Consider the following 115,343-nt stretch of genomic DNA (forward strand, 5'->3'; position numbering starts at 1 on the left):
GTACATCGGTGTGCAAGCGGCCAGCTCGGTTCAGTTCGGCCAGAATTGCCATGATGCCGCCGGCGCGATGCACGTCTTCGATATGATATTTGTCGGTGTTAGGCGCGACCTTGCACAATTGCGGCACAACGCGCGACATGCGATCAATATCCGCCATGGTGAAATCGATGCCGGCTTCTTGAGCAATAGCCAGCAGATGCAAGATGGTGTTAGTGGAGCCGCCCATCGCGATGTCCAGCGCAATCGCATTTTCAAAGGCTTTAAAACCCACCGCACGCGGTAGTACCGATGAGTCATTTTGCTCGTAATATTGTTTGGCCAGTTCGACGATACGGCGGCCGGCTTGTTTGAACAATTGTTCGCGATCGGCATGGGTGGCTAACATGGTACCGTTGCCCGGCAACGACAAGCCCAGCGCTTCGGTCAGGCAGTTCATCGAATTGGCGGTGAACATGCCGGAGCACGAGCCGCAAGTCGGGCAGGCAGAGCGTTCGACAGCCGCTAGATCGGTGTCGGATACTTTGCTGTCTGCCGCCATGACCATGGCGTCCACCAAATCCAGCCTCTTGATGTCCGCGCTTTCCGCCAACCGTACTTTACCGGCTTCCATCGGGCCGCCGGAGACAAAGATCACCGGAATATTGATGCGCATAGCCGCCATCAACATGCCTGGGGTGATTTTGTCGCAGTTGGATATACAGACAATCGCATCGGCGCAATGCGCATTGACCATGTACTCGACGCTGTCGGCAATCAAATCGCGGCTGGGCAGGCTATACAACATGCCGTCGTGACCCATGGCAATGCCGTCGTCAACCGCGATGGTGTTGAATTCCTTGGCGACGCCGCCGGCCAGTTCAATCTCGCGCGCCACCAATTGGCCAAGATCTTTTAAATGTACGTGGCCCGGCACGAACTGAGTGAAAGAATTGGCTACTGCGATAATCGGTTTATTGAAATCGCCGTCTTTCATGCCGGTGGCGCGCCACAATGCGCGCGCGCCAGCCATATTGCGGCCTTGAGTGGTGGTATGAGAACGGTATGCAGGCATGGTGATTCCAGATGAAAGCAAAAGCGGCGCTTAAACTGCCGCGGGAAAGGGCGTCATTTGAAGCAGGGCGGTCCTGCGGCTAATTCGTTTAAAACTAAAAACTATCCCAGCCGCTGGAACGGCGGCGCCAGCTGAGTTTGGGCAGAATAAAGCCCAGCAATACGCCGAATAAAGCCAAGCCGCCGCCGTACAAAAACCAGTCCTGGTTACTGCTGTCGGTCAATGCCTGATTTTCGCGTTTTAATTGTTGTAGTTCGCGCTCGACGGAGATGACGCGCTCCTGCAATTGGTCGCGCTGTTGTTTGAGTTGTATCGCATTGGCGGCGGTTTGCTGAAGTTCGCTAAGGTCGGCGCTGAGCTTATCGCGTTCTTTGCCAATTTCCTGGCTGTTGGCTTGTCCGGCTTTAAGTTGTTTGTTTTCTTCCTGCAGCGCTTCGAGTTTTTTGCTGACGGCTTCCAGTTGATTGCGGGCGCTGGGTTCGCCGGTCAGGTAGCGGCTGAGAATGAATCCCTCCGCGCCGCTGCTGGTTTGTATATAGGTATAGCCGTTTTCGGTACTTTCTTGCAATACGCTGACTGGGATGCCGTTTTCCAACATTTTGACTATCTTGGTGCGCTCGCTTTCGCCGCTACGTAATGGCACCTCGACTTTGTCGGTGACGTAGGCGGTTCTTGCCATGGCAAGCGGGCTAATCAGCAGACAGGCAAACAGGTAGGCAAAAGTTTTTTTCACAGTATCACTCTTCGTTCGGCGTAAAGAAAGCGGCGATTCTAGCGAAATTATCGGCAGATGAGAAATTCCAGTAGCGCTTTCTGAGCGTGCAGGCGATTCTCGGCTTCCGGAAATATCACGCTTTGTGGGCCGTCGATGACCTCGGCTGTCACTTCTTCGCCGCGATGTGCCGGCAGGCAGTGCATGAACAGCGCATCGGTTTTGGCGGCAGCCATGGTTTTGCTGTTGACCTGAAAATCCTTAAATACGAATTCGCGTTTTTTTTGTTCCTCTTCCTGTCCCATGCTGGCCCAGACGTCCGTCACCACTAAATCGGCTTGCTGTGCCGCTTGCTCCGGCGTATTGAAAAACGCCACTCTATGTCCGGCGGCATCGACGATACTTTGCTGCGGTCGGTAATCGACAGGGCAGGCGATGTTCAATTTAAAGTCGAATTGGCGAGCCGCATTGATATAGGAATGGCACATATTATTGCCGTCGCCGATCCAGGCTACGGTTTTGCCGGCGATGTCGCCGCGCAGTTCGAAATAGGTTTGCATATCGGCCAGCAATTGACACGGGTGCAGCAAATCGGTCAGGCCGTTGATGACGGGTACTCGCGAGTGCTTGGCAAAGGTGGTGACCGTTTCGTGATTGTTGGTGCGCAGCATAATACAGTCCACCATGCTGGAGATCACCTTGGCGCTATCTTCCAGGGGTTCGCCGCGGCCGAGTTGCGTGTCTCTGGGTGATAGAAACAGGGCGCTGCCGCCGAATTGGGCCATGCCTGCTTCGAAGGAGATACGGGTGCGGGTCGAGGATTTTTCGAAAATCATCGCCAGCACTTTACCTTTGAAGGGCTGATAGTCCGGGGTGCGATGCAATTTGAGCTGAATGGCCCGTTGAATCAGGTTGTGTAGTTCGGCGCTGGACAAATCCAGCAGACTGATGAAGTGTCTGGGTTGCATGGTTATTGTCTGCAAAATGCCTGAATGAGCGCTGTCAGGGTGTCTGTCAGCGTTGATATTTGCGCGTCGTCGATGATTAGCGGCGGCAGCAAACGGATAGTGTTGTCGGCAGTGACGTTGATCAATAAGCCTTCCGCCAAGGCTTTTCCGACCAATTCGCCGCAAGGCCGATCCAGTTCAATGCCTATCATCAAACCTTTATGGCGAATATCGACGATATGCGGGGTGTCTGCCAGTGCGTTTTTGAAGCGCTGGCAAATTTGTTCTCCTTTTGATTGCGCATCGGCGATCAAGGTGCTGGTTGATAAAGTTTCCAGTACCGCTAAGGCCGCGCTGCACGCCAGTGGATTGCCGCCAAACGTCGAGCCGTGATTGCCGGCTTGTAACACGTCTGCTGCTTTGCCGCGCGCCAGGCAAGCGCCAATCGGCACGCCGTTACCCAAGGCTTTAGCCATCGTACATACATCCGGCAGGATGCCGTTATGTTGATAAGCCAGAAAGCGCCCGGTACGGCCGGCGCCGGTTTGAATTTCATCCAGCATCATCAGCAGATTGTGCCGATCACATAGTGCGCGAATTTGGTTTAAGTAATCCGCCGCCGGAATATTCACCCCGCCTTCGCCTTGCACCGGTTCAACCAGGATCGCGACGATGTTTTTATCGGCGGCGAGAGCTGCTTCGATAGCCGGCATGTCGTTGTACGGCACATGGGTAAACCCGGCCAACAGCGGCGCGAAGCCTTGCTTGATCTTGGTGTTGCCGGTGGCGCTCAGCGTGCCCATAGTCCGGCCATGGAAGCTTTTTTCCATGGTCAACACTACTGGGCTTTCAACGCCTTGCTGGTGGCCGTATTTGCGGGCGATTTTTATCGCCGCTTCGTTGGCTTCGGCGCCGGAATTGCTGAAAAACACATTATCCATGCCGCTTAGCCCGATCAGTCTATCCGCCAGTTGCGACTGCAACTCTACGCCGTAAAGATTGGAGGTATGCAGCAAGGTTTTGCTTTGCCGGCAGAGCGCTTCATGCACGGCCGGATGGGCGTGGCCGAGGTTGCACACGGCAATGCCGGCCACCGAGTCGAGATAGCGGCGTCCATCGGTATCCCACAACCACGCGCCTTCGCCGCGTGTAAAAGTGACCGACTGGCGGGCATAGGTAGGCATGATGTGACTGGTCATTGTGCTAAGACTCTGAAAGTGTTTTGAAAAACGCTATTCGCTCGAAAAAAGCGCGCGATTATATTTTTTTCATCCCGCGTACGCAATAAATACTTTTCCTCAAAATCCAGTGTTTTGCCGGATGTCCGTAGCAATAGTGGAGCGATTTGCCCGAAATTTTCGCGTGTCTGGGCGTTTGTTATAAATCTGTAACATTGATGCTTTAAATTCTCGCAAATTAAGTTGTTTCGACCGGTTTGAGTTTGCCGGCGATTACTCACAAAGGACTTGCGTTGAACGACAACGAACATCTTTTAGACGATAAAAAGCACATCGTTTCGATTCGGTTGAACAATTCCGACCGGATTGCCGTGCGTGCCATGGCCGCTCGGCTGTTTGTGCGTGAGTCGGAATTGTACCGGTTTGCGGTCTACCATTTGCTGAATCGGTTACACAAGCTGCATGAAGACTCGTGTGTCGGTAGCGATTTGTTACCGTTATTCATCGAGTTTAAGGACGAGCTCAACACGCATTTGGGCTTAAAAAAGCATCAGCTATTCAAGATTTTTAACGGCAAGAACCCCGATCCGGAAAAATTCGTATCAATGGCCGATATTGAGCTGTTGTTATTGCCGCAACACGCGGTGCGTCAGCGCTTGCAACAAATGAACGAGGCTGCCGGGCAGCGCAGAGCCGACACCAACGCTTGGCTTTTGGAATATTTGAAGGATAAATATCACTTCAGCGTGTATGACGCGGATACGGAGTTGCCGTTTCTGGATGCGTTGGCGCTGGAAAATAGATAAATCGTCAGTCATTCAGCTATCTCGGCCGTCATTGGTTCGGCGGAAGCTGAGAATTTGCCAAATGTTCTCTAGCACAGTGTGTCTGCGAATGTGTATGGCTGGACAGTAATAGGGCGTTTTAGCTATGCTCAGCAAACTTATTGTTTTGTTGCGCGGAGGCGGCATGTCATTGACCCCATCTTTGTTTCCGGAATTGATTCAAGCGTTGATTGAGACCATTGATGCGCATGCCGAAGAAGTAACCGAACTGGATCAAGCGATAGGCGACGGCGACCATGTGTTTAATTTACAGCGTGGTTTGCAGGCCTTACGCGAGCATGCCGGCGAGATAGCGACACTCGACTGGGTTGCTGCGTGGCAGAAAATTGGTATGACGGTGATGGCTGCTGTCGGTGGTGCGTCCGGATCTTTGTACGCGACTTTGTTTATCGCGCTGGCAAAGAATGCTAAGGACAAGCTTATCGATCTTGCTGGGTTTTCTGATGCATTTTTGCAGGCAGTCGAGGCTGTGAAGCAACGCGGCAAGTCTGATGTTGGTGAGAAGACTATGCTGGATGTGCTAGGGCCGGTCGCCAAGGAGTTGCGGGAGCATGCGGCTGCGGGTAAGCCGCTGGCCGAGATTCTGGATAGCCTAAGCCTGGTGGCGGCAGAAGGCGTGGAAGCGACTCGGGACATGCTGGCCACCAAGGGCCGAGCCTCGTTTCTGGGCGAGCGCAGCAAGGGCCATATCGATGCCGGTGCCAAGACTGCGCAGTTGATGATCGCGGCGATTGCCGAGGTGTTGAAAAACGCCCAGGCGCAAGCCGCTTAGATTGTTGCTTGCTTCAACAACCCCAGCGCAACGCAGCGGTATTCACCGGCGCATCCCAAAAACCCAGCATTTCTTCGTCCAGCAGCGTCAGCGTTAGCGAACAACCTGCCATATCCAGTGACGTAGTAAAGTTGCCTACCAGAGAGCGCTGGACGATCACGCCGCGTTCGCTGAAATATTGCCAGGCCAATTCGTAAATCAAATGTAGCTCTATCAATGGTGTGGCGCCGAAGCCGTTCACATGCAGCAACACGGCTTGACCGGCGGCCGGTTGCAATTCGTCGAAAATATGTCCGGCTAATTGGTCGACAATTTCGCTGGCGCTCACCAGCTTCTTTGTCTCGCGGCCGCGTTCGCCGTGGATGCCGACACCTAACTCGATTTCGTCGTCGGCAATAGCAAAAGTTGGATGGCCCAAGGCCGGCACCGTACAACTGGTCAAGGCGACACCCATCGAAGCGGTTGCTTGATTGACCCGTTCGCCCAGTGCCTTGCAGGTGGCTAAGTCAGCGCCGGATTCGGCGGCGGCGCCGACGATTTTCTCGACGATGGTGGTGCCGGCCACACCTCTACGGCCTATGCTGTGGGTTTTGGGTAAGGAAATATCGTCGTCAATCAAAATGCTGGCGTTGGGCAGGTCCAGCATCTCGGCGGCCATTTCAAAATTCATGACATCGCCAGCGTAATTTTTAACGATGAATAACGCGCCAGCGCCGCCGTCCATGGCTTGCGCCGCGGCCAGCATCTGGTCCGGGGTTGGCGAGGTGAACACTTGGCCAGGGCAGGCGGCATCCAGCATGCCGACACCTACGAAGCCGCTGTGCAGCGGTTCATGGCCTGAGCCGCCGCCGGAAATCAGCGCGACTTTGCCGGTTTTACGCACGTTGCGATATACAAATCGCGGCTCAGGATTGAATTGCACGATGTCGGCATGGGCTTTGGCAAAGCCCTGCAGGCTGGTTTGCAGTAAGGTGTCCGGGCTGTCGATAAATTTTTTCATGATTCGCCTCCGCTGTTAGGGTGTGGAATGAGCTTAGAGTTTGCTGTGGCGCAAGCTTTCGGTGATGTCGCGTATGTCCGGCATAATCCAGGTTGGACCGAAATCCGCTGCAGCGACGTCTTGTTCGGTGGATACGCCGCTGAGTACCATCAGGCTGCGGATACCGGTGCGCACTGCGCCGAGAATGTCGGTATCCAGCCGGTCGCCGATGGCGACAGTATAGGCTGGGTCGACATTTAGCAGGCTCAATGCTTGTCGGTAAATGATAGGCTCCGGCTTGCCGATAATCATTGGTTTGATGCCGGTGGAAGCTGTCAAGCCTGCCAGAATGGCGCCGTTGCCGTGGGTTTCGCCGCGTTCGGTCGGTAGCGAAAGGTCGCCGTTGGTGCCGATGAAGTGCGCGCCGGCTCGTAGATTCAGAGTGGCGGTGGCCAGTTTGTCCCAGCTTAATTCTCTGTCCATGCCGCAAACAACCAGATGCGCGCGCTGTTCGGGCTCGGTCTCGTAAATTCCGGTAAGTTTAAATCCCAAATCCAATAGAGGCTGGCGGGCACCAATGCCGCCGATTACAAATACGCGAGTAGTCTGAGGATCGTAGCGTTCGGACAAATATAGCGCTGTGGCCATGCCCGAAGTCAGAATCTCATTCAACGTTACCGTTACACCCATTTTTGCCAGCTTATCGACATACTGTTCCGCTGTCAGGCTGGCGTTATTGGTAGCCAGGATGAAAGGCAACTCTAGGTCGCGTAAGGTCTGAAAAAACTCAACAAGTCCTGCTTGAGCTCGGTCGCCGTGCCAAAGTACGCCATCCATGTCTATGATTAGGGCGCGGATGTCGGTGAAAGCTTGCATAAACGGTCTCGGTTGCTTGGGTTGTTTAAATGGGGTTTGTGTCTGCAAAGTCTGATATTTGGCGCTAAAAATGTCAGGAATTTGCGGTGCGGAAGAATTGCATACATCACCGCCTGCTGTCCAGTTAGCCGGGATTGGTGGTATTTTCCTTGACTAATTGTTTGTAACCTAGTTTAATGCGCGGCTCTTGACGCCCAGGTAGCTCAGTCGGTAGAGCAGAGGACTGAAAATCCTCGTGTCGACAGTTCGATTCTGTCCCTGGGCACCATTCTGGTTTTAGGTTAAGTCGCTGCCCAGGTAGCTCAGTCGGTAGAGCAGAGGACTGAAAATCCTCGTGTCGACAGTTCGATTCTGTCCCTGGGCACCACCTGAACAAATATTCCCCTCGCAATAGCGTTTGATCGGCTAGAGTCTCTCAAATCCAAGATTTTCTTTGTTTCAGTCGGTAAGTAGCTGACGAATAGCGGCTCGGTTCAATGCCATACCTTTGGGCGATTTCGATGGTGAGCGAGCCTGTGGGCTCTGTCTCCTGTGTCATCCTTGTAAATTTCGGTGTGAATACAATTCTGTCGAGAGTGCAGGTTTCAGGATTTAGCCAAGTACTTGTAGGGTGGCGTGGAATGTCGATTTACATCCTTGAAAGATATGGTTATAATTCGGTTTTTAATTTTTCGCCGCAGTTTTCGAGGCGGTAAATTGTTTCCTGATAAGCGTGGTTTTTTGAGATTATTGTCTCGATAAACGAGTGAGTTCTCCTCAATGCTGTTTCAGGCGTGGTTTTGCTAAGAAAGCCCCTTTCAGGGGTTTTTTCTTTTGTGGGCTTTCGAAAAACGCGAAGCCCACGGGTTTTGGTTGTTTATGGAAGAGCCTGAGGCTCTTTTTTTTTGGGTTTGAAAAGGTGAGGCGTTAATGAAACAGGCTCCTGAACATTTGGTGGAATTGATCGAGCCAATTGTGGAAGGTCTTGGCTATGAGTGTGTGGGGATAGAGTACAACCCGCATCCAACACACGGCATGTTGCGCATTTATATCGACAGCGACAATGGGATATTGCTGGACGATTGCACCAAGGTTAGCCACCAGATTAGCGGGGTGCTGGATGTCGAAGATCCGATTCAAGGTGAATACCATCTGGAAGTATCCTCGCCGGGTGCGGATCGGCCGTTTTTCAAACTCAGCCAGTTTCAACGTTTTTTGGGGAGCACTGTGCTGGTGAGCTTATTCAAGCCCATCGATAAACGCCGCAAAATTACCGGCCAGATCAAGATGGTCGAAGACGATGCCATTCTGCTACAGGATGGTGAGCAGTTGTTAAAAATCCCGTTTCAGGCAATGAGCAAGGCACGCTTGGTGCCGGATTACATAATCAATAAAGGAGGTCGCAGTGGCAAATAAAGAAATTTTATTGGTGGCAGATGTTTTTGCTAACGAAAAAGAAATAGACAAGGAAATTATCTTTCAGGCCATTGAATCCGCTTTGGAAGCGGCGACTGTCAAGCGTTACGAAAATCCGATCAAAGCCCGGGTGGCCATTGATCGTCATACCGGCGACTATCTGACTTATCGGCGTTGGCTGGTGGTCGATGCTAATCCGGAAATCAATGGTGACGTCGAGCATCCGGGCTGGCAGGTGTTGCTGGAAGTTGCGCAATTCGATAATCCCAATATTCAAGTTGGCGACTATGTGGAAGAAGAGATCGAATCGGTCGATTTTTGCCGGATTGCCGCGCAAACTGCCAAGCAAGTTATTATTCAGAAAGTGCGCGAAGCCGAGCGTAAGAAAATTGTCGAAGCCTATCAGGATCGGGTTGGCGAGTTGGTCACCGGCGTCGTCAAACGCTTGGAGAAAGGCAGTGTTTACCTGGATTTGGGTGGCCACGTGGAAGCGTACATCGCTCGCGAAGATATGATCCCGAAAGAGCCGGTCAGAATGGGTGACCGGGTGCGCGGCTATTTGAAAGCCGTCCGGTCCGAACCACGCGGTCCGCAATTGTTTGTTAGCCGCACCGCGCCGGAATTATTGATTGCGCTGTTTCGATTGGAAGTGCCGGAAGTCGGTGAAGGTTTGATTGATATTTTGGCAGCGGCTCGGGATCCCGGGTCCCGCGCAAAAATCGCCGTCAGAGCCAACGATCCGCGCCTGGACCCCGTTGGTGCTTGTGTCGGTATGCGTGGCTCCAGGGTTCAAGCCATCTCTAATGAATTGGCGGGCGAGCGGGTCGATATTATTTTATGGAACAGCAACGACGCGCAATTCGTGATTAATGCCATGTCGCCGGCCGAAATTCAATCGATCGTGGTCGATGAAGATAAGCACAGCATGGACGTGGCGGTGGCTACCGACAGTTTGTCGCAAGCCATCGGTCGTGGCGGCCAAAACGTGCGTCTGGCTACCGAATTGACCGGTTGGGAATTAAACATTCAAGATGCTGCGCAAGTAGATAAAAACCACGACGAAGCTGCAGCCAAATCCAAACAGCAGTTCATGGAGTTGTTGGATGTCGATGAAGAAATCGCCAGCATTTTGGTTGATGTAGGATTGAATAACATCGAGGAAATTGCGTACATCCCCGTCGACGAAATGCTGGAAATAGAGGGTTTCGACGAAGAGTTGGTGGAAGCTTTGCGTACTCGCGCCAAGGATGCTTTGTTAATCAGTGCTATCGCATCCGAAGAAAAAATTGAAACCGCCGTGCCTAGCGAGGAATTGATGGCGATGGAAGGCATGGACGAAGAGTTGGCGCACCAAATGGCGGCCAAGGGCATTGTGACCTTGGACGATTTGGCGGAGCAGGCGATAGACGACATTATCGAATTTACCGGCATGACCGAGGAGCGTGCTGGTAAACTAATCATGAAAGCCCGCGAATCTTGGTTCGCAGAGGATAAGGGCTGAGGCAGGAGGATACTATGAGCGATAAAACAGTACAGGAATTGGCAGAGGTTGTTGGCATCCCTTTGGAGCGTTTTATAGAACAATTGAAGGAAGCCGGCTTGACCGCCAGCGCGCCCGACGATGTGATAAACGATGAAGAGAAAGTCAAATTACTCGCGCACTTGCGCAAGCGCCACGGCAAGTCGGACGCCGATCAAGAAGCCGCCGCCCCCAAACGCATTACCTTGAAACGCAGCACCAAAACCGAATTAAGACAATCCTCACCGCCGGGTACAGCTGTGAAAACCGTCAGTGTCGAGGTGCGCAAGCAAAAGACTTATATCAAGCGCAGCGATGCGTCCTCTGTTAACGACGAGCTAAGACAGGCCGAATTAGCCAAACAAGCTTTGGACGAACAGAGACGGCAACAAGCTATCGAAGAAGAAAAGCGTAAGCACTTGCATGAGCAGAAGGCTGCTCAATCTGTACAGGAAGAGCAAGTAGTCAGTGCGGAAATTGCTCAGCCGGTTGAGGTGTCCGTGCCGGTTGTGACGGCAACCGCAGAACCGATTGCGGCAGAGCAGCAGGTGACTGAGGAGTTGCCGGTTGTTGCTGAAGCTCAGCCTGAAGTGCTTGCTAAGGTCGAAGCGCCCGCCCCGAGTGCCGCGCCGGAGATGACTGAAGAGCAGCGTCTGGAAAAAGAAAAGAAAGAAAGGTTGGAAGCTGCGGTGCAAAGAACCGCGGAAAAAGTCAAACAAAAAGCCGAAGCCAAGCAGCAACAAACCACGCTGCATAAGAAAAAAGCCGAATTCAAGCCCACTCGCGGCCCGGCTACCGATGGGGATATCGGTGGCGGCGGCGATGCCGCGCGTCGCGGTGGCAAAGGCAAAAAAGGCAAGGCGCCTTCGCGTCGGGAAAAGCCAGAATTCGAGATCGATGTCAATCAGGCCCGACACAAGTTCGAAAAGCCGGTTGCGCCGACTGTCTATGACGTAACCATTCCGGAAACCATCGTGGTTTCGGATTTGGCTGCAAAAATGAACATCAAGGCTGCCGAAGTCATCAAGCATTTGATGAAGCTAGGCATCATGTCCACTATCAATCAAACCATCGATCAAGAAACGGCGGTGATTTTGGTTGAGGAAATGGGCCACAAAGCCATCATGCAGAGCGAAGATGACTTTGAGCAGGAAATGCTGGCCGAGGTGCAAGGTGACAGCGACGAACGTAAAGTTCAACTGCGCGCGCCCATCGTCACCATCATGGGTCACGTTGACCACGGTAAAACTTCTTTGCTGGATTACATCCGCAAAACCCGGGTCGCTGCCGGCGAAGCGGGCGGGATTACCCAGCACATCGGTGCTTACCAGGTTAAAACCGACCACGGCGCGGTAACTTTCTTAGATACTCCGGGCCATGCCGCGTTTACCGCGATGCGGGCGCGTGGTGCGGAAGTGACCGACATCGTGATTGTGGTGGTTGCCGCCGACGACGGCGTCATGCCGCAAACCAAGGAAGCCATCGATCATGCGCGTGCTGCGAACGTGCCGATCATCGTGGCCTTGAACAAAATCGATAAACCGGAAGCGAATCCTGATCGCGTCATGCAAGAACTGGCCACGCTGAATGTGGTGCCGGAAGAGTGGGGTGGCGATGTGCAATTCCTGAAGGTTTCGGCGAAAGTCGGTACCGGTATCGACGAATTGATTGAAGCGCTGATCGTGCAAGCTGAAGTGTTGGAATTGAAAGCACCGGTGGATGGGATCGCTTCCGGTATCTGTATCGAATCGCGTCTGGATAGAGGCCGCGGTGCGGTTGCCACCATCTTGATTCAGAAAGGTACCTTGAGCAAAGGCGAGTTCGTCCTCTGCGGGCACGAGTATGGCCGGATACGGGCGATGTTCGACGAAAACGCCCACGCTATTAAGTCCGCCGGACCTAGTATGCCGGTAGAAATTCTTGGCTTGTCCGGTACTCCGGACGCCGGCGACGAATTTCTGGTGGTGCAAAACGAACGTGTCGCTCGCGAACTGGCTGCTCATCGGGAAGATCGTAAACGCTCCAACCGTCACGCCGCTCAGCATGCGTCGAAATTGGACGATGTGTTCTCCAGGATGTCCGCCGGTGAAACCTCCACGCTTAACGTCGTTATCAAAACCGATGTTCAAGGCAGTTTGGAAGCCTTACGAGAATCTTTGGTTGGTTTGTCCACCGAAGAAGTGCAAGTTAAATGCATTTTCGGCGGTGTCGGCGGTATCAACGAGGGTGACGCCAACTTAGCTCTAGCGTCCAGTGCGATTCTGATCGGTTTCAACGTGCGTGCCGATGCGGTAGCCCGGAAATTGATCGAAGAAAAAGACATTGATCTGCATTATTACAGCATCATTTACGAAGCGATCGACGAAGTGAAACGGGCGATCAGCGGGATGTTGGCGCCGGAAATTCAGGAAAAAATCGTCGGCTTGGCCGAGGTGCGCGACGTATTCCGTTCGCCGAAATTCGGCGCGGTGGCGGGTTGTATGGTCATCGACGGTTTCGTCAAACGCAATCTGCCGATCCGCGTTTTGCGCAACAACGTGGTGATTTACGAAGGTCAATTGGAATCCTTGCGCCGCTTCAAAGACGATGTCAATGAAGTGAAAATGGGCATGGAATGCGGTATCGGCGTGAAAAACTACAACGACGTGCAAAACGGCGATCAGATCGAAGTGTTTGAACGCATCGAAGTCAGACGGGAAATCTAGGTTATGGCGAGAGAGTTCGGCCGCAGTCAGCGGGTGGCATCGGAAATGCAAAAAGAGTTGGCGTCAATACTTCAACGCGATGTGGACGACAGCCGCCTAGGCTTCGTGACGATAAACGATGTCGAGTTGTCCAAGGATCTGGCCGTTGCCAAGATCTACGTGACGGTTTTGGATGCTCAGGATGACGCTGCTAAGCGTGCGAACGTGAAGGTGTTGAACGAAATCTCGCCGTTCATCCGTCATGAGTTAGCCAGGCGCATGCGTTTGCGACATATCTCCGAGCTGCACTTTTACTACGACCATTCCTTCGATACCGGTATGCGCGTTGCCGAGTTACTTGGCGATTTGCATCACGAAGAAGTTAAGGACGCTGGTGCTGCACCGCAAGCAGGGACCGATAAACCACAGCAGGACGATTAATGGCAAAACGTAAGTCCGGGCGCGATGTGCATGGCATCGTGCTGCTCGACAAACGTTTGGGTGCGTCCTCCAATCAGGCCTTGCAGGAAGTCAGGCGATTATTTAATGCCAACAAGGCCGGGCATACTGGCGCGCTGGATCCTCTAGCGACCGGCTTGTTGCCCTTATGTTTTGGCGAGGCGACCAAGGTGTCGGCCTTGATGCTGGATGACGATAAACGTTATCAGGTAACCGTGCAGTTGGGCGTGATGACCGATACCGGCGATAGCGAAGGCAAAATCGTCGCCGAAATGCCCGTGCCGGCACTGGATGGCGCGCGCATACAAGCTTGTTTGCAGCACTTCACTGGCCCGATTGAGCAGGTGCCGCCGATGTATTCGGCGCTCAAGCATCAAGGCAAGAAGTTGTACGAGTTGGCGAGGGAAGGTAAAACCGTAGAACGGCAGCCCAGAGCGATCACTATTTATGAATTGCAGTTGTTAAATTTCGATGCCGAAGTAGGACAATTGACGCTGGATGTGTTTTGCTCGAAGGGTACTTATATCCGTTCGCTGGCCGAGGATATCGGTCACTGGCTGGGGAACTGCGGTACGGTAACCGCGTTACGCAGAACCAAGGCGGGCATGTTCGATCTTGATCAGGCTCATACCTTGCAGCAGTTGCAGGCGATGGATTTTGCGCAATTGCAAAACACCTTGATCGCGCTGGATGTACCCCTGGAAGCCATCCCGGATGTATCTTTGTCCGCTGAGCAGGCCGAAAAAATCAAGCTTGGTCAGCGCATAGCCTTTAACGGCGGTATGGCCGGCCAGGTCAGAATATACTCGCCGCAGGCCTTTTTGGGGTTGGGAGAAATTCTATTGGATGGTAAACTAGCGCCGAAAAAACTATTTCATTTGGAAGATCAAACAACTTGATTTTCCGGGAAAAACCGCAAAATTTCTACACCCTATTGTGGAGATAGCGGCTACACGGTCATCGAACGATGGCCTTTATTCAATCAAAATTAATCGATAGGGATTAAGAATGTCATTAACCGCAGAACAAAAAAAAACCATTGTTGAAGAATACCGTTTGTCGGATACCGATACAGGTTCAACCGAAGTCCAAGTTGCTTTGTTGACCGCCAACATTAACCAACTGACTCCGCATTTTGCGACCCATAAAAAAGACAACCACTCGCGCCGCGGCTTGCTGCGCATGGTAAACCAACGCCGTAAATTGCTGGATTACCTGAAAGACACAGATGTGGCTCGTTATCGTTCGTTGATCGAACGTTTGGGCATTCGTAAGTAGCACAAACTGGAAACGGCGCATCGGGCGCCGTTTCTGCTTTAAGGCAAATTTTTAGCATAACCTTTAAACAAAGGAACCTTATAGTGAATCCTATCAGGAAACAATTTCAGTACGGCGATCGTCTCGTCACCTTAGAAACCGGCGAAATTGCCCGCCAAGCCAACGGCGCGGTAATCATTGATGTCGAAGGTACCACTCTGTTGGTGACCGTGGTCGGCAAAAAAGAAAGCAGCGGTGGCGACTTTTTCCCGCTGACGGTGGATTATCAGGAAAAAGCCTTTGCCGCGGGTAAAATTCCTGGCGGCTTTTTCAAACGCGAAGGCCGCCCAAGCGAAAACGAAACGCTGATCTCGCGCCTGATCGACCGTCCGATCCGTCCGTTGTTTCCCGAAGGCTTCACTAACGAAGTCCAAATCATTGCCACCGTGCTGTCCTTGAATCCGGAAATCGATACCGAAGCGCCGGCCATCATTGGTGCGTCCGCTGCGTTGGCGGTGTCCGGTTTGCCGTTTAATGGCCCGCTGGGCGCCGCAACCATCGGCTATATCGATGGCCAATATGTGCTGAACCCCACGTTGCCGCAACTGAAGGAGTCGCGTTTGCGCCTGATGGTTGCCGGTACCTCCAAAGCCGTATTGATGGTAGAGTCCGAGGCCGATGTGCTACCGGAAGACGTGATGCTGGGCGCGGTATTGTTCGGCCACGAGCAAATGCAGGTTGCGATCAATGCGATCAATGAATTTGCTGCGGAAGCAGCTGCACCGGCAATAACCTGGACAGCACCTGCGGATAACGAAGCCTTGAAAGCCGCTGTTGCCGCTGAAGCCGAAGCGCAAATCAAATCGGCCTATCAAATTCCGGAAAAACTGGCCAGACAGGACACCCTGAGTGCAATCCGTAGCGCCGTCGTCGAAAAATTGACCGCCGAAGATCTTTACGGCGAAAAAGACATCCGCAACGTTATCGAAACCTTGGAATACAATGTTGTGCGCGGTGCGATTCTGAACGACCGCAAACGTATCGACGGCCGCGACCTGACCACTGTTCGGCCAATCACGATCCGTACCGGCGTGCTACCCAGAACCCACGGTTCGGCGCTGTTCACTCGCGGCGAAACCCAAGCCTTGGTTGTTGCGACCTTGGGCACCGAGCGCGACGCGCAAATCATCGATGCCCTGGCCGGCGAATATAAAGATACTTTCCTGTTCCATTACAACTTCCCACCGTTCAGCGTTGGCGAAACCGGCCGCACAGGCTCGCCGAAGCGCCGTGAAATCGGCCACGGCCGTTTGGCCAAGCGCGGCGTGCAATCGGTGTTGCCGAACATGGGCGAGTTCCCTTACGTCCTGCGCGTCGTATCGGAAATCACCGAATCCAACGGTTCCAGCTCCATGGCGTCTGTCTGCGGTAGCAGCTTGGCCTTGATGGACGCCGGCGTGCCGATCAAAGCCCCAGTAGCCGGTATCGCGATGGGTCTGATCAAGGAAGGCGATCAATTTGCAGTATTGTCCGACATCCTGGGCGACGAAGACCACTTGGGCGATATGGACTTTAAAGTGGCCGGTTCCGAGAACGGCGTCACCGCGTTGCAAATGGACATCAAGATCGACGGTATCACCGCCGAAATCATGAAAGTTGCGCTGGAACAAGCCAAACAAGGCCGTCTGCACATTTTGGGTGAGATGAACAAAGCCTTGTCCAGCACACGTTCCGAAATGTCAGACTTTGCTCCGCGCATTATCACCTTCAAAATCGATCCGGCTAAAATCCGCGAAGTCATCGGTAAAGGTGGCGTGACTATTCGCGCCATTACCGAAGCCACTGGCGCCAGCATTGATTTGACCGACGACGGCGTGGTCAATGTAGCGTCTGTCGATAGAGCGGCGGGCGAAGAAGCCAGACGCATGATCGAGGAAATCACCGCCGAAGTCGAAGTGGGCAAAACCTACGAAGGCAAAGTGGTGCGTTTGATGGACTTCGGTGCGTTCGTGACCATTCTGCCGGGCAAGGACGGTTTGGTGCATATTTCGCAAATCTCCGACGAACGTGTGGAAAAAGTCAGCGACAAACTGTCGGAAGGCGATGTCGTTAAAGTCAAAGTACTGGAAATCGACCGTCAAGGCCGCGTACGCTTGAGCATGAAAGAAGTCGATAGCGAATAAGTTCGGTTCGACTTTGCAACGAAAAGGGCCGTAAGGCCCTTTTTTTGTGGCTGAAACTCAGAATCTTATGTCGCCGCGCTTGTGATGCCTTTGAATCGTAATTACCGGGGACTATGAATGTCTGTTGACTTTTTAGGCGGGGCTCAGCAGTATTGACTCTTAATCGTCCTGTTAAAACGGTTGAGCAATATGGGTCTTTTACGAATCAGTGCTCACAGTTTAATTCTATTCGGAGGTCACAAAGCGCTATGAGCACTGCCAAATTCGATACGATTGGACAATACCTCCTCAAGCGCCTATATCAAGCCGGTGTAAAAGACATCTTTGGCGTGCCTGGCGACTATGTGTTGGGGTTTTATGATCTGATGATAAAAAGTCAGGTTCGGCATATCGGCACCACCCGAGAAGATTCCGCAGCCTTCGCGGCCGACGGTTATGCGCGTTGCGCGGGCATGGGCGCGTTGGCGGTGACATACGGCGTTGGTGCCTTAAACACAGTGAATGCGATTGCCGGCGCTTATGCGGAATCCTCGCCGGTGGTACTGATCAGTGGCGCGCCCGGCGTTGGCGAGCAGAAAGACGATCCGTTGATTCACCATCGATTTGGGCCGTTTACTTTTCAGCGGGAAATTTTCGAACGGATTAGCTGCGCGTCGGTGGTGCTAAACGACCCGGTGATCGCCTTTCGGCAAATCGACCATGCTATCGAAGCCGCGCGCCGTTTTTGCAAGCCGGTATACATTGAGCTTCCCCGCGACTTGGTAATGGCGGAAGGCTATCCCATGCCGACTGAGTCAGTAGAACAGTTTACCAGTGACCAAGCTGCTCTATCCGAAGCGCTTGCCGAAACCATGGCGTTATTATCCAAAGCGAAGTCGCCGATGATCGTGGCGGGTGTTGAGTTGCATCGACGCGGGCTGCAAAGCGCTTTGGCGGATTTCGTGGAGCGTACCGGTTTGCCCGTGGTCGCCACGCTAACCGGTAAATCGGTGATGTCTGAACGGCATCCGGCGTATCTAGGGATTTACGAAGGTGCGATGAGTTCGGAGTCCGTGCGAGACAGAGTCGAAAAGTCCGATTTGCTGTTGATGTTGGGTGTAACCTTGAACGAGATCGATACCGGCATCTACACGGCAAAACTCAATTCCCACTCGACCATCCGCGCGGCGTTGAACGAGGTGGTAATCAGCGCGCATCGTTATCCAGGCATTGCCTTGGAAGATTTTCTCGGGGCTTTAGCCGGCTCGGTTAATACCTCCGGAACCAGTTGCGTATCCATTCCGGAACCGTTAAAAAACCATGCTTTTCCGGAATCGGACCGGCCAATCACCACTGCCAGACTAGTCGAGCGGCTGAATAGTGCGTTAAGTAACGACATGATCGTGGTGTGTGATGTCGGCGATTGCCTGTTCGCAGCTATCGATTTGCGCGTCCACGAGCAAAGCGAATTTTTGGCGTCGGCTTTTTACACCACGATGGGTTTTGCTGTGCCGGCTGCGTTAGGTGCGCAAATTGCGCGTCCGGATCGGCGGGCATTGATTTTAGTCGGCGATGGGGCGTTTCAAATGACCGGCACCGAGCTGTCGACTCATGCCCGCTTGGGATTGAATCCTATCGTAGTGGTATTTAACAACGACGGTTACAGTACGGAGCGTTGTATCCTTGAAGGTCCATTCAACGATATTAATCCATGGCGTTTTGATCGTTTGGGAGAGCTATTTGGGCCTTTAGCCGGCTACGATGCGCGAACGGAAGCTGAATTTGAAGAGGCTCTGTTCAATGCCCTGAATAACCAAAGCATGCCCAGTATCATTAATGTCCATCTGGCAGCCAACGATTCGTCGGAAGCGATGAAGCGTCTTGCCGAGCATTTGCAGTCGAAAATCAAAAGAGAGGTCTGAAGCGAGGCTGGTGTTCTCTGCCATCCGATCCGCCGGTAGGTAATACAATCGGCTTGCCGTGTCGAATTTTCAGCAGAGTGCATCTAAACTCATTCACTCACTTACTACTCATCCGTCGCGCTATGCAAATTGCCAACTGTTATCTCGAGCCAGCCAGCTACGCCGTTGATTTTGAGGACATATGTTATGTGCGAAATTTGGTGTTCGTTGTCGAACAGCAAATACCGTTAGAAGTGGAGTTCGACAAACTTGATGCGGACTGCCATCATTTTTTAGTGCGGGATGCGGATTATCGGCCAATCGCTACGTGTCGACTTTCGCCGGAGGGCAAGCTTGGACGAATGGCGGTTCTACTCGAATGGCGCGGACAAGGTGTTGGTGAATCTTTGTTGCGTGCAGCAATCGACAAAGCGCGTAACTTGGGGCTGACTACTATTACCGCCAACGCGCAACTTAGCGCATTGGGGTTCTACCAAAAATTCGGTTTTGTCGCGGAAGGCGAAGGGTTTGCTGAAGCCGGCATTCCGCATCAGGCTATCAGGCTTATATTGCAGCCGCTTGAACAAACGTTGCGATCCGTGCTCCAGACCCGAGAAGTTTCTGTTGACGCTGTCCGCCTGGAGACTGTCGAATCGACCTTAACCGCTACCCGGCAATTGGTGATGGCGGCTCGTCGGCAGATTTGTATCTACAGCAGGGATCTGGACTTTGCTTTATATGGACAAAAAGACCTTGTCGAGGCTCTGAAACAATTTACTCTCGGCAATCGTAACGCCAGTGTGCAGATTATCATTCAGGAACCAGCCAGCCTGCGTCATCAGGTTCATCCTATCGTGGAATTAGCTCAGCGCTTACCGTCATATTTTTTGATTCGTGTGCCCGATGAAGCTGAAGATTTGCAATATCCTTCTGCTTTTATCATCAACGATAGCGACGGCTATTTATTTCGCTTGCTGGGTAATCGCTACGATGGGCATTGGAGTCCTAATTTGCCGGCACGTCATCGGCCATTGCGTGAAGAGTTTGAGCGGGTCTGGCAGCGTTCAAGTGCTTGCGCGGAATTTAGGGCATTGAGTTTGTAATTTTTGATCTTCTTCGTGCGCATATAAAAAACCCGCCTAACGGCGGGTTTTTGTGCTGAATCAATTGACTTAACCAGGTTCGCTGACTATTTCAATGTCTGTTGGGCTTTACCATCCACTTCCAGCTGTACTCGGCGGTTATTGGCGCGGCCTTCTTCGGTTTCGTTGGTATCGATTGGCCTATCCCAGCTATAACCGTGTGAAGTGATATTGGGAGAGTGGCTGCCTTTGGTCAGGTATTTCTTAACCGCCAATGCCCGGCGCTCCGACAAGTCCAGGTTGTGTTTGTACGAACCGGTATTGCTGGTATGGCCTTGAACTTCAAACGCCATGTCAGGATACTGTTTGATGCGGTCAACGACTTTATCCAGTTTTGGGAAATACTGCGGTTTGATCACGTCTTTGTCGTTATCGAACTTAACATCAACGATCCAGCAGCCGTAAATGCTGACTTCAACGCCCGGTAATGTAGTCGGACATTTATCAACGCAGTTATTTACGCCGTCTTTGTCGTCATCCATTTTTGAGCAATCCAGTTTTGCTGGAGCCGGTACTGGGGTGGGCGGCGGGGTTGGTTCGGCTTTTGCGACAACTGCTTTAGGTTTTTCGCCGAACGGGACCACGAAACCCAGATTAACCGTCATGTCATGAAATTCTTCGGTGCCGGGTTGTAGTTTTGCGTTGAAGTTGTTGTTGTAACGATAACGGACGTCGCTGCGAATCAGGAAGTTGTCATGCAATTCATAAGTAAAACCCGCACCCGCTTCGCCGATGAAGCCCGCGCCGCTGTCGCCATTGTGGGTGCTATTGATGCCACCCACGCCGATTACGGCATAAGGCGAGAATTTATCTCTAAACAAATAATACTGCGCGTCGACAGTACCGCCGGTCAAATCCCAGTTGCCATTGCTTTTAGCGCCTTCCAGGTTTTGGTACAAACCTCTGATCTCAATATTCAGATGTTCGTTGATGATCTTACCCAGGCCCAAACCGCCGCCCCAACCGCTATGCGCATTACGATCACCGCCCGGTTGCACGAAAGTGCCGAAGGGCGCCGCGTACCATCTGTCGTCAAGGAACTCGTCGGCTTGTGCCGTCGACACGGAATCGAGCGCCGCCATCATGGCGATTGCCAGTAAACTTTTCTTCAACATAAAGACTCCTTTTGTTATTTGTAAAAAATAGATAATTCGTTGCTTTTGAGAGGGAGTAATAAAGCCATGGTTAGAAAAATAGGCTTTAAAAATCAAAGGGAATTGCAGATTTTGCTAAGCATGTTGTAAAAATACCACAATTTTGGCTATTAGCAAACGTTTAGGTTTATCCGGTGCCAGTATTTGCGGTATTCCAGTCGGCTGTTTCCGGGCTTGGGTTATGGGAATTTGGAAAGTCCGGGCTAGGACCGCTTGCGGTCAAGCCGTCGTTTATTCTCTCCGGATAAGGTTATTCCGGCGAAGACGGAAGTAAGGATGTTGTAGATACGCAAGTTAATAAGCAAAGCGAGCGACGCAAGAAATCTGGGGCTCAGGTAAAATTCCGCCAATTTGAGTGTTTATCGTTTTATGACTTATTCATCCTATTTCAAGCAAGACTGCCGAGCATGCCCGCGGTTAAGCGAATTTCTCTGTGAAGTGAAGGCGAAATATCCTGCTTATCACGCCTTGCCGGTGGCTCCGTTCGGCGATCCGCAAGCGCACTTGCTGGTTGTTGGCTTGGCACCGGGTATGCACGGCGCGAACGCCACCGGCAGACCGTTTACCGGCGACTATGCCGGTCTGTTGCTGTATCAGGCTTTGTATGATTTTGGTTATAGCAATCAATTGGCATCGACGAATTTGGCCGATGGTTTGCAGCTGAGCAATTGTCGGATTACCAACGCCGTGAAATGTTTGCCGCCACAAAACAAGCCCACCGGTGACGAAATTAAGCAATGTAACCCTTATCTGGCGGCCGAAATTAAAACCCTACCGAAACATTCGGTGATTTTGGCTTTGGGTAATATTGCCCATCAGGCGGTATTGCGAGCATATGGGTTGAAGAGTAGTGCGGCTAAGTTTGCTCATCATGTAAGTTTTGAATTGCCGGACGGCAACACGCTGGTCAGTTCTTACCATTGCAGCCGTTACAATGTGCAGACCAAGCGCTTGAGTATGGAGATGCTGGCGGCGGTGTTTGTAAGCATTCAAAACTTGCTATCTGCCGGTGACTGAAATGCAACCGGGCGAATTTGACGCCAAAGCCTTTTTGAAGACGCTAACCCAGCGTCCCGGCATTTACAAGATGTTGGACGAGAAAGGCGAGATCATCTACATAGGCAAAGCCAAGAATCTGAAAAATCGGGTTTCCAGCTATTTCAGAACTCAAAATGCTTCGCCCAAACAGCAGGCCATGGTAGCCAAGGTCGCCGGTATAGAGGTAACCGTGACCCACACGGAGGGGGAAGCCTTACTATTAGAAAGCCAGCAGATCAAACGCCACAAGCCGCGCTACAACATCAGCTTGCGCGATGACAAGTCCTATCCCTATGTGTTCATCTCCAGTTTCCACGATTTTCCGCAACTGACCTTTCATCGCGGCGCCAAGAAGCGGCGGGGCAGGTATTTCGGGCCGTATCCCAGCGCCAGTGCGGTAAAGGAAACCTTGAAGTTATTGCAAAAAATTTTCCCGGTGCGGCAATGCGAAGATTCCTATTACAGCGCCCGATCCCGGCCTTGCCTGCAACATCAAATAGAGCGTTGCACTGCACCTTGCGTGGGACTGGTCAGCAAAGAGCAATATGCCACCGATGTGGAAAATACGATTCTATTTTTGGAGGGACAGGGTGGCTTATTAATTGATCGGTTGGTAGTTAAGATGGAAGCCGCGGCCGCGCAATTGGAGTTCGAGCAAGCCGCCGCCTATCGTGATCAAATCGCCCGCTTGCGCGCTGTATTGGAAAAACATTGTGTGGAAGGGGAAAAAGGCGATGTGGATATTTTGGCGTGCGCGGCTAAAAACGGTGCGGCCTGTGTGCAGGTATTTTTTATCCGCAACGGTCAGCATTTGGGCAACCGGCAGTTTTTTCCGAAAGTCGACGATGAAAATCAGCCCGAGGAAATCTTGCAGGCTTTCATCGCCCAATATTATTTGGACAAAACCGTACCTCACGAATTGATCGTCAGTCATGCCTTGCCCGAAGCGGCTTTGGTGGCCGAAGTATTGGCCGAACAGGCCAAACATGCGGTAGCGATTGCCAATAATGTGCGCGGCGAACGGATGAAGTGGTTGCAAATGGCTATCACCAATGCCGACAGTGCGCTTAACGCTAGGCTGGCTGATCGACAGGGTTTGCAAGGGCGCTTTATCAGTTTGCAGCAGGAATTGGGCTGCGATATCACCCCCACTCGTCTGGAGTGTTTTGATATTAGTCATACCCAAGGGGAACAGACCGTGGCGTCTTGCGTGGTGTTTGACAGAGAAGGGCCAGTGAAATCCGACTATCGACGCTTTAATATCGATGGTATTACTGCCGGCGATGACTATGCGGCGATTCATCAGGCGGTTTTTAGACGCTTCAGCCGCTTGAAGAATGGCGAGCATCCGGCGCCGGACATCCTTTTAATAGACGGCGGCAAAGGCCAGGTCGCTGAGGCGGAAAAGGCTTTGGCTGAATTGGAGATAAACGATGTTATGATAGTCGGTGTTGCTAAAGGTCCTGATCGCAAAGCCGGCATGGAGAAAATCATTCTGGTCGGTAATCGGCAGCCCTTGGATGTGACGCCGGGGGCTTCCGCCTTGCTATTGATTCAACAGATTCGCGATGAAGCTCATCGTTTCGCGATTACGGGACACAGGCAGCGACGCGGTAAGGTTAACAAACAATCGGTACTGGAAGATATTGCCGGACTGGGGCCTAAAAGACGACAGGTTTTGCTGAAACAGTTTGGCGGGTTACAGGGTGTGTCCAGCGCGGGTGTGGATGCTTTAGCCAGTATAGATGGCATTAGCCGACAATTAGCGCAGCGAATTTACGATACATTTCACCATCAAGATGGCCATTAGATTTACCATTCCGACCTATTTAACCCTGTTGCGGATCGCCTTGATTCCCTTATTGGCCATCGTGTTTTATTTGCCGTGGCAATATTCCAATCTGGCCTGTACCGCAATTTTTCTGGTTGCCGGTTTCACCGATTGGCTTGACGGTTATCTGGCCAGAAAAATGAATATGCAAACCGCTTTTGGTGCATTCCTGGATCCGGTGGCTGATAAATTGATGGTGGCGTTTGTTCTGGTATTGGTGGTGCAGGCTCAAGGCAATCCTTATCTCGCGGTGCCGGCGGCTATCATTATCGGTAGGGAAATTGCGATTGCGTCGCTGAGAGAATGGATGGCTGAGATTGGTCAGCGTGCCAAGGTCAAGGTTTCGCAATTGGGAAAATGGAAAACCACAGCGCAAATGACGGCAGTGAGTTTGTTGCTTTATAGGGATGATTTATTAGGCCTGCCTATCAATACCATGGGTTACTGGTTGTTATACTTGTCGGCGATTTTAACCTTATGGTCTATGGTTAATTACCTTGTCGCGGCGTTCTCCACCATCAACGAATAATAAAAGCAGTATCGATACTGCCACAACAGAGAGTAAACAGCAGGTAAAGCTGTATATAAGAGCATGGAACAAGAATTAGAATTAGAAAATAAACCGAATAAAGCCATCAGTCAGGATGAAGTGTTGCAGGCTGCTTTAAAGCTGTTTGCCAAAAAGGGATATTTCAATACCTCATTAACCGATATCAAAGATGCAGCAGGTATAACAACCAGTACCGGCATTAGTCAGTATTTCAAAACCAAGCAAGCCATCGCGCAAACCTTGTACGAAAATATTCTGGATAGCCTGAGCATATCGATTGATGATATTCGCCGCCGGAATCGAAAAGCTGCCGAACAATTGCGGGAAATAGTCGATTTACTCTTCAAATTAACCGATGATGCTCCGGAAATCGTTGAGTTCTTATTATTTGTTAAAAGCGAAGAGTTTTTGGCGGAACCTAAGCCCCTGCTGGAAACGCCCGCGTTTATTAAAATAAAACGGATTTTTCAGAATGGCGTCAAAGACGGCGAGATGAAGGCGCTGGATCCCTTATTGGCCTACACTTATTTCTTCGGCATTATCAATCATACCTTGGCGATGGTGTTGAGCGGCAACTTGCCGAAAACGGCGGAAAGCTATCAGGCACAAGCTTGGCTGACGGCATGGGGCTGTATAGTTAAAAAGTAATTCAAGTCATTAAAACTCAGAGCGGGGCGGAGGAGGATTTACTAGATGTTAGATAACATTAAAATCGGTATGATTGGGCTTGGTTACGTGGGGTTGCCGCTAGCTGTCGAGTTTGGACGAAAATATCAAACCGTAGGTTTCGATATTAACCAGCATCGAATTCAGGAATTACGCGCAGGTCGCGACCATACTCTGGAGGTTAGTGAAGAAGAACTCGCCGACGCCAAGTTACTGACTTACAGCGCAGATTTACAAGATATAGCCGATTGTTCGGTTTATATAGTCACAGTCCCCACGCCAATCAACGAACATAAACAACCTGATTTGACGCCGCTGCAAAAAGCCAGCGATTTGTTGGGTAAGGTAATAAAGTCCGGCGATATCGTCATTTACGAATCCACTGTTTACCCGGGCGCAACCGAAGAGGTGTGCGTACCGATTCTGGAGAAAGTGTCGGGTTTAACGTTTAACCGGGATTTTTATGTCGGTTATAGCCCTGAGCGCATTAATCCCGGCGATAAACAACACCGCGTAACCAACATTCTGAAGGTTACTTCGGGCTCTACGCCCGAAATAGCCGAAAAAGTAGATGCTTTATATAAAAGCATCATTACTGCGGGTACGCACAAAGCCAGCAGCATCAAAGTCGCCGAGGCTGCTAAAGTCATTGAAAATACTCAGCGCGACGTCAACATCGCTTTAATCAACGAATTGGCTTTGATCTTTAACAAACTCGGAATAGATACTGAAGAAGTATTGCTGGCAGCGGGAACTAAATGGAATTTCCTGCCGTTTCGCCCAGGTTTGGTGGGTGGACACTGTATCGGTGTGGATCCCTACTACTTAACCCATAAAGCTCAAGCGATAGGCTACAACCCGGAAGTGATACTCTCTGGCCGTCGAATCAACGATGGCATGGGGGTATATGTTGTGTCGCAATTGGTAAAGTTGATGCTGAAGAAGCGTGTGCATGTCCAGGAAGCTAATGTGTTGATCATGGGCTTGACCTTTAAAGAAAACTGTCCGGACATTCGTAACACTCGGGTGGTAGACATCATTGCCGAATTGAAGACTTATGGCGTCAATGTCGAGGTCTACGACCCCTGGGTTAATGCTGAGGAAGCGAAACACGAATACGGTATAACGCCGGTCGCTAAACCGGTAGCAGGAAAATACGACGCGATTATTCTGGCTGTGGCCCATGACGAGTTCAGAAAAATGGCGATTTCAGACGTCAGAGCTTTAGGTACGCCGCAAGCCATTGTGTATGACCTGAAATACTTGTTTCCTACGGATCAAACAGACGCAAGGCTTTAAGAATGAAGATTCTGGTGACCGGCACGGCCGGTTTTATAGGCAATCATTTGGCGCTGAGATTGTTGGAGCGTGGTGACGAAGTTATTGGTGTCGATAATCTCAACGACTATTACGATGTTAACCTGAAATTGAGTCGCTTGGATCGGATCAAGGATTTTGCCGGCTATACCGATGTCAGGCTGGATATTGCCGATAGAGCCGGTATGGATGCACTATTCAAAAAGCACCAGCCGCAAAAAGTGGTTAATCTGGCGGCTCAGGCCGGTGTGCGCTATTCCATCGAGAATCCGCATGCCTATATCGATAGTAATATTGTCGGTTTCATCAATATCTTGGAGGGTTGCCGGCATAATCAGGTGGAGCACTTGGTATATGCCTCAAGCAGTTCGGTTTACGGTGCCAACGAATCCATGCCGTTCTCCGTGCATGACAATGTCGATCATCCCTTGAGCTTGTACGCCGCGTCAAAAAAAGCCAATGAGCTGATGGCGCACACCTACAGCAACTTGTATCAATTGCCTACCACAGGTTTGCGCTTTTTTACTGTGTATGGGCCGTGGGGTCGCCCAGACATGGCGTTGTTTTTATTTACCAAAGCGATTTTGAATGGCGAGAAAATCAATGTATTCAACTACGGTAAGCACCGCCGCGATTTCACTTATATAGACGACATCGTTGAGGGCGTGATTCGGACCATGGATCATAACGCTTCGCCGAATCCGGACTGGAGTGGAGAAAAACCCGATCCAGGCACCAGTAGAGCACCTTGGCGGGTTTATAACATTGGTAACCAGAATCCGGTAGAACTGCTGTCTTATATCGAAACCTTGGAACGTTTTCTCGGTAAAACTGCCGAGAAAAATTTATTGCCCTTGCAGCCTGGTGATGTCCCGGATACGTTCGCCGACGTAGAGGCCTTGGTAGCGGATGTTGGTTATAAACCAAACACGACTATCGAGCAGGGGATTGAACGGTTTGTTGCTTGGTATCTTCAGTATTATCAGTGAATAATTTTTGATACCCCGATTGCGCAGTTTTAAACTGTGCAACAGCTTTGTATTTTAATTAGCAGATTCAAATAAAGGGTCACTCTCGATGTGGCTATCCAATAGCTTTTTAAGCTCCGCGAATATATCGGGATGAGACTCTATTACATCCCGATATGGATCGTTTTCTAAGTCGTATAGCTGATACACAGGTTTTGTATAAGTCGCTATATATATTAGTTTCCACTTTTCATTCTGTACGGAACGGCTTTTCGCGCGGATAACCGTGGGATAATGTTTTTCGTTGACGACCAGTGTGCCGGATTTTTTATCAGGAATATCCAGTAATTCAACAATATTGGGATATAAAATTTGTTCAGGATGTAAGCCAGGTATCTTTCCTAGCCAAATCCCTGTTTCTTGAAAAGCAAAAAGCTCCGGCGATGTCTGTGCTTTCACATAAGGAATCAAATTAACACCGTCGAGCGTTGTTGGAATAGGTATATTCAACAAATCTAACAAAGTTGGCATGACGTCAATGGAGCGGGTGGTCGGCTTAAAGTTTACGCCACCAGGCACTCCTGGGCCTTTCATCACCAATGGAATTCTGCCGCTGGGGTCGTTTCCTACCAAGGTATTGCCCTGGCCCCAGCATCCCGTTTCAAAAAAATCCGCACCATGATCGCTATATATGATGACGATGGTATTATCGGATAAATCCGACTTTTCAATATAGTCTATTATTTTCCCCACTTCATCGTCGAATTGTTTGACGCAGCTGTCATATAAATTAATAATTTGCGGGATGTCGAAAAACTCCGAGGTTTTTTCCTGTTTTTTGATAATTTCTTCCGCCGAGGCGAGTCTGGTCATAATAAACCGTGACTCACCTTTATAGTCTTTTGGGGTAAATAAGTTGTAATAGGGATACTCCGAATTGAAAGGGACGTGCGTGGCCGAAGTGAACAAATTAATAAAAAAAGGCTGCGAGTTTTTCGCCGAATGGGCAATTAATTGGCGGCATTCGCGACTTAAGCTTCGGATCAAGGGTACGCCGGCCAGATAATAGAACTCGGGTAAGAAGCGTTTTCCTAATGCGTTATTGGTGAAAAGCGATAATACGTTTCGGATTAAAGACGGCCCTTGTCTTAGTAGTAGTTTGATATTCCATTGATCTTCAGCGACCGAGATTTCCTTGAAGTTAAAACTTAATTTTGCGAAATCGGCTCCGCACCAATCGGAGATGCATGCAGTCAAGTAACCGTGTTCGTTTAATATGTCGATCAAAGACGGTTGCGGTAGTTTACAGTCTGCCAAGGATGGATAATTATCGCGAATTTTATGGTTATGCGGCCATAATCCGGTAAATAGGGACGCAATACTTGGTGCCGTTCTGGCGACAGGGGTTATGCATTTATCGAGTCGTAAGCCGTTCGCGCTTAATTTATCAATGTTGGGGGTGAGGTTTCTGTGATAGTTGCTGCCGCCTAGTCTGTCATGGCGCAATGTATCGGAACCTATCATAATCACATTGGGTTTTGTTTGAGACGATGCTTTAACGACAGCTGGTTCGTTAACTATCGTTGCGTAATAGATGTAAGCATATAAACCAGCCAAAGCTATTATATAGAGCACTAGCGGCGTATTATTTTCTTCGATAGCTAAAAATAGAGCGATTACCGATGTTACAGACAGTAATGAAATTAATGAAAACTTTATGCCGCTTATTATTTTCGGAGATAATATCTTCCATATAACAAATAATCTGGAAAATCTATACTGGAAAGATAATTGAATGGTGCCAGGTGTATACAGGAGTTGGTGTAAAAAAAAGTAGGTAGTAATTAGCGTGGTTGATATTAAGCAGCAGCTTAAGCCTGTGATGAAATTAAATTCTATCAATGTAGTAAGCTTTGATAGTGAATAAGCTGCAATAGAACCGGGTAAGGATGTCAGAAAAAATATGACAAATAACCAAGCGGCTAACCTGGTTAAGGCGAAAACCACATAATACCCAAATTTTTTTTCTATTTCTTTTTGGATGCCGGGTCCGGTACGGGAATAGTTGTGTAAGGTAAGTATTATTAATGTAATAGTAAAAAGCAGTGCGGCAGCAGATGAGCAGTAGAGGGACACCAGTATTTTTTCCATCTCTATTTTATTCGATTGGATGAGTATGATTGGTGGCTAAATTATTATATTTCGATTTTTTTTGTACTGCTGTTCATTTGTGCGTGCTTTTTCCGAAAACTCTTGTAATGCGAATTTTTTAATTAACATCGATATAAATACTAAATGATAAATCAAATCCCAGTAGGATAAACCGAGGAAAGCGGTGCCAACCATATAGCAAATGATCGAGGTTCTGACCATTAGGCTGTAATGGCGTACCCATTCCATGCCTTCTACTCGTTTCGCTTGACTCGATAAACGGGTTAAGCCAAGAACGCTACCCAGTATCAGCGAAATCCATAATCCGAATGCAATAAAGCCATGCTCAGCAAGCATTTCTACGTAAGAACTGTGCCAATCCCGCATCGTGACATGTATCCAGCCATCGAATCCTGCCCCGGTAAACGGGTGGCTTAGTGCATGATTCCAGCCATCTGTCCATGCTTCGATACGTGACATGGCGGATGCGTCCTCCTCATAGGTTTCCAGAGTGTGCATGCGTCCGAACCATTCTTCAGGCAAATAGGGGATTACAAAAAATGTACCGCCGATTACCAGGGGTATCATCAAGTATTTACGTTTGCTGTTTGAGATCAGCGTAAACGTCAGAGCGATCATGGTAAGTAGTGCGCCTCGCGACCATGATGATAATGAAGCGGCATAAATGATAGGAATGGATAGCAATATTCCTTTTTTAAGCCAGCTCTTCCGTACTTCTTTTTCCCATACTAGTAGCAATGGCACTGCAATCAACATCGCAACGGCAAATAAATTGTTGTCTTCGAATTGCGTATTGGGGGGGCCGTATACGCGGTGACCAAAGCCGGTTAGGATGGCAAATATACCACCTTTAACTGCAACAAGGCCGATAGAGGCGCCTATGGTGGAAATCAAATAATAGAGTTTTTCTCTGGTATTGATGAGTACCCATGTGAAATAGAATGGCACAAATACCTTAGAGACGAACAAAAATTTTTCCCAGGCAATATCCTGTAAAGGCGATTGGGTTGTGGTAAATATAAAATAGAACCAAAGTGTTATAAAAACTGAAATTCGCCAATCTTTAGGGATGGGCTGTTTATCTTTGGTGTTGAACGTGCTGACAACAACTACCAAAAATAACACATAGTATACCGGTAGCGAACGTACCGCTCCCCAGGCATAGGCGTGCGGATTCAAGTAGCTGAATATTGCTAATGATAGCACTCCCCACCATGGTTTTTTTAATGCGGCAACTATGCAGCATATCAGAAAAATAAGAACAACTATGTCGCGCACGGAGTTTAATTTAGTAGGTTTTAATGCATTTAACTAAGCTTTTAATGGACAGCTTAATTTAATTATTTATTAATAATTTGTTTTTCCAACGTGAAAAACAGCCACATATTTGTCCGAGAGAGTAGCTGACATTCATTGCCTGGCGCAGGCTATGTTTTGCGGTAAATGCCAAGGCAAGCCATTGCCAAGTTTGGCGGACAATTTGCGAGATTAAGAATGGCGGTATGCCCAGGTAGGTGCGATGGTAGACCGGAAAGTCATTAATCGCTCCGCGATAGCCGGCCAGAAAATGAACATCTAAAAAGTAGCGCCGCCGCAGTCGCCAGGGTTCGACGGCGTGAAGTATTGCCATGTCCGGGCGGTAACGTATTCGGCGCTTTTGCTGGAGCAGCACATTAAACATCATCACATCTTCGCCTCCTCCTATGGTTTTACCTTTGCGGTCATACCTGCGATCAAAGCGCAATGCCGGATCGTTTCGGAATATCGCCATGTCGTATGCAATGTTGCCGGCCCAAACCGGTGTGGTGCTGTCTTCTATCCAGAAAGCTTGTTTGCCGTGATCTAGCGCACCTAGAAATCCCAACAATTCGTCGTCAAGCCATTCCGGACGCTTATGGTGCGTAAAGTCTATATCGATTCGTCCGCCAACACATTCGGCGCCTTCGCTGAAGTATGCGTGTGTAACGGTTTCTAAAAGTCCGGTTAAAGGTAGTTCATCGTCGTCGATAAACACCAGAATGTCGGAATTGATTGCCTCTTGTATGGCTCTGTTGCGCGCTGCGACTATGCCTTGGTTGGGCTCGTGCACCCAGCGGAGCGTCGGGCCGGGTAGTTGCTGAAGTTGTTTCAATACATCGCTTGTCGCGTCGCTACTGTTATTGTTGACAGCAAGAATTTCAAATGGAATCGGACAAGATTGTGCGCGCATGGCAAAGACCAGGTTCTCCAGTCTTTCCGCTCGGTTGTAGGTGCAAAAAGCGAATGTGAGCTTTTTAGAGGCTTTTTCCAGGCTCATTTTCGATATCTAAATGCAGAGAGTGGTAAAGAGTTGCCGGGCAAAGTCATGTTCTTAGGGTTTTAGGCTCGGCGTAAAAGTATTGAATTCTGGTGGGGACGAATTTATGCGCTGTTTATCGCTGTTGGTTCATAGCGACGCTAAACGCTGCATTGGTATTTGTCATCAACTCGTATGACGCAGTTTATCCCAAACACGGTTCGCATAGTAGCGAGTCATCTTTTTCCACGATACGTCGTTGTCCGCAAAGTTTAGTTTGCGGGCTAGTGTGCTGACGCTGTCGCCGGAGAATATGGCAATACGCCTAACTAGGTAAGGGTTTGGTTCGCTATCAAACCAGCCGGGGCGGGTGGTGCAAGCCATGCTATAGCCTGTCTGTTCGGCTAGGGTGATTGAATCCGAGTTGAATCTGCCAAAGGGATAGGCCAGGCTGCTGACTTGGGTTGACAATAAATCTTCGAGGACAGCTTTGGCTTTTGAAAGTTCGGATTGTTGTTGGTCGGAGCTGAGTAAGGATAGGTCTGGATGCGAGCAGGTGTGCGAGGCAATTTCCATTCCGGCTGTATGCATTTCAAGCAAGCGTTCCGCCGTTAGCATCCGTGTCTGAGTAGATGGTTTGCCTAGCCAATGGGCATGACCGCCGATGCAATCGGTAGCGATAAACCATGTGGCCTTCATCCCAAGCGCCATCAGAGGCAAAAAAGCCCCCGAATAGTTGTCTTCGTAGCCATCATCAAAAGTAATGACCACACTTTTTTCAGGTAGCGATTTGGCACTTTGCAAGTCTTTGAACAAAACCGTTGTCCAACCTTCTTGCTGTAGATACCGCAAATGCTTCGCAAACAAGTCCGCGCTTATGGAGTAATGCGACTCGGGTTGAGCGTCGGGCGTACCGTGATACATCAAAACAATAGGGCTGCGAGTTTGGGACATGGCTTTTATCAAATGGCTTATGTTTCGTTCCTTAAAAATAAGTGTATTGCAAAAAACCAAGATTTTCAGGGAAAAGTTATCTCAGGCTGTTTTTCCGGGATGCTAAGCCAGATAGCGCAGTGCACGAAAACCCAAAATAAGGTGTCCATGCGAAAGTAAGATTTTTAATAACCAAGCTATTTACTCAGGATTTAAATAAGACTAAAATGGTCCTAAATGAAAAGAGAGTGTAATGTTAAGGCTGAGTAAGTTGACGGACTATGCCACGGTTATCTTGAGCTATATGGCCAGAGACAGAAGTCGCGTGCACGGTGCCCTGGAGATCGCAGAAGCGACAGGCATCGCGCAGCCTACAGTCAGCAAAATATTAAAAATATTGCTCAAGGCCGGCGTGTTGAGTTCCATGCGGGGTGCCAAGGGCGGTTATGCGTTGGCTAGAGAGCCGAGCCGAATTACCGTGGCAACCGTGATTAGTGCTTTGGAAGGGCCGATTGCGCTGACCGAGTGCTCGGCATCGCACAAGGGTTGCGATCAAGCCAGCGGTTGCCGGATACAAGGCAATTGGCATTTGATCAACCAAAAAATCGCCAACGCGCTCGAGTCGGTTACTTTAGCCGACCTGATTATGCCGTTTAAGCAGCCGGACGAAGTCTCGATTCCGGTTAACCAGTTGTTTCGCTAATTATTGAAAACGATTATGTCTACTAGTGCCCAAGAAATTGAACAATTAATTAGTCAGGAATACAAACAAGGCTTTGTGACTGAGTTGGAGGTCGATACCTTTCCGCCGGGTTTGGACGAAGATGTGATTCGTCGACTGTCACAAGTCAAAAACGAGCCGGAGTTCATGTTGGAATATCGGCTGAAAGCCTTTCGACATTGGCAGACCATGCCGTCGCCAGACTGGGCGCAACTCAAGATCGATCCTATCGATTATCAAGCCATCAGCTATTACTCCGCGCCCAAATCAAAAAAAGCGGGTCCTAAAAGCCTGGACGAAGTCGATCCGGAATTATTGGATACCTACAAAAAGCTCGGCATACCTTTGGACGAGCAGGAGAGACTGGCCGGAATTGCGGTGGATGCGGTGTTCGACAGCGTGTCGGTAGCTACTACCTTCAAAGGCAAATTGAAAGACGCCGGGGTGATTTTCTGTCCGATCTCCGAAGCCTTGCAAGAACACCCGGAACTGGTCAAACAATACCTGGGCAGCGTAGTGCCGACCGGCGACAACTTTTTCGCCGCGTTGAATTCCGCAGTATTTACCGACGGTTCCTTCGTATACATACCCAAAGGCGTGCGTTGTCCGATGGAATTGTCCACGTATTTTCGTATCAACGCCGCCAACACCGGCCAGTTCGAACGGACTTTGATCATCGCCGACGAAGGCTCGCATGTGTCTTATCTGGAAGGCTGCACCGCACCGATGCGCGATGAAAACCAGTTGCATGCGGCAGTGGTGGAGTTAGTGGCTTTGGACAACGCCCAGATCAAATATTCCACCGTGCAAAACTGGTATCCGGGCGACAAAGACGGCAAAGGCGGTATATACAACTTCGTCACCAAGCGCGCCGAATGTCGTGGGCATAACTCCAAAGTGTCCTGGACTCAAGTTGAAACCGGCTCGGCGATTACCTGGAAATACCCAAGCTGCGTATTGCTGGGTGATGACTCGGTCGGCGAATTTTATTCGGTAGCCTTGACCAACAACCTGCAACAGGCCGATACCGGCACCAAGATGATCCACGTCGGCAAGAACACCCGCAGCACCATCGTGTCGAAAGGTATTTCCGCTGGCAGGGCGCAAAACACCTATCGCGGCTTGGTCAAGGTCGCCAAGTCCGCCGAAAACGCCCGCAATCATACCCAGTGTGATTCGCTGTTGGTGGGTGATAAATGCGGCGCGCATACCTTTCCTTATGTGGAAGTGAAACAGCCGACCGCTCAGGTTGAGCATGAAGCGACCACTTCCAAAATCAGCGAAGATCAATTGTTCTTCTGCCAGCAGCGTGGTTTGTCTGCCGAAGATGCAGTGTCGATGATTGTTAATGGGTTTTGTAAGGAAGTGTTCAAGGAATTACCGATGGAGTTTGCGGTTGAGGCGCAGGCGTTGTTGGGAATTAGTTTGGAAGGGGCGGTTGGTTAAAAGGGTTTTTGCGGTTTTGTAGGTTGGGTTAGGCGGTAGCCGTAACCCAACACGGCGGCTTTTGTTTTTATCGTTCCCACGCTCCGGCGTGGGAATGCGGGGGTTGGACGCTCCAGCGTCTTTAGGGGTTGTGTCGCTGTCGCGACGGGTTGTTTTGAAGTCGGGTCTCGGCCCGACAGCCGAGATACTTTCTTTTGCTTGGCCAAAAGAAAGTATCCAAAGAAAAGGCCACCCGATATTCCGCCTTAATCCTGCGCTTCTCGCTTTTGGCGAGGGTTTTCGGAAGGGCCATCCCTGGCCCTCCGAAAACGAGCGGCATCCCTGCCGCTCCCCTATCGGGCTGATCTCACCAAAAGCTGCGATGCTCGGGGCGGAATAACGGGAGTAACCCAGTCGCGGATTTAAAGCAGTTGGATGTTTTTGATGTTGAAAGAATTTGTAGGATGTGTAGACGATAGGAGGCGCATCGTTCGCTACAGATGCGCTTTACTAAATTCAGCACATCTATGAGCTATGATTATTTTAATAATAATTGGTTTTTATTATGTCGTTAGATTCAATTATAAGTTTGTTTCTTGGGATTCCAATAGGTCTTGTTAGTGGTCTTTATACTGGTTTGATTGTTACAAGGTACTCACGATTCTCAGATCTTAGAAATGAGGTTTTAAGGATTATTAGGGCAATCGAATATATGCCGGGGACGGGTGATCTTGGGAATGTGAACGTATCTCATACAGAAGGCCTTCGGACATTTAATAATATTGCAGGTGATCTATATTTTTTGAAACATGAAGATTCAGGTGATTGTGTCCTCAATCTGCTTAATAATATTAATTCAGCATCCGATAGTGTACAAAAAGGTCGAATTGATAATGTTGAGTTTGGTAGGCAACATGCTTTGTGGCAAAAAAGCGCCAGAGAGTTAACTCCTAGTAAAAAAGTTTTATGGGCCTTATGGGGAAACATTTGAGGCAGCGTAGTTCCGATTAGTGAAGCGTAATGGGATGAATGAGTTTGAATAAGGAATTAATTTTTCTATTTTTTGAAATAAGTTTTTAGCTATTTAGCTAATAATTCGAGTTTTAAAAATCTGTCCAATTACTCTTCGCTAATCGAACCTACTATTTCGATATATAGCTTTAATTTTCGGGATGGTTTTATTCCCGCATGCCGCGCCGAGCACCGGAGCTTTTGAGCGGATCAGCCCGTAGGGGCGCCGCATGGATGCGGCGCGTTGCCGAAGGGGCAGGAAGCCCCTTTCGGCAACCCCGTTCAAAAGCGAGGAGCGCAGGGAATAAGCGGCATCCGGGTGGCGTTTCTTTTGGTGACTTTTCTTTGGCCAAACAAAGAAAAGTTACTCGGCTGTCGGGCCGAGACCCGACTTTAAAACACCGTCGCGATAGCGACACAAAAACAAAGATTTAAGTGCTAGGTTTAAAAGCCTAGCCAGGCCAATGGTGACGCTGGAGCGTCGACGACTGCGTTCCCACGCCGGAGCGTGGGAACGATAAGGTTCGGAATTATTTAAAAAACTTAGGTGACTAAACGTATGCTCAGCATCAAAAATCTCCACGTAACCATCAACGATAAACCCATATTAAAAGGCCTAACCCTGGACATAAACCCAGGCGAAGTCCACGCCATCATGGGCCCCAACGGTGCCGGTAAAAGCACCTTGTCGCACGTATTGTCCGGCAAGCCCGGTTACGAAGTCACCGAAGGCAGCGTGACCTACAACGGCAAAGATTTGCTGGAGATGGCCCCGGAAATCCGCGCCCGCGAAGGGGTGTTTCTGGCGTTTCAATACCCGGTCGAGATACCCGGCGTCAGCAATATCTATCTATTAAAAGCGGCACTGAATGCGATGCGCAAGCATCACGGCTTGCCGGAAGTGGATGCGATGGATTTTCTGACCATCGTCAAAAGCAAGGTCAAACTGTTGCAGATGGACGAGAAATTTTTGTATCGCGCGGTTAACGAAGGGTTTTCCGGCGGCGAGAAAAAGCGCAACGAAATTTTGCAGGCGGCAGTGCTTGAACCGAAGCTGTGCATCCTCGACGAGACCGATTCGGGCTTGGACATCGACGCGCTGCGTATCGTCGCCGAGGGCGTTAACTCGCTACGTTCCGCCGAGCGTTCGTTCTTGATGATTACCCATTACCAGCGCTTACTGGATTACATCAAGCCCGATGTGGTGCACGTGTTGGCCGACGGCAAGATCGTCAAATCCGGTGGGCCGGAACTGGCGCTGGAATTGGAAGAGCGTGGTTATAGCTGGCTGGAAGGGCAAGCGGCATGAGCGGTGCAGCGTATTTAACAGAATATTCCGGCTTGGCGGCGAGCTTGCCGGGCCTGGATTTGCCTTGGTTGCAAGGTTTCAGAAATCAGGCCCTGCAAACTTTTGCGGTCAACGGTTTTCCCGGCAACCGCGAAGAAGAATGGCGCTATACCAATCTGTCGGCGCTGAATAAAACCGTGTTTGCACCCAGTGCCAGCCAAGTTGTCGATGCAGATTGGTTGAACCAATACCGTTTGGAGGATGCCGCCGGTGTGGTGTTGGTTAATGGCCAATTTTCCGCGTCCTTGTCGCGGCTGCAAGACCTGGCTGGCAAAGTGTCTGTGTCCAGTCTGAAACAGGCTTTGCAAGACAATCCGGCTTGGCTGGAAAGCCGCTTGGGTCAGGCGGTGACTAGCGCCGAACACAATTTGGTGGCGTTTAATAACGCTTGGTTTAGCGACGGCGTAGTGATTGAAGTGGCGGCCAAACAGCAATTGGACAGACCAGTGCAGATTTTGCATGTGGTTACCCAAGCCGACGCATTGGCGGCGACCCGTAATTTGCTGGTGATCAACGAGCAAGCCGAAGCGGAAATCATCGAAACCTATGTCGGCAGTGTCGATAGCTATTTCACAGCCTCGGTTAACGAATGTCTGCTGGGCAGCAATGCGGGTTTGACATTGTACAAAGTGCAGCTGGAAACTGAAAAAGCCCAGCATTTTGGTGGCACCTATCTGAAGCAGGCGCGGGATAGCCGCTTTAACCATCACAATTTTGCCTTGGGCAGCGGGCTGGCGCGTAGCGATATTCATAGCGATTTGGATACCGCAGCGGAATGTTCGTTGAATGGTTTGTTCGTGGCCGGCAAGCGTCAGCATATCGACAACCATACCCGTATCAACCATCTAAAACCACACGGCATTAGCCGCGAGTTTTATAAAGGCGTGTTGGATAACAAGGCGCGCGGGGTGTTTCAAGGCCGGGTGATCGTGGCCGAAGATGCGCAGCGCACCGATTCGGAAATGAACAACCGCAACCTGCTGTTATCGGCGGATGCCGAAGTGGACACCAAACCGCAGTTGGAGATTTACGCCGACGATGTGAAATGTTCGCACGGGGTGACGGTAGGGCAGTTGGAAGAAAAATCGGTGTTTTATCTGCAATCGCGCGGCCTGGATGAAGAGGCGGCCCGAAACATTCTGACCTTTGCGTTTGCCAACGAGATGGTCGATAAGGTCGACAATGCCGAATTGAAAGCCTTGCTGTTGGAGCAGCTATTGGTGCGGTTTCCGGCGATCAGTTTATAAGATAGCCGCTACCGAGACCTGAAGCGCCGGTAACGCCACCAGATCGATGCTATCGGCGGTTGTCAGCACGGATCGATCCAGATAGTCGCCGTCTTGCGGTTGCCGATACACTTCCAGGCATTGGTCGATCAGGTTGACGATCCAGTATTCGTTAATGCCGTGGGTGGCATACAGCCGCAGTTTTTGAGTGCGGTCGAAGCGCAGTGTGCTGTCGGAGACTTCGACTAGTAATAAGACGTCGGCGGCTTCAGGGTGGCGGGTCGTGTAATCATCGGCATCTGGTTTGACTAGAGTCAAATCCGGCTCCGGTTCCGAAAGGTCGCCCAATTGGAGTGGGCTTTGTATGCGGACGGCTACACCTTGATTCCATAAATTGGCAAAAATACGATTTAAGCGATTGACGTGGCCAGCATGATTGAATCCTATCGGCGCCATAGTGAGAATTTCTCCTTCAATCAGTTCCAAGCGGCTTTCGGGCGGAAAAATTCCGGCTTCGCCCATGCGGTGCCACTCGGCGATGTCAGTAAGGTGTTTTTGCGGAAAGACGGCGACCATAGTTTTATCCCATTAGCGAATCGACTTTCTCGATTCTAGTGTTTAGTACAGACGAAATCAATTAAACCAAACAGTTAGCGATGAGCATATTTCCAATCGAACAAATCCGCGCCGATTTTCCTATCCTCGGCGAAACCGTCCGCAACAAACCGCTGGTATATCTGGACAACGCCGCCAGTTGCCAAAAGCCGCAAGCGGTCATCGACAGCATCGTGCACACCTATAGCCATGAATATGCCAACATCCATCGCGGCGTACATACCTTAAGCGTCCGCGCCACGGATAAGTTTGAAGGGGCGCGGGAAAAGGTCAGGGCGTTTATCAATGCCGCCAGCACTAAGGAAATTATTTTCGTGCGCGGGGCGACCGAGGCGATCAATCTGGTCGCGCAGAGTTACGGCAAATCGCAACTCAAAGCCGCCGATGAAATTGTCATCAGCGCAATGGAGCATCACGCCAACATCGTGCCTTGGCAAATGCTTTGCCAGCAGATCGGTGCGGTGCTGAAGGTCGCGCCGATGAATCAGCAAGGGGAGTTGTTGTTTGACGAGTTTGAGCAATTGTTGAACGCCAATACCAAACTGGTAGCGATCACCCAGATGTCCAATGCGCTGGGTACGATCAATCCGGTAGAGCAGATTATTGCCGCAGCCCATGCCAAAAGCATTCCGGTATTGTTGGATGGTGCTCAGGCGATTCCGCATATGGCGGTGGATGTGCAAGCCCTGGATTGTGATTTTTACGTGTTTTCCGGCCACAAGCTTTACGGACCGTCCGGCACCGGTGTGCTTTACGGTAAGCAAGCGCTGTTGGAAGCGATGCCTCCGTATCAAGGCGGTGGTGACATGATTCGGCAGGTTACTTTCGAAAAAACCGAATACGCCGGTCTGCCGCATAAATTCGAAGCCGGCACGCCGGCCATCGCCGAAATTATCGGTTTGGGTGCGGCTATCGATTACGTCAGCGGTATTGGCATGGACAACATCGCTGCTTATGAAGCCGAGTTGCTGGCTTACGCCACGCAGCAAGCCGAACAAATCAATGGCCTGAACATCATCGGCCAGGCAGCGCACAAGGGCGGCATCTTATCGTTCACGCTGGATAGAATTCATCCGCACGACATCGGCACCATGCTCGACAGTTTGGGCATCGCCATCCGCGCCGGCCATCATTGCGCGATGCCGGTGATGGACTTTTACGGTGTACCGGCGACGGCGCGGGCCTCGTTTGCCATGTACAATACCCGCCAAGAAATCGATGTGTTGATGCAAGGCATCAAGTCCCTAATAGAGGTGTTTGGCTAATGTTTGAAGATTTACGCGATCTATACCAAGAGGTCATATTCGACCACAACCGCAATCCGCGCAATTTCCGGGTGATGGCGGATGCCAATCGCCAAGTGGAAGGATTTAATCCGCTATGCGGCGACCGGCTGACTTTGTTTTTGAAAATCGACGATCACGTGATCAGCGACGCCAGTTTTCAAGGCTCCGGTTGCGCGATTTCCACGGCGTCCGTATCGTTGATGACCGAAATAGTCAAGGGCAAAACCGAAGCCGAGGCCGATGCCTTATTCAAACAATTTCATGAAATGACCACCGGCAAAACCGAGGAAATCAATCTGGAGGCCATCGGTAAGCTGGCGGTGTTGGCCGGCGTGCGCGAATATCCCGCCAGGGTGAAGTGCGCGACTTTGGCTTGGCATACCTTGGATGCCGCTTTGAAAAACGAAGCCCAGTCGATTTCCACCGAGTAATTCGGCGCGCGTGACGAGTTTGTCCGAACAGGGGACGGTAGTTTATGCCGATGACTCGGTTTTATCCGCCAGTCAGGCGCTTGCCGAACGCTTGGGCTGGCCCTTGCTGGCTTTGCAGAGCTTACCCGCCGAATTGCCGCAAACGTTCTTCCTTTGTTATCGGGATGCTTGTCTGAAGTTACTGGATAAACAAACCCTGAGAAAGGGTGGTTTGGCAGTCGATGTCGATCCGCGTCCCGGCGAACAGCATTCCTATCCAGCGCCCAAAAAAGACTTGTTGGCGCAGGCCATCGGCAAGAAAACCAAAACCGTTGTCGATGCCACTACCGGTTGGGCGCAGGACAGCTTGGCGCTGTTTCGCATGGGTTATCAAGTGAACTGCATCGAGCGCTCGCCGGTGATGGCCGAATTGATTGCCGACGGTTTTCAGCGTCTGGCGCAGAAGGATTGGGTGCTGAACCGGAAGTTGCAAACGCCCGAATTACTGGTCGGAAACGCCATCGAATTACTGGGCGGTTTATCGGAAAAGCCGGATTGTATTTATCTGGACCCGATGTTTCCCGCCAAGCGCAAGCAAACCGCGGCGACGCGCAAATCCATGGCGATACTGCGCGACATATTGGGTGATGACCTGGATAGGGCCGATTTGTTCGTGGCGGCCTGGCAGGCTGCCGGCAAGCGGGTGGTCGTTAAAAGTCCCGACTATGCGGAGCCGCTGGGCGGCAAGCCCAGCGAAAGCTATCAGGGCAAATTGCTCAGATACGATGTTTATCTGAAATGAATTTCCAGACGAAACTTAAACCCGAACGAGGTAAGAATGACCGATTGGATTGATGTGGTAGCAGAATCGGCACTGGCAAACGGCGAACATGTGGTGGTCGATGTCGACGGTACCGATGTGGCGATTTTCAAAATCGACGATCAATGTTATGCGATCGAAGATGTGTGCACCCATGATGGCGCTGAAATCGCCAGTGGCGAGCTGGATGGCGACGAAATTGTTTGCCCGCGCCACGGCGCCCGGTTTTGTGTGAAAACCGGCGCGGTAAAATGTGCGCCGGCTTACGAAGATGTGGCTACTTTTGCGGTACGGATAGTTGACGGCCGGATACAAGTCGAGAATCCGAACTAAAACGGCGCCAGGCAAAAGATAAACGGCGAAAAAAGCCAGTCGGCGTTAGAATTCCCGCTCTTTCGCGATTCAACCGTAACAACTCCCGCATCATCATGGAACACTTCATCTGGAATATAGACCCTATTCTCGTCGACTTCGGCTTCTTGAAAATCCGTTGGTACGGCTTGATGTTCGCATCGGGCTTTGTCGGCAGTTTTTTGACCATGCAATGGATTTATCAACGCGAGGGCAAAAACATCGAAGAGCTGGACACGCTGCTTTGGTACATGGTGATCGCCACCATCGTCGGTGCGCGCCTGGGTCATACCATGCTCTACGATCCTGCTTATTATTTGTCGCATCCATTAAAAATTCTGGCAGTCTGGGAAGGTGGGTTGGCCAGCCACGGCGCGACGCTGGGTATCATTCTGGCTTTGTATTTATATCGGCGTAAATATGGCGACGGGTATTTCTGGTTGTTGGATCGTGTCAGTATTCCCACAGCCTTGGCTGGCGCGCTGATTCGCCTCGGCAATTTCTTCAATTCCGAGATTTTAGGGATTCCGTCAGAGCAACCCTGGGCCGTGGTGTTTGCGCGGATTGATCCGTTACCGCGTCATCCGGTACAGCTTTATGAAGCGACGTGTTATCTGCTGATTTATGGGATTTCGTTGGCGATTTATAAAAAACACGCAGATAAGCCCGGTTTTGTGTTTGGCTGTTTCATCAGCATGCTGTTCAGCGTGCGGTTTGTCCTGGAATACTTTAAAACCGAGCAAGCCATGTACGATACCGGGGTGATGTTCACCACCGGCCAGCTACTCAGTGTGCCGTTCGTGCTGGCCGGCATTGGCTGTATCGTTTGGGCTATGAAAAACCATCAGCCCAAGCCTGTCGCTTAATCGTTTATAATTCCACGCTTTCAATCGCCGGGGTTGCCCGGCGTATGCTGCCCCGTTGGGGTATCCGTTTCGGTTTTGAGAGTTCATGCAAGAAATTAATCCCATTAAATACAAGATAGCCGACCTGCGCGAGCGTAGCGCAGGGCTGAAAAGCTATTTGGATTTCGATACAAAAAGTGAGCGTTTGGTGGAAGTGCTGCGCGAGCTGGAAGATCCGGCGATCTGGAATAAACCGGAACAAGCGCAAGCCATGGGCAAGGAACGGGCGATGCTGGAAGGCATCGTCAACACTATCCTGGAACTGGAACAAGGCCTGTCTGACGCTGAAGAATTGCTGTTGATGGCGGTGGAAGAAAACGACGAGGACACCGTTGATACCGTAGCTGCTGATCTTGAAGAGTACGAAAAGAAAGTCGCGGCGTTGGAATTTCAACGCATGTTCGCTGGGGAAATGGACCCGAATAATGCGTTTTTGGATATTCAGGCCGGTTCCGGTGGCACGGAGGCGCAGGATTGGGCATCCATGATCGAACGCATGTATTTGCGTTGGGGCGAAGCGAAAGGCTTTAAAACCGAGTTAATCGAGGAGTCGCCGGGCGACGTGGCTGGCATCAAAAGCGCTACCATCAAATTCGAAGGCCCGTATGCCTTTGGCTGGTTGCGTACCGAAACCGGTGTACATCGTTTGGTGCGAAAGTCGCCGTTCGATTCCGGTAATCGCCGGCATACTTCCTTTGCTTCGGTATTTGTCTCGCCGGAAATTGACGACGATGTCGAAATTGACATTAATCCCGCCGACTTGCGTATTGACGTGTATCGCGCCAGTGGTGCTGGCGGTCAGCACGTCAATAGAACGGAATCAGCGGTGCGGATTACCCATGGCCCCAGCGGCATTGTGACCCAGTGTCAAAGCGACCGCTCGCAGCACAAAAACAAAGACACCGCGATGAAGCAGCTAAAAGCCAAACTGTACGAGATGGAAATGCTGAAACGTAGCGAAGGCTTGCAGGCGATTGAAGATTCCAAGTCCGACATCGGCTGGGGCAGCCAGATTCGTTCTTATGTCTTGGATCAATCCCGCATCAAGGACCTGCGCACCAACGTCGAGACCGGCAACACCCAAGCCGTGTTGGATGGGGCGTTGGATCAGTTTATTGAAGCAAGTTTGAAGAGCGGGTTGTAAGTTTGATAATCATTAATTACGTCGTCGCCAAAGCATGAGTGGTGTGTTTGAATGACACAAAATAACAACGAATTTTCATCTTTATCTGATCATGAACTCGTGGATGCGTATGGGCATTCTGGAGACCCTTGGGTTCATGAAATGATTAGAGCAGAAGAACGTCGGCGCATGGCCGAGCGTGCTTTAGCTCAAGCGACAATATCCAACAAAATCGCAATCGCTTCTTTGGTGATAGCATTTGCAAGCCTAATTGTTGCGATTCTAGCATTACTTAAAACTGATTGACGCACACTGGGCATCATAGGGAAACGCTCCCGCTTTACTTCAAGCTCTGAATTTACTGTCGGAGGGACTATGAAAGGTTTTTCACGGATTACGTTTGACGCTACGGTGATGGGCGGAAAACCCTGTCTGCGAGGACTAAGGGTGACAGCGGGAATGCTTGTTGGTTTGGTGGCCAGTGGCTATTCGACCGAACAGATACTGGAGTTGTACCCTTATTTGGAAGCCGATGATGTTACGGAAGCCCTTCGTTTCGCCGCGTGGAGAGCCGAGGAGATTGAGTTACCATTGAATGCCGCGTGAAAATATTATTGGACATGAATTTATCCCCTGCTTGGACAGGTGTGCTAAACCAAGCAGGGTTCGATTCCGTACACTGGTCCACAGTCGGCCCTGCGGATGCTCCAGACGTTCAGTTATTTAAATGGGCCAGGGAAAATGAAGCCGTGGTATTTACCCACGATTTGGATTTTGGCGCGCTGTTAGCGTTGACCGGTGTGGAAGCACCGAGCGTGTTTCAAATTCGTACCCAAAATATTTCACCACAAGTGCTCGGACCGAGAGCTATTGAATTGTTGCACCGCTTCAAAACGGAGCTTGATAATGGTGCTTTGATCGTTGCCGACGAATTGCGCGAAAGAGTAAGGTTGTTGCCCTTAAGTCGCTAAATTTAAGCCTAATTTATCTCTATTAATAATTTTTGAAAATGTTAGAACTCGAACACGACGAACAAGAACAGATCAAACAACGCCGCGAAAAACTAAACGCCCTACGCGAAGAAGGTATCGCATTTCCGACCGATTTTCGGCGCAATGTGGTGGCCGGTGAATTGCTGGCCGAATACGGCGATAAATCTGAAGACGAATTATTAGCCGAACCGATACGGGTGAAGATCGCCGGGCGGATGATGACGCGGCGTATTATGGGCAAAGCCAGTTTCTGCCATTTACAGGATATGTCGGGACAGATTCAGGTCTACGTGGCCCGCGACAACCTGCCGGAAGGTGTTTACAACGACCAGTTCAAGAAGTGGGATATCGGCGACATTATCGGTGCGGAAGGCGTATTGTTCAAAACCAAGGTCGGCGAACTCAGCGTCAAAGTCGATGACATTCGACTGCTGACCAAAGCCTTGCGGCCGCTGCCGGAAAAATTCCATGGCATTGCCGATCAAGAGATCAAATACCGTCAGCGTTATCTGGATTTGATCATGAGCGACGAGACGCGCAAAACCTTCCTGATGCGCTCGAAAATCGTCAATTACATCCGCGAATTTTTGATCGCGCGCGACTTCCTGGAAGTGGAAACGCCGATGATGCAAGTCATCCCCGGCGGCGCGACGGCAAGACCGTTCACTACCTTCCATAATGCGCTGGATATGGAGTTGTATCTGCGGATTGCGCCGGAGCTGTATCTGAAACGGCTGGTGGTTGGTGGTTTCGAACGGGTGTTCGAGATCAACCGCAACTTCCGCAACGAAGGCCTTTCGACCCGGCACAATCCGGAATTCACGATGATGGAGTTCTACCAAGCCTACGCCGAATACGGCGACTTGATGGATCTGACCGAAGCGATGCTGAAAGGCATCGCCGAAGATGTAGTCGGTAGCTCGGTGATCGAATATCAGGGTGATCAATACGATTTCGGCAAACCGTTCGCGCGGATGACAGTGTTGGAGTCGATTTTGCATTTCAACCCCGAATTGACTTTGGCTGATCTGACGACCCGCGAAGCGGCCGTGAAAGTTGCCGAGAATTTAAAGATTCCGGTGAAAGACAGTTATGGCTTGGGCAAGGTACAGATCGAGATTTTTGAAAAAACCGTCGAACACCGTTTGATGAATCCGACCTTTATCACTGCTTACCCGGTGGAAGTGTCGCCGTTGGCGCGCCGTAACGACAACGATCCGCATGTCACCGACCGTTTCGAATTCTTCGTCGGCGGCCGCGAGATTGCCAACGGCTTTACCGAGTTGAACGACGCCGAAGACCAAGCCGAGCGCTTCCAGAAACAGGTCGAGGAAAAAGAAGCTGGCGACAACGAAGCCATGCATTTCGATGCCGACTACATTACCGCGCTGGAGCACGGCATGCCGCCGACCGCGGGCGAAGGCATCGGTATCGACCGTTTGGTGATGCTGTTTACCAACTCACCGAGCATTCGCGACGTGCTGTTGTTCCCGCACATGCGTCCCAAAAACTGATGTCACAATCAGACGACTATGCCGTGTTATCGCTATTGGATCTAAGAGAAAATTATGAGCGTTGAAGCCAAAGAATTTAAAAATGCCCTGAAATTATGGGCCAGCGGTGTGACGGTGGTGACAACCCAAGGGCGCGATAATCAGCCCCGAGGCATGACCGCCACGGCGTTTAGCAGCGTGTCCGTGGAGCCGCCGCAAATATTGGTCTGCCTCAACCAAGCGACCGATACTGGTGCTGCATTGCTGGAAAGCCGCCGCTTCGCCGTGAATATTCTGAATAGTGCACAAGAAGACGTTTCCAATCAATTTGCCGGCAGTACCACCCAAGAACAGCGTTTTGCCAGCATTGCTTGGCAAGCCGGTGAAAATGGCGCACCTATTTTGAACGAAGCTCTGGCGGTACTGGAGTGTCGGGTAGTGCAACAAGTTCAGGCCGGTAGCCACTGGGTGATTATCGGTGAAGTCGATAGCGTGGTTTGCCGGGAAGGTGAGCCTTTGCTTTACTATCATTCTGCTTACCGCACGGTGGCGGCGCAAGATTAAGCCCAAAATCCTCGTTGCGAATTGTTGCTTGATAGAGCAGACAATTGTCGTATACCCGACAAATTTCTCATGAATTGTGTGTGAATAGACGAGATTGTTGCCGGGTTTGTTGATTTGTAACGCCATGAATCGCATGAAAAATAACGGTCATATAGATATGGCCGATTTTTTGCTTAGGAGAGATTGGATTTAATCCATCTTTCAGAGTTATCACGGAGTTATCAATGTCAATCAAGGTTATCAAAGAATTTTCTGAAAAATCCAAAAGCGATGAGGGCTTGAAAGAAAAGCTGAAAGCCTGTCTCAAAATCAAGGAGCTATTGTTATTGGGTAAGGAATACGGGTTCGAAATCGATGAAGTGGAATTGTATCCACCCAACGAACCGCAATTTGTTGAAGAACAGCTTTCAGAAAAACTTGCCAAAGCTCTGCTCAGAGTTTAACGATTGAGTGCCATCCTGCCTCCCGGCGGGGTGGCACCGTTATCGGTAAGGCAAAACGGCAGCCGGTAAATTCTAAAAACGACTCGACAACGGTAAACTACACGTTTGCGGCTATCGAGGAGTTTTCAAACATGTTCAATGCTATCCACGCTCCCCAACTGATGGGGATACTCAATGTCACTCCCGATAGTTTTTCCGATGGCGGCAAATTTACTGGCGTGGCGGCAGCGATAGCTCAAGCTGAAAAAATGATCGCTGAAGGCGCCGATATTATCGATGTCGGCGGTGAGTCGACGCGGCCTGGCTCCGATCCCGTTATGGCGGATGAGCAAATTCGCCGAGTGGTGCCGGTGATTAACGCGATCCGTGCGAACAATCCCCAATTTCAAATCAGTATAGATACCACCTTAAGCCAGGTTGCAGCAGCAGCGGTGACGGCGGGGGCGAGTATCATCAACGATGTCTCGGCCGGCCAAGGCGACCCTAAGATGTTGGCTTTTGCGGCAACAACGCAAGTTCCCATCATCCTGATGCATATGCAGGGCACGCCCAAAACTATGCAGGATAGGCCACATTACGACAATGTATTGGCCGATGTGATCGCTGCTTTGCAACAACGTGTTGCCGAAGCATTAGCGGCCGGCGTGTTGCCGGAAAATATCGCGATAGATCCCGGCATCGGTTTCGGTAAGGGCAAGCAAGACAATATCGATTTGTTAGCACATTTGCGTAGCTTTGTTGGTTTGGGTTACCCGGTGTTGCTGGGTACCAGCCGCAAGCGCTTCATGGGCAGCATCTGCAATGTCAGCGAACCCGCCGAGCTGGTTACCGCGACAGCCGTAACCACGGCGTTGGGAGTGATGGCGGGTGTGAAAATGTTTCGGGTTCATGATGTCAAAGCCAACCGGCAGGCAGCGGATGTGGCGTGGGCCATCAAGCAGGCACAGTGACCGATCTCCATCCGCAGCTACAGGTATTGCAGGCGACATTGGCTGCATCGCCGCTGACGAGGATTAACGACCCGGAATTAGCGGACCGACAGTTGGAGTTGTGGATCAAACGCGATGACTTGCTACATCCGATTATCTCCGGCAATAAATGGCGCAAGCTCAAATATATCCTCAATCATGCCTTATACGCTGGTGTCGATTGCATCGTCAGCATGGGCGGCGCCTATTCCAATCATTTACACGCCCTGGCTTTTACCGGTAAAACCTTGGGGCTGAAAACCATAGGCTATATTCGTGGCGAGCGGCCCGCGCAACTTAATGCCACGCTGCATGATCTGCTTGATTGGGGCATGGAGCTGCGTTTTGTGTCGCGTAGCGACTACAGGCAATTGCGCGACTACAAAGGTCACGACAGCTTACCTGAACTGCAGGCCGGCCAATATTGGTTGCCAGAAGGCGGAGCCACCGACCTGGCTTTGCGAGGCGTTGCCGAACTGGTCGATGAAATTGACGTCGGCTTTGATACGCTGGCCGTTGCCTGCGGCACGGGCACCACTTTGGCAGGTTTGCTTACCTCGCCGCTAACTCAACAGGCTATCGGTGTGGCAGCGCTGAAGGGTGGCGATTTTCTGATCGACGATGTCGAGCAATTGCTGAATAAACGGGGAATGAACAGTCATGCGGACTGCCGAATTTTAGTGGATTACCATTTCGGCGGATTTGCCAAAACAACGCCGGCTTTGTTGGCGTTTATGCAGGATTTTCAGCACAGGCACGGCATTGAACTGGAACCGATTTACACCGGAAAATTATTATTTGCGCTCTATGATTTAATTCGGAAGGGCTATTTCTCCGCCGGGCAGCGAATAGTGGCAATCCATACCGGCGGCTTGCAAGGTAAGCGCAAGTAATATTCCCTGTCGTGTTACCAGTTAAAAATCAGATAGATATTGAGTCATTACTCAAAATGGTGATAATAGCCGCTGCCTAAAAAATAATAACAAGGTGGCACCGTGGTTGCGCAGATCATTTCATTCCCCGAGCAAAAAAGCAGCAATAAACTGGCGGTGTCTTTCCGCTTTTTATTAAGCTTGTACGCCATTGTGCCGCTGTGTCTGCTGGTATTATGGCTGGATAGTTTTGGTTTCGATCATGCGCTCAGGGATATGCTGCCCAGCAGTCCCAGTCATTTTTTACTATTTCAGATCCTGTTCGGTACCCCGCATATCGTTGCCAGCAATCTATTGTTGCTTAGTCACGACGAATATCTGCATGCCTTCAAAAATAAATTAATTGCGATGACTTTGTTCATCATGGTGTTTTTCGGCATCGGCAGCCTGTTTATTCCTTACCGCGCGCTGTACATCATTACTGCCTGCTGGACGGTCTACCACGTCTTGAAACAACAGCATGGTATCGCCAAAGCCGCGTGCCGCTTGCCGGGCTGGGCGTTTTACCTGCAACTGTGGCTCAGCGTCGGTGCCGGTATCTTCATTTACATGGGGATATTTTTAAAAAATAGCCTGGAGCCTGAACAAGCGGCGTTGGTGTTGCAGATTGCCAGCGTGCTGACGACGGCTTTGGTTATCAGCACGGTGTTTTGCCAACGTTACGTGCCCAGCCGCTTGGGTATCTATTTTTTGTGGGCCAACACACTGCTGGTCGTTAGCAGTTGGTATGTTTACAGCCAGCAGTATTATTTCCTGGCGATCTTGATGCCCCGTTTGGTGCACGACATCACCGCTTATAGTTTTTACGTGACTCACGATGTGAATCGCCACGGCGAACGGCCGCAGAATAATTTGTTCCGAGCTGCAACGGCGATTCGATTACCTGTTTGGTTGGTATTGCCGCTGCTGTCGTTTGTGTTGACCTACCTGTTACAGGCTTATGGCGACGATCTGGTCAATTTATTGCTGCAAACCCTGTTTTCCACGCAAATTTATAAAGCCGTCACCTTGGGTTTTCTTGGATATTTGGCCTTGATGCATTACTACACCGAGGCCTTCGTCTGGGCGGCCGGCTCGCCGCTAAGACGTTATATTCGCTTTAGCGGCGTCTAATGGCCTAATGCGGCAGCGTGTAACCCACTTTAATGGTGACCTGCCAATGCGCGACCTTGCCGTTATCGATATGGCCGCGGGTTTCTACCACTTCAAACCAACGCATGTTTTGGATGGTTTCGCCGGCTTTGGCGACGGCGTTTTCGATGGCTTGTTGGATGCCTAGGCTGGATGAGCCGGTCAGTTCGACTTTTTGATAGACATGTTCTGGCATGTTATTTACTCCGCTTGAGGGTTGAATAAGGCGTTGTAGGCGCGCGCAGCTGCTTCCGGTTCATGGTCAAATACGCCGCCTATCACCGCCAATAAGTCTGCGCCCGCCGCCAATAAAGTTCCACCGTTTTCGGGCAGAATGCCGCCGATAGCGACTATGGGCACGTTTACCGATTGTTTGGCTCGGACCAAGCTGGCAATCTCGGCGGGCGCAGCCAAGGGCTTCGATCCCGACGGGAAGAAGCGTCCGAAGGCTACGTAATCCGCGCCGGCTGCGGCCATGGCCTGCGCTTTGTCCACATCGTTATAACACGATACCCCTATGATGGCGTCCGGGCCCAACAGGTGCCGCGCTGTGGCGATTTCGCCATCGTCGCGACCTAGATGCACACCGTCAGCACCGACACTCATCGCCAACTCGACGCTGTCGTTAATCAAGAGTGGAGCATCGTAAGCGTGGCAAACTTCCAACAAAAGCCTCGCTAATTGCGGCGCATCCAGCGGATTTTTGTCGCGGTATTGAATCACTCTGGCACCGCCGCGCAAGGCCGCTTCGACGTCTTTTACAATTTGGGAAATCGTTTTGTTTTCGGGCTGGGTGATGGCGTACAAACCGTGACGCGGAAATTTCATGCTTCTACCCAAAACAGCCGGTCGGGGTTGTATTGGCCTTGTCCCGGACGATAGGCGGCGGCCAGCGACTGCCAAGTAAATTCCTGAGCTTCGCTAACGGCGGTAAATACGTCCAGGCCTTGCGCCAACAGCGCCGCGCTGGCGCTAGCCAATGTACAGCCCGAGCCGTGATAGCTGTGCGGCAAGCGCTCCCAGTTAAAGGTTTCATTGAGATCGTCGGGCATGTACAAGCGGTTATGCACCAGCTCGGAGTTCTCGTGGGTGCCGGTGATCAGCACGTATTCGGCGCCTTTGCCTTGCAAGAAACGTCCGCAGTCGGCTAAGTCCTCTTGCCCGGACAGGCGGCGGGCTTCTTCGCTGTTGGGCGTCAATAAGGTGGTCAACGGCAGCAGTTGTTCGACGATGACATCAATTAGTCGTTGGCCGGCCAATGCAGTGCCGCCGCCGGCTGCTAGTACCGGGTCCAACACCACCGGAATAGCCGGATGTTGCCGCAAAATTTGCGCAATCGCTGCGGCAACGCTGGCGTCGCCAATCAAGCCGATTTTGAACGCGGAGACTCTAAAGTCCGCCAATAGTGTTTGCGCTTGGCTGAGAATGTCTGCGGGTTGCTGTGGAATCAACTTCTTGACGTTGCGGCTGTCTTGTTCGGTTAACGCCGTAATCACACTAGCCGCATGGCATTGGTGGCTGATAATGGTTTCGATGTCGGCTTGCACACCGGCACCACCGCTGGAATCGTGGCCTGAAAAACACATTACGGAGGGGCGGTTGCGGCTCACGAGTCTTCTCCAGAGAGCAAAGTCAGAAATTCCTGCTCAGTAATAACGCTGACGCCTTTTTCGCGAGCGGCATTTATTTTGTTAGCGCCGACATTGTCGCCGGCTACCAGATAGTCGGTTTTCGCCGATACCGAGCTACCAACTTTAGCGCCTTTGCCTTTGGCTTGCTTGCTCAAGTCGTCGCGACTGCCGCTGTGTAAGGTGCCGGTGAAGACCAAGGTTTTGCCGGCTAACGGATGGGCGTTGTCGGTGGCCTGGTTTTGCGTCGAGGTTAGATTAAAACCCAGTGACATCAGGCTATCGAACAAGGGTTTGATTTTGGCAAAACCTTGGGTGATCACTGCGGCGGTTTTTTCCGCAAAACCTTCGATCGCGACGATGTTGGCTTCGCTGAGATTGAAAATCTCCGGCAACGCATAATGCGCCAACAGCCGTTCGCAGTTGCCTAGGCCCATTCGAAATACGCCGAAGGCCGACAGAAAGCGCCAGTCTTCGATGGCTTCGTTGCGGCTGCGCACTAATTGATCAACCAGGTTTTGCGATTGTTTGGGACCGAACCCCATGCTTTCGAATTCTGCGGCGGTTAAGGCGTAGATTTTGTCGACGCTTCGGATTTCGTTTTCGTAAAGCTTTTTGATGGTCGCAGCCCCGAAGCCGTCGTTGTTTTTCAGCACCCGAAAGAAATGTTCCATGCTGTTGCTGATTTGCGCCGGGCATTCCAGGTTGTTGGGGCAGACTAAATAATCGTTGTCCCAAATCAATTCGTGGCCGCAACTGGGGCAGGCTCTGGGTACTTGCGGTTCGGCCGGACGCAGTACTTCCTCGATTTTGGGGATGACCTCGCCGGAGCGGGCCAAGCGGATCAGCGCGCCAGGGCCTATGCCTTTATCCAGCACCATTTTGTAATGATGGGCGGTGGCTCGGGAAAGCAGGGCGCCGCTAAGGCGGACCGGTTCCAATTCCGCTACCGGCGTGATGCGCCCGGAACGCGAAGTTTGCGGGGTGATGCTGAGGATTTTGACTTCGGCAGTTTCCAGATTTTCCTTATAAGCCAGTTGCCAGCGGTGGTGGTGGCGGGTGGCGCCCATCGCTTGCTTGAGTTGCTCGTCGACGATTTCCAGAATCACGCCGTCCACGTCGTAATCCAGCTTATGCCAGATGTCTTTGACGATGGTTTCGAAGTTGTCGATCAGGTCCTGCCAGACTCCCTCCCAGCAAGGCAATATAGCAAACGGATAAAACACCGCCGCATGATCGGCGATGGCGCGTTCGGCATGTTCGTCCAACTCCTTTTCCTTGATCACGCTGGCTTGGAAGTTACGGGCATTGTCGAAAAATTCGGCCAGATTAGCGTCGAAATAACTGCGGCTGACCACGATCTCTCCGGCACCCAGGCCGCGCGGGCCTTGATTGGCGACTTGTAAGCCGCGTTCGAATACGCGGGTGATGTCGGTACCTTTGCGGCCGTCGCCACGGGTATACAGCATCCGGCCGTCGTCATAGGCTGCGTAGCCGTCCAATTTGGGCGTGACTTTAAAAGTCAGTTCGGCAAAGTTTTTATCCAATTCCAATGCAGCCTTCTCGATACGGCTGGCCCAACGCTCCACTTCTTCGCGGCTATAGGCTTTGTCGGTGGAGAGCATCACGGTTGGCAGATCGACGGTTTTACCCGCGAAAGCGGGTTCCGGCTCGACTGTGTGCAGCAGCGGATGCTCGGGCTGACGTTTTTTCAGTTCTGCCAGATAAACGAAGTCGTAATCGGCATCGCTGATAATCGGTTCGCCGCCGCGATACAAAGCGTTGGCAATCTCCAGGAACGTCACTAATTCACTGTCCGTGACGGTATGCAGCAAATCCGCGTGTGTGCACAATTCGCAAAAACGATTCTCACCAAGATCGTTCGAACTTAGCGTGGTCTGCAAAAGAATAGCTTTTTGACTGTCGGTAAGCATGCCGGGGATAGATGTGTCGGGTAGGGCGGCGATTATAGAGGATAATATCGCAAAAAAAAGGCGGGAGAGAGAACTCGCCCGCCGAAGCATCTATCTTTCAAGAGGATCATGTCAACGGTAGGAAATCGCGTGACATGGGCTTAATATAAAGCTTTCTAAGGAACAAGCGTTGATCTAGGTCAATGTTTGGCGGGTTATTGAATAGCCTGTTCTTCAGCCGTGTTGGTGGCGGGGTGGCAGGTTTTACACAAGCCGTGAATTTCAATGGTTTTACGCTGCGGTACGAAGCCGGCATCGCCAAGTTCTTTGGATAATGCGCTGAGTACCGAAGGCGCGGCGCGCTCCTGAACCGTATGGCAGGCGGTGCAGATTAACAGTAGTTGATCGTGTTGAGTGCCGGAGCAGTGGCAGCCGACGAACGCATTTAAACTCTCCACCCGATGAATCAGGCCTTGTTCCAACAGAAAATCCAAGGCCCGGTAGACTGTCGAGGGTTTTGCGGCGTCGTTTACCGGCCTGATTTGATCCAGCAAGTCGTAGGCTTTAACGGCCTTATGACTGTTCCAGATCAGCTCCAAAATCTTATGGCGGATGGGGGTCAGTTGTACGCCGCGCGTTAAGCAAAGTTGTTCGGCTACACTTATCGCCCTGTGGATGCATACGTTATGGTCATGCTCTGGTGCCGGGAAAGTTGCTTGGTCGGTCATTTTGCAAAGGGTGATTGGGTTCATTCATTTTGTGGATGCGGTAAGTTATAGTGCCAGCATAAACAACCCATTTCAAATCGAATTACCAAATAAATTTTGTGTGTTTTTAATGCGCGCGGTTAAGCGCCATAGTGTGGTTGTTTGGCGGTTTCTCGGCGGACTTTTGCGAGCGGCTATAAGTAATTTTGAGGCAATAAATGAGAAGGATTACATTCCTGGTTTATGCAGTGCTATGGATTTTGTTGATTAGCCTGAACCTTTACCAGCAAGTCACGGATACCAAACAGTACGCGCAAAAAATTGCCACGCGCCAAGCCGAGATGTTTTTCGATCATATCGTCTTGATCAGAAAATGGAATGCGTTGCACGGCGGCGTTTACGTGCCTATCACCGAGAGTACTCAGCCCAATCCTTACCTGGAAGTTCCTCATCGCGATGTAGAGACCACCGATGGCAAGCACCTGACTTTAATTAATCCAGCTTATATGACTCGGCAGCTCTCGGAAATGGGTGACGAATCGGATATTGCCTTTCATATTACCGGTTTTAATCCGATTCGCCCGGAAAATCGGCCGGACCAATGGGAAGCAGAGGTATTGTTGGCGTTCCAGCAAGGTCAAAAAAGTGTGAGCAGTATCGGCACTATCAACGGGCAATCTTTTTATCGTTACATGGCGCCGCTGCATGTCGATCAAAGTTGTCTGGTTTGCCATCAGCGGCAAGGCTATAAAGAGGGCGAAATTCGCGGCGGTATTAGTGTCAGTATTCCCAGTGCCAGTATCGATGCTTTTGTGAGCGAGCGTCTGGAGCATTTGACAATCACCCATGCAATTGTGGCAGTTATCGGTTTGATCGTATTGCTGTTGTCTTATTTGGCGCAAGCCAGACTAAGCCAGCGCCTGGATAAAGCCAAAAGCCGTATGCAACTGGCGTATCTGGATTCGTTGACCTTGCTACCCAATCGCCGTTACTACGATGCCTTTGTAAAAAGGGAATGGAAGCGCGCCTTGCGGCATAAATATCCTATCTCGATGATCATGATAGACATCGATTTCTTCAAGCTATACAACGACAATCTCGGACATATCGAGGGCGATCATTGTTTGCGGCAAGTGGCTAAAACCTTGAAGCGTTTCTTTAGAAGGCCGGGCGATTTGATTGCACGTTACGGTGGCGAAGAGTTTTGCGTGGTCGCGGCTTGTGATGCCGAACAAATCATGGTGTTGGCCGAAATTCTGCGTAAAGCCGTGGAGAATATGCGTCTGCCGCATCCGGCTTCCAAAATTTCCGAATTTGTGACTATCAGTCTTGGTGTTGCCAGTATCGTTCCGAGTGACGACCTATCTTTCGAAAGCCTGCTGCACGCGGCGGATCAGGCGCTATACGATGCCAAGGCCACCGGTAGAAACCGGGTTGGCAAACGCCGGGTTTGAAACGATGGCAAGGGCCGGTGTTTGACCGGCCCTTGCCATGTGTCTAGTTACGAATGTTTTTCCAATAGTTTGGCATGAGCCGCTGCCAAGCGAGCCACGGGAATGCGCGGCGCGGAACACGATACATAGTTCAAGCCTAAGTCGTGAACGAATTTAATCGAACGCGGATGGCCGCCGTGTTCGCCGCAAATGCCTATTTTCAAATCCGGGCGCTGCTGACGACCCAGTTCCACGGCCATTTTCATCAGTTTGCCCAAGCCCTCAATATCCAGTGTTTCGAAGGGGTTGTCTTCCAGCAGGCCTGATTCTTCGTACAGCGGTAAGAATTTGTTCTCGGCATCCTCGCGGGAGAATGAAAAAGTGGCTTGGGTTAAATCGTTGGTGCCGAATGAAAAGAAAGCAGCTGTCGCGGCCAGACGGTCGGCACGGGTACATGCCCGCACCGTTTCAATCATTGTGCCGAACTTGAAGTTGAGCTTGAGCTTGTATTGCGCTTCCACTTCGGCTTGAATCTCGTCGACATAGGTTTTCACGGTTTTCAATTCCTGTGCGGTGATCACCTGCGGCACCATGATTTCCGGTTCGACCGGAATCCGTTGTTTCACACACAATGCCGCCGCTTCCAGAATTGAGCGGATCTGCATTTTGTAGATTTCCGGATAGCTCATGCCCAGCCTGACGCCGCGATGACCCAGCATTGGGTTGACTTCGTACAGCTCCAGCACTTTATCCAGCATCATCTGTTTTTTACTGATCGCTTCCAAAATCACGTCTTCGTTCAGCATATTGAACGGTGCCGGCATTTCCGCCGGGTGCGCCAGCGTATCCAGCGTGACACGTTGGCCTTTGACGATGGTCAGGTAGTGTTTCAGCGCATCCAGCTCATCAATCAATTGGTGCTCATTGGGCAAAAACTCGTGCATGGGTGGATCCAGCAAACGCACGGTAACCGGGTGCGGCGACATGGCTTCGAACAACTGTTGGAAGTCATCGCGTTGAATCGGGAACAGTTTGGCTAAAGCCGCCTCGCGTTCTTCGGTGTTGTGCGCCAGAATCATATCTACCACTAAGGGTAAACGGTCGGCGGCGTTAAACATGCGTTCGGTACGGCACAAACCGACACCTTTGGCGCCGTAGCTGACCGCCAGTCTCGCGGTTTCCGGCGTGTCGACATTGGCATGCACACGCAAGCGGGCTATGCTGTCGGCCCAGCCCAGCAAGGTTTTTAATTCCTCAGAGAATGAGGGCGGAATGGTTGGGATCCGGCCCAAATAGATATTACCGTTGCTGCCGTCTATGGTAATCAGGTCGCCTTCCTTGATATGGATGTCGCCGACGATAGCCAAGCGGGCGCGGACATCGACTTTGATGTCTTCAGCCCCAGCCACGCAGGCTTTACCCATGCCGCGCGCCACCACCGCAGCGTGCGAGGTTTTGCCGCCGCGGCTGGTCAAGACGCCTTGCGCGGCGAAGAAACCGTGGATGTCTTCCGGCTTGGTTTCTTCGCGTAGCAAAATCAAATCTTGGCCGGTTTTACCCAGTCGAACGGCGGTGTCCGCGTCGAATACGCAATGGCCGCACGCGGCGCCGGGCGAAGCCGGCAGGCCTTGGGCAATGGCTTTAACTTCGTGATTGGGAGCTAATTGCGGATGCAGCAATTGTTCCAGCATGTCGGGATTGATCCGTAGCAGCGCTTGTTCTTTGCTGATCAAGCCCTCCGCCACCATATCGATGGAGGTTTTCACCATCGCGGTCGCGTTCATTTTGCCGTTTCGGGTTTGCAAACAATACAGAATGCCGCGCTCTATGGTGTACTCGTAATCTTGCACTTCGTGATAATGTGCTTCCAGTTTATTGCGCAATTCCACAAGTTGCCGATATTGCTCGGGCATTTCCTTCGCCATTTCATGGACCGGTTTGGGGGTACGAATGCCGGCGACCACGTCTTCGCCTTGGGCGTTGACCAGGTATTCGCCGTACATCTCGTTGACACCTGTGCCGGGATTACGAGTGAAACCGACGCCGGTGGCGCAGTCGTCGCCCATATTGCCGAATACCATGGTGACGATATTGACGGCGGTGCCGTTGGCAATGTCCGGTGTGATGTGAAACTCGCGGCGGTAATCGACGGCACGTTTTCCCAGCCAGGAGTTAAATACCGCACGAATGGCAATTTCCAGTTGCTGGTAAACGTCTTCCGGAAACGGCCGGCCGGTTTCTTCATGCACCACAGTCAGGAATAGTTCGCTGATTTCCTGGAGTTGGTCGGCTGTCAACGCCACATCGGCTTTGATGCCGGCCGCACGCTTGACGTTGTTGAAATGCACGTCGAATTTTTCGTCGTCGATACCCAGCGCCACCTTGCCGAATAATTGGATGAAGCGGCGATAGGCATCGTAAGCAAAGCGCGGGTCGTCGGTCATTTCGATCAAGCCGGCCAGGGTTTGCTTGTTCAAACCTAAATTCAGAATGGTGTCCATCATGCCCGGCATCGAGATGGCCGAGCCGGAACGTACCGAAACCAGTAGCGGGTCGTTGGCGCCGCCAAACGATTTACCGCTCAGTTGCTCGATTTCGGCGATTTGCTGACGAACTTCATCCATCAGATCGACGGGTAACTGTTTGTTTTCCAGGTAAGTCAGACAGGTTTGGGTGGTGATGACAAAGCCCGGCGGTACGTTAAAGCCCATTTGCGTCATTTCGCACAGGTTTGCGCCTTTGCCGCCCAGTAATGCCTTGTTTTTGCCGTCGCCCGTATTGAATGAATAGCTGTATTTTGGAGTCATTATGGCCTTGTCGAAGTGTTGAAGTTAAATGATGGCTGCGGGAAACGCCTTGAGTAGCTTGTCGGCGTCTCGTGATGCCGGGTATTGCGGTTAGAATACCCCACTTTTTACCTATTTTTTTGAGTCATTACAAGTTACGCGCCATGGATAAATTTGATGTCATTATCGTCGGAGCCGGCGCGTCCGGCTTAATGTGCGCTATCGAAGCCGCCAAGCGCGGCCGGCGGGTGAAGGTAGTGGAACATGCCAACAAGCCGGGCAAAAAGATTCTGATGTCCGGTGGTGGCCGTTGCAATTTCACTAACTACAGCATAGCCCCGGAAAATTACATTTCCAATAACCCGCATTTTTGCAAGTCGGCGCTTAGCCGCTTCACGCAATGGGATTTTTTGAGCTTTATACAGCGCCACCAAATACCGTTTCACGAACGCCTGCACGGGCAATTGTTTTGCGATAACAGCGCCAAGGATATTCTGGATGCGCTGTTAAAAGAATGCGGGCAAGCTGGCGCGACGCTGGCGTTAAATTGTCGGGTGGAGCGATTGGAGAAACGCGACGACGGCGATTTTTTACTGCACACCAGTAGCGGTGCGATGTCTGCATCAGCCTTGGTCATTGCCAGCGGCGGCTTATCGATACCGAAAATGGGCGCCACGCCGTTTGGTTATAAAGTCGCGGAACAATTCGGCATCAAAGTTTGGCCGACCCGAGCCGGTTTGGTGCCGTTAACGCTGCAACCAGGCGATTCAGAGCGCTTTACTCCGCTGACCGGTATCGCCGTGCCTTGCCGGATAAGCAATCAACAGCAGTCGTTTAAAGAAAATATTTTATTCACCCATCGCGGTTTAAGCGGGCCGGCCATCCTGCAAATATCCTCGTATTGGCATCCCGGCGAAGCGCTGCATGTAGACTTATTGCCGGATATGGATCTGGCGGAGACATTGAAAGAAAAGCGGCGGCAAGGCAGCAAATTAAAAATCCAAAATTTACTGGCCGACTACTTACCCAAACGTTTGTTGCAAGCTCTATTGGACGAGCGGCAGTTGGATATAATCGTTGCCAATTGCGCGGACAAAGATCTGAACGTGATCGCGGAAAATCTGCACCACTGGACGATCAAGCCGAATGCTACCGAAGGCTATCGTACCGCCGAGGTAACCGTCGGTGGCGTAGACTGCGACGCGATTTCCTCGAAAACCATGCAGAGCTTGCAAGTGCCGGGGTTGTATTTTGTTGGGGAAGTGTTGGACGTCACCGGGTGGCTGGGCGGGTATAACTTTCAGTGGGCTTGGTCTTCGGGGTGGTGTGCCGGGCAATATGTTTGAGGGTAGCAGTACAATCAATTCAGCTTTTCCAACAATGCCGGTTTTACCTGCTCAAGCCAATCCAGAATCCGGGTTTTGGTAAGCTCGGGTTGGTTGTGGTGATCCAGCACCAGGCCGACAAATTTGCCATCGACTACAGAACTGGAGTGGGTAAAGTGATAGCCATCCGTGCTCCAGGCGCCGGTCACCTCGGCACCATAAGACCGAACGTGGTGATACAAATGAATTAATGAGCTGGCAAAGCGCGCGTAGTATTTTTGTTGGTTACCCAAACCAAACAGGGCAACCCGCTTTCCGGATAAATCCGCCTCATCCAGGCGGAATAAAAACTCTTCCCAGTTGCCTTCTTCGCTGCCGGTGGTTCTGCCGGGTATTTCGCCGACGCCGTAACTGGGCATTCCCAAAATCAAGGCTTTGTAACCAAGCAGTTCCGTTACTGTTGCTTGATTAACATTCACCGGTTCGCTGGCAATTTCGTCGCCCAAAACTCGGTACATGACCTGCGCCATCATCGCTATCATACCTTTCTCGGTGCCGTAGAAAATTCCAATCTTGTTCATTGTTAAATCTCCATCGAATTGTCTACAAGCAGCAAAGCAAAATTTAAACCATCAGTAATCTTGGGTTCTGAGTTCTCGCTAAGTGGGTAACTTCAACGCTTTGCGGTAGACTGCCCAGTGGAAAGGGGCGAAACAGTGACTAACGTATTTGGTTATCTTTGTAACAATGAAACAGACACTCTGTCCGTTGCTTACAAAATCTGACAGAAATGTTGCTGTGTTTGGCTGATGCATAACGCTTTTTCTGAATTAGACGGTTTTTTATCAACCAGCCGAACAATGGCTTGAACCTTTCTGGGTATAGGCGGTAATCGTTAATGGCTTAATCTTGAGATGGTTCATGGCACAAGCGGTTGGCCTAATCACATTCGCTGTGTGATAATCGAATTCAACTGCTAAGCTTCTGCTAACAGAAAACTGAGGAAACCATGTCAAACGATACTTTACTGGTCAGGCACAACGCCACCGGAAAAGAAGTTGAATATCCGTTGTTGAAGGGGTCTTTGGGTGCAGATACTGTCGATATTCGCTCTTTAAACAAAGATCTTGGGTGTTTTACTTACGATCCGGGCTTTATTGCCACGGCTGCTTGCAAAAGCAAAATTACATACATTGATGGTGATAACGGGATTTTGTTGTATCGCGGTTATCCTATCGAACAATTAGCGGAAAACTGCGAATTTACTGAAGTTGCCTATTTGCTGATGAACGGCGAACTGCCCAATGCGGAGCAGTTGCGCGACTTTAATGAAGAAGTCAGCGACAGAGCCATCATCCACGAAGCTTTGCGCAAATTCTTTGATGGTTTCCATTACGATGCCCACCCTATGGCGATGCTGGTGGGGGTGGTGGGGTCCTTGTCGGCGTTTTATCACAGCGATTTGAACATTAAAGATCCTGCCAGCCGCATGATCTGTGCGACCCGGCTGATAGGCAAGATGCCCACCATTGCCGCAGCGTCATACCGGCATTCCATCGGTCGACCCTTCGTATACCCCCGCATGGATCTGAGTTATTGCGAGAACTTCCTGAATATGATGTTCTCTCGTTCCTCGCAAAACTATATCGATCAAGAACATTACATCGATCCCAATCTGGTCCAAGCGCTGAATCTGTTGTTTATTTTGCATGCCGACCACGAGCAAAATGCCAGTACCTCGACGGTGCGCATGGCGGGCAGTACCGGCGCCAATCCTTATGCCTGCGTGGCAGCCGGCATCGCGGCGTTGTGGGGACCGGCTCACGGCGGCGCCAACGAAGCGGTTTTGAATATGTTGGCGCAAATCGGTAGCGTCGAAAACGTCCCCAAATATATCGCCAAAGCCAAGGATCACGACGACCCGTTCCGTTTAATGGGCTTTGGGCACCGGGTTTATAAAAACTTCGATCCGCGCGCTACCATCATCCGCAAAACCTGCTACGAGGTGTTGAGCAGAACCAACACCAACGATCCTCTGTTTGAACTGGCCTTGGCCTTGGAAGAATATGCGTTGAAAGACGAGTATTTCATCGAGAAAAAACTCTACCCCAATGTCGATTTCTATTCCGGCATTATCTATAAAGCCCTGCACATCCCCGTCGAAATGTTCACTGTGATGTTTGCGATAGCCCGAACCGCCGGCTGGATTTCACATTGGCTGGAGATGATGGAAGAGCCGGCGACGCCTATCAGCAGGCCGAGACAGTTATACGTCGGGCCGCCGCGCCGCGACTATACCGCTGTGAATAATCGCTAAATTATGCAGAAAATCGACATGAAGTCAGCACAAACCAATACGCAAGAACCGCCTGAGAACGCCAAGACAGAACCCGATAAGACGCCGTCTGCGGAGCAAGATCCCGCCATTCCGACAGAAATTAATGGCCCGAAAGGTCCGGAGCCTACTCGTTTTGGCGATTGGGAACGCAAAGGCCGTTGCGTCGATTTCTAACAAAAAATTATTTTTCAACTTTAAATACAGGGTAAATCATGTCAGCAAACAGACCACTTTCACCCCATCTGCAAGTTTATCGATTGCCCTTAACCGGCTTGGTGTCAATCACCCACCGCATGACCGGGGTGTTCCTTTCCATAGGCCTGGTGCTATTTGTCTATGTGCTGTTCGCCATTGCCGCCGGCGAAGGTGCGTATGGTGCCATGCAGGCCTTTATGTCCTACTGGTTGTTTAAACTGGTGTATTGGGGCTTTATTTATGCGTTATTTTTTCATTTGGTGCACGGTATTCGCCATTTGATTTGGGATTTTTGCAAAACCTTCGAACGCATGACACTGGACAAATATGCAGTTTACGAACTGATTGCTTCGGCGTCGTTGACATTGATTACCTTTGTGGTTTCTTAAAGGAGGGCTGGTTATGGATTACAAAGCAATATTGGAAAAAGCCGCCGATTTTTTCTCGGTACATAGCGGCTCGGGCCATTTCTGGTACCAGCGCGTCACGGCCGTGGCTTTGGTGCCCCTGTCGATCTGGCTGCTGGTGTTATTAAACAAAGCGTTGAACGCACCGTATGCGGATACCGTGGATTGGTTGTCTTCACCATTCAACACCCTGGCGATTATCGCCTGGACCGTGGCAGTGGTTTATCACGCCGCGTTGGGTGTGCAGGTCGTGATCGAAGATTATGTGTCGACTATTCCGGTAAGAAACTTGGCAATACGTGCCACCAATCTGATTTTTTTAGTTTTGGGTGTCGCGGCATTGCTCGCGATTATCATCATCTTTTTCGCAAGGTAACTCATGGCCTCAGCATATAACATCATCGAACACCAACATGACGTTGTGGTGGTTGGCGCCGGCGGGGCCGGTTTGCGGGCTACTTTTGGTATGGTGGAAAAAGGTCTGAAAACCGCCTGTATCAGTAAAGTGTTTCCTACCCGCAGTCACACCGTCGCTGCACAGGGTGGTATCAGCGCCGCGCTCGGCAATATGGGTGAGGATGACTGGCGTTTTCACATGTATGACACCGTAAAAGGTTCGGATTGGCTGGGCGATCAAGATGCGATCGAGTACATGTGCCGGGAAGCGATTCCTGCCATCATCGAGTTGGAACACTACGGCGTGCCGTTTTCCAGAACCGCAGAAGGTAAAATTTACCAGCGGGCTTTTGGTGGTATGTCTACGCATTACGGTAAAGGCCAAGCGCAAAGAACCTGCGCAGCAGCCGACGTAACCGGTCATGCCATTTTGCATACCCTTTACCAACAGGCTTTAAAACACAAAGCTGAATTCTTCGTCGAGTACATCGCGTTGGATTTGATCATGGAAGAGGGCGAGTGCCGCGGCGTCCTGGCCTGGTGCCTAGATGACGGTTCCATTCACCTGTTTCGCGGCCATCAAACGGTAATGGCAACCGGTGGCTACGGTCGTACCTTTCTATCGTGCACATCGGCGCACACGGTTACCGGCGACGGCAATGGCATGATCTTGAGAGCGGGTTTGCCTTTACAAGATATGGAGTTTGTGCAATTCCATCCAACAGGTATCTACGGTTCCGGCTGTTTGATGACCGAAGGCGCGCGCGGCGAGGGTGGTTATTTGACCAACTCCGAAGGCGAACACTTCATGGCTCGTTACGCCCCGCATGCCAAAGACTTGGCGTCTCGCGACGTAGTGAGCCGGGCGATTACGGTCGAGATTAACGAAGGACGCGGCATCGGTCCAAAGAAAGACCACGTACATTTGCATTTGGAGCATCTCGACCCGGCCATCATCCATGAGCGTTTGCCCGGCATCACCGAAACCGCCCGAATTTTTGCCGGTGTCGATGCGACGAAACAACCGATTCCGGTTTTACCGACCGTGCATTACAACATGGGCGGTATTCCGACCAATTACAAGGCCGAAGTGGTCACACTGAAAGACGGTAATCCCGATTATGTGGTTCCTGGCTTGATGGCGATCGGTGAAACCGCCTGTGTTTCGGTACATGGCGCCAATCGTTTAGGCTCTAACTCTTTATTGGATTTAGTGGTATTCGGTCGCGCGGCGGCGATTCGTTGCACTGAGCTGATCAAGCCCGGCATGCCGCATAAGCAGTTGGCAAAAGACGCCACGGATCAAGCATTATCGCGTTTCGATAAAATCCGCCATGCCAACGGTAGCCGTAAAACGGCGGAAATCCGCATGGATATGCAAACGACCATGCAGTCTAAGGCGGCGGTATTCAGAACTGAGGCCACGCTAAACCAGGGTATCAAGGCCATAGGCGAGATTGCTGCATCGTTTGATGATGTCAAAGTGGGTGATAAATCGCTGATTTGGAATACCGATCTGGTGGAAACCCTGGAGCTGGATAATTTGCTCGGCCAGGCTCAGGTTACTATTACTGCCGCCGGTAATCGTCAAGAAAGTCGCGGTGGCCATGCGCGTGAGGATTTCCCGAAACGCGATGACAAGAATTGGATGAAGCACACTCTGACCTGGCGGGAAGGCAATAAAGTCAAAATCGACTACCGCCCCGTCCACCTGTATACGCTTACCGACGAAGTCGAAGTCGTTGCGCCTAAAGAGAGGGTTTACTAATGGTTGAATTTACACTACCCAAAAACTCGGTGATTAAAAAGGGTAAAACCTATAAAGCCGAGGGCGCTACCAACGTCCGCCATTTTGAAGTTTATCGCTGGGATCCGGATTCTGGGGAAAATCCGCGCATCGACACCTATGAGATCGATACGGACCAATGCGGACCGATGGTGCTGGATGCGATTCTGAAAATTAAAAATGAAATCGACAGCAGTCTGACCTTTCGTCGCTCCTGCCGTGAGGGTGTTTGCGGCTCGTGCGCGATGAACATCAACGGTAAGAATACGCTGGCCTGTACCAAAGCGATTAGTGACTATAAAGGTACCGTGAAAATATTCCCGTTGCCGCATATGTCGGTGGTCAAAGATTTGGTCGCAGATATGACGCATTTCTTCGAACAATATACGTCGATAAAACCCTGGTTAACTGCTGAATCAGAAGCGCCTGCCGAAACCGAACGCCTGCAAAGCAGGGAAGATCGCGCCAAGCTCGATGGTCTCTACGAATGCGTGCTTTGCGCATGTTGTTCAACCAGTTGCCCAAGTTATTGGTGGAATAGCGATAAATATCTCGGCCCGGCAATCCTGTTGCAAGCCTATCGTTGGTTAGCCGATAGCCGCGATGAAAACGATAAAGAACGTTTGGACGAACTCGATGAGTCGTTTAAATTGTATCGCTGCCACACCATTATGAATTGCACGGATACTTGTCCAAAAGGACTTAACCCCGCCAAGGCGATTGCGGAAATCAAGAAGCTCTTGGTGGAACGCGACCATCTGTGAGCGAAAACATCAATAAGCTGCGCTGGCGTTGCCGGCGCGGTACCCTTGAGCTGGATTTGATGCTTGTCAGGTACTTAGAACATCGTTACCTCTTCGCCGACACTACGGAACAGCAAACGTTTTTGCAAATGTTGGAACTTGAAGACACTGAACTGATGCGATACTTGATGGGTGAACAATTGCCGAGCGAAGATAATATGAAAAGCTTGGTCTTGGTAATCAGAACTTTGCCGGTTTAAGTTTTGCTAAAATCTGGCTGCATAAGCGATGCTTCCCTCCATACAAAATGATCTAACGTATTAAAAAACTTCAAATAAACTCTCCTTTACGTATCTTGCGGCAGATAAAGTCCCAAGATTGTTCAAAAGTCATTTAAAACCTATTTGGAATGAAAAAGAGCGACTTCAATTATCAGTTGCCGGAGCAACTTATTGCCCAGTATCCGCTGCCGGAACGGAGTGCCAGTCGATTGTTGCGTCTGGATAGACAAAGTGCGGCAATTGCAGACTGTCAGTTTGCCGATTTTGTCGACATGATAAGCAGCAACGATTTATTGGTTTTTAACAATACCAAAGTCATGCCTGCTCGCTTGTTCGCGCATAAGTCAAGCGGCGGTAAAGTCGAAATGTTGATCGAGCGAATCGAGGATACTCACACAGCGCTTGCTCATGTTAAAGCAAGTAAGTCGCCAAAGACCGATGCCTTGTTGAGCTTGGAGAATGGCGCGGTATGCAGGGTTATGGGTAGACATAACGATTTATTCAGGCTGCGGTTTGAAACGGAAGCCGGCTTGTTGGCGCTATTGGACGAAGTAGGGCATATTCCGCTGCCGCCTTATATTAGCCGTGTTGACGAAGCAAGTGATTTGGATCGTTACCAAACGGTATTTGCCGAGCAACTGGGCGCGGTGGCTGCACCTACAGCCGGGTTACATTTCGATCAGCCAACTATGGATCGCTTAGATCAAAAAGGCGTAGCGCGCAGTTTTGTAACTTTGCATGTCGGCAGCGGCACATTTCGTCCTGTGCGGGTCGAGGATCTATCCGAACACGTGATGCACAAGGAGTTTTATAGCATCTCGCAAGATTGTGTAGATGCAGTTAATCAGGCGAGGGCCAGGGGAGGCAGAGTTGTGGCTATAGGTACCACTGCGGTAAGAGCTTTGGAGTCAGCCTCACATAGTGGCGTATTGCAGGCTGGATGCGGCGATACTGACTTATTTATAACGCCGGGTTATTCGTTCAAATCTGTAGATGCGTTGCTGACCAACTTTCATTTGCCGGAGTCGACGTTGTTAATGTTGGTTTCGGCATTCGCGGGCTATGACGCAGTCATGAACGCTTATCGCCATGCTATTGAGCAACGCTATCGATTTTTCAGCTATGGCGATGCGATGCTGGTTATTTAAGGATTTTCTGAGCGAAGATTCTATCTGCTCCAGCATGTTGAGGCATCTAATGTTGCGCTCGCTACGGTTTTGCTGCCGGTATTGTCTATTAATAAGGTACCGCATTTGTCACTGGCTTGGGCTCCGGTCGGAACCGCGCTCAAGGTATAGCTACTAGCACTGGCGCCACTAATAGTTACCGTGTAAAAGCCGGCGGTTTCTGTTGGGATCGTATAGATCGATGGTGTCCCGGTATCGCCGGTTGACGATCCACAACCGGTTACCGCAGTTCCTCCCGCAGCGGCGTCACAAAAGGTATTGGCTTCCGTAAAACGTCGCTCCATGGCATTGGTTAGTCCGAGCAATACGCCTTTGACATCCGCTCTTCGCGATTTGCGTACACTCTCTTGATAGCCAGGTATCGCGACGCCTGCAAGTATGCCGATGATCGCCACTGTAACCATTAACTCTATAAGAGTTACGCCTTGTTGTGTTTTGTTCATTTTAATTTTGACCGGTTTGGGTTTTATCGTTTATTGAAATATGTAAGCCTGTTATCGCATATCGGTTTAATTCAGTGAATACACGCAAGTTCACGGCTAAACCCAGATTCCCCAAAAGTCACAGGCATTAAATTCTTAGTATCAGACTAATTCCAAAATAAGTTCTCAACAACTGAGCTATTTATCTCAATTGGCGCCAAGAAGTTCTTTTGCCGCCACCACCTCCTCCGCCAGGGGTAGTTGGGGCATTTTTAAAAATCATTTTGTCCAGACCATCGCTACCGGATCCGATACCAATATTCTCAACAAGACTAAGATTTTTATGTATGCCAATGCCCATGTCAAAACCAGTAGCAGCAACTAATTTGCCATCAATTAGCATAAGATCGTTTATATCAGCTTTACTATCATTACCGAATAAATCGAAAGAGGCTGTAGCGGGGCGTTTACCTGTAATTGCCTCCACAGTCATGACGCGGCTCACACCGCCACCCGAGCAAGGATCAGCACTCGGAATCATTGTCGAGAAAATCACTAAATCTTGATACAGAACCGCTGGACTAACGACTCTTTCACCTTGAGCGATATTCGTGGGCTTAAGGAGGTTCATAGCCCAGCCTTTTTTAAGATTGGCTGCACTGCAAGTGGCGGTGGGCGTATCGTCGTCCGTTGATGGAATGGTTGCCACCGAGTAACACACAGTATTTCTAGAGCTTACCCGTACCACGCCTGTTTCCTCTACGCCGGCAGAGTTTTTGGGGTTACCCTCATATGTGATAGTTTGCTCTTGTAGTTTCGCTCTGTCGGTGATTGCCCCAGAGTTGTCATCCCACAGGCCGTAAAAAGACTGAACCTGTGGACTCGTCGGTATGACGTTGTCAGTAGTCTCAAAATATTTGCCTGTACCAAAATACACCATAATGCCACCGGTTTGCTCTGAGCCAACTGCACCAACACTAGGTTTTCCGGTAATCGGTTGACGGTTTGCCGATGTGCATGACGTGCCTGTTGTGGTGCAGGCGACGAATAGTGGCGCGCCACTATTAGCAATAGTCCAACTAGTTGCGGAGGTCGTGCCTACGTTGAATTTCCAAAGGTTTCCGTAGAGATCGCCGGCGTATATGGTGTCTACAATTGTGTCCCCGTCAGTATCAACCGCCTTTGGTGATGACAGACCATTTTTTTGCGCGGCGTCACCGACTCCGGTATCAAATTTTTTGATTAACGCGCCTGTCTTGGCATTCAATACAAACAACACTGCCTTACCCGCGTCGCTGTTATAGCCATTCGCAACGATAACGGCCCATGTGCCGTCTTTCATTCTAGCGATAGCGGGTTGACCTATTGTATAGCCTAGGTCATTGTCATCCGTGCTAGTGAACTCCCATAAAACGCTGCTGGCGCCAAACGTATCCGGATTAGTGATGTCGAGAGCGAATGCGGCTCTGCCCCCGGCCCCCGTGACACCTGCGAGAAGGGTATGCCAGCTCGAATCGTAATACACGTCGCCAAAGCTTGACATGCCGTCAATAAAATACTGATGGGCATAAGTGAGCGATGTCAACTTGCTTAATTCCGGAAATAACGCATTCGGGACATAAGCAAAAATCTCTGTGCCGCCAGTGGTGATCGAGCCGGAGTTCTTTTTAGCGTCGAACCCATGTAGCATGCCGTCATTGGCACCTACGTAAATCATGGGTCTGCGATTTTGGTAACTCGTACTGGCCCGAAATGAAGTGTAGTCGCTACCTTCTGCTCCGGGTAGTGAACTGTATCCGAAGTCATCGGTTCCAACATAGATGGGGTCGGAGTTTACGATGTCACCGAGCTTGTTGGTAGCAATTGTGGCATTCGCTAGATCCGTGTTGTTTTCTAGGAAAGTGCCGTCAAATTTCTTGATTCTGTTTCTAAAGTTTCCGGTACCCAAGCGCTGTTCGTTTGTGTTATCCCCGCGTAACCAATTGAGCCGTAACTCACCTTTGCCGTCAGCAGTACCCGATATTTGGTTTAAATAGTCCTGCTGCGAACTGCCTGTTGGCGCGGTGGTTAAGTTTGCCCATCGAAACTCTATACCCCGTGGAGCACTGGTTAACGTTGGGTTGAGAGTGTAAATTTTGCGGCTACTTGGTGTCGGTAACTTTGTGGCAGCGTCCCAGTTGAGATTGTTTGTTTCCAATGCGCCAGTAGTGTCATTGATCGGGATCGCCAACAAATGTCCGCTCCAGTCTCTTGGATCGAATTTGGCTTGATAAACCAATGTCCCGGTATTTAATTTTGCGGTATTGGCGGCTACCGCAGAGGAAGAACTGACGTTGCTGAGTATTTTGGCAAAAGCTTTTCCTAATTGCTCGGAGAGTTTACCTGCATTGGTTACCAGAAAATAACCGTCAGGAGTACCATTTTTATCTTCGTCCCATTCATTTTGGTCAAGAATGTTGTCTTTGTTTTTGTCGTTTACGCCCCATTTTGCCGCGTACCAAAGCGGGTCATGTTTAATAAAGCTGGCTGACGTGGTGGTGCCCACGTTAAATGTTCTGGATGCCGTGAGTGGTAAAGAGACGCCATCGGCCCAAGTGCCACCAGGAAACTGACCTGGAGGTGTATCAAGAAAATAATCTTTATCATTTTCTCCGGCATCGGGTTTGTCACGTACTTCCAGGTAAACGCCGTCCTTGGTGGTACCGGAAATAACGTAACCCATGTGCTGGGTTATGCCGCCCGCGGCATAGGTTGAATTCAGATCGACCACTACTTGGTTTGATGCATTGACCGTAAACGTGTATTCCACAATCGCATCCATATCGTGATCGGCAGCTTGCTCGACGTCTTCGTAATTTATACGGAATTTTCCGTACGGGCGTCCTCCGTTAATCGCGGCATCTTTATTGCCTGGAGTAACACCCGAGACAGGTTCTACCGTGTTGACAATCTTTTCCACGTAAAAGTCTACGATCTGATTGGTGGGCTGAAAGCTGGTTGAGGACTGGGAGATGCTAGAGCCCGCTACGGATTTTGCGAAGGGTACCAAGGTTACTATCTTGCCGTTGACCGGTATTTCGATTCTGGGGAGCGGCGAAGCTAATGCCACTGCCAACGTATCAGTTTTCTGATCGCCGGTAGCGGCGTTTAGATCGGTTTGTCTGCCGTACAAAGCAATGCTACCGGCATAAAAGCCACCTAATTTGGTGGGTTCTTCCGGAGCGAGGCCACGGATATTTTTAAAGCTGTTTGCCGATTTTGCCGTGGGGGCACCGTCGCTGAGAATCCCCGATTGACCGATAAAAATATTGCTCGATTCGGATTCGTTACCCCAAATTGTATCGGCTAGAGTCGATACATTCAGACCAGACAAATCACCTGAGAACGACGAGTCAAAATAGCTGCCGGGTAACTGATTGGTATCGTAGGATGCGTTTATATCGCTTATAACCAGTTGCATTGGTTTCGCACAGCTCAGATATTTACCGCCTGTATTTGAATATGGATCAAGCCAAGTCGGCAAAGGCAATCCTAGTGTTGCATCAGGGGTATCCGTGGCTGTTATGGAGTAGGCTGAGGTGGGGGCTGCTTTACCAGCAAAATAGCGTAAACCCTCGTACATCATTTCCGCTATAGGGTTACCCCATTCGGCTGCTTCACCTTCCGTTATTGCGCGCGTGGTAATCCACCCAGAAGCGTAAGCGTGATCCGAGTAGTTGAAGGTGTTGATACGTAGGTTGTTGATTGTCTTGACGATACCGTTGGTTGTCGTAAATATGCCTGTAGTAGGGTCTACTTCGTTGGTGAAAGATTCTATGTTTTTCCTGAGTACGCCGCCCGAGATGTTCTTTTTATAAGAACCGGTCAGCAAGCCAAATGCCATCGAGTCATTTTCGCCATAGGTGTGTAGCAACCCTGTGGGTTTATAGGTTGTGGTTGATCCACTTTTGTAGGCTTTGCAGTTGGCTTCCAATTTGCCGGTTTCGCAGACGTTAACATTGACACTGTAGTCGGTGATGCTAGAGGCGGTATTCGAGGTGTCCCAGCGCAATACGAAGCTGTCGTCGCCGTAAGCCTCCTCGTGGTGGTATTCAATATCGTAAGCGACACCAGCGGTGAGATGAATAGTGCCATTATTAGTATTGCAATTGCAGACGCCATGGCCTCCGTAATATCCTGCCACTACCGTACCGTTAATCAATACTTCTACTGCATCGTCGCCATCTACCGAAAACTTGTAATTGAGACTGGCAGGAACAGTGATTTTTCCTTTTACAACGGTTAAATAACGTTCGGTACGTTCAGGATTACCATTGGCCTCCAGTCTAGTCATGTTGTCAGTGTGGCGTAAGTTACCGGTGGTGCCGTAATTAGTAACAAATGTTGCATACTCCGCAACGCTCGATGGATGGGCGGGAGCAGTATCTCCGGTTCTATAAGTTTTTCTCACCAAATTGCTGAATACTATATCGGGAACTACCGACCAGTTAGAGCTACCCGTGGTTGCACAGGCTGTACGGCTGCCGTTATCGCAATCGCTACCGGCCACGGGCCGTTCGATGGAAAGCCATTCCCAAACGCGGTAGGAAGTATTATTTAAGACGCGCATCAAGGGTTGGCCGGTGTAACTTAAGGACACATTTGCAAATAGGTGGCTTTTCCCCGTAGCGGGCTCGGCCAACGGTGTGTAGTCTGAGATAAGGTATCCCGGGTTATTGCTAGGATTGTATTCCTTACCCCATGAATGGGCATCTTGAGGGATAAATGAGCGTTTGAGTACGGTCTTCGAGGTGGTGTCGTCGCCTCGGTAACCGCCATATAGTACCTTGCGGAGAGCGTCAATACGCGCGGTTGTAATGTAGTTAAGAAAATCACCGCTCCAGTCACCGTCCACCGATGAACAGGTTTTATCAGTAGCTGATGGTGTTTTTGCTTTCGGTGTAAAGTATCCTCCGTCGCTGTCCACGTAATCGTAACAACGATGCGAGTCGAAATACCCGAAGTAGTCGATGCTTGGTTTATAGCCAACGTCAATTAATCCATCGCCGTTAAGGTCAGAGGCATCGTTATAGGCTTCATAATACAACTTATGATCGCGGCCCATGGTCAGCATGACGATAGGTGGAACGCTCGAGGTTAGAAATAAGGGTTGTTGAGAAATACCTGCCGAAGCGTTGAAGCTTGCTAGCAATGTCTGAGACAGAATCAGCAAAAAAAAGGCTTTTACTTGGCGTTGCTTAGTTTTCATGATTTTGCCCTCTGCGCGTTTCTGTCTGAAATCAACATAGTCAGTACGACTCACTAAATTTGGTAAATAGACTGGAGCATGACGATAGTGTCTGCTGTGCCGCCGGTTGCTCTGGCGGTAATTCGATAGTTATGTTTTCCGGGACATGCTGCAGGTGCGGGCAAGCAGCCCAAGTCTTCGATTATGTAACGAGGATTAGCGCTGAGGTTTGACAAAACGCCCGTATAAAGCACCGAATCATTGTCGTCCCAACTTATGCTGTCCCAAACTTCCGACGTTTCCGCTGTTGCGCTATTGCAATCTTTATCGCGCGGATTGAATCTCCCGGCAGCTTTGCTGCAGGTGTAGGCATGGGTATTTAGCCAAGTTTCCCCCGCTTGCAAGGCGGACTCCGCCGCTTGAAAGGCAAGATTACGGTCACGCATATTGCCGGCCATTTTTTCTTCCAGACTAGTGACATTGGTGCCGGTCACGCCAATGATCGTCAGAAGCATCAGCATGATTAAGGCGACGACTAGCACTGCGCCAGTTTGTTTTGTTTTCGACTTATTCATGGTGCCACCTATTGCAGCCGATTACGCACTGCAAGCGTCGCGTTGAACACGCGGCGAATTCGCCGGTCACCTGGGTTAATGCCAGTGTTCCCGTTGTAATCGTAAGTGAGGGTTTGCGAGGCCAGATTCTCGCTGGTGCGCGCCAGGATGGAGATACGCACGCTGGCGACATGGGTGATATCGGTGACGTTGGCGGCGGTTTTATATTGGTTGGCTACCCCGTCGGCATCAGTATCTTCTCCGTAGAGAATTTGCAGGTTTTCGATGCCATCGAGTATTTCAACTGGATTGCTGCTACTTGCAGCCTTGGTATTGTCGTATCGCCAAAGAGCTGGTTCCCCGCTTGCGCCTGGACGGATGAAATAGCTGTATGCGCGGTAAGCAAACACTTCCGAGCTGGTTTTGTAGCAGGGTGGGGAAGCGCAAGTTGCCGGCAAAGACACCGCATTGTGCTTAATCAGTGTCGAGGTAGTGCCCGTGGTGGCCCGGAAAAGGTCGGCGTTGCTACAGCTGGATATTAAAACCGGATCACCATCAACTATGCCGCAAGTATTGGAACTGGAAATTTGTATATCCGAGCTTGCGCTTGCCATATCTGCTGATAAATAACCGCCGCAACTTTCACCGTAAACCACTGTTATGACATCGGTGCCAGGAGTGATCGGCGTAGCTAAACCTGACAAGGCGCTTGGCAAGGCTGGGGACCAAGTGGTCGTTACCGGCGATGCCTCACTGCCGTTGTAGCCGACTATGATAGTGGCTGGTGTTGGCGACGATATAGCTGGCGCAACAACGGGCGAGGTAATTGCGGTTGTGGCAGTATTGGTGGGTGTTAAATCGGTTATGGATATACAGCCTTGAAAACCGCTTAAGCGTAAGTCTTTGCTGAGTATTTCCAACGCATAACGGCTGTTTTCTTGTAAACGGGATAGGCCTTCCTGCATTCCGTAAGTCTGCTTCGCGTTAACGAAAATCTTAATTACCCCGCCTAATAGGAAGGCGCCCAGAAGCAGCGCAATCATAATTTCTATGAGAGTCATGCCTGTTTGCAGGAAATAGGTCTGATTTTTTTTCATGGCTGGAAACTCATTACAAACCGTTGCGTCGCCGCTCCATCATGGTCGTCATCCCACCAAATTTTTACCGCATACGCATCGCCTATCCCGTCGCAGTTGTGTGCGGATTTTGAATTTCCGTCCCCCGGGGTTTTGTCCTTACACACGACACCTTCGCCGCTAGGTAATTGACTTCTTAGTTGGTCGTTCCATTGTTTTAAATCGTAACCAGCCATTTGTGCCGGTGTGCAAGTGTTTGCTAAGCAATCGTTATTCGTTTCTGCTTGGTTATCGTAGTTACCCACTGCGTTTGCTCGTACTCGGTCTGCTATATCGTAAGCAAGCAAAGTAGCCTGTGAGCGAAAATATGCACTTTGATTGTTCCGCAGGCTTGTGGATTGCAAGCCCGCCAAGCCAAGCAAGCCCAGGGCAAGTATCACCACGGCGATCAAGACTTCTATTAACGTGAAACCGTTGGCTGTTTTCATGGGTGACTAAAATGGGGGTAAGCAGGATGTGATATTCGAGGCGGTGCTCGCCACCGTGTCAGTGTTGGGTATGCCGTCATTATTGGCGTCCAGGCCCATGCGTACTCGGCCTATGGAGTTCACAATAATTAATCTAGAAGTATTTGCTTCTGGCGTGTTGTTGCCGTCGCTGTTGTTACAAATCACGAAACTGCCGTTGGTATTACTTTGTCCGGATGAAGTAAATCGAATGAAGTTGGCAAAATTATTTCCGCGTAAGGTGTAAGAAGCGCTCAGTGCCGCATAAGTTTTGAGAAGCACATCGTCGCCTGTGTCGAACTCGCCATTGTCATTTGCGTCCGTGAAAACATCCCAGCCTTGCTCCCAATTCGCTGAAGCCCAGGCGGTCTTGTTCTTATTAGTCGATGATTTGTCGTCAATTTTGCGCACAGTCACCGATACGCCACGTTTTACCGCTTCGCTTCGCGCTAAATTCAATGCTGTGACTAATTCGTTGGCTGATGTGGTTAAGCGGTTGTTGCTGATAATCGAAGTGAAGCTTGGAATTGCAATACCCACCAGAACGCCGGCGATAGCGATGGTCACCATCAGCTCAACCAGCGTGAATCCTTTAGATGTTTCGGTGAATAATTTTTGCATAATTTATTGGATTGTGACTCAGGTAGTTGGGCGCAAATGAACTCAAACTCTGTTGCTGTTATTTGCCGCTCCGGCCTATGAAAAGTGCGTTTCTACTCTGGGAACAGGGAAGCGTTGGCTCGTCAAAATCGAATTTGAAGATAGCACAGGATTCAACAAAGTTATGCGAGTTAAACCACAATCACAATGTGAGTGTTTACAGATTTTCGCCAAAATGGCGGTCCCAGCAACGAAGCGTCTTAGATTTTTAAAATGAGTGTTTTTCGGCAAGATCAGCTTTCTCTAACTACAATCTTGGCTGAGCTTAGCTACAATCTGAGCAATGTAAAATTCTAATCAGGTGAACTGGCAATCGCAGTTTGTGCTGATTTAACGGTTTTAAATTATGTTCGATAAATTTTGAGGAGAAAATTGTGGCAACAATTCTTGCTGTAGACGATTCCGCATCAATGAGGCAGATGGTGGCGTTTACCTTAAAAGGCGCCGGTTATAACGTGGTAGAAGCGGTTGATGGAGCGGATGCCTTGAATAAAGCGAAAGCGCAAGCTTTTGATTGCGTCGTTACCGATGTCAATATGCCAAACAAGGACGGAATTGAGTTGATTAGAGACTTACGCGCTTTACCAAACTACAAGTTTACGCCGATGTTGATGCTGACCACTGAAGCGGGAGCGGATAAAAAGCAGCAGGGCAAAGATGCCGGTGCAACGGGCTGGATAGTGAAGCCATTCAATCCCGACCAACTCTTGAAAACGATCAAAAAAGTGATGGGTTAAGTATCCGCCTCTTCAGAGACATCAGCACCGGGTAATTCTATGTCAATCGATATGGCGCAATTTCATCAGGTTTTTTTCGAAGAGAGTTTCGAAGGACTTGACGCGATGGAATCGGGATTGCTCAACCTTGATTTGGGGGATGTTAACGTCGAAGACATCAACACCATTTTCCGCGCCGCGCATTCGATCAAAGGCGGTAGCGGAACTTTCGGTTTTACCGCGGTTTCCGACTTTACCCATGTCATGGAGACCTTGCTTGATGAAATGCGCGATGGCCGCAGAAAGATCACGCAACCGGCGGTTGATGTATTGTTGGGGTCAGTCGATTGTCTGAGAGATATGCTGCAATCGATACAAAACGGCAGTGAAGTGGATCAGTCTGATGTCGCTGAGCATAAATTAGCTTTGGATAACGAGCTAAATAATACAGTGCCCAGTTCCCCTGCAGGGAGACACGCTCCGGACACTTCGGCGTCAAAAAGTGCTGCGGATTTGCCGGCTGAAGAAGCTGAACAAATCGCCGGCTGGGTGATAGCCTTCAGCCCACATTTACATTTGTTGAAGACCGGTAACGAACCGGTGCGGATGTTCAGGGAGTTGGCAGCCCTGGGCCAATTGACGACAACCGTTGATTTACAAGGTGTACCCGATCTTTACGATTTGGATCCGGAAGAGTGTCATTTGTCCTGGAAATTGCGTGTTTTGGGCGATATTCCGGAGGCGGAAATTGACGAGATTTTCGATTGGGTCGAGGACGATTGCGATTTGGCTAAACAGCCAATCTACAAAACGTCCACAGGTTCTGCGCAAGCCGAGGTCTCAGTAGACATCGCTATAACGCCCGTTACAAACAGCGTTCATAGAGACATCAGCCCTGAGTTTGCAAGTACCGGAGAATCTGAGTCGAATACGCTGGAGCGTAAAAACGGCAAAAAAGAGGAAGCAAAAGCCGCACCGAAAGGTTCAAGTTCCATTCGCGTGGATACCAGCAAAATCGATACCTTGATTAACATGGTAGGGGAGTTGGTCATCACCCAATCCATGCTCAGCTTATTAGGCGAACATTTCGAACTGAATAAACTTGATCAATTGAAAAACGGACTTTCTCAGCTAGAGCGACATACCCGCGAACTGCAGGAAAGCGTGATGAACATTCGCATGCTGCCTATCAGTTTCGTGTTTAGCCGTTTCCCACGGCTGGCGCATGATATCAGCAGCAAACTAGGTAAAAAAATCGAACTTAAATTGGTGGGTGAACACACCGAAGTGGATAAGACCGTCGTCGAACTGCTCAGTGATCCCTTGGTTCATTTAGTCAGAAACAGCTTGGACCATGGCATTGAAATGCCCGATGTCAGGCTCGCGGCCGGCAAACCCGAGACGGGTACGGTCACCCTTGAAGCCTATCATCGCGGCGGGAACATCGTGATTGAAGTGACTGACGATGGTAAAGGCCTCGACAAAGATAAATTAAGGGCCAAAGCCATTGAAAAAGGCTTGATCGATCCCGATGCGATCTTAAGCGATAAGCAAACATACGAGCTGATTTTTATGCCGGGGTTTTCTACGGCCGAAAAGCTTACCGATATTTCCGGTCGCGGCGTGGGGATGGATGTGGTGCGACGTAATATCCAGGCTTTGGGCGGCAACATAGAAATCCTTTCCGAGTTAGGCAAAGGCTCCACCATTTCCATTCATCTCCCGCTGACTCTGGCTATCCTGGATGGTCAGTCGATTGCGGTTGGCGACGAAACCTACATATTACCCTTGGGTTCTATTATCGAGTCACTCCATGTCAAGGAAGACAGGCTCAATCGAGTAGCGGGCAAAGGCGAAACTTTCCTGTTACGCGGCCAATATCTGCCGATTATTAGAATGCATCAAATTTTTAACGTACCCACCGCGAAAACCACCAAGCTAACCGAAGGTTTAATTGTGGTTGTCGAAGGGCAAGGGTTGCGTTGCGGATTGTTCGTGGATGATCTGCTTGGACAGCAGCAAGTGGTAATCAAGTCGCTCGAGGCGAATTATCGACGGATTGACGGGGTATCTGGCGCAACTATTCTGGGCGATGGTTCGGTGGCACTGATTCTTGATATCCCCGGTCTCGTGCGTTTAGCCAATCAATAAACCTAACCTAAAGCGTGTCATGTCGGAAATAATCGAACTCAGCAACACTGACCAGCAAGATGCAAAGCGCTTGGATACTAGTTTGCAGTTTTTAAGCTTTACCTTGGGCCAGGAAGAATATGGGGTAGATATTCTGCGAGTTCAGGAGATTCGCAGTTGGGAGCCGGTATCGCGAATTCCTAATGTGCCGGCTTATGAAAAAGGTGTGGTCAATCTGCGCGGTGCGATAGTGCCTATCATTGATTTACGCGAGCGATTTCAACTGGGACACAGTGATTATTCGCCTTTGACGGTCGTTGTGGTCTTGCAAGCGCACATGGCCGATAAAACCAGGATCATCGGGGTCGTGGTGGATTCAGTTTCAGACGTTGTCGATGTCAATAAAAAAAGTATCCAAAGCGCGCCGAATTTTGGTGCAAAAGTCAGTACTGAATTTATCAACGGCCTGGTTTCAGTAAATGGCCGAATGGTGATGCTGTTGGATGTAGATAAATTATTAAAACTTGATGGCCTGGATGGTGAAGATGAAAGTTAAAAAAAGAGCTGTTTATGGCTGGGTTGTAATGGAGGATATGCAATGAAACTCAATCACCCTGTGACTGATCGCGAAGTCTTAATGAAGCCAGGCACCATTTTGGTCACGCGCACCAATTTAAAAGGCATTATTACCTATGCAAACGACGCTTTTATCGAAATTAGCGGCTTTAGCAAGGATGAACTTGTGGGGGCCAATCATAATATGGTTCGTCATCCTGACATGCCGCCGGCGGCATTTGAAGATTTATGGAATTGTTTGAAGGCTGGACGCCCGTGGACCGCACCCGTCAAAAATAGGACCAAGACCGGAGATTATTATTGGGTGGAAGCAAACGTAACGCCGGTGTTCAAGAATGGCAAAGTGCAGGAATACCTGTCGGTTCGTTACGCGCCATCCCGGGAACAAATCCAACAAGCCGAATCTTTGTATGAAAAACTAAATGCCAATAAAGCCACAATACGGCCGACGGGGATTAATGCGCTCATCAAGAAATTACTGGAATTGGGCTTGTGGAAAAAAGTGGGGATTATCTATCTGATCTTTTTGTTGCCGACGATCAATTCCATTTACGATCACTATATCGAACAAAAATACCCGGAGATGTTCCTGTTTTTGGGCTTGGCCGGATTTGCCTCAATATTGGGATATTCGGTGATTCGCAGTGTTGTAAAGGCTCTAGAGAATTCGATACGTATTTCTTATCGGATGGCGGATGAACAATTCCGGAATACGATAGATTTGGACCGTGGTGATGAGATCGGCGATTTCTATCGGGCCTTATACGGCATGCAGGTTAAATTGAATTCCGATTTGGCTTATTCCAAACAGGTAGCGTCGGAAGCGATGCGCATCAAACAGGCGCTCGACAATGTGCAGTCCTGTGTCATGGTGGCTAACAACGATTTAGATATCATCTACATGAATAAGACAGTAGCCGATATGTTCCAAAATGCGGAAGCGGACATTCGCAAGCAGTTGCCTGACTTCAATGCCAGCAAACTGATGGGCGCCAACATCGATCAATTCCATAAAAAACCAGCTCACCAACGAGGCCTGTTGGCAAACCTATCCAGCACATTTAGTTCTGCGTTGGTGATTGGCGGCAGACACATGAATATCGTTGCCAACCCGGTTAAGAACGACGAAAACGAGCGTATCGGCATCGTGGTCGAGTGGTTGGATAGAACGCATGAAGTAAAAATCGAGCAGGAAATTGCCAGCATTGTGGAAGCTGTCAAAGTGGGTGAGTTGTCCAGCCGGATTGAGATGGCCGACAAACAAGGCTTTTTTGAAACGCTCAGCGAAGGCATCAACGAACTGACCGATGTGATCGAAAACGTCTTCCGAGATGTTGGCAGTACCATGCAAAGTATGGCTTCTGGAGATTTGACCAATCGAATCACCAGTGATTACCAAGGAGTTTATTTAAACTGCAAAAACGATATTAATACCACCATCGATAAGCTGAACGAAATTTTCGGTCAGGTTAGCGAGTCTGCTCATTTTATTAACAACTCGTCCCAAGAAATTGCCAGCGGTAATAACAATCTATCGCAACGCGCCGAGCAACAGGCTGCGAATTTGCAGCAAACTGCCGCCAGCATGGAAGAGTTGACCAGTACTGTAAAAAATAACGCCGATAACGCTCAGCAAGCTAACGCAGTGGCCAATAACGCCAGAGAATTGGCTGAAAAAGGCGGGAATGTCGTCAAGGCGGCGGTTTCCGCCATGCAGGAAATCAACGAGAGCAGTAATAAAATCGCTGACATCATCAGCGTGATTGATGAAATTGCCTTCCAAACCAATTTGTTGGCTTTGAATGCCTCAGTGGAAGCAGCCAGAGCAGGCGAGCAAGGTAGAGGCTTTTCCGTTGTTGCCACAGAGGTGAGAAATCTGGCGCAACGCAGTGCTACTGCGGCCAGGGAGAGTAAAGAGCTGATTCAAACCAGTGTGCAAAAAGTCAGAGCAGGCACCGAGTTTGTGAACGAAACCGGTAAAGCTTTGAACGAAATTGTGGCAGGTGTGCAGAAGGTGGGGGATATCGTCGCCCAGATTGCCGATGCAAGTATTGAGCAGTCTGCGGGTATAGGGCAGGTGAATCAGGCTGTTGCGCAAATGGACGAAATCACCCAACAAAACGCGGCCTTAGCCGAAGAAGCATCTGCCGCCAGTGTTTCAATGAGCGACTTGTCGACGAATATGGTCGAGATGTTGGCGTTTTTCAAAACAGAAAAAAAATCCGGGCAGCAAAAAGTTGTTCATCAAGCCGATAGTGCCAGTGTTGTTCGTGCAGAGGCCAATAGAATGGCATCATCGCCAGCGGTTCGTCAGCCGAGTAGTTTTAAGCAAACCTCACAAGCCGACGACGAGTGGCAGGATTTTTAGCGGAGTTGCTTGATTGACCAAACCATTAGATAGGGAATAGCCGCCATGACAGCCGATTTAGAATCCAATCAGCACGTTGAGCAATTTCTGACTTTCGAGTTGGAAGGCGAGGCATATGGCATCGAAATTTTGAAAGTCCAAGAAATTAGAGGCTGGGAGCCCATTAGAAAAATTCCCAATACCCCTGATTTTGTAAAAGGTGCGTTAAATTTGCGCGGTTCCATAGTGCCGATTGTCGATCTGCGCGAACGTTTTCAGATGCAAAAAGTGGAATATACCCCGGTGACAGTCGTTATTGTGATGAGTGTCAATACTGCTTCCGGTACTTCGGTGATGGGCATCGTCGCTGATGCCGTATCCGACGTGTTGGATATTAAGCTGTCCGATATAAAAGAAGCGCCGAATTTGGGGTCGAAAATCAATACTCAATATATGCGCGGCATGTTCGTCGGCAAGAAAAATATGGTGATGTTATTGGATGTCGATAAGCTTTTAAATCCGGAAGAGTTTGTCGGTATTGCCGGGCTTGCTGCTATTGCCGAGGGTAAATGAGCGCGAGGATTGTAGCGGTCCTTAACCAGAAAGGCGGGGTAGGAAAAACCACCACTTCGGTCAATTTGACCCACGCTCTAGCTAAACTCGGTAAGAAAATTACAGTGATAGACTTTGATCCACAGAGTCATTTGGCCGTTTCGCTAGGTTCTGTAGATACGCAAACAAGTGGGATTGATAAGGTTTTGTTGGAAGGGGCGAGTCTCGCGGAGCAATCAATTCCGGTTAGAAAGAATCTGAATTTGGTGGTTGCCGGTCCAAGATTGCAGGAAATTGAGCAATTGACGGATGGTGGAGCCAGACGTGGTGATCTGCTTCGCAGAGCTTTGCTTGACGGCAATCGCGATGAAGATTTTATCTTTATCGATTGTCCCCCTTCTTCCGGGGTATTGGTGGCCAATGCCTTGTTTGCCGCCGATGAAATATTGGTGCCGATGACCAGTGATTATTTGGCATTGCAAGGCTTGTCGCATTTGGTGGGAACCATCAGGAAATTTGAAAGTGCTTTGAAAAGGCCCTACAAGTTTTCCCTGGTCATGTCCAGGTATATACCGGCCAGACGCATGTCAAAGGAGGTGTTGAGTGTTATACAAAAATACTTCCCTGGGCAAATTTTGGCGACCACCATTCGGGAAACGGCTTTACTCGCCGAGTGCCCTAGTTTTGGTAAAACCATTTTTGAATATCGCCCGGGTTGCCGTTCCGCACGAGATTTTATGGCACTTGCCGAAGACTTTTTAGAAGGGAGGATGATGTAATGGCGGAACAAAATGAAGATAGTTTGATCGGTTACGACCCTCTGGCCTGGATGCATCGATCAGATTTCAATCACGACTCACAAAAAGCCCAAGTTAGTGAAGCGGAAGCGGACAGTTCGACAGAACTTGCGAGCTCGACAGAAACAGCGTCAAACCTTGAGACAGACTTGGATCAAGCGCCGGCCGACGCCTCTGAGTCATACGCCTCTCAAAGTGAGCGAGCGGTTTTGGTATTGGATTCGGTACTTAATATTCAAAATGTCTCGGCTCTCCACCAGCGCTTAACGCAGATGCTCAGCAATTTTGAGGCTATCGATATCGACGCTTCCGGCGTGACGATGATAGATACCGCAACTCTGCAACTGTTATTGATTTTAAAGCAGACCGCAATTGGCTTGCAGAAATCCGTTTCTATCGATTTTCCTTCCGATAAGTTTATTGAAGCCTCGGAGTTGTTGGGGATTGCCGAAATGTTGGAAGTTGATCAGGCAGCATCCGGCTTCTTTTGATGGGGTACTACCCGAATATACAAAATGAAAGAAAAAGCGCGCGAGTTTGAATATACCCAAGCAGATTTTGACGTTCTAAGGAAAATATCCAACCAACATTCCGGAATCTTGGTGCCGGACGATAAATTCGATATGTTTTATTCGAGGTTGTCGAAACGGGTCCGCATGCTGGGCTTCACCAGCTTCAAACAGTATTGTCACTATTTGAAAAACAACCCGGATACTGAGTTTACTGAATTTATTAATGCTGTCACCACTAACCTCACTTCTTTTTTTCGCGAAAATCACCACTTTGAATATTTAAGTAAGACGGTTGTACCGGGCTTGCTTAAAAAGCATGCCGGGACTAAACAGATTAAAGTTTGGTCCGCAGGTTGCTCAACAGGTGAGGAGCCTTATTCTTTGGCGATGACCTTGAAGGAAAGCGTTCCGGCTGATTGGACTATAAATATTCTGGCTACCGATCTTGATACGAATGTTTTGGCCACCGCCGCAGCCGGTATTTACATGGCTGATCGCGTGACAGGAATAGCCGAGCAACGCCTTAAGCGCTGGTTTCAAAAAGGTGTGGGTGGACAAGCGAACAAGGTGCGAGTTAAACCGGAATTGAAAGAATTGATAGAGTTTAAACAATTGAATTTGATGCAGGAGTGGCCCTTGAAAGGGTATTTTGATTTTATTTTTTGCCGAAATGTTTTGATCTATTTTGATCGGGAAACCAAGGCGATGTTAGCGAATCGTTACTGCGGCTTATTGGAAGAGGGTTCATATTTATTCATTGGACATTCAGAATCCTTGCATCAGCTCGATACCGGATTCAGTTTGATAGGTAACACCATCTACAGGAAGTCGATTAAGTGAGTCATGTGCGACATGTGGATAGACCGCTTATCGCCGGCTTCGAAAACGTCAATCGATATTGGGATCAAGAAAATCAAATAGTGGCGGCAAAATTAATGCCCGGTGATTACTACGTCACCAAACAGGATGAAATGATTACGACTGTGCTGGGTTCTTGCGTGGCAGCCTGTATCAGGGATGTGGTGACCGGCGTGGGTGGTATGAATCATTTCATGTTGCCGGAGACCAGTAAAAGTCGCTTGAATGCCAGAGACGAAGCTGTCGTTGGTAATGCCTCTCGCTATGGCAATTACGCGATGGAACATTTGATCAACGCTATTTTGCAAAATGGCGGTAAGCGTAAAAACCTGGAAGTTAAGCTGTTCGGCGGCGGCAAAATCATTGCTACCCTGGGTGATGTAGGGGCCAGAAACATTCAATTCGTTTTGGACTATGTGGACACTGAAGCGTTGAATTTGGTTTCTCATGATTTGGGCGATATTTATCCGCGTAAGGTGAATTTCTTTCCGCATACCGGACGGGTCAGAATGAAAAAAATTAAAGATTTACACAACCAAACTATCTTCCTGCGCGAGAAGCAATATAGTTCCAGTATCAAGGACGCACCGGTTGAAGGTAGCGTAGAGCTATTTTAGGAAACCAGGATGACAAAAATTAAGCTATTGATTGTTGACGACTCGGCATTAATTCGCCAAATGTTGACGCAAATTTTTAATGAGGCAGGCGATATTGAAGTTGTCGGCACGGCCAGTGATCCGATTATTGCCCGGGAAAAAATAAAGGCCTTGAATCCCGACGTATTAACACTGGATGTAGAAATGCCGCGTATGGATGGTCTGACATTTTTACGTAATTTGATGCGTTTACGACCGATGCCGGTGGTCATGATTTCAACGTTGACCGAAAAAGGCGCCGAAGTGACCCTTGATGCGTTAGCGCTCGGTGCGGTTGATTTCGTGGCAAAACCAAAAATCGATGTCTCCCATGGCTTACGAGCCTATGCGGATGAGATTATCGGTAAAATCAGGATGGCCGCTCAAGCAAAAGTCAAAGCTTTGGAAACCAATAGGGTTAATGTCCCAGCTCTTAATTCAGTGAATGAGAATGCAGCCAGTACGATGAAAAAGCATTTCAAAACGACTCATAAAATTGTGGCGTTGGGTTCTTCAACGGGCGGCACCGAAGCGGTCAAGGAACTGGTAAAAAGCCTGCCCAGGACGGCGCCGGCGATTGTCATTACCCAACATTTGCCGCTCGCCTTCAGCGCTTCGTTTGCCAAACATGTTAACGAGGCCACTGAGATGACTGCTTGCGTGGCTAGCGATGGGCAACTGATATTGCCCGGAAATATCTATATAGCGCCAGGTGATCAACATTTAATGGTTGTGAGAGATGGTGCTCGTTATGCGTGCCGCCTTGATGATGGTCCACCTGTCAACAGACATAAGCCTTCCGTGGATGTCCTGTTTCGATCAGTTGCCGAGAATGTGGGTAGCAATGCGGTTGGAGTTATGTTGACGGGCATGGGGGCGGATGGTGCCAGAGCCATGCTTGAGATGCGCGAGGCCGGGGCCGTCAACATAGTGCAGGATGAAGCATCCAGTATCGTTTGGGGCATGCCCGGCGAGGCCTACAAACTGGGAGCCGCGCATCATGTGTTATCCTTGGGGAAAATAGCGGAAAAAATCCTGGCCCTGGTGGATTGAAAATATGTTGCAGTTCCTAAAAGATAACGCGCTTCTGGTTTTATTCACGCTGGTAGTTTTGTTATTGCCGTTGCTTTTGTCCAACGCGCTGGTTTATTGGCTAGCCGCCGCCATCGCAACGATGTTGTGGATGGTCAAAGCATTTCGTGCGCAACGTGCGCAAGTGTCAGCCTTGACAAACAGCAAGGGTCTAAGCGAAGCCGAATTGGTGCGCGCGATTGATGACTATTTACTGCATTTGAAAGATTGTATCGACCAAGAAGCCTCCTATTTTCGCGCGGAATTGGAACAGCTCAAATCCATGCTTGCCGATGCGGTGACTACGATGTCCAACAGCTTCAATAGCTTGGCTAGTTTGACGTCCGGGCAGTCATCGATAGTATATTCGTTGGTAGCTGATCTGGAAGGAAGTACCGACAAAGGGCGTAGCAGTATCAATTTCACGAGTTTTGCTCAGGAAACCGATGATGTCCTGCAGTTTTTTATCGACCATATTCTGCAAATCAGTAAGCAGAGCATGGAAATGGTCGCGGTCATCAATGATGTTGGGGGCCATATGGCTCATGTCGAGAAACTATTGGGCGATGTGCAGAAGATTGCCGATCAAACCAATTTGTTGGCGCTGAATGCCGCCATAGAAGCAGCCAGGGCGGGAGAAGCCGGTCGAGGCTTTGCAGTGGTTGCGGGAGAAGTGCGGAATCTTTCAAAAAACTCCGATAAGTTCAGCGAGGAAATTAAGCGCGTGGTGAAAGCCTCGAAGGATAATATCCGCGAAGCGCAAACCATGATCGAAATAATGGCCTCCAAAGACATGAACGTGGCGATTAGTTCCAAGGCCAGTATCGACAAGATGATGGATGATATCGCCATCATTAATGCCAATATCTCCAACAATGTCGGCGAAATTTCCCAACTGACCAATCAAATCGAGTTCAATGTGGGTAATGCGGTGAGAGGTCTGCAATTTGAGGATATGGCCCGGCAATTGATTGAATACTTACAATTCAATTTAGAACATTTCGGTTCGCTATCCGACGAGGTCAGTATAGGTTTGGGGGTATTTAAAACCGGTGGCGACACTGATTGGCGTGACCAATTACGGCAAGGCTCGGATCGCTTGAAAATCATGAAGCAACAGTGGCAAGTCAGAAAATCGCACATTGTGTCGCAATCTTCCATGGAAGAAGGCGATGTGGATCTGTTTTAGGCTAAAGGTAAGAGATGACATGAAAATTTGTGAGGTTAAAAAATATGGGTATTGATGCACGTGTTGATGCGGGAGTGCTGTCGATTAAAATAAGCGGTCGGTTCGATTTCGGCGTGCACAACGAGTTTCGCGAAGCTACCAAGCTGGTTGAAAGTGGCGTGAAGTTGATAGAAGTGGATTTGATCGGTACCGAATACTTAGATAGCTCCGCCCTTGGCATGCTGTTAGTTCTGCGAGATAAGATGGCGGGTGATAAGTCGGCAATACGGATTAAAAATTCGCGTACCGAAGTTAAAAAAATTTTGGAAATCGCTAATTTTGATAAATTATTTACACTATCCTGAGCAATCCCGCTTTTTTATATAACCTAATGGCGCGATCAAACCGACAACGGTTTGCGTAGCCGCCAACACCTCATGAACCAGCAGACTGACTTTTCCAGTTCCGATTTCATTAGAAATTTTTTCCAGCGATTTCTACCCAATTCCCAAGTTGTTTCCCTAGCCATAGTTTTGCTGGGCGGCTTTTTATTGATATACGGTTTGCTGGATTTGCTGATGCCGGTCTTTGTGGCGATTGTGTTGGCGTATCTACTGGAAGGGCTGGTGGTTAAAGCCGAACAGCGTCAACTCGGTCGTTTGATTTCGGTGCATCTCGTATTCTTTGCGTTTATGGCTGTGCTGGGTTTTGTGTTGTTCGTGCTGGTGCCGATAGTGTCCGAGCAAACCGTGCAACTGGTGCAACACATACCAGAGATTGTTTCCAGTACCCAAGCCGAAATCATGCGCTTCCCTGAACGCCATCCGGAACTGATTTCGGAAGTCCGGATTCGCGAAATCATGTTCTCCATTCAGCAAGACTTGCTCAAGTATGGTCAGGATTTGATCTCCGGCTCCGCCCAATCGTTTGTCGGATTGGTGGCGGTGATCATTTATTTGTTTTTGGTGCCGTTGATGGTGTTTTTCTTTCTGAAAGATAAACAGGTTTTATTGGGCTGGTTTGTACAGTTTCTGCCAAGGGATACCAGTCTTAGCCTGCGAGTGTGGCATGAAGTCGATAGGCAAATAGCCAATTACGTTAGAGGCAAATTTCTCGAAGTGTTTATCCTGTGGGCGGTCAGTTACATAGTCTTCTGGTTGTTGGGTTTGAATTATGCGATGTTGCTTGCGGTACTGATGGGCTTGTCTGTGGTGATTCCTTATGTCGGTGCGACATTAGTCACTTTTCCGGTATTGGCGGTGGCTTATGTGCAGTGGGGCGTGGGCGGCAGTGATCATTTTATGTATGTGTTTATTGCCTATTCAGTGATTCAGGCATTGGATGGCGTCATATTAGTGCCGCTGCTGTTCTCCGAAGCCGTGAATTTGCATCCTATTGCAATTATTGTTGCCATCCTGTTTTTTGGCGGCTTGTGGGGTTTTTGGGGGGTATTTTTTGCGATACCCTTGGCCACGCTGGTTAAAGCGGTATTAATGGCGTGGCCAAAGGCTGAGATCAGTGAATCATCGGCTTGATGGCTTTACAAATTATCGGATGCAAAATCCGCCAGGCGCGAACGCTCGCCACGCCGCAAAGTAATGTGGGCGCTATTCGGCCAAGATTTGAAACGGTCAACCACGTAGGTCAAACCGGAGCTGGTTGCCGTTAGATACGGCGTATCGATTTGTGCCAGATTGCCGATACAGATGATCTTAGTGCCGGGCCCTGCTCGGGTAATCAAGGTTTTCATCTGTTTCGGCGTCAGGTTTTGTGCCTCGTCGATAATCAGGTAGCGGTTCAGAAAAGTCCGGCCACGCATAAAGTTCAGCGAACGAATTTTTACCCGGTTCATCATGACGTTTTGCGACGCGCCTTGTTCCCATTCGGTCGTGCCCGAGCGGCTGCCCAGCAACTCCAGGTTATCCATCAACGCCCCCATCCACGGCGCCATTTTTTCCTCTTCCGTACCCGGTAAAAAGCCAATGTCCTCGCCGACCGGCATGGTCTCCCGTGTCATGATAATTTCCAAATAGGCTTTGCTTTCCAGAGTCAAAGACAGGCCGGCTGCCAGTGCCAGCAAGGTTTTACCGGTGCCGGCAGAGCCTATTAACGTCACGAAGTCCACGTTTGGGTCGAGCAGGGCATTCAACGCAAAATTTTGCTCGCGGTTTTTGGCGGAAATCCCCCAGATGCTATTGTGTTTGGTCCGATAATCGCGGGCCAATTGCAACACAGCCGTGTCGCCTTCGCGGCTTTTTACGATGGCTTCGAAGTTATCTTCGCCTTCCATATACAGATATTGGTTGGGATACCATTCGGCCACCAGCGGACCATTCACGCGGTAGTATGTGTGGTCGTTTTCCTGCCACGATTCCATCTTACCGCCGTGTTCCTCCCAGAAGTCGCTGTCCAGCGGCATCGTGCCGGTGTAGAGCAGGTCTATATCTTCGATGGTTTGATCGTTATGGTAATCCTCGGCAGTAATCTGTAGCGCGGCTGCTTTGATGCGCATATTGATGTCTTTGGAGACCAGGATTACATTCACATCCGGGTATTCCTTACCCAAGGCCAACACGATACTGAGGATAGAATTATCGGCAATCTGTCCAGGTAGGTCGGCAGGGAGTAGATGCGACAATTGCCGGGTTTGAAAATACAAACGGCCGTCGAATTCTCGCTCGCCGTTCCGAGCATAATCGATGCGCGACAGCGGTAGCCCGGCGTTGATGGTTTGTTGATCGGCATCGCGGATTAATTCGTCCAAAAACCGGCTAACTTGGCGGACGTTGCGCGATACGTCGGATAAGCCTTTTTTGGCGTGATCCAATTCCTCCAGCACCACCATCGGAATGAAAACATTATGTTCTTGAAAGCGAAAAATGGACGTTGGGTCGTGCATCAGTACGTTGGTGTCCAACACGAACAATTTTTTGCCGGCGGATTGAATATTCATAATATCCTTGTAAAAAGCGTGGAAAGGCGGTTTCAACGCAAACCCGGTGCTGCGCTAAAGGTATTTCTACTCCAAGTGTAGAGTTATCGTCAACCGAGCTATCGCTTGCCCTGTGCCCGATAAGCGTTGCTACCCTATGCAAAAGAGTAGTGCGATTTCACCGTCAATTCCGGGTTTTTTAAAAATACCGGCGCCAATAATCGACTAATCTCCAGTTTCTCTATACTTAAGCCGTCGTCATTGCTTTTGTATAGTCGGTTACAATAGGGCGCATATGTCGCGACAACTTTATTTGTATCGGTATTTTTAGGATAGTTATTTATGACACTTTCACCATCAAGCCAGCCAGACTTGGGTTGGAGCCAGATTAGGGAAACCATCAAGCTGTTGACCGTTTCGGTTGCTCAGGTTGAGGGCAGCATGAAAGCCGGTGATGAGTCGGTCTCAGCCTTGGCCGACTCGTTTACCGGTATGGTTGAAGATATGAAAAATATTCATCAGTTACTGAGTAGTTTTCAGCAGAGCGAGAGCCGCGACCAGGCTCTGGCGCATTGCGAGGCGACCCAGGATAAAATCTATTCGGCGATTGTGGCGTTCCAGTTTTATGATCGCCTGCAGCAATGCTTGCAACACGTGTCCAACAATCTAAAAGGCTTGTCGGTCATCATCGATACGCCGCAGAGGTTATATAATCCTGCCGAATGGTATAAGTTTCAGGAAAGCATTCGCAACCAGTACACTATGGAATCTGAAAAAGTGATGTTTGATGCTATCCATCAGGGCAAAAGCGTCGATGAAGCGCTAGCCTTGTTTCAACAAGCAAATCAGCAAAGCGACGACGATGAAATCGAACTGTTTTAATTTTACTTGGCTACTCAAATCGTAAATGAAAAAAAAATCTCTGTTAATTTTGTGCCCTCTGTTACTGATATTAACGGCGTGTAGTAATCCTGGCTCAGAACCACCGGTGGCCGGCAGCGTGCCGGCCAAAAAAGCCCCGGCTAAAAAATCAGCGGCAAACAAAGCCCCCGCAACTACGGCTAAAAAACCGGTGTCTAGTCCCGATACCGCCACCTATCCTATCGAAAGTGTCAGCAATAACTTTAAAGATGAACCGAATCTGCCGACCTTTCGTGCCGAGCCGTTGATGCCGCCGGCCGATATTCCGCCGCCTGCGCCAGCCAGTCCGGCTCTAGCGGCACCCGCTCCTGCGGCGGTGGCTGCAGCAACTGCGCCGGCACCAAGGTTTGTTATAGAAGACGCGCGCATCCCCAGCGGCACGCCGCCGGCTGTAGTAGCTTTAATTAGCGAGTCAGACCGTAGCCGTAATAGTGGCGACTTGGATGCTGCAGTGGTCGTGATGGAACGGGCGCTACGCATCGATTCACGCAACCCCACGCTGACTTACAAGCTGGCGCAGCTCAGAATCAAGCAAAATAAACCGCAACTTGCCGAAGAATTGGCCGGCAAGGCCGCTTTGCTGGCTGGTGGTGATCTGGATTTGAAACGCAAAAGCTGGTTGTTGATCGCCGAAGCCCGGCAAATGCAGCAAAATGCCCAAGGGGCAAGAGAAGCTAAAGCCAAGGCGGACAGCTTTTTCGGTCGCTAGTGGTTGACAGTTCCAAGACGGCGCTTGCCGGTGCCGCCAGCAAATTGGCCGATGTTTTTGGCGACGGCGGCGCCTTAGCCGAGGTTATCAGCGGTTATTCGCCGCGTGCCGCACAGATCGAGATGGCCGAAAAAATCGCCTACGCCATCGAGTCCCAGCAAAACCTGATTGCCGAGGCCGGCACCGGCACCGGCAAAACCTTTGCCTATCTGATTCCTGCGATCCTGTCCGGCAAGAAAGTCATCGTTTCCACCGGCACCAAAAATCTGCAAGATCAATTGTTCAACAAGGATTTGCCGGTGATCCGCAAAGCCTTGAGCAGAAGGCCGTTCAAAGCCAGCTTGTTAAAAGGCCGCGCCAATTATTTGTGCACCTACCGGTTGGAACAGGCTTTGAATTCCGCGTTCGGCTACAGCCAGGAAGACGCGGCGGCGTTGGCGCAGATCAAGGCTTGGTCGAAACGCACCAAGGCCGGCGATGTCTCGGAAGTGGCCGATGTGCATGATGGCGATCCGATCTGGTTTCACGCCACCTCCACCACCGACAATTGCCTGGGGCAGAACTGCCCGGATTATGCCGATTGCTTTTTAACCAAGGCCCGGAAACAGGCGCAGGAAGCCGAGATCGTGGTGGTCAATCACCATTTGCTCTGCGCAGACTGGTCGATCCGCGAGACCGGCTTTGGCGAGCTACTGCCGGATGCCGAAGTGGTGATCATCGACGAAGCGCATCAACTGGCCGATACCGCCTCCAATTTTTTGGGGGTGACGATCAGCGGCAAACAACTGGTCGATTTGGCCGACGACAGTTTGGCCGAGTATTTCACCGACGCCAAGGATATGCCTGACTTGCGCACCGCCTGTGAGGACCTGCAACACGAAGTCAAGGATTTGCGCTTGGCGTTTGGGCTGGAACTGCGTCGTGGCGACTGGCAGGATATCGAAACCAACCCCAAAATCGCCGGCGCGCTGGAATCCTTGCAAAAGCAATTGGCGCGCTTGACCGACCAATTGGAACGCGCCTCGGTGCGCAGCAAAGGCCTGGAATCATGCTTCGACCGGGCTGAAGCGCTGGACGCGCAACTGGAAACGCTGATCAACGACAAGGACGGGCAGTGGATCAAATGGTACGAGACTTATAGCAAGTCGTTCACGCTCAGCCGCACGCCGCTGGATATTGCCAAGGAATTTCGTGGCTTCATGGCCCGGCACAAGGCCACCTGGATTTTTACCTCGGCGACCTTGAGCGTGGCCAATAATTTCGTGCATTTCTCCAAGAATCTGGGCTTGAGTGGCGCGCTCAGCCAAAGTTGGGAAAGTCCGTTCGATTACCCAAATCAAGCCTTGTTTTATCACCCCAAAGGTTTGCCGCAGCCCAGCGATCCGGACTTTACCGACAAAATTGTCGAGTTTGCCTTACCGGTGTTAGAAGCCAGCCGGGGTCGGGCGTTTTTCCTGTTTACCAGCCACCGCGCCTTGCAACGCGCCGCGCAATTGTTGGAAGGCAAGCTCGACCATCCCATCCTGGTACAAGGGACAAAATCTAAAGGCGTATTGCTGGATCAATTTAAGGAATTGGGCAATGCGGTATTGCTCGCCACTGCTAGCTTTTGGGAAGGCGTGGACGTGCGCGGCGACGCCTTGTCCTGCGTCATCATCGACAAACTGCCGTTCGCTTCGCCGGGCGATCCGGTGCTGAAAGCCCGGATGAATGCGATGGAAAAGCAGGGCCGCAACCCGTTTTTCGAGCATCAATTACCCAGCGCCATTATCATGTTGCGCCAAGGCGTGGGCCGCTTGATTCGCGACGTCAACGACCGCGGCGTATTGATGGTTTGCGATCCCAGATTATTAAAACGTTCCTACGGCCAGATGTTTTTAGATAGCGTGCCGGCGATGAAGCGCAGCCGCGAGATCGAGGATGTGCGGCGGTTTTTTGCATTGGATGAATCACATTGAACATTGCGTAGGCCGGAATAAGCGTTAGCGTTTCCGGCATCTTGTTGACAGAGGTACAGATTTGAAATTATTGGCAGTAGAAACCTCCACCGACGCCTGTTCGGCGGCCTTGTTTATCGATGGCGAGATTGCCGAAAAGTTTGCCGTCGCCCCGCGCGAGCACACCAAGCTGATTTTGCCGATGATCGATCAATTAATGGCCGATGCTCAACTCAAGGCGCAACAACTGGATGCCATCGGTTTGAGTCGCGGACCCGGTTCGTTTACCGGTGTCAGAATTGCCGGCGGCGTGGTGCAGGGCATTGCTTATGGTGCCGATTTGCAGGTGGTGCCGGTGTCGACGTTGGCGGCCATCGCCCAAGATTTTTTTAATCGTCGCGCCGATGCTGAGCTGAGTTTTACCGCAATGGACGCACGCATGGACGAAATTTTTTGGGGCGTGTATCAACGCAGCGAATTAGGTTTGGCGGAGTTGAACGGTGCGGAAGCTGTCACGCCCGCTGGCGAAGTGATCTTTCCCGATCTGGCCGGCTTTGGTGTCGGTTCAGGCTGGGGCGTTTATGCGGAGCAGTTGGGCCAGCGTTTAGCAGAGCGTGTGCTGGGCGTTGAGGTGGATGTCTGGCCGCGCGCCAGCTGTGTCGCGCAATTGGGCGCTTACGGTTTTGCTTGCGGTTTGGCGGTGCCTGTCGAGCAAGCCATGCCGGTTTATTTGCGCGATAAAGTCGCCAAAAAACAATCGGAAAGATGAGTCGGTTTCCGGTTTCCAGCGGCCGCTAAAACGGCCGCGCCACATTTTTAAATACCTTCTGGGGTACAATGGCCCTTTACCTAAGCCGATAGTTTTAGCCCATGGCGCAATATTTCGAAATTCATCCGAAGAACCCGCAGCCGCGCTTGATTCAACAAGCAGTCAATATCTTGCGCAACGGCGGAGTCATCGCCTATCCCACTGACGCATCCTACGCGCTGGGTTGCCAGATCGGCGATAAGGCGGCCATGGATCAAATTCGCAGCCTCCGCCGGCTGGACGATAATCATAACTTCACACTGTTGTGTACCGACCTGTCGCAGGTTTCCACCTTCACCAAAATGGGCAATGAAGCCCACCGCTTGATCAAAAAACTGACGCCCGGTCCGTTTACGTTTTTACTGGATGCCACGCGCGAAGTGCCGCGCCGGTTGCAGCACCCCAAAAAGAAAACCATAGGCGTCAGAATCACCGACCATCCGGTAGCTCAAGCCTTGGTCGAGCAGCTTGGCGAACCCTTGTTGACCTCCACGTTGATGATGCCCGGCGATGACGAGCCTTTGGCCGATCCGTACGAAATCCGAAAGCGGCTGGAAAAAGAGTTGGCCCTGGTCATAGATGTGGGCGTGATCGAATATCAACCCACTACCGTCATCGCTTGCGGCGATAAGTCGATTGACATTGTTCGGCAAGGTATCGGTATTGCGCCGATGTTGGAGTAAAAGCCATGATGGACGAATTAACCCTGATACAAAGGATCGTGGTGTGGATTTTGCCGGTGATTTTCGCGATCACCGGTCACGAGGTGGCGCACGGCTGGGTGGCCAAGAAGTTAGGCGACAACACCGCTGCCGACCAAGGCCGTTTAACGCTGAATCCTCTCAAACATATTGATGTGCTGGGCACGCTGATTATTCCCGGTTTATTGTTGCTGACCTTTACCGGCTTCGTGTTCGGGTGGGCCAAGCCGGTGCCGGTCGATCCCCGCGCGTTTAAAAAACCGCGTCAAGCCATGGCGATTGTGGCGGTAGCCGGCCCCTTGTCCAATCTATTAATGGCGGCGGCCTGGGCTTTGCTGTCTAGAATCGGCGTGATGTTGGAAATCGAATACATCTCTTTTCCGCTGATATATAGCGGCGTAGCAGGCATCAGCATCAATTTGGTTTTGGCTTTGATTAATCTTCTGCCGATACCGCCCTTGGACGGCAGCCGGATTTTGTCAGGAGTGCTGTCGGATTACTGGGCTTGGCAATACAATCGTTTGGAACGGTTTGGTTTTATTTTTTTGTTGATATTACTTGCTACCGACGTGTTGCAGTATTTGCTGGCTTATCCGATGTACTACGCCCAACAATTATTTTTTAGTTTGGCGGGCATGTAGTTTTGAACGACGTCGCATTACCGGTTGAAGCCGCGCTGCCGCCTCTGGCGCTGGTGCAAGGCCAGCCTTATCAGGATTTACCGGAAGATCTTTACATCCCGCCGGATGCGCTGGAAGTGTTTCTGGATGCGTTCGAAGGGCCGCTGGATTTGCTGTTGTATTTGATTCGTCGGCAGAATCTGGATATTCTCGACATCCCCATCGCGCAGATCACCCGGCAATATATCGCCTACATCGATATGATGGAAAATTTGCGTCTGGAGCTGGCCGCCGAATATCTGGTGATGGCCGCGCTGCTGGCGGAGATTAAATCGCGGATGCTGCTGCCTAGACAGCCGGAAAGCGAAGAGGAAGAAGAGGACCCCAGAGCATTTTTGATTCGCAAGCTGCAGGAATACGAAGCGATCAAAAAAGTGGCCGAAGAGATCGATCTGCTGCCCCGAAACGAGCGCGACACCTTCGAATTTGGCGTTGACACCTCGACCGTGGATGTACAGCAAATTTTGCCGGATGTGCAGCTCAAGGAACTGCTGCTGGCCTTCCAGGACATTTTGAAGCGCGCCGAGAGGCTTACCCATCATCAAATAACCAAAGAACCCCTATCAGTCCGTGAACGAATGGCAGCCATTTTGGAAAAACTTAACGGAGCAAATCAGCTCCCTTTCGCAGCGTGTTTTACCCGAAGTGAAGGAAAAAACGGAGTGGTTGTCGCGTTTCTTGCCATCCTTGAACTCTCCAAGGAACGCATCATCGACATCTTCCAATCCGAACCCTACGCCGGCATTCAGGTCAGAATCCGCCTCGATAGCGGCGCCGGCGACTGACTCACTGCTAGCCGAAACCGTCGTTGATGATGTTATTCCCACAGCCAAACCCAGAACGCCCCGCAAGCCGCGCATCAAACCCGAGCCGGTTACGATATTCGTGCCTGTCAAACGGAGGGCCGTGCGGTTTCCGGCTATCTGGACTAGCGAGCCGCGCGTTGCGGATGTTCAAGTCCCCGAACCCAGCGAGCCAGTGGTTTTGCAACAGTCCCATCGACAAGCGGTGCGCTTGTTGCCGGGTTGGCGGAGTAGTTGGCAAGCACCCGTGCCGGAGGCTGCGGCCGTTAGCGAGTCTAGGCGCGCAACCCGCTTACCGCGGCGTTGGGCCGAGATTATTCGCGCCAGTACCTACCAACCCATCGTGGTCGAACGCCACCGGCTACTGCCTGAAATAACTAAAGAGTGCGATATGAATACCAAGCGCATCGTGGAAGCCATTTTGTTTGCCGCCAATCGGCCGATGACGATCAGGCAGATTCAGGAAACCTTTCCGGAGCTGGAGCAACCCGATACCTTGTCGGTGCAAATGGCACTGGATGAAATCGCTCGCGACTACGCCGATCGCCCCATCGGCCTGCGGCAATTAGCCAGCGGTTACCGGTTTCAGGTGCGCGAAGGTCTCTCGCCTTACGTGACGCGCTTATTCGAGGAAAAGCCGGCCCGTTATTCGCGTGCACTGTTAGAAACTTTGGCCATCATCGCCTACCGCCAGCCGGTGACGCGCGGCGAAATCGAGGATATTCGCGGCGTCAGCGTCAGCAGTTCCATCATTCAAACCCTATTGGAGCGCGAGTGGATTCGCGTCATCGCCCATAAGGAAGTACCGGGCCGGCCGGCCTTGTTCGGCACCACCAAGCAATTTCTGGATTATTTCAATTTAACCTCATTGAGCGAATTACCGACCCTGGAAGAAATCGTCAATTTCGATTTCGGCAATTCGCCGCAACCGCAACCCGAGCAGGACCACAGTGAAAGACCGCAAACCGCCGAGATCCAACAACCCGTCAGCTCCGCAGGACAAACGGACCCAGAAACCGCAGCCGCGGAAACCGAGTTCGACCCACAAGCCGAAGCCGGCCTCGGCACCGAAAAGCTCACCCTCCACTAAATCCGTGCCGGCCGGCGGCGAGCGCATCCAGAAACTGCTGGCGCGAGCCGGTGTGGGTTCTCGGCGGGAAATCGAGCGCTGGATAGAGGAAGGCCGGCTGACCGTCAACGGTAATCCGGTGCAGCCGGGCTATCACTTAAAGCCTGACGATCACTTGCAAATCAACGGTCGGGTGGTGAAGTGGGAAAAATACGCTGAGCAACCGACCCGCGTATTGGTGTACCACAAACCGGTTGGCGAACTGGTCACCCGCCGTGATCCGGAAGGCCGGCCGGTAATCTTTACCCAACTGCCGCGCCTGCAGGTCGGCCGCTGGATCGCGGTTGGCCGGCTGGACATCAACACCTCCGGCTTGATTTTAGTGACTAACAACGGCGAGTTGGCCAACCGTTTGATGCACCCGTCGCGCGAAGTCGAACGCGAATACGCGGTGCGAATCTTAGGCGAAGTAGACGATGCCATGCTGGCGCGCTTGAAACAAGGTGTGGAACTGGAAGACGGCCCGGCGCATTTCGAAGACGTCAGCTTTTATGCCGGCGAAGGTGCCAATAAATGGTTTTATGCCACGGTGAAACAGGGGCGGAATCGTTTGGTACGGCGTTTATGGGAATCGCAGGGGGTTAAAGTCAGCCGCTTGATTCGGGTCCGTTACGGCGATGTCGGTTTGCCGGAACGTGTCAGGGCGCATTCGTTTTATGAGTTGGAGCCTAAGGAATTGGCGGCTTTGATGGAGTTTGTGGGGTTGTAGTCCCGTTGAATTAATCGATGCTGCAATCGGCAAGCCGTGTCCGCTGCGGCGCGATGATCTTAATAGTTCAGTGGGGTTTTGAGGTCGGATGCTCTTCGGTCAGCGTTGCGATTACCCCATTAATGATTTGGTTGATTCGAGTCTTTTCTTGTTCCGGAAGATTTTGTACTGGAGGACACGTCAGGGTCATGGTGAATACGCTTCGTTTTATGCCAATAGTGAAGTGAGAAACCTGGAATAGTTGGTCGCGTTCTTGTTTTATTAAAGGCGGGACTGGAATTATCGCCTTGCCGTCGGCAGAGTAGTTGACCGTCATCCCGTGCTTTTCCGCAGATTGTTTGACCAGATATACTCCAAATTCTTCGGGATATTCAGGACCATCTGAGTGGACTCTCGAAATTTCAAGCCTACAGATGTAATCCTCGCCAAAGGTTGCGTCGATCTGGTCGGCGGGCGTTTTTGAAATACGTACGTAGTGTGGGAGCACCACAGATACCGATTCTTGTTGGAATTTGACCTTTACGGTTGCCGGCTTATCAGGCCTGCCGAACAAGAGTTCGTCGGTATCGCTTAGGAAGTATTTGACGTTTTCGGGACTTGTGCTGACAAGTCCAGCACGCAAACTACGTTGAAAATCCAAAATTTGAGCCGCCGATCTCATAGCGGCCAATGCTCGCCTTTGCACGCTGTTCTCGGTATTGGCTAAGGTTTCGTCATGGTTGTTCTTGATGTTTCTTAGAATTTCTGCCACGAATTGGCAGTAGGCTTGGTATGGTTCGTCGCTAGCCGAATAAATTGCGGCAAAGATACCGGCTTTTTGTTTTCGTTCCGCGTGGCTCGTTGGTAGAAACACCAAATTGTCCAGCGAATTGAGATCCCAAATGAATGGTCCGCCTGGAAAAGTCAGCGACGCGGTACGGATATATCTTAGAAATTCGGCAATATCCTTGGTAGTCGCGACCTCGTGCGGGATTAGGTAATGCAATTTGCCGGACACCCATAAATCCGGATCCCAAGACCAAGCAAGCGGGTTATTTTCTGCTTGGATATTCGGAAGTGCTGCTCTTAATATCTTTTTGAGTTCTTCTAAGTCGGTTGGTGTGAGATTGACCGCTGGATAGTTAGTTGCCGTCTCAATTGTCGTAACTTTTTTCTTAAAAAAATTCTTCAACATTTTTTAGCTGTAAATGGCTTGAGATTATGCTTACACGGCATTGAATTGCGGATGGGAGCGCGGTCGGCGCTTGCAAAACGATTACCAGCAAAGTTGCTGCAAAGGTTGCTCGCAACTCACTATAGTTGGTAGTTTTTGAAAGTCAAAAACAGCGCATCCCTTGCGACGAATATAGTGTCTTGTTTTTCGGTTGATGCGCAAATCCTCACGCAATGGTCGGTTTACATAAACAATGTTTCGCTATCGCGAGGTTTATTTGAATGTCGGTTCCCGCACCGGCGGGCGGGTTACTTTTCTTTGCTTGTCCAAAGAAAAGTAACCAAAAGCCATGTAGGCCGGAATAAGCGTTAGCGTTTCCGGCAAAACGTGCAATTGCCAGAAACGCCTATCGGCTTATTCTGGCCTACAATAGGACAGTGATTTTTGTAGGAAATGTCCGCCTTGGACTAGGCTAGAAATAATCTTACACTGGGTAACTAATTGGATTATGAGCGACTATCGGCGGTTGTATGTCCCTGGCGGCTTGTATTTTTTTACGGTTGTGGCGTATCGTCGCCAACCGATTTTCGCCGATATTCAGCGGGTTGCGTTGCTTCGTCAGGCGTTTCAAGAGGTTAAATGCAAACGACCCTTCGACATAACGGCTGCCGTCATTTTGCCTGATCATTTGCATTGTCTCTGGCTACTGCCTGAGGGCGATTTCGACTATTCAACTCGGTGGCAAATGATTAAAACTGCTTTTTCTCGAAGAGTTTCGGCGAGTGTGAAAAAAGACGGTGCAAAAACCATTTGGCAACCACGTTTTTTCGAGCATTGTATCCGTGACGAATCCGACTTTAATAAGCATTTGGATTACATCCATTACAACCCCGTCAAACATGGTTTGGCCTTGTCTCCCGGTGAATGGCCACACAGTTCGTTTCAACGTTTTGTAGATGCTGGGTTTTATCCCGCCAGTTGGGGTTGTACCCTGGCTGCGGATATAACGGACTTGGGCTGCGAGTAGTCGAGTTGGGTTAAGGGATAAAAACTATTCTTTTAAAATTTGGCGCTTCAATGAAAATCCCGGGATTTAGTCGCCAAATCGCCGATCCAGCTGCTCCAGTCTTCCAGCTTGCCGGCTACCAAATGCAGCACGCCGTCTTCCTGTTGAATCGTGCCGCTCACCGACAGCAGGCGGGCTTTCAGCAAGGGTTTACGCTGGGCCAGGGCAGTGGCGGGCCAGACTACCAGATTGACTTGGCCGGTTTCATCTTCCAGGGTGACAAAAGTCACGCCGGCAGCGGTCATCGGCCGTTGCCGGCAGATCACCAGACCTGCAACCTGAGCGATGCTGCCGTTGCGGCGTTGCCATAAAGAGGCGGCGGTGGTGACGCCCCTGCGGCGCAAGCGCTCGCGCAGCAGACCCAGCGGGTGTTCGCGCAGGCTGAGCCGGGTGCTGGCGTAATCGGCCAATACTTCCTGGCCCGGTTTGGGTGTTTTTAATAGCGGTGTGGCTTCGGCGATGACAGGCACGCCAAATACCGGCGTCGCAGCTTCTACACCACCAGCCGTCCAGAAGGCCCGATGCCGGTTGCCGGCCAGGGTTTTTAACGCATCCGCTGCCGCTAGCTGTTCCAAATCTCGGCTATCCAGTCCGGCGCGCGCGGCAAGGTCAGTGACATTGGCAAATGCTTGCCGGTCGCGGGCCTGGACAATCTTGCGTGCCGCTGTTTCTGATAAACCCTTGACTTGATTAAACCCCAAGCGCAAGGCTGGGGCGGCGTTTGCGGGAAATTCCAACGAACACTCGCTGAGACTGGCCTGTACGTCCACCGGCCGTACCTCCACGCCATGGCGGCGCGCATCCTGCACCAGCTGCGACGGGCCGTAAAAGCCCATCGGCTGGCTGTTCAGCAAGGCGCAGCAAAATGCCGCCGGATGATGGCATTTCAGCCAGGCTGAGACGTAAGCCAGCAAGGCGAAGCTGGCGGAATGCGACTCCGGAAAGCCGTAATCGCCGAAGCCTTTGATTTGTTGAAAAATCCGTTGAGCGAATTCGGCGCTGTAGCCGCGCGCCCGCATGCCGTCCAGTAACTTGCGCTCGAACGGCTCCAGGCCGCCCTTGCGTTTCCAGGCAGCCATGGCTCGGCGCAGTTGGTCGGCTTCATCGGCGGTGAAGCCGGCTGCGACCATGGCTAGTTGCATGACTTGTTCCTGAAAAATCGGAATGCCCAGTGTACGTTCCAGCACGGCTTGGACTTCCGGGCTGGGGTACTCCACGGGCTCCAATCCTTTACGTCGGGCTAGGTAAGGATGCACCATTTCGCCCTGAATTGGGCCGGGGCGGACGATGGCGATTTCGATGACCAGATCGTAATAATTGGCCGGCTTCAGGCGCGGCAACATGGTCATCTGCGCTCGCGACTCGACTTGGAACACGCCGATGCTGTCGGCTTGTTGCAGCATTTGGTAAACCGCCGGGTCCTCAGCGGGAATATTGGCTAAAGTCCAGGCGATGTTGGGTGCGCCTGTTTCTTCGGTAGGGGTGATAAAAGTCGAAACAGTCCCTTCTCCCTCCGGGAGAAGATTAGGATGAGGGCGGTGGTTATGGTTTGAATATTCCCTCACCCCAGCCCTATCCCGGCGGGAGAGGGAGTTTCTGCAATTCTCTTCAACAAAGGGATATTGGTGCTGGGGCGGCCGGCAATATTGACCAAGATATTCCAGGGCTTTGCGAATCGCACTGAGCATACCCAGTGCCAGTATATCGACCTTTAATAAGCCCATCGCTTCCAGATCGTCTTTTTCCCATTGAATCACGGTGCGGTCGGCCATTGCGGCATTTTCCACCGGTACCAATCTGGACAATTCGTCGCGGGCGATGACGAAGCCGCCGACGTGTTGGGAAAGATGGCGTGGAAAACCCTTGATCTGCTGAACCAACACGGACAGACGTTGCACGACGGGGCTGTTCGGATCGAAACCGCATGCTGTTAAAGATTCCGGCATCAATTGATAGCCGTCCCAACGATCCACACTATCGGCCAGGCGTTCGACTTGCGCCAAGTTCAAACCCAGGGCCTTGCCGACATCGCGCACCGCGCTGCGACTGCGGTAGGTAATCACCGTGGCGGCCAGCGCGGCGCGATGCCGGCCGTATTTTCGATAGATATATTGAATCACTTGCTCGCGGCGTTCGTGCTCGAAATCGACATCAATGTCCGGCGGTTCGTTGCGCTCGCGAGACAAAAAGCGTTCGAATAATAGATTCATCCGGCTCGGGTCGACTTCGGTAATGCCCAAACAAAAGCACACCGCTGAATTGGCCGCCGAACCACGGCCTTGGCAGAGGATGCCTTGTGCGCGGGCATAACTGACGATGTCGTGTACGGTCAGGAAATACGGCTCGTAAGCCAGGTCGGCGATCAGGGTTAATTCGTGTTCGATTTGTTGGCGAACTTTTGCCGACAGGCCCTGCGGCCAACGTTTGCGGACGCCGATTTCGGTCAAATGCCGCAGCCAGGAGCTTGGGGTATGGCCATCCGGCACCAGTTCTTGCGGATATTCGTAGCGCAACTCGTCCAACGAAAAGTGGCAGCGCTCGGCGATAACCAGGGTTTGTTGCAGCCATTCAGACGGATACAGCTCGGTCAGTCGGGGCAGGGGGCGTAAATGCCGTTCACCGTTGGAAAACAAGGCGTAGCCCAGTTGCGACAAAGGTTGGCCGAGGCGGATCGCGGTGAGTGTGTCCTGCAAAGCCCGGCGCGAGCGGCGATGCATGTGCACGTCGTTGCAGGCGACTATCGGAATATTGAGTTGCCGGGCTACGGCTGTCGCTCGTTGGCAATGTATTTCGTCGCGGCCGGATAGAAATAGGCCGATGCCCAGCCATAAATCGTTTGCAAACAGCTGTTGCAACCAACGGCCGTCATCTGTCTGGAATTGATCGTTGGCTAACCAGATAGCCAGACAGTCTTGCGGAAAGTGTTTGGTTAAATCGGATCGGGTTAGCCGATAGTGGCCTTTTTCGGCTTGGCGGCGGGCCAGGGTGATCAACGCGGACAGGTTGCCGTAGCTGGTTCTGTCGGTTGCCAGCAAGACCAGTTTCAGGCCATCGTCCAAGGCAAATTCGCTGCCGATGATCAGTTTGATATGGTGTTTCTTAGCGGCCAGATGCGCTCTTACCACGCCGGCCATCGAGCATTCGTCGGTTAGTGCCAGCGCCTGATAACCCAGGCGGGCGGCTTCCTCGACCAGTTCTTCCGGATGCGAGGCGCCGCGCAGAAAGCTGAAGTTGGACAGGCAGTGCAATTCCGCAAAGCCTATATCTGGCGCCTTGATCTCATCCGAACAAGCCATGTAAAAACCACTGTTGTTTGGCGTTTAGATCACGATAAACCCACAGCTTTCGACCGCGTTTGTCTTGGGCGATGTAATAGTCGCGGCGGATGGGCTCGTCGTCCCACCAGCCGGACTCGATGCGTTCCGCCGACGATAGCAGGCTAAGGCCGCTTAGCCGCACCGGTTCGGGATTAGCCAGCAGCCAAAAAGGCCTGGGCGCTAAATCGGGATTGGCGGTTAGTTGGTTTGGTGCAACGGTCATGGCGCGTTCCGGGCGATGGTCGGCTTGCGCGCCGGGAAACTTTAAGGCTTGATGCCCCAGCCTGGCTTGCAATTGATCTAGAACTGCAAGCCATTCGGTGTCACTGTCCGGTTTTTCGTGGTCGTCGAACAGGCTGAAGCGTTCCGGCTGAAACGGCGCTATGGCTTCGCTCTGCAAGGTAATGGCCAGCACCGGCGCGGGTAACGGCGAGCGTTCCAGCTTTTCGTGCAACAAGCCGCACCAGTGTTTAGGGTCGCGGTTGCCGGCGCGAAAATCCAATGCCAAGCAAGTGGCAGGGCGGCCGTGATGGTGTAATTCCAGCATGATGCTTAATGCCGTGGCATCGCGGGTCTTCAAAAACGCCGTAAATTCGTCGGCCAGTTGTTCGATGGCCGGGAAGAAATGTTCGATACGTTCCAGTTCGATGGGCATCTCGCGGCTGGCCTGGAAGCGCGGCGGACGATGGAAAGCCTGCAAAATTTGAGTTTGTTGGCCGGCAAGTCTGTCCAGTTGTTGCAACAAGGCTGCACCATAGCGCTTGGCCAGGCCGTCGCGCGGCAGTCGCCACAGGTCGGTGAGTTGGCGAATACCGGTGCGCAGTAGCCGATGCAATATTTTATCCTCCAGCGCTAGCGCGGCGATGGGCTGCGGGCCCAGTGCCGAGCGCAGGGCTTGCCGGTCGATGACGATTGTTTCCTGACCAAGTTTGGTTAGCAATACGCTGGCTGTAGGCGCGGGGCTGATGGCAATCGACGGCCGATGTCCGCTGCTTTGCCATACCGTTTTTAGCTTGTCTCTTAAACTTTCCACGCCGCCGAATAACGTCAGACAGGAGCGAATTTCCAGCAGCAGGCAGTCCGGCTGATCCAGGCTGACCCATGGGCTGAAATCCAGCGCAATTTCGGCGAGTTGTTGTAATGCTAGGCGTTCGGTGAACGGGTCGCGGTTACGAATGCTCAGGCCGGGACACAATGCCAGAGCGGCGGCGGGAGTCATGCCCGGTTCGACGCCGGCTTGCCGGGCCGGCGCCGAGACCGTATGCAGGCGCGTTTGGCCTTTGTACGGCATAGCACTGGCGACGGCCTGATTTAAATCCAGATGCAGTGTAGTCAAAGCCAGGTCAGGAAAATAGGCGCATAGCCAAAGTTGGCTGTTGGCCGGATTGGGCTTTACGAGGGTGCCGATTCGGTCTGGCGGCGTTGGCGATAGCGCCCTGGCGGTGGCAGCCATGGCGGTCTTACAGCGGCAAGGTCAAAGACGCACGTTGCAAACTGCCGCGCGCCTTTAAAATCTGTAATGCCAGGCCGGTTTTCGCGGGTCTGACTTCCAAGCGCAATGCCGTGTAGCCGCTGCCGCTGCGCTGTTTGGGAAATAGCACTGCCAACGCCGAGCCGGCTTCCGCGGCCAGTTGTAAGCGGCGGATTTGATGATCACTGAGCCGGCGTGGCCAGGCCAAGGCCATGCCGCAGCGGCCGCTACGCAGCAGTTTTTCCAGACTCCAGGGAATGTCCGCTTCTTGCCGGCAATCGACTACCAGAACATAGCTTGCATCAATGCCTGCCTGTAGTAAGGCCGGTGCATAGACTTGCTGGGGCGGCGCGATCCAGGCTATCCAGCGCTTGGTTTGAGTTATGTAGGCCATGGCCGGCAGCAACAGGCTTAATTCGCCGATGCCCAAGCAGGGCGATAGAATTTCCAGTACGCCGCCCAGCGGCCAGCCGCCACCGGGCAGCAAGGCATCCAACTCGGCAAAACCGCTGGCAATTGTTCGCCAGTTTTGATTTTTCGAATGCAATCCGCGCCAAATCCCGGTCTGGGTGCGTAACAGCTGATCCAGGGGAGTTGCATTCATAGCCCGCTGCGAATCACGCCGACTACCAGGCCTTCTATTACCAAAGGTTCGCGCTGCAAATCGACTTCAATGATGGAAAAATCCGGATTGGCCGGCTCCAGAAACGCTTTAACGCCCTCCAGGCGTAGCCGCTTTACCGTGGCTTCATCGTGAATCCGCGCAACGACGATCTGGCCGTTGCGCGCTTCCGGCGTGCGTTGCACGGCTAAAAGATCGCCATCCAGAATGCCGGCATCGCGCATGCTCATGCCTTGTACCCGTAACAGATAATCGGCGCGGTTGTCGAACAACTCTGGCCCCAGGCGGCAATAGCGCTCGATATGTTCTTCGGCCAGTATCGGCTGGCCCGCCGCCACCCGGCCGACCAGCGGCAAGCCTTGTTCGGGAGCCGGCGTCGGTTTCAGTAGGCGAATACCGCGCGAGGCGGCCGGTACCAGTTCGATGGCGCCCTTACGCGCCAAAGCCTGCAAGTGGCCGCGAATACTGTTGGTGGAGCGCACACCAAAGGCAGCGGCGATTTCGGCGATAGTCGGCGGAAAGCCATCCAGCAGCAAACTGCGCTCGATGAAGTTCAGGATTTCTTGTTGGCGGTCGGTAAGTGGTTCCATGCTGTTTATATAGTTACTGCTTTTATAGGCAGTATAGTGCTGTTGGTTGGATTGACGCAAGCGGTCAGAACGGAAATAGACTCCCGCTTGCTTGGCAGCGGCGGCAGAGATAGGTTGGATTATGAAGGGATGTTAATTAGCTGAAGATATGCTCAAGCATTGGCCTAACAAGCGCTTACTTGGTACAGACCGGCAGAGCCGGAGAGTGCAGACCAAGGGCGAGTTATGGCAGGTGAAAAGGGATAGGCCGCCGGTCTCTAGCCGTTGGCGGATGGGGCGGTTAATCGGGATAAAGCTTAAGCAAGCTTCAATCCGGTTCCAACACCCGAAACAGCATTTCCTTCACGGTTTGCGGGTCGAAGGGTTTGTCGCAAATCGCCGAGACGCCGGCTTTGTGCACATTACTGAGGCGGGTTTCGTTTTCTTCGCTGGTCACCATCAAGATCGGTACGATGGAATTGCCCAAATCCTGGCGGATGGTTTTGATCAATTGTTGGCCGTCCATGATAGGCATATTGTAATCGGTGACGATCAGGTCGAAAGCGTTTTGGTCGCGAGCGAATACATCGACGCCTTCCTTACCGTCCTGGGCCTGGGTAATCTTGACGATGCCCATATTGTTCAACACGCGGCTGATGTGTTTGCGCGCTAGCGGACTGTCGTCCACCACCAACACCCGCACGTTTTCGATGTCGTAATGTTCCAGGCTGATTTCTTGCGGATCGATAAACTCGATGGTCGCCCGCAAGGCGTTTTTTAAATCGTCGTGCGCAAACGGCTTGGGCAAAATCGCTACCACGCCGGCTTGGCGGATGGTGTCTAGTACCGCAAAGCTGGATTCGCTGGAAATCAGCATGAAGGGGATATGGCTCAGGGCTTCTTCATTGCGCAGATGCTCGACCAGTTCGGTGGCCATCATATCCGGCAGATACAGGCTGCTGATAATTAAATCCGGGCGGTGATTATGCAAGCTTTCCAGCGCCGCCGCCGCGTTGGAAACGCCTTCGATTTTGGCTATGCCTTCGTCACGTAAATGCTGCATGATGACTTTTAATTGTGTGGTCGAAGGTTCAATCAGCAAAATCGATAAGTCGGCAATATCTATGGCGTGCATAAGCGTGTGGCCTGGTTAATGTTGAACGGAATTGCATCCTGCAGGCGCCGGCTGGAAAAAAAATCCCCAAGGGTAGCCGGCGAGATTAAAATTGCGCGTTGGTTTGCCGGTAAACCGGCAACATTTCACGCTTCAGGATAGACCTAAACCACCATGATTCAAGAAACCCTCGTCACTACCATCAATCTGCAGGGCGATACGCACATCGCGCCGATGGGAGTGCATGTTGAACAAGATCACTACATTATCTTGCCGTTTCGGCCCTCGACTACGCTGGATAATCTGCTGGCAACCGAAACCGCCGTCATCAATTATTGCGACGATGTGCGGATTTTTGCCGGCTGTCTGACCGGGCGTAGGGACTGGCCCTTATTGCCCGCCCAACAAGTCGCGGGGTATTATTTAGCCGATACTTTGGCGCATACCGAACTGCAATTGGTGCGAATCGAAGACGACGACACCCGGCCGAAATTGTTTTGCCGGGCCGTGCACACGGTCAACCATAAGCCATTTCAAGGCTTTAATCGGGCGCAATATTCAGTGCTGGAAGCGGCGATTTTGATCAGCCGGCTGGATAGATTGCCTGGGGAGAAAATTCAAGCCGAACTGGATTATTTGCGCATCGGCCTGGATAAAACCGCCGGTGAGCGGGAGCGTCAGGCCTGGGATTGGCTGATGGCGGCGATTGAACAACATCGCCGGGGAGTGCAAGTATGACCGCGATGTTGGCAAGCGTGAATAGTTTGGCGGAAGCGCTGTTGGTCGAAGCCGCCGCCGTCGATATTATCGATTTAAAACAACCCGCTCGCGGCGCCTTGGGTGCTCTGGATGTGGCCGAGGTTGCCGAGATTGTCCGCCGCTTGCAACCGGGCAGCTGTGTTAGTGCCACTATCGGCGATTTACCGATGCAGCCCGAACTGGTCCTGCCGGCCGTGCAAGCCATGGCGGCTACCGGCGTCAATTATGTGAAAATCGGGTTTTTTCCGGGCGGCGACTGGCTGGCGTGCGTCGAGGGTTTACAGGCGATTGCTGCGCGGGGCGTGGCCTTGGTCGCGGTATTGTTTGCCGATACCCGCCCGGATTTTGCGATGATTGATGCTTTAGCCCAGGCCGGTTTTCGCGGGGTGATGCTGGATACCGCCAATAAACAACTCGGTTCATTGACGCGGCTGATGACGTTCGACGAATTGCAACTTTTTGTCGATAGGGTCGCCAGTCTGGGCTTGCTGAGTGGCTTGGCCGGTTCCTTGCGCGCCGACGATGTAGCGAGTTTAGTGCAGTTAAGTCCGGATTATTTGGGGTTTCGCGGCGCCTTGTGTCGGGAGCATTCCCGCACCGCGCAATTGGATGTCGCGCAAATCGACAGACTTAGACAACATTGGCGCGCTTTAGCGTATTGAATGAGCCTGCTGATGAATTGACAGTACCCATCGCACTATCGATAGGACATAACAATAACACTAGCCGCTAACAGACTTAAGTCTACATAATATTGGCAGACCGGCAAACAGCAAGGGAACACTGTGGAGCAATATAGCGAACAAAACCAGGCCAGGCCTCTGCTTTGGACGGTGCTACTACTTTTACTTGCGCAGTTGCTTAGCTTGTATTTTCCGCTATCGGAATCCTTGCGGCCGTTTGTCAGCCAATCCTTAGGCGTACATACCTTGATGGAAGGTTTTTCCATCGTGATTTCCGCATTGGTTTTCGCCGTGGGTTGGAGCGTTTATCAAAAGGAAAACTCCGCCGGATTCATGATGCTGGCCTGCTGTTTCTTAGGCGTGGCGGTCCTGGATTTAATGCATACCCTGTCTTTCAGTGGCATGCCGGCCTTTATCACCGAAAGCGATCCGGAAAAAGCCATCGCTTTTTGGTTGATGGCCCGCGCGTTTGCGGCGCTAGGCTTAGTGATGGGTTTGCTGGTGCCAAGCAGGCAAATATCACCGGTATCGCGCTCATTGATGTTGAGCGGTGTGCTGCTCTATATTGTTCTGGGTTGCTGGCTGGTGTTTTTCCATCAGGACTGGTTACCGCGCACCTTTGATGCAGTTCAGGGCTTAACGTCTGTTAAAAAAGCCTGCGAATATCTATTGGCCGGCGTCTATGCTCTCAGTGCCATCGGCTATTTACTCCAAACCCGCCGTCAACATTCTTACGATCCGGCTGGTTTGGCGGCGGCTGCCGCTATCATGGCCATGAGCGAGTTGTTCGTGACCTTTTATGCCAGCGTGACCGATTTATATATTTTGCTCGGCCACATCTATAAAGTAGTCGCCTATGGCCTGATCTACCGTTCGGTATTTCTCAACAGCATCCAACTGCCTTACCAGAGGCTTTATCAAGCCCATCAGGCGCTGTCCGGTAGCGAAGCCAAATTTCACGCGATTATCGAAGAGTCGCCGATTGCTTATGTACTGCATGATAGCCAAGGCAATATCAATTATTTGAACTCGGCTTTCGTGAAAACGTTTGGGTATACGCTAAGCGATATTCCGACCTTGGCGGAATGGTGGTGGCATGCCCATCCCGATGCCGAATATCGGCAGCAGGTCATCGCTAATTGGCACAGTTATCAGCGTGTTCCGCATTCCGCGGCCGAGTCCAGCCAAACAGCGGAATTGAAAGTGTGTTGCAAGGATGGCAGGTGCCGGATGGTGTTGGTGGACATCGTCTTATTGGGCGATAGCTTGGCAGGTAATCAATTACTGATTTTGCGCGATATTTCCGAACGGTTGGAAGCGATGCACAAACTAGCCGATTCGGTAAACATGTTGCAAACCGTCATCAATACCATCCCCAGCCGCGTATTCTGGAAAGACCTGAATTACCGTTATCTGGGGGCCAACTTAGCCTTCAGTAGGGATGCCGGGCTAGATAGCCCCGCCGAATTGATCGGTAAATCCGATGAGCAATTAGTTTGGCGAGATTTAGCGCACTTATATCGAGCAGACGATAAGCAGGTAATAGAGAGTAATACGGCAAAATTGAATTACGAAGAAACGCTAATGGGGCCGGCAGGTAAAACCATGCATTTGCGAACCTCAAGAGTGCCCTTACGTAATTTGCAGCAACAGACTATTGGTGTGTTGGGTGTGTACGAGGACATTACCGCGCGGAAAAGCGCCGAAGAGGAAATGCAACTGGCGGCCTTGGTGTATTTGAACAGTAGTGAAGCAATGATGGTCACCGATGCCACGGGCACTATCATCACGGTTAATCCGGCATTTACCACGGTAACCGGATATTCGGCGGACGAAGTGATAGGCCGCGCCTTTGTCGGCGGCGCTACAGAGCCTCATGATCAGGCTTTCTACAAAACCGTCTTGCGGGTAATCAATACCAACGGTCAGTGGGCCGGCGAAATCAGCGGCCGTCGCAAGAACGGCGAGGATTGCATCCAGTGGGTAACTATCAACTCCATTCTGAATGAGAGCGGCGGTGTGCACAGGCGGGTGGCCTTGATCGCGGATATTACCGACCGGAAAAAATCCGAAGAATTGATTTGGCGGCAAGCCAATTTCGATCCGCTGACCGGTTTGCCGAATCGCAATATGTTTTTAGATCGGCTTAATCAGGAAATCAAAAAGGCTTTTCGGCATGGTCGGCATGTGGCATTGATGTTTCTGGACTTGGACCGCTTCAAGGATGTCAATGACAGCATGGGCCACTTCATGGGAGACATCTTGTTGAAGGAAGCCGCGCGGCGCATCAGCGGCTGCGTGCGCGATTGCGACAGCATTGCCAGACTGGGCGGCGATGAATTTACCGTGATTCTCGGCGAGTTGGATCAAGTGGATGGCGTCAACCGGATCGCCCGGAACATCTTGCAGGCTTTAGCGGAACCGTTTCGTTTGGGCAATGAGACGGCCTATATTTCAGGGAGTATAGGCATTGCCCTGTATCCGGACGATGCGCTGGACACCGATTCCTTATTAAAAAATGCCGATCAGGCAATGTACGCTGCCAAAAATCAGGGCCGCGACCGCTATCAATATTTCACTGCCTTGATGCAGCAGAACGCCCAACTGCGCATGCGGCTGGCCAACGATTTGCACGGCGCGCTGGCCCGTCAGCAGTTTTTACTGCATTACCAACCGATTATCGAGTTTGCCAGCGGCAGCATAGCCAAAGCCGAAGCCCTGCTGCGTTGGCTGCATCCGACGCTGGGCATGGTCAGCCCGGCCGAATTTATTCCGGTTGCCGAAGATACAGGGGTTATCGTCGATATTGGCGATTGGGTTTTTGACACTGCCGCGCACCAGGCTAAGCAGTGGCGGCAAACCTATAATCCGGATTTCCAGATCAGCGTCAACAAATCGCCCGTGCAGTTCCGCCGGCAAGCCATGGAAGCCAACCAATGGCTTGCCTTATTGCAAGAGCTGGATTTGCCGGGCCAGAGCGTGATCGTTGAAATAACCGAGGGCTTGATATTGGATGCCAGCAACAGCACGCGCGAGCAACTGTCGGCGTTTCGCGATGGCGGGATGCAGGTGGCTTTGGACGATTTCGGCACCGGGTATTCGTCTCTGGCCTATTTGAAAAAATTCGACATCGATTACATCAAGATAGACCAGGCGTTTGTCCGGAGTCTGGTGGCCGGCTCCAGCGACATGGCCTTGTGCGAAGCCATCGTGGTAATGGCGCACAAATTGGGCATTAAGGTCGTCGCCGAAGGTATAGAGACCCAGGAACAATACGATCTATTAAACCGAATGGGCTGCGATTACGGACAAGGCTATTTAATTTCCAAACCGGTCCCGGCCGACCAATTCGAACAGTTGCTCGATAAGGCTTTTACCCAAGCACCGTCCGGCGATGGACGGCATTAGCCAGAACACTGGAATGATTACCCAGCCTTTATCTATCGCCGCCCCCGTTCTTGCGGGACACGCATCCGGAAAATTTAAGGGCCTTGGTTGATCGGAATGCTTTAGCCGGGTGGCAGCATCGCCAGCCTGATAAAATGCGCGGCATGAATACAACCTTGATGCAAATGACCGCGCTGATGCTGTGCGGTGCCGGTTGGCGAGTATTAACCCCTAACCGCTTGACGGCGGACCAGACCCGGTTGGTATTAACCAGCGTGGTGTACTATTTTTTTATGCCGGTTATGGTGCTGGAGGTGCTGTGGCGGGCCGATATTGGTTGGCAATCGCTGCAATACTCCGCATTGGGTTTTATCAGCATCTTGTTGTCGATTTTGGCGACTTGGCTGCTTGCTAAGTTGTTTAAATTTAAAAACCCGCAAACCGGGGCGGTGATTTTGGCGGCGGCTTTTCCAAACGTCACCTATCTGGGCTTGCCGGTATTGGAGCAGATTTTCGGCGACTGGACCCGGTCTTTGGTCATTCAGATCGATTTATTTGCCGAAGCGCCGTTGGTCTATACCTTGGGTATCATGCTGGCCCGCCATTACGGCGCTAGCGGCGAACCTAAGCCAAAATCGGTGTTGGCATTTTTCAATGCGCCGCCGTTCTGGGCTGCGTTTGTCGCGGTCGTGTTAAACCTCAATCAGGTGCCGATACCGTTTTGGGTGGCCGGCTTACTGCAAAAATGTTCCGGAGCGGTCGCTCCGTTGATGATTTTTTCGTTAGGTTTGGCGCTTAGCTGGCGGGATATACGCCTGCGCAACGTACCGTTCATCGTCCCCACTGCATTAGTTAAACTAGGCTTGATGCCGCTGATTGCCTTGTGGCTGGCAAACCTGCTCAATTTGACTGGTCAACCCAGGGCGGCGGCCGTGATGGATATAGCCATGCCGAGTATGGTGATGGGCATCGTGTTATGCGACCGCTATAAGCTGGACAGCGGTTTATATGCGATGGCCGTGACGGTGACGACGGCCTTGAGTTTAGTGAGCTTACCGCTCTGGTATCGGGTGTTATGAAACAGATTGCCGAAATATTCTCGCAAGGCGAGGAAATTGTCTGCGGGCAAACCGTGGACAGCAACGCCGCCTGGCTCTCCCAGCAATTGGTTGAGTTGGGCTTTACGCTGAAACGCCACACCGCAGTGGGCGATGACGTGGACGATTTGGTGGCCTTGTTCACGGAAATTGCCGAGCGCGCCGACTGCTGTATTTGCACCGGCGGTTTGGGGCCGACTATCGACGACTTAACCGCCGAAGCAGTCAGTATCGCCAGCGGTCAGCCTTTACGATTCGACGATCAGGCCTTTGCCGACATTCAACAATATTACGCCCGCCGCAATCGCGTGATGCCGGCGGCAAATCGCAAGCAAGCTATGCTGCCGCAGTCGGCAATACGTATCGACAACGCTTACGGCACCGCGCCGGGCTTTGCCTTGCAATTCAAACGCTGCTGGTTCGTGTGTCTGCCGGGTGTGCCGTCGGAAATGAAGAATATGTTTACCTCGCTAGTTCGGCCGCAATTACTGCAGGGTTTTGAGCTACAGCCGGCGTGTTTGGTCAGCTTGCGCAGCCTAGGCATAGGCGAATCGGCCATTCAGCAATGCTTGGTGGATATTGATTTGCCAGCGGGTGTGCAACTGGGGTTTCGTGCCGCGCCCGATGAAGTGCAGACCAAACTATTGTTTCCCAGTAATTTCCCCGAGCACGAAAAGCGTGATTGCGTGGCCACCGTGGCGGACAGAATCGGCGATTACGTGTTTGCCATTGATGGCCTGGACGAAGCGCAGGGCGATCTGCTGGATGTCGTGAGCAAAGCCATGAGCCGGAAATCTTATTCGCTCGCCTTGCTGGAAACCGCCAGCCAAGGCCGGTTAGCTGTCAAATGCTTGGGATGCGACTGGCTAAGGCGCGTAGAAATCAATCTGGATTGGGGACGCAACACCGGCGCAGGCGAAGCGGGGGGCGGCGATTTACTGCCTATCGCCAAAATTTGGGCGGAACAGCTGAAAGCTCGCGAGCAAACCGATTTTGCCTTAGTTCAGCTTTTTGCCGGCAGCGCCGAAGATTACCGGGATAAGGATAAAGCCATAGTCCTTTACAATGCCTTAGCCACACCCAGCGGCGTGGTCTCGACCCAGCTAAGCGCCTATGGCGCCCTTAAAACCAAACAAAACCAGGCGGCTTTATTCGCGCTGGACTTACTCAGACGTTACCTACAAAACAAATGCCTTTAATCCGTTTAACCAATGTTTCCATCGCCTTCGGCACCCACGCGCTGCTCGATAACGCCGCCTTTCAACTCGACGCCGGCGAGCGGGTCGGCCTGCTGGGC

General features: G+C 50.9%; 108 protein-coding genes and 2 tRNA genes (2 of these 110 running past the window's edge). 78 read left to right on the plus strand and 32 right to left on the minus strand.

From position 1 onward, the window contains the following. The 4 genes from ilvD to JL719_RS08075 all read right to left on the minus strand — a co-directional run. Positions 1-1,051, minus strand: the 5' portion of a protein-coding gene (gene ilvD / locus JL719_RS08060; RefSeq protein ID WP_033157363.1) for a dihydroxy-acid dehydratase. It extends 800 nt beyond the left edge of the window; the window shows 1,051 of its 1,851 coding nt (coding positions 1-1,051); the start codon lies at positions 1,049-1,051; the stop codon falls past the left edge of the window. Between the two features lie 94 nt (positions 1,052-1,145). Continuing rightward, on the minus strand, positions 1,146-1,784 hold the full coding sequence (locus JL719_RS08065; RefSeq protein ID WP_084153328.1) for a TIGR04211 family SH3 domain-containing protein: 639 nt from the start codon (positions 1,782-1,784) through the stop codon (positions 1,146-1,148). A gap of 47 nt (positions 1,785-1,831) precedes the next feature. Beyond that, positions 1,832-2,731, minus strand: coding sequence for an ornithine carbamoyltransferase (gene argF, locus JL719_RS08070; RefSeq protein ID WP_033157364.1), 900 nt, complete (start codon positions 2,729-2,731; stop codon positions 1,832-1,834). A 2-nt stretch (positions 2,732-2,733) separates the two neighbouring features. Further along, the gene (locus JL719_RS08075) at positions 2,734-3,909 is read right to left on the minus strand and encodes an acetylornithine transaminase (protein WP_033157365.1); all 1,176 of its coding nucleotides are present in this window, start codon (positions 3,907-3,909) and stop codon (positions 2,734-2,736) included. Positions 3,910-4,181: 272 nt separating this feature from the next. Between JL719_RS08075 and JL719_RS08080 the strand changes: the two genes are divergently transcribed. Both JL719_RS08080 and dhaL read left to right on the plus strand, forming a co-directional pair. Continuing rightward, complete coding sequence (locus tag JL719_RS08080; RefSeq protein WP_225893059.1) at positions 4,182-4,694, plus strand: hypothetical protein; 513 nt, start codon at positions 4,182-4,184, stop codon at positions 4,692-4,694. Positions 4,695-4,857: 163 nt separating this feature from the next. Then, the gene (gene dhaL / locus JL719_RS08085; protein ID WP_033157470.1) at positions 4,858-5,505 is read left to right on the plus strand and encodes a dihydroxyacetone kinase subunit DhaL; all 648 of its coding nucleotides are present in this window, start codon (positions 4,858-4,860) and stop codon (positions 5,503-5,505) included. A gap of 13 nt (positions 5,506-5,518) precedes the next feature. Here dhaL and dhaK read toward each other — a convergent pair whose 3' ends face one another. Next, a complete protein-coding gene (dhaK, locus tag JL719_RS08090; RefSeq protein ID WP_033157367.1) occupies positions 5,519-6,505 on the minus strand; it encodes a dihydroxyacetone kinase subunit DhaK in 987 nt (328 codons plus the stop codon). A 33-nt stretch (positions 6,506-6,538) separates the two neighbouring features. Next, positions 6,539-7,360, minus strand: coding sequence for an HAD-IIA family hydrolase (locus JL719_RS08095; RefSeq protein WP_033157368.1), 822 nt, complete (start codon positions 7,358-7,360; stop codon positions 6,539-6,541). A gap of 192 nt (positions 7,361-7,552) precedes the next feature. Here JL719_RS08095 and JL719_RS08100 point away from each other — a divergent pair. The 11 genes from JL719_RS08100 to JL719_RS08150 all read left to right on the plus strand — a co-directional run bounded on the left by JL719_RS08100 (position 7,553) and on the right by JL719_RS08150 (position 19,840). Beyond that, positions 7,553-7,628: transfer RNA gene (locus JL719_RS08100), tRNA-Phe, on the plus strand. A 23-nt stretch (positions 7,629-7,651) separates the two neighbouring features. Further along, positions 7,652-7,727 (plus strand) — tRNA-Phe (locus JL719_RS08105). A gap of 542 nt (positions 7,728-8,269) precedes the next feature. Beyond that, a complete protein-coding gene (gene rimP, locus JL719_RS08110; protein WP_033157369.1) occupies positions 8,270-8,755 on the plus strand; it encodes a ribosome maturation factor RimP in 486 nt (161 codons plus the stop codon). Continuing rightward, positions 8,745-10,256, plus strand: a complete 1,512-nt coding sequence (nusA, locus tag JL719_RS08115) for a transcription termination factor NusA (RefSeq protein WP_033157370.1) — start codon at positions 8,745-8,747, stop codon at positions 10,254-10,256. Before rimP ends, nusA begins: the two co-directional genes overlap by 11 nt. A 14-nt stretch (positions 10,257-10,270) precedes the next feature. Further along, complete coding sequence (infB, locus tag JL719_RS08120; protein ID WP_033157371.1) at positions 10,271-12,979, plus strand: translation initiation factor IF-2; 2,709 nt, start codon at positions 10,271-10,273, stop codon at positions 12,977-12,979. 3 nt (positions 12,980-12,982) lie between these two features. Further along, the gene (gene rbfA / locus JL719_RS08125) at positions 12,983-13,399 is read left to right on the plus strand and encodes a 30S ribosome-binding factor RbfA (RefSeq protein ID WP_033157372.1); all 417 of its coding nucleotides are present in this window, start codon (positions 12,983-12,985) and stop codon (positions 13,397-13,399) included. After that, positions 13,399-14,316 (plus strand): tRNA pseudouridine(55) synthase TruB, encoded by a 918-nt coding sequence (gene truB / locus JL719_RS08130; protein ID WP_033157373.1) that lies wholly within the window; start codon positions 13,399-13,401, stop codon positions 14,314-14,316. The genes rbfA and truB overlap by 1 nt, the downstream gene beginning before the upstream one ends. Before the next feature lie 109 nt (positions 14,317-14,425). Further along, positions 14,426-14,695 (plus strand): 30S ribosomal protein S15, encoded by a 270-nt coding sequence (gene rpsO / locus JL719_RS08135; RefSeq protein WP_033157374.1) that lies wholly within the window; start codon positions 14,426-14,428, stop codon positions 14,693-14,695. An 83-nt stretch (positions 14,696-14,778) separates the two neighbouring features. Further along, positions 14,779-16,857: a polyribonucleotide nucleotidyltransferase gene (pnp, locus tag JL719_RS08140; RefSeq protein ID WP_033157375.1), complete on the plus strand. Its 2,079-nt coding sequence runs from the start codon at positions 14,779-14,781 to the stop codon at positions 16,855-16,857. A gap of 248 nt (positions 16,858-17,105) precedes the next feature. Further along, positions 17,106-18,758, plus strand: a complete 1,653-nt coding sequence (locus tag JL719_RS08145; RefSeq protein WP_033157376.1) for an alpha-keto acid decarboxylase family protein — start codon at positions 17,106-17,108, stop codon at positions 18,756-18,758. Positions 18,759-18,880: 122 nt separating this feature from the next. Next, the gene (locus JL719_RS08150; RefSeq protein ID WP_033157377.1) at positions 18,881-19,840 is read left to right on the plus strand and encodes a GNAT family N-acetyltransferase; all 960 of its coding nucleotides are present in this window, start codon (positions 18,881-18,883) and stop codon (positions 19,838-19,840) included. 86 nt (positions 19,841-19,926) lie between these two features. On the opposite strand, the gene JL719_RS08155 is transcribed toward JL719_RS08150, so the two are convergent. Beyond that, positions 19,927-20,994 (minus strand): OmpA family protein, encoded by a 1,068-nt coding sequence (locus tag JL719_RS08155; RefSeq protein ID WP_033157378.1) that lies wholly within the window; start codon positions 20,992-20,994, stop codon positions 19,927-19,929. Between the two features lie 477 nt (positions 20,995-21,471). On the opposite strand from JL719_RS08155, the gene JL719_RS08160 reads away from it, so the two are divergent. From JL719_RS08160 to JL719_RS08185, 6 genes are all read left to right on the plus strand, one after another. After that, positions 21,472-22,050, plus strand: coding sequence for a uracil-DNA glycosylase (locus JL719_RS08160; RefSeq protein ID WP_505187731.1), 579 nt, complete (start codon positions 21,472-21,474; stop codon positions 22,048-22,050). A 1-nt stretch (position 22,051) separates the two neighbouring features. Beyond that, positions 22,052-23,881 carry an excinuclease ABC subunit UvrC gene (gene uvrC / locus JL719_RS08165; protein WP_033157380.1) on the plus strand — a complete coding sequence of 610 codons (1,830 nt, stop codon included), beginning with the start codon at positions 22,052-22,054 and terminating at the stop codon, positions 23,879-23,881. After that, positions 23,871-24,431 (plus strand): CDP-diacylglycerol--glycerol-3-phosphate 3-phosphatidyltransferase, encoded by a 561-nt coding sequence (gene pgsA / locus JL719_RS08170; RefSeq protein ID WP_033157381.1) that lies wholly within the window; start codon positions 23,871-23,873, stop codon positions 24,429-24,431. Before uvrC ends, pgsA begins: the two co-directional genes overlap by 11 nt. A gap of 63 nt (positions 24,432-24,494) precedes the next feature. Then, positions 24,495-25,100, plus strand: a complete 606-nt coding sequence (locus tag JL719_RS08175) for a TetR/AcrR family transcriptional regulator (RefSeq protein WP_033157382.1) — start codon at positions 24,495-24,497, stop codon at positions 25,098-25,100. 45 nt (positions 25,101-25,145) lie between these two features. Then, positions 25,146-26,417 carry a Vi polysaccharide biosynthesis UDP-N-acetylglucosamine C-6 dehydrogenase TviB gene (gene tviB, locus JL719_RS08180; RefSeq protein ID WP_033157383.1) on the plus strand — a complete coding sequence of 424 codons (1,272 nt, stop codon included), beginning with the start codon at positions 25,146-25,148 and terminating at the stop codon, positions 26,415-26,417. A 2-nt stretch (positions 26,418-26,419) separates the two neighbouring features. Beyond that, complete coding sequence (locus JL719_RS08185) at positions 26,420-27,424, plus strand: NAD-dependent epimerase (RefSeq protein ID WP_033157384.1); 1,005 nt, start codon at positions 26,420-26,422, stop codon at positions 27,422-27,424. Positions 27,425-27,478: 54 nt separating this feature from the next. On the opposite strand, the gene JL719_RS08190 is transcribed toward JL719_RS08185, so the two are convergent. From JL719_RS08190 to JL719_RS08205, 4 genes are all read right to left on the minus strand, one after another. Beyond that, positions 27,479-29,554, minus strand: coding sequence for a sulfatase family protein (locus tag JL719_RS08190; protein ID WP_084153330.1), 2,076 nt, complete (start codon positions 29,552-29,554; stop codon positions 27,479-27,481). A 36-nt stretch (positions 29,555-29,590) separates the two neighbouring features. Beyond that, a complete protein-coding gene (locus JL719_RS08195) occupies positions 29,591-30,853 on the minus strand; it encodes a putative O-glycosylation ligase, exosortase A system-associated (RefSeq protein WP_051670096.1) in 1,263 nt (420 codons plus the stop codon). A 58-nt stretch (positions 30,854-30,911) separates the two neighbouring features. Beyond that, positions 30,912-31,871: a glycosyltransferase gene (locus JL719_RS08200; protein ID WP_033157385.1), complete on the minus strand. Its 960-nt coding sequence runs from the start codon at positions 31,869-31,871 to the stop codon at positions 30,912-30,914. A gap of 165 nt (positions 31,872-32,036) precedes the next feature. Then, positions 32,037-32,717, minus strand: a complete 681-nt coding sequence (locus JL719_RS08205; protein WP_225893061.1) for a polysaccharide deacetylase family protein — start codon at positions 32,715-32,717, stop codon at positions 32,037-32,039. A 319-nt stretch (positions 32,718-33,036) separates the two neighbouring features. Here JL719_RS08205 and JL719_RS08210 point away from each other — a divergent pair, with 319 nt between their 5' ends. From JL719_RS08210 to sufD, 5 genes are all read left to right on the plus strand, one after another. Beyond that, positions 33,037-33,486, plus strand: coding sequence for an SUF system Fe-S cluster assembly regulator (locus JL719_RS08210; protein ID WP_033157387.1), 450 nt, complete (start codon positions 33,037-33,039; stop codon positions 33,484-33,486). Positions 33,487-33,501: 15 nt separating this feature from the next. Then, on the plus strand, positions 33,502-34,950 hold the full coding sequence (gene sufB, locus JL719_RS08215; RefSeq protein ID WP_033157388.1) for a Fe-S cluster assembly protein SufB: 1,449 nt from the start codon (positions 33,502-33,504) through the stop codon (positions 34,948-34,950). A gap of 544 nt (positions 34,951-35,494) precedes the next feature. Continuing rightward, a complete protein-coding gene (locus JL719_RS08220; RefSeq protein ID WP_129871370.1) occupies positions 35,495-35,920 on the plus strand; it encodes a hypothetical protein in 426 nt (141 codons plus the stop codon). Between the two features lie 579 nt (positions 35,921-36,499). Further along, positions 36,500-37,249, plus strand: a complete 750-nt coding sequence (gene sufC, locus JL719_RS08225; protein ID WP_033157389.1) for a Fe-S cluster assembly ATPase SufC — start codon at positions 36,500-36,502, stop codon at positions 37,247-37,249. Next, on the plus strand, positions 37,246-38,535 hold the full coding sequence (sufD, locus tag JL719_RS08230) for a Fe-S cluster assembly protein SufD (protein ID WP_033157390.1): 1,290 nt from the start codon (positions 37,246-37,248) through the stop codon (positions 38,533-38,535). The genes sufC and sufD overlap by 4 nt, the downstream gene beginning before the upstream one ends. On the opposite strand, the gene JL719_RS08235 is transcribed toward sufD, so the two are convergent. Continuing rightward, positions 38,530-39,090: a Uma2 family endonuclease gene (locus tag JL719_RS08235; RefSeq protein WP_033157391.1), complete on the minus strand. Its 561-nt coding sequence runs from the start codon at positions 39,088-39,090 to the stop codon at positions 38,530-38,532. The two genes, sufD and JL719_RS08235, sit on opposite strands and share 6 nt — an antisense overlap. Positions 39,091-39,170: 80 nt before the next feature. Between JL719_RS08235 and JL719_RS08240 the strand changes: the two genes are divergently transcribed. From JL719_RS08240 to JL719_RS08310, 15 genes are all read left to right on the plus strand, one after another. After that, positions 39,171-40,394: a SufS family cysteine desulfurase gene (locus tag JL719_RS08240; protein WP_033157392.1), complete on the plus strand. Its 1,224-nt coding sequence runs from the start codon at positions 39,171-39,173 to the stop codon at positions 40,392-40,394. Beyond that, positions 40,394-40,846, plus strand: a complete 453-nt coding sequence (sufU, locus tag JL719_RS08245) for a Fe-S cluster assembly sulfur transfer protein SufU (RefSeq protein ID WP_033157393.1) — start codon at positions 40,394-40,396, stop codon at positions 40,844-40,846. Before JL719_RS08240 ends, sufU begins: the two co-directional genes overlap by 1 nt. A 19-nt stretch (positions 40,847-40,865) precedes the next feature. Further along, positions 40,866-41,627, plus strand: a complete 762-nt coding sequence (locus JL719_RS08250) for a class I SAM-dependent methyltransferase (RefSeq protein ID WP_051670113.1) — start codon at positions 40,866-40,868, stop codon at positions 41,625-41,627. Between the two features lie 36 nt (positions 41,628-41,663). Then, complete coding sequence (locus JL719_RS08255; RefSeq protein ID WP_033157394.1) at positions 41,664-41,978, plus strand: non-heme iron oxygenase ferredoxin subunit; 315 nt, start codon at positions 41,664-41,666, stop codon at positions 41,976-41,978. Positions 41,979-42,073: 95 nt separating this feature from the next. Beyond that, positions 42,074-42,862 (plus strand): prolipoprotein diacylglyceryl transferase, encoded by a 789-nt coding sequence (lgt, locus tag JL719_RS08260; RefSeq protein WP_033157395.1) that lies wholly within the window; start codon positions 42,074-42,076, stop codon positions 42,860-42,862. Between the two features lie 85 nt (positions 42,863-42,947). Then, positions 42,948-44,045, plus strand: a complete 1,098-nt coding sequence (gene prfB, locus JL719_RS08265; protein ID WP_033157396.1) for a peptide chain release factor 2 — start codon at positions 42,948-42,950, stop codon at positions 44,043-44,045. Between the two features lie 51 nt (positions 44,046-44,096). Next, entirely contained in the window at positions 44,097-44,330 is a 234-nt protein-coding gene (locus JL719_RS08270; RefSeq protein ID WP_129871371.1) for a hypothetical protein, read from the plus strand. A 69-nt stretch (positions 44,331-44,399) separates the two neighbouring features. Further along, positions 44,400-44,630 (plus strand): DUF433 domain-containing protein, encoded by a 231-nt coding sequence (locus JL719_RS08275; protein ID WP_033157397.1) that lies wholly within the window; start codon positions 44,400-44,402, stop codon positions 44,628-44,630. An 8-nt stretch (positions 44,631-44,638) separates the two neighbouring features. After that, positions 44,639-44,995: a DUF5615 family PIN-like protein gene (locus JL719_RS08280; protein ID WP_256438970.1), complete on the plus strand. Its 357-nt coding sequence runs from the start codon at positions 44,639-44,641 to the stop codon at positions 44,993-44,995. 38 nt (positions 44,996-45,033) lie between these two features. Further along, the gene (gene lysS, locus JL719_RS08285) at positions 45,034-46,530 is read left to right on the plus strand and encodes a lysine--tRNA ligase (protein ID WP_033157399.1); all 1,497 of its coding nucleotides are present in this window, start codon (positions 45,034-45,036) and stop codon (positions 46,528-46,530) included. 54 nt (positions 46,531-46,584) lie between these two features. Further along, positions 46,585-47,073: a flavin reductase family protein gene (locus JL719_RS08290; RefSeq protein ID WP_033157400.1), complete on the plus strand. Its 489-nt coding sequence runs from the start codon at positions 46,585-46,587 to the stop codon at positions 47,071-47,073. 224 nt (positions 47,074-47,297) lie between these two features. Then, complete coding sequence (locus tag JL719_RS08295; RefSeq protein ID WP_033157401.1) at positions 47,298-47,516, plus strand: Nif11-like leader peptide family natural product precursor; 219 nt, start codon at positions 47,298-47,300, stop codon at positions 47,514-47,516. A 131-nt stretch (positions 47,517-47,647) separates the two neighbouring features. After that, positions 47,648-48,466 (plus strand): dihydropteroate synthase, encoded by an 819-nt coding sequence (gene folP, locus JL719_RS08300; RefSeq protein ID WP_033157402.1) that lies wholly within the window; start codon positions 47,648-47,650, stop codon positions 48,464-48,466. Next, the gene (locus JL719_RS08305; protein WP_225893064.1) at positions 48,463-49,377 is read left to right on the plus strand and encodes a 1-aminocyclopropane-1-carboxylate deaminase/D-cysteine desulfhydrase; all 915 of its coding nucleotides are present in this window, start codon (positions 48,463-48,465) and stop codon (positions 49,375-49,377) included. The genes folP and JL719_RS08305 overlap by 4 nt, the downstream gene beginning before the upstream one ends. Positions 49,378-49,479: 102 nt before the next feature. Beyond that, positions 49,480-50,529 carry a hypothetical protein gene (locus JL719_RS08310; protein ID WP_033157404.1) on the plus strand — a complete coding sequence of 350 codons (1,050 nt, stop codon included), beginning with the start codon at positions 49,480-49,482 and terminating at the stop codon, positions 50,527-50,529. A gap of 4 nt (positions 50,530-50,533) precedes the next feature. Here JL719_RS08310 and JL719_RS08315 read toward each other — a convergent pair whose 3' ends face one another. The 5 genes from JL719_RS08315 to JL719_RS08335 all read right to left on the minus strand — a co-directional run bounded on the left by JL719_RS08315 (position 50,534) and on the right by JL719_RS08335 (position 54,840). After that, positions 50,534-50,743, minus strand: coding sequence for a dodecin (locus JL719_RS08315; protein WP_033157405.1), 210 nt, complete (start codon positions 50,741-50,743; stop codon positions 50,534-50,536). 5 nt (positions 50,744-50,748) lie between these two features. After that, positions 50,749-51,375, minus strand: a complete 627-nt coding sequence (gene thiE / locus JL719_RS08320; protein WP_033157406.1) for a thiamine phosphate synthase — start codon at positions 51,373-51,375, stop codon at positions 50,749-50,751. Then, complete coding sequence (gene thiD, locus JL719_RS08325) at positions 51,372-52,157, minus strand: bifunctional hydroxymethylpyrimidine kinase/phosphomethylpyrimidine kinase (RefSeq protein WP_174843449.1); 786 nt, start codon at positions 52,155-52,157, stop codon at positions 51,372-51,374. Before thiD ends, thiE begins: the two co-directional genes overlap by 4 nt. After that, positions 52,154-54,109: a BRCT domain-containing protein gene (locus JL719_RS08330; protein ID WP_033157408.1), complete on the minus strand. Its 1,956-nt coding sequence runs from the start codon at positions 54,107-54,109 to the stop codon at positions 52,154-52,156. The genes thiD and JL719_RS08330 overlap by 4 nt, the downstream gene beginning before the upstream one ends. Positions 54,110-54,303: 194 nt before the next feature. Then, on the minus strand, positions 54,304-54,840 hold the full coding sequence (locus JL719_RS08335) for a transcriptional repressor (RefSeq protein ID WP_051670098.1): 537 nt from the start codon (positions 54,838-54,840) through the stop codon (positions 54,304-54,306). Positions 54,841-55,013: 173 nt separating this feature from the next. On the opposite strand from JL719_RS08335, the gene JL719_RS08340 reads away from it, so the two are divergent. Then, positions 55,014-56,249: a diguanylate cyclase domain-containing protein gene (locus tag JL719_RS08340; RefSeq protein ID WP_033157410.1), complete on the plus strand. Its 1,236-nt coding sequence runs from the start codon at positions 55,014-55,016 to the stop codon at positions 56,247-56,249. A gap of 47 nt (positions 56,250-56,296) precedes the next feature. Here the strand turns inward: JL719_RS08340 and ppdK are convergent, their stop codons facing one another. Then, positions 56,297-59,035, minus strand: coding sequence for a pyruvate, phosphate dikinase (ppdK, locus tag JL719_RS08345; protein ID WP_033157411.1), 2,739 nt, complete (start codon positions 59,033-59,035; stop codon positions 56,297-56,299). A gap of 143 nt (positions 59,036-59,178) precedes the next feature. Here ppdK and JL719_RS08350 point away from each other — a divergent pair, with 143 nt between their 5' ends. Further along, positions 59,179-60,360, plus strand: coding sequence for a BaiN/RdsA family NAD(P)/FAD-dependent oxidoreductase (locus JL719_RS08350; RefSeq protein ID WP_033157474.1), 1,182 nt, complete (start codon positions 59,179-59,181; stop codon positions 60,358-60,360). Positions 60,361-60,374: 14 nt separating this feature from the next. Here JL719_RS08350 and JL719_RS08355 read toward each other — a convergent pair whose 3' ends face one another. Continuing rightward, positions 60,375-60,920 (minus strand): flavodoxin, encoded by a 546-nt coding sequence (locus tag JL719_RS08355; protein ID WP_033157412.1) that lies wholly within the window; start codon positions 60,918-60,920, stop codon positions 60,375-60,377. A 428-nt stretch (positions 60,921-61,348) separates the two neighbouring features. Between JL719_RS08355 and JL719_RS08360 the strand changes: the two genes are divergently transcribed. The 8 genes from JL719_RS08360 (at position 61,349) to queA (ending at position 67,633) form a co-directional block, all read left to right on the plus strand. After that, positions 61,349-62,656, plus strand: coding sequence for a citrate synthase (locus JL719_RS08360; protein WP_033157413.1), 1,308 nt, complete (start codon positions 61,349-61,351; stop codon positions 62,654-62,656). A 3-nt stretch (positions 62,657-62,659) separates the two neighbouring features. Further along, a complete protein-coding gene (locus JL719_RS08365) occupies positions 62,660-62,851 on the plus strand; it encodes a DUF1674 domain-containing protein (RefSeq protein ID WP_033157414.1) in 192 nt (63 codons plus the stop codon). Positions 62,852-62,889: 38 nt separating this feature from the next. Continuing rightward, positions 62,890-63,261: a succinate dehydrogenase, cytochrome b556 subunit gene (gene sdhC, locus JL719_RS08370; protein WP_033157415.1), complete on the plus strand. Its 372-nt coding sequence runs from the start codon at positions 62,890-62,892 to the stop codon at positions 63,259-63,261. 13 nt (positions 63,262-63,274) lie between these two features. Beyond that, positions 63,275-63,655, plus strand: coding sequence for a succinate dehydrogenase, hydrophobic membrane anchor protein (gene sdhD, locus JL719_RS08375; RefSeq protein ID WP_033157416.1), 381 nt, complete (start codon positions 63,275-63,277; stop codon positions 63,653-63,655). A 3-nt stretch (positions 63,656-63,658) separates the two neighbouring features. Beyond that, complete coding sequence (sdhA, locus tag JL719_RS08380) at positions 63,659-65,443, plus strand: succinate dehydrogenase flavoprotein subunit (RefSeq protein WP_033157417.1); 1,785 nt, start codon at positions 63,659-63,661, stop codon at positions 65,441-65,443. Then, positions 65,443-66,225, plus strand: coding sequence for a succinate dehydrogenase iron-sulfur subunit (gene sdhB / locus JL719_RS08385; RefSeq protein ID WP_033157418.1), 783 nt, complete (start codon positions 65,443-65,445; stop codon positions 66,223-66,225). Before sdhA ends, sdhB begins: the two co-directional genes overlap by 1 nt. After that, complete coding sequence (locus JL719_RS08390; RefSeq protein WP_033157419.1) at positions 66,222-66,464, plus strand: FAD assembly factor SdhE; 243 nt, start codon at positions 66,222-66,224, stop codon at positions 66,462-66,464. The genes sdhB and JL719_RS08390 overlap by 4 nt, the downstream gene beginning before the upstream one ends. A 149-nt stretch (positions 66,465-66,613) precedes the next feature. Beyond that, a complete protein-coding gene (gene queA, locus JL719_RS08395; RefSeq protein WP_033157420.1) occupies positions 66,614-67,633 on the plus strand; it encodes a tRNA preQ1(34) S-adenosylmethionine ribosyltransferase-isomerase QueA in 1,020 nt (339 codons plus the stop codon). 20 nt (positions 67,634-67,653) lie between these two features. On the opposite strand, the gene JL719_RS08400 is transcribed toward queA, so the two are convergent. The 6 genes from JL719_RS08400 to JL719_RS08425 all read right to left on the minus strand — a co-directional run bounded on the left by JL719_RS08400 (position 67,654) and on the right by JL719_RS08425 (position 76,078). Continuing rightward, positions 67,654-68,115 (minus strand): type IV pilin protein, encoded by a 462-nt coding sequence (locus tag JL719_RS08400; protein ID WP_084153333.1) that lies wholly within the window; start codon positions 68,113-68,115, stop codon positions 67,654-67,656. A 181-nt stretch (positions 68,116-68,296) separates the two neighbouring features. After that, the gene (locus JL719_RS08405; protein ID WP_033157421.1) at positions 68,297-73,342 is read right to left on the minus strand and encodes a PilC/PilY family type IV pilus protein; all 5,046 of its coding nucleotides are present in this window, start codon (positions 73,340-73,342) and stop codon (positions 68,297-68,299) included. 53 nt (positions 73,343-73,395) lie between these two features. After that, entirely contained in the window at positions 73,396-73,896 is a 501-nt protein-coding gene (locus JL719_RS08410; protein WP_033157422.1) for a pilus assembly PilX family protein, read from the minus strand. 8 nt (positions 73,897-73,904) lie between these two features. Then, the gene (locus JL719_RS08415) at positions 73,905-74,972 is read right to left on the minus strand and encodes a PilW family protein (protein ID WP_033157423.1); all 1,068 of its coding nucleotides are present in this window, start codon (positions 74,970-74,972) and stop codon (positions 73,905-73,907) included. Continuing rightward, positions 74,969-75,439, minus strand: a complete 471-nt coding sequence (gene pilV, locus JL719_RS08420; protein ID WP_033157424.1) for a type IV pilus modification protein PilV — start codon at positions 75,437-75,439, stop codon at positions 74,969-74,971. Before pilV ends, JL719_RS08415 begins: the two co-directional genes overlap by 4 nt. A gap of 6 nt (positions 75,440-75,445) precedes the next feature. Next, positions 75,446-76,078 carry a GspH/FimT family pseudopilin gene (locus tag JL719_RS08425; protein ID WP_084153334.1) on the minus strand — a complete coding sequence of 211 codons (633 nt, stop codon included), beginning with the start codon at positions 76,076-76,078 and terminating at the stop codon, positions 75,446-75,448. A 413-nt stretch (positions 76,079-76,491) separates the two neighbouring features. Here JL719_RS08425 and JL719_RS08430 point away from each other — a divergent pair, with 413 nt between their 5' ends. The 13 genes from JL719_RS08430 to JL719_RS08490 all read left to right on the plus strand — a co-directional run bounded on the left by JL719_RS08430 (position 76,492) and on the right by JL719_RS08490 (position 89,014). Further along, positions 76,492-76,854 (plus strand): response regulator, encoded by a 363-nt coding sequence (locus JL719_RS08430; RefSeq protein ID WP_033157425.1) that lies wholly within the window; start codon positions 76,492-76,494, stop codon positions 76,852-76,854. A 39-nt stretch (positions 76,855-76,893) separates the two neighbouring features. After that, on the plus strand, positions 76,894-78,984 hold the full coding sequence (locus JL719_RS08435) for a chemotaxis protein CheA (protein ID WP_033157426.1): 2,091 nt from the start codon (positions 76,894-76,896) through the stop codon (positions 78,982-78,984). A 19-nt stretch (positions 78,985-79,003) separates the two neighbouring features. Further along, entirely contained in the window at positions 79,004-79,519 is a 516-nt protein-coding gene (locus JL719_RS08440) for a chemotaxis protein CheW (protein ID WP_051670100.1), read from the plus strand. 42 nt (positions 79,520-79,561) lie between these two features. Then, a complete protein-coding gene (locus tag JL719_RS08445) occupies positions 79,562-81,907 on the plus strand; it encodes a methyl-accepting chemotaxis protein (RefSeq protein ID WP_033157427.1) in 2,346 nt (781 codons plus the stop codon). A 45-nt stretch (positions 81,908-81,952) separates the two neighbouring features. Continuing rightward, positions 81,953-82,459 (plus strand): chemotaxis protein CheW, encoded by a 507-nt coding sequence (locus JL719_RS08450; RefSeq protein ID WP_033157428.1) that lies wholly within the window; start codon positions 81,953-81,955, stop codon positions 82,457-82,459. Next, positions 82,456-83,217, plus strand: a complete 762-nt coding sequence (locus JL719_RS08455) for a ParA family protein (RefSeq protein WP_033157429.1) — start codon at positions 82,456-82,458, stop codon at positions 83,215-83,217. The genes JL719_RS08450 and JL719_RS08455 overlap by 4 nt, the downstream gene beginning before the upstream one ends. Continuing rightward, the gene (locus tag JL719_RS08460; protein WP_051670102.1) at positions 83,217-83,726 is read left to right on the plus strand and encodes an STAS domain-containing protein; all 510 of its coding nucleotides are present in this window, start codon (positions 83,217-83,219) and stop codon (positions 83,724-83,726) included. Before JL719_RS08455 ends, JL719_RS08460 begins: the two co-directional genes overlap by 1 nt. 24 nt (positions 83,727-83,750) lie before the next feature. Beyond that, a complete protein-coding gene (locus tag JL719_RS08465; RefSeq protein ID WP_033157430.1) occupies positions 83,751-84,587 on the plus strand; it encodes a CheR family methyltransferase in 837 nt (278 codons plus the stop codon). Next, entirely contained in the window at positions 84,584-85,222 is a 639-nt protein-coding gene (cheD, locus tag JL719_RS08470) for a chemoreceptor glutamine deamidase CheD (RefSeq protein WP_033157431.1), read from the plus strand. The genes JL719_RS08465 and cheD overlap by 4 nt, the downstream gene beginning before the upstream one ends. 9 nt (positions 85,223-85,231) lie before the next feature. Then, positions 85,232-86,293 carry a protein-glutamate methylesterase/protein-glutamine glutaminase gene (cheB, locus tag JL719_RS08475; RefSeq protein WP_033157432.1) on the plus strand — a complete coding sequence of 354 codons (1,062 nt, stop codon included), beginning with the start codon at positions 85,232-85,234 and terminating at the stop codon, positions 86,291-86,293. 4 nt (positions 86,294-86,297) lie between these two features. Continuing rightward, on the plus strand, positions 86,298-87,500 hold the full coding sequence (locus JL719_RS08480) for a methyl-accepting chemotaxis protein (RefSeq protein WP_033157433.1): 1,203 nt from the start codon (positions 86,298-86,300) through the stop codon (positions 87,498-87,500). A gap of 44 nt (positions 87,501-87,544) precedes the next feature. Next, positions 87,545-87,844, plus strand: coding sequence for an STAS domain-containing protein (locus JL719_RS08485; RefSeq protein ID WP_033157434.1), 300 nt, complete (start codon positions 87,545-87,547; stop codon positions 87,842-87,844). 72 nt (positions 87,845-87,916) lie between these two features. Next, positions 87,917-89,014, plus strand: coding sequence for an AI-2E family transporter (locus JL719_RS08490; protein WP_033157435.1), 1,098 nt, complete (start codon positions 87,917-87,919; stop codon positions 89,012-89,014). Positions 89,015-89,019: 5 nt separating this feature from the next. Here JL719_RS08490 and JL719_RS08495 read toward each other — a convergent pair whose 3' ends face one another. Continuing rightward, positions 89,020-90,432: a PhoH family protein gene (locus JL719_RS08495; RefSeq protein ID WP_033157479.1), complete on the minus strand. Its 1,413-nt coding sequence runs from the start codon at positions 90,430-90,432 to the stop codon at positions 89,020-89,022. Between the two features lie 321 nt (positions 90,433-90,753). Here JL719_RS08495 and JL719_RS08500 point away from each other — a divergent pair, with 321 nt between their 5' ends. The 9 genes from JL719_RS08500 (at position 90,754) to rluB (ending at position 98,808) form a co-directional block, all read left to right on the plus strand. Next, on the plus strand, positions 90,754-91,293 hold the full coding sequence (locus JL719_RS08500; RefSeq protein WP_033157436.1) for a hypothetical protein: 540 nt from the start codon (positions 90,754-90,756) through the stop codon (positions 91,291-91,293). A 25-nt stretch (positions 91,294-91,318) separates the two neighbouring features. Further along, positions 91,319-92,041, plus strand: coding sequence for a tetratricopeptide repeat protein (locus JL719_RS08505; protein ID WP_033157437.1), 723 nt, complete (start codon positions 91,319-91,321; stop codon positions 92,039-92,041). Continuing rightward, complete coding sequence (yoaA, locus tag JL719_RS08510; RefSeq protein WP_051670104.1) at positions 92,041-93,999, plus strand: DNA repair helicase YoaA; 1,959 nt, start codon at positions 92,041-92,043, stop codon at positions 93,997-93,999. The genes JL719_RS08505 and yoaA overlap by 1 nt, the downstream gene beginning before the upstream one ends. A gap of 61 nt (positions 94,000-94,060) precedes the next feature. After that, on the plus strand, positions 94,061-94,747 hold the full coding sequence (gene tsaB / locus JL719_RS08515; RefSeq protein ID WP_033157438.1) for a tRNA (adenosine(37)-N6)-threonylcarbamoyltransferase complex dimerization subunit type 1 TsaB: 687 nt from the start codon (positions 94,061-94,063) through the stop codon (positions 94,745-94,747). A gap of 101 nt (positions 94,748-94,848) precedes the next feature. After that, positions 94,849-95,469: an L-threonylcarbamoyladenylate synthase gene (locus JL719_RS08520; RefSeq protein ID WP_033157439.1), complete on the plus strand. Its 621-nt coding sequence runs from the start codon at positions 94,849-94,851 to the stop codon at positions 95,467-95,469. 5 nt (positions 95,470-95,474) lie between these two features. Further along, positions 95,475-96,128 (plus strand): site-2 protease family protein, encoded by a 654-nt coding sequence (locus tag JL719_RS08525; RefSeq protein WP_033157440.1) that lies wholly within the window; start codon positions 95,475-95,477, stop codon positions 96,126-96,128. 2 nt (positions 96,129-96,130) lie between these two features. Further along, the gene (locus tag JL719_RS08530) at positions 96,131-96,952 is read left to right on the plus strand and encodes a segregation and condensation protein A (RefSeq protein ID WP_033157441.1); all 822 of its coding nucleotides are present in this window, start codon (positions 96,131-96,133) and stop codon (positions 96,950-96,952) included. 121 nt (positions 96,953-97,073) lie between these two features. After that, the gene (scpB, locus tag JL719_RS08535) at positions 97,074-98,060 is read left to right on the plus strand and encodes an SMC-Scp complex subunit ScpB (RefSeq protein WP_308441636.1); all 987 of its coding nucleotides are present in this window, start codon (positions 97,074-97,076) and stop codon (positions 98,058-98,060) included. A 4-nt stretch (positions 98,061-98,064) separates the two neighbouring features. Continuing rightward, positions 98,065-98,808 carry a 23S rRNA pseudouridine(2605) synthase RluB gene (gene rluB / locus JL719_RS08540; protein ID WP_165385938.1) on the plus strand — a complete coding sequence of 248 codons (744 nt, stop codon included), beginning with the start codon at positions 98,065-98,067 and terminating at the stop codon, positions 98,806-98,808. 67 nt (positions 98,809-98,875) lie between these two features. On the opposite strand, the gene JL719_RS08545 is transcribed toward rluB, so the two are convergent. Next, complete coding sequence (locus JL719_RS08545; RefSeq protein ID WP_033157442.1) at positions 98,876-99,982, minus strand: hypothetical protein; 1,107 nt, start codon at positions 99,980-99,982, stop codon at positions 98,876-98,878. A gap of 487 nt (positions 99,983-100,469) precedes the next feature. On the opposite strand from JL719_RS08545, the gene JL719_RS08550 reads away from it, so the two are divergent. Continuing rightward, on the plus strand, positions 100,470-100,988 hold the full coding sequence (locus tag JL719_RS08550) for an REP-associated tyrosine transposase (protein ID WP_033157443.1): 519 nt from the start codon (positions 100,470-100,472) through the stop codon (positions 100,986-100,988). Positions 100,989-101,035: 47 nt separating this feature from the next. Here JL719_RS08550 and JL719_RS08555 read toward each other — a convergent pair whose 3' ends face one another. The 5 genes from JL719_RS08555 to JL719_RS08575 form a co-directional block, all read right to left on the minus strand. Continuing rightward, positions 101,036-104,323 carry an error-prone DNA polymerase gene (locus tag JL719_RS08555; RefSeq protein WP_033157444.1) on the minus strand — a complete coding sequence of 1,096 codons (3,288 nt, stop codon included), beginning with the start codon at positions 104,321-104,323 and terminating at the stop codon, positions 101,036-101,038. Next, entirely contained in the window at positions 104,307-105,797 is a 1,491-nt protein-coding gene (locus JL719_RS08560; RefSeq protein ID WP_033157445.1) for a Y-family DNA polymerase, read from the minus strand. Before JL719_RS08560 ends, JL719_RS08555 begins: the two co-directional genes overlap by 17 nt. Before the next feature lie 7 nt (positions 105,798-105,804). Continuing rightward, on the minus strand, positions 105,805-106,419 hold the full coding sequence (gene imuA / locus JL719_RS08565; protein WP_033157446.1) for a translesion DNA synthesis-associated protein ImuA: 615 nt from the start codon (positions 106,417-106,419) through the stop codon (positions 105,805-105,807). After that, positions 106,416-107,027 (minus strand): transcriptional repressor LexA, encoded by a 612-nt coding sequence (gene lexA, locus JL719_RS08570; RefSeq protein WP_033157447.1) that lies wholly within the window; start codon positions 107,025-107,027, stop codon positions 106,416-106,418. The genes imuA and lexA overlap by 4 nt, the downstream gene beginning before the upstream one ends. A gap of 307 nt (positions 107,028-107,334) precedes the next feature. Next, positions 107,335-108,141: a response regulator gene (locus JL719_RS08575; protein ID WP_033157448.1), complete on the minus strand. Its 807-nt coding sequence runs from the start codon at positions 108,139-108,141 to the stop codon at positions 107,335-107,337. A 153-nt stretch (positions 108,142-108,294) separates the two neighbouring features. Between JL719_RS08575 and JL719_RS08580 the strand changes: the two genes are divergently transcribed. The 6 genes from JL719_RS08580 to JL719_RS08605 form a co-directional block, all read left to right on the plus strand. Then, positions 108,295-108,858 carry a DUF447 domain-containing protein gene (locus JL719_RS08580; protein ID WP_033157449.1) on the plus strand — a complete coding sequence of 188 codons (564 nt, stop codon included), beginning with the start codon at positions 108,295-108,297 and terminating at the stop codon, positions 108,856-108,858. Beyond that, on the plus strand, positions 108,855-109,541 hold the full coding sequence (locus JL719_RS08585; protein ID WP_033157450.1) for a (5-formylfuran-3-yl)methyl phosphate synthase: 687 nt from the start codon (positions 108,855-108,857) through the stop codon (positions 109,539-109,541). The genes JL719_RS08580 and JL719_RS08585 overlap by 4 nt, the downstream gene beginning before the upstream one ends. Before the next feature lie 123 nt (positions 109,542-109,664). Next, complete coding sequence (locus tag JL719_RS08590; RefSeq protein ID WP_051670106.1) at positions 109,665-112,970, plus strand: bifunctional diguanylate cyclase/phosphodiesterase; 3,306 nt, start codon at positions 109,665-109,667, stop codon at positions 112,968-112,970. A gap of 143 nt (positions 112,971-113,113) precedes the next feature. Continuing rightward, entirely contained in the window at positions 113,114-114,028 is a 915-nt protein-coding gene (locus JL719_RS08595) for an AEC family transporter (RefSeq protein WP_033157484.1), read from the plus strand. Next, a complete protein-coding gene (locus tag JL719_RS08600) occupies positions 114,025-115,245 on the plus strand; it encodes a competence/damage-inducible protein A (protein WP_033157451.1) in 1,221 nt (406 codons plus the stop codon). Before JL719_RS08595 ends, JL719_RS08600 begins: the two co-directional genes overlap by 4 nt. Then, positions 115,236-115,343, plus strand: partial view of an ATP-binding cassette domain-containing protein gene (locus JL719_RS08605; protein WP_033157452.1) — the beginning only. 1,779 nt of this gene lie beyond the right edge of the window; only the first 108 of its 1,887 coding nucleotides appear in the window; its start codon is at positions 115,236-115,238; its stop codon lies beyond the right edge, outside the window. Before JL719_RS08600 ends, JL719_RS08605 begins: the two co-directional genes overlap by 10 nt.

This window comes from Methylomonas sp. LW13, assembly GCF_016865255.1.
Taxonomy (GTDB): domain Bacteria; phylum Pseudomonadota; class Gammaproteobacteria; order Methylococcales; family Methylomonadaceae; genus Methylomonas.

What these genes read in the sequence shown, in the direction of transcription:
- JL719_RS08400 (WP_084153333.1), bottom strand. Translation starts at nt 68,115, where the DNA reads ATGAACAAAACACAACAAGGCGTAACTCTTATAGAGTTAATGGTTACA.
- pgsA (WP_033157381.1), top strand. Translation starts at nt 23,871, where the DNA reads ATGGCCATTAGATTTACCATTCCGACCTATTTAACCCTGTTGCGGATC.
- JL719_RS08340 (WP_033157410.1), top strand. Translation starts at nt 55,014, where the DNA reads ATGAGAAGGATTACATTCCTGGTTTATGCAGTGCTATGGATTTTGTTG.
- rimP (WP_033157369.1), top strand. Translation starts at nt 8,270, where the DNA reads ATGAAACAGGCTCCTGAACATTTGGTGGAATTGATCGAGCCAATTGTG.
- JL719_RS08560 (WP_033157445.1), bottom strand. Translation starts at nt 105,797, where the DNA reads ATGGCTGCCACCGCCAGGGCGCTATCGCCAACGCCGCCAGACCGAATC.
- JL719_RS08255 (WP_033157394.1), top strand. Translation starts at nt 41,664, where the DNA reads ATGACCGATTGGATTGATGTGGTAGCAGAATCGGCACTGGCAAACGGC.
- JL719_RS08450 (WP_033157428.1), top strand. Translation starts at nt 81,953, where the DNA reads ATGACAGCCGATTTAGAATCCAATCAGCACGTTGAGCAATTTCTGACT.
- lgt (WP_033157395.1), top strand. Translation starts at nt 42,074, where the DNA reads ATGGAACACTTCATCTGGAATATAGACCCTATTCTCGTCGACTTCGGC.
- rpsO (WP_033157374.1), top strand. Translation starts at nt 14,426, where the DNA reads ATGTCATTAACCGCAGAACAAAAAAAAACCATTGTTGAAGAATACCGT.
- JL719_RS08335 (WP_051670098.1), bottom strand. Translation starts at nt 54,840, where the DNA reads ATGAACCCAATCACCCTTTGCAAAATGACCGACCAAGCAACTTTCCCG.
- JL719_RS08445 (WP_033157427.1), top strand. Translation starts at nt 79,562, where the DNA reads ATGAAACTCAATCACCCTGTGACTGATCGCGAAGTCTTAATGAAGCCA.
- JL719_RS08425 (WP_084153334.1), bottom strand. Translation starts at nt 76,078, where the DNA reads ATGCAAAAATTATTCACCGAAACATCTAAAGGATTCACGCTGGTTGAG.
- JL719_RS08600 (WP_033157451.1), top strand. Translation starts at nt 114,025, where the DNA reads ATGAAACAGATTGCCGAAATATTCTCGCAAGGCGAGGAAATTGTCTGC.
- sufD (WP_033157390.1), top strand. Translation starts at nt 37,246, where the DNA reads ATGAGCGGTGCAGCGTATTTAACAGAATATTCCGGCTTGGCGGCGAGC.
- JL719_RS08410 (WP_033157422.1), bottom strand. Translation starts at nt 73,896, where the DNA reads ATGAATAAGTCGAAAACAAAACAAACTGGCGCAGTGCTAGTCGTCGCC.
- JL719_RS08455 (WP_033157429.1), top strand. Translation starts at nt 82,456, where the DNA reads ATGAGCGCGAGGATTGTAGCGGTCCTTAACCAGAAAGGCGGGGTAGGA.
- sdhD (WP_033157416.1), top strand. Translation starts at nt 63,275, where the DNA reads ATGGATTACAAAGCAATATTGGAAAAAGCCGCCGATTTTTTCTCGGTA.
- JL719_RS08595 (WP_033157484.1), top strand. Translation starts at nt 113,114, where the DNA reads ATGAATACAACCTTGATGCAAATGACCGCGCTGATGCTGTGCGGTGCC.
- JL719_RS08405 (WP_033157421.1), bottom strand. Translation starts at nt 73,342, where the DNA reads ATGAAAACTAAGCAACGCCAAGTAAAAGCCTTTTTTTTGCTGATTCTG.
- JL719_RS08190 (WP_084153330.1), bottom strand. Translation starts at nt 29,554, where the DNA reads ATGGAAAAAATACTGGTGTCCCTCTACTGCTCATCTGCTGCCGCACTG.
- JL719_RS08175 (WP_033157382.1), top strand. Translation starts at nt 24,495, where the DNA reads ATGGAACAAGAATTAGAATTAGAAAATAAACCGAATAAAGCCATCAGT.
- JL719_RS08440 (WP_051670100.1), top strand. Translation starts at nt 79,004, where the DNA reads ATGTCGGAAATAATCGAACTCAGCAACACTGACCAGCAAGATGCAAAG.
- JL719_RS08295 (WP_033157401.1), top strand. Translation starts at nt 47,298, where the DNA reads ATGTCAATCAAGGTTATCAAAGAATTTTCTGAAAAATCCAAAAGCGAT.
- JL719_RS08415 (WP_033157423.1), bottom strand. Translation starts at nt 74,972, where the DNA reads ATGAAAAAAAATCAGACCTATTTCCTGCAAACAGGCATGACTCTCATA.
- sdhC (WP_033157415.1), top strand. Translation starts at nt 62,890, where the DNA reads ATGTCAGCAAACAGACCACTTTCACCCCATCTGCAAGTTTATCGATTG.
- sdhA (WP_033157417.1), top strand. Translation starts at nt 63,659, where the DNA reads ATGGCCTCAGCATATAACATCATCGAACACCAACATGACGTTGTGGTG.
- JL719_RS08235 (WP_033157391.1), bottom strand. Translation starts at nt 39,090, where the DNA reads ATGGTCGCCGTCTTTCCGCAAAAACACCTTACTGACATCGCCGAGTGG.
- JL719_RS08550 (WP_033157443.1), top strand. Translation starts at nt 100,470, where the DNA reads ATGAGCGACTATCGGCGGTTGTATGTCCCTGGCGGCTTGTATTTTTTT.
- pilV (WP_033157424.1), bottom strand. Translation starts at nt 75,439, where the DNA reads ATGAAAACAGCCAACGGTTTCACGTTAATAGAAGTCTTGATCGCCGTG.
- truB (WP_033157373.1), top strand. Translation starts at nt 13,399, where the DNA reads ATGGCAAAACGTAAGTCCGGGCGCGATGTGCATGGCATCGTGCTGCTC.
- JL719_RS08480 (WP_033157433.1), top strand. Translation starts at nt 86,298, where the DNA reads ATGTTGCAGTTCCTAAAAGATAACGCGCTTCTGGTTTTATTCACGCTG.
- JL719_RS08500 (WP_033157436.1), top strand. Translation starts at nt 90,754, where the DNA reads ATGACACTTTCACCATCAAGCCAGCCAGACTTGGGTTGGAGCCAGATT.
- JL719_RS08270 (WP_129871371.1), top strand. Translation starts at nt 44,097, where the DNA reads ATGACACAAAATAACAACGAATTTTCATCTTTATCTGATCATGAACTC.
- argF (WP_033157364.1), bottom strand. Translation starts at nt 2,731, where the DNA reads ATGCAACCCAGACACTTCATCAGTCTGCTGGATTTGTCCAGCGCCGAA.
- JL719_RS08240 (WP_033157392.1), top strand. Translation starts at nt 39,171, where the DNA reads ATGAGCATATTTCCAATCGAACAAATCCGCGCCGATTTTCCTATCCTC.
- JL719_RS08365 (WP_033157414.1), top strand. Translation starts at nt 62,660, where the DNA reads ATGCAGAAAATCGACATGAAGTCAGCACAAACCAATACGCAAGAACCG.
- sufU (WP_033157393.1), top strand. Translation starts at nt 40,394, where the DNA reads ATGTTTGAAGATTTACGCGATCTATACCAAGAGGTCATATTCGACCAC.
- JL719_RS08505 (WP_033157437.1), top strand. Translation starts at nt 91,319, where the DNA reads ATGAAAAAAAAATCTCTGTTAATTTTGTGCCCTCTGTTACTGATATTA.
- ppdK (WP_033157411.1), bottom strand. Translation starts at nt 59,035, where the DNA reads ATGACTCCAAAATACAGCTATTCATTCAATACGGGCGACGGCAAAAAC.
- JL719_RS08150 (WP_033157377.1), top strand. Translation starts at nt 18,881, where the DNA reads ATGCAAATTGCCAACTGTTATCTCGAGCCAGCCAGCTACGCCGTTGAT.
- JL719_RS08075 (WP_033157365.1), bottom strand. Translation starts at nt 3,909, where the DNA reads ATGACCAGTCACATCATGCCTACCTATGCCCGCCAGTCGGTCACTTTT.
- JL719_RS08575 (WP_033157448.1), bottom strand. Translation starts at nt 108,141, where the DNA reads ATGCACGCCATAGATATTGCCGACTTATCGATTTTGCTGATTGAACCT.
- JL719_RS08350 (WP_033157474.1), top strand. Translation starts at nt 59,179, where the DNA reads ATGGATAAATTTGATGTCATTATCGTCGGAGCCGGCGCGTCCGGCTTA.
- sufB (WP_033157388.1), top strand. Translation starts at nt 33,502, where the DNA reads ATGTCTACTAGTGCCCAAGAAATTGAACAATTAATTAGTCAGGAATAC.
- queA (WP_033157420.1), top strand. Translation starts at nt 66,614, where the DNA reads ATGAAAAAGAGCGACTTCAATTATCAGTTGCCGGAGCAACTTATTGCC.
- sufC (WP_033157389.1), top strand. Translation starts at nt 36,500, where the DNA reads ATGCTCAGCATCAAAAATCTCCACGTAACCATCAACGATAAACCCATA.
- JL719_RS08330 (WP_033157408.1), bottom strand. Translation starts at nt 54,109, where the DNA reads ATGCTTACCGACAGTCAAAAAGCTATTCTTTTGCAGACCACGCTAAGT.
- JL719_RS08095 (WP_033157368.1), bottom strand. Translation starts at nt 7,360, where the DNA reads ATGCAAGCTTTCACCGACATCCGCGCCCTAATCATAGACATGGATGGC.
- JL719_RS08220 (WP_129871370.1), top strand. Translation starts at nt 35,495, where the DNA reads ATGTCGTTAGATTCAATTATAAGTTTGTTTCTTGGGATTCCAATAGGT.
- JL719_RS08210 (WP_033157387.1), top strand. Translation starts at nt 33,037, where the DNA reads ATGTTAAGGCTGAGTAAGTTGACGGACTATGCCACGGTTATCTTGAGC.
- JL719_RS08460 (WP_051670102.1), top strand. Translation starts at nt 83,217, where the DNA reads ATGGCGGAACAAAATGAAGATAGTTTGATCGGTTACGACCCTCTGGCC.
- JL719_RS08145 (WP_033157376.1), top strand. Translation starts at nt 17,106, where the DNA reads ATGAGCACTGCCAAATTCGATACGATTGGACAATACCTCCTCAAGCGC.
- uvrC (WP_033157380.1), top strand. Translation starts at nt 22,052, where the DNA reads ATGCAACCGGGCGAATTTGACGCCAAAGCCTTTTTGAAGACGCTAACC.
- JL719_RS08290 (WP_033157400.1), top strand. Translation starts at nt 46,585, where the DNA reads ATGAGCGTTGAAGCCAAAGAATTTAAAAATGCCCTGAAATTATGGGCC.
- JL719_RS08185 (WP_033157384.1), top strand. Translation starts at nt 26,420, where the DNA reads ATGAAGATTCTGGTGACCGGCACGGCCGGTTTTATAGGCAATCATTTG.
- JL719_RS08520 (WP_033157439.1), top strand. Translation starts at nt 94,849, where the DNA reads ATGGCGCAATATTTCGAAATTCATCCGAAGAACCCGCAGCCGCGCTTG.
- JL719_RS08315 (WP_033157405.1), bottom strand. Translation starts at nt 50,743, where the DNA reads ATGCCAGAACATGTCTATCAAAAAGTCGAACTGACCGGCTCATCCAGC.
- JL719_RS08525 (WP_033157440.1), top strand. Translation starts at nt 95,475, where the DNA reads ATGATGGACGAATTAACCCTGATACAAAGGATCGTGGTGTGGATTTTG.
- lysS (WP_033157399.1), top strand. Translation starts at nt 45,034, where the DNA reads ATGTTAGAACTCGAACACGACGAACAAGAACAGATCAAACAACGCCGC.
- JL719_RS08355 (WP_033157412.1), bottom strand. Translation starts at nt 60,920, where the DNA reads ATGAACAAGATTGGAATTTTCTACGGCACCGAGAAAGGTATGATAGCG.
- dhaK (WP_033157367.1), bottom strand. Translation starts at nt 6,505, where the DNA reads ATGAAAAAATTTATCGACAGCCCGGACACCTTACTGCAAACCAGCCTG.
- JL719_RS08555 (WP_033157444.1), bottom strand. Translation starts at nt 104,323, where the DNA reads ATGGCTTGTTCGGATGAGATCAAGGCGCCAGATATAGGCTTTGCGGAA.
- dhaL (WP_033157470.1), top strand. Translation starts at nt 4,858, where the DNA reads ATGTCATTGACCCCATCTTTGTTTCCGGAATTGATTCAAGCGTTGATT.
- JL719_RS08485 (WP_033157434.1), top strand. Translation starts at nt 87,545, where the DNA reads ATGGGTATTGATGCACGTGTTGATGCGGGAGTGCTGTCGATTAAAATA.
- JL719_RS08495 (WP_033157479.1), bottom strand. Translation starts at nt 90,432, where the DNA reads ATGAATATTCAATCCGCCGGCAAAAAATTGTTCGTGTTGGACACCAAC.
- JL719_RS08275 (WP_033157397.1), top strand. Translation starts at nt 44,400, where the DNA reads ATGAAAGGTTTTTCACGGATTACGTTTGACGCTACGGTGATGGGCGGA.
- JL719_RS08200 (WP_033157385.1), bottom strand. Translation starts at nt 31,871, where the DNA reads ATGAGCCTGGAAAAAGCCTCTAAAAAGCTCACATTCGCTTTTTGCACC.
- lexA (WP_033157447.1), bottom strand. Translation starts at nt 107,027, where the DNA reads ATGGAACCACTTACCGACCGCCAACAAGAAATCCTGAACTTCATCGAG.
- sdhB (WP_033157418.1), top strand. Translation starts at nt 65,443, where the DNA reads ATGGTTGAATTTACACTACCCAAAAACTCGGTGATTAAAAAGGGTAAA.
- JL719_RS08490 (WP_033157435.1), top strand. Translation starts at nt 87,917, where the DNA reads ATGAACCAGCAGACTGACTTTTCCAGTTCCGATTTCATTAGAAATTTT.
- JL719_RS08580 (WP_033157449.1), top strand. Translation starts at nt 108,295, where the DNA reads ATGATTCAAGAAACCCTCGTCACTACCATCAATCTGCAGGGCGATACG.
- rbfA (WP_033157372.1), top strand. Translation starts at nt 12,983, where the DNA reads ATGGCGAGAGAGTTCGGCCGCAGTCAGCGGGTGGCATCGGAAATGCAA.
- JL719_RS08360 (WP_033157413.1), top strand. Translation starts at nt 61,349, where the DNA reads ATGTCAAACGATACTTTACTGGTCAGGCACAACGCCACCGGAAAAGAA.
- JL719_RS08465 (WP_033157430.1), top strand. Translation starts at nt 83,751, where the DNA reads ATGAAAGAAAAAGCGCGCGAGTTTGAATATACCCAAGCAGATTTTGAC.
- thiE (WP_033157406.1), bottom strand. Translation starts at nt 51,375, where the DNA reads ATGAAATTTCCGCGTCACGGTTTGTACGCCATCACCCAGCCCGAAAAC.
- infB (WP_033157371.1), top strand. Translation starts at nt 10,271, where the DNA reads ATGAGCGATAAAACAGTACAGGAATTGGCAGAGGTTGTTGGCATCCCT.
- cheB (WP_033157432.1), top strand. Translation starts at nt 85,232, where the DNA reads ATGACAAAAATTAAGCTATTGATTGTTGACGACTCGGCATTAATTCGC.
- JL719_RS08545 (WP_033157442.1), bottom strand. Translation starts at nt 99,982, where the DNA reads ATGTTGAAGAATTTTTTTAAGAAAAAAGTTACGACAATTGAGACGGCA.
- tviB (WP_033157383.1), top strand. Translation starts at nt 25,146, where the DNA reads ATGTTAGATAACATTAAAATCGGTATGATTGGGCTTGGTTACGTGGGG.
- imuA (WP_033157446.1), bottom strand. Translation starts at nt 106,419, where the DNA reads ATGAATGCAACTCCCCTGGATCAGCTGTTACGCACCCAGACCGGGATT.
- folP (WP_033157402.1), top strand. Translation starts at nt 47,648, where the DNA reads ATGTTCAATGCTATCCACGCTCCCCAACTGATGGGGATACTCAATGTC.
- JL719_RS08585 (WP_033157450.1), top strand. Translation starts at nt 108,855, where the DNA reads ATGACCGCGATGTTGGCAAGCGTGAATAGTTTGGCGGAAGCGCTGTTG.
- prfB (WP_033157396.1), top strand. Translation starts at nt 42,948, where the DNA reads ATGCAAGAAATTAATCCCATTAAATACAAGATAGCCGACCTGCGCGAG.
- JL719_RS08435 (WP_033157426.1), top strand. Translation starts at nt 76,894, where the DNA reads ATGTCAATCGATATGGCGCAATTTCATCAGGTTTTTTTCGAAGAGAGT.
- JL719_RS08155 (WP_033157378.1), bottom strand. Translation starts at nt 20,994, where the DNA reads ATGTTGAAGAAAAGTTTACTGGCAATCGCCATGATGGCGGCGCTCGAT.